Raw genomic sequence first — 114,891 nt, forward strand, 5'->3', positions numbered from 1 at the left:
ATTCTTCTGTTAAGCATAATTGTAATGGTTGACGAATAAAGGTCACTCCTGGCGAGTAATAAACCTGTTTGCCGGAAACGAAAGTTTTTGAGTATGCCGCTCCAGTCTTGTGAGCACTGACACCACACCCTGCCCTTTCGCACATCAACAACAATTACCCGCCCTGTTTTACCCTTGCCACCACGCCATCCCTTGTACTGTTACCAGCATGATAAATACATAACGCAGTGCCTTACCCAGGCACAACCAGAGGACTACTGGCCCCCAGGCCATACGCAGCCATCCGGCCATCAAACACAACAAATCCCCAATCAACGGTAACCAACTCAATAGTAGCGTAACGGGGCCAAACCGATTTAACCATTGTAAGGCTCTGTCATGCCGGTGGCTGGTTTCCCGTAACGGGAACAGGCGCCCTAGAATAACGTTTGTCAGACCGCCAAGGCTATTACCGATTGATGCGGTTATGACTAATAACCAGGGGGAACTGTTTCCTGCAACTAATAACCCCGCCAGCACAGCCTCCGAGCTTCCCGGTAACAACGTGGCACTCAGAAAGCTACTGGTGAATAAAGAGAGTACGGGTAGCCAGTCACTCACAGCGTGCGAACGTCCACAACCGCCATGCCTGCACGTTGTGCAGCCTCAATACCAAAGTCCGCATCTTCAAATACAACACACTTGTGTGCGGCCACTCCCATTAACTCCGCACAGCGCAAAAAAGTGTCGGGCGCGGGTTTATGGTGTTCGACATCATCAGCGGTTACTACAGCATCAAAGTACTGGCTCAGCCCCAGATGATTTAACAGCAACCCGGCCACGCGGCGTTCACTCCCGGTGCCTACCGCCATCGGTTTCTTGCCATACCAGGCTTTCACCACGTCAATTAAAGGCAGTGGTGTCACACTGTCCAGCAACATCGTTTTTACCAGTGCTGTTTTTTCATCTGCCAGAACATGAGGCGAGAGTGAGCCATTATTCCAGTTGATAATCGCCTGGGCGATTTGCCAGGTAGGCGCGCCATTCAGGGCAATAATGGCCTGCTCGTCCAGTTGCATATCATAGCGAGCCAGTACAGTGCGCCAGGCTTTACGATGCGTGGGTTCGGTATCCAGAATTGTGCCGTCCATATCAAATATCAGGCCATCATACTGTGCATACATCGGAACCTCCGGCAAGATGAAAAGAGAGGCTACTTTAGCGCACCTGGTAATATTTGTCGCTGCCAAAGGTGTATTGCCCGCATTTACCTGTCGAATTAACCCTTTTAATAAAAAGGGAATTCTGTTTCTGCGGGCCATCAGAATAGCTCGGGTAAGCGATTAATCCAAACGGCTAAGGCGCAGGAGAAGGAGCGCTGAGATAAAACGGCAAACAGGAAATAATGAAATTAAAATAGTGGTGTAGAAACAAGGAAACTCAGAAGGTGGGGATATAAAAAAAACAAGGAGATGGTGCATCCGGGAGGATTCGAACCTCCGACCGCTCGGTTCGTAGCCGAGTACTCTATCCAGCTGAGCTACGGATGCATCGGGTATGACGTAAAACTGGCGCATAAAAGCAGAGATGGTGCATCCGGGAGGATTCGAACCTCCGACCGCTCGGTTCGTAGCCGAGTACTCTATCCAGCTGAGCTACGGATGCATCGGAATAACTACTTTACAGCCAACCTTTACCACTGCGACAGCAATAAAGGACATAACGCATTCTGAAAGGCTCTGGTTGCATTACCTTTCCTGCCATTGCATTAACAATAGTAACCTCACTGCCACTACATTTGGTGTAGTGCGTTTACTACCTGCTACTGGTGAGTAAACAAGAGATGGTGCATCCGGGAGGATTCGAACCTCCGACCGCTCGGTTCGTAGCCGAGTACTCTATCCAGCTGAGCTACGGATGCAAAATGGCGGTGAGAGAGGGATTCGAACCCTCGATGCAGCTTTTGACCGCATACTCCCTTAGCAGGGGAGCGCCTTCAGCCTCTCGGCCATCTCACCACACGCCTCTTGCGAGGAACTCCGAAGAACTTGTTTCTGCTCATCGGCGTTGCGTGGCGCACATATTACTTTCTGAGACTTATAAGTCAAACAATTTTTCCGGAGTTCTAATCGTTTGCACATTTCACAAACAATTCGCCTGTTTTACCAGCGCGAAGCTGTTTTTTTACTCGCAAACAAAGCCAGTCACCCCACTTAAAGTGGCAGCAACGCTTATGGTATCAGCGAACAAAACAGACAGGGAAAACAACAAAAACGCGGATAAAACCGATTAAAAACCTGGAAGGGAGCGCCTCGCACAAATGCGAGACGCTTTAGATCAGTAGCTGGACTGTTGTGACTTTTCAGCCTGGATACGCTGGTAAATTTCTTCACGGTGTACAGAAACTTCTTTCGGGGCATTTACACCAATGCGCACCTGGTTACCTTTTACCCCAAGAACTGTCACGGTTACCTCATCACCAATCATGAGGGTTTCACCAACTCGACGAGTCAGAATCAGCATTCTTTGCTCCTTGAAAGATTAAAAGAGTCGGGTTGCTTGTACCCCGGCCTATCCATCATATAACGAGTACCGCCATGGATGACAAACACATATGTGTCAGTAGTCATTGCACAGCCTGCTGTTACTTAGTTTAGCCGATATACGACACTTCAACCCGACTTTATCATTTTTGCCAGCGCGTTAAAGTCTTAGCGCCATTTATTCACAAAATGGCGCCTGTTACGCTTATAATTTTACAGTTTGGCTGCTACCCAGCTTTCAACGCTGGCCAGCGCACCAGGCAGCGCCTGTGCATCCGTCCCACCGGCCTGAGCCATATCGGGACGGCCACCACCTTTACCACCAACTTGCTGTGCAACCATGCCGATCAACTCACCCGCTTTAATACGGTCGGTAAGATCTTTAGATACCCCGGCAATCAACGAAACTTTCCCTTCTGCGGCAGTCCCAAGGACAATCACAGTGGAGCCCAGTTGATTTTTTAGGTCATCTACCATCGTGCGCAACATTTTCGGTTCAACATCGCTCAACTCGCTCACCAACAGCTTAATGCCTTTCACATCGACAGCTTTGCTGGACAGGCTGGCGCTTTCTTGTACCGCCTGCTGAGCTTTCAGTTGTTGCAATTCTTTCTCAAGCTGACGTGTCCGGTCAATCACAGCGCGTACTTTATCAGCTAAATTGTGACTGTCGCCTTTAAGTAATTGTGCAATATCAGTCAACTCGTCGCTTTGGTTATGCATCACGGCCACCGCACCTTCACCCGTTACGGCTTCAATACGGCGAACACCAGCTGCAGTACCTGATTCAGCAACAATATGGAACAGGCCAATATCGCCGGTTCTGCTGGCGTGAGTACCACCACACAGTTCAGTAGAGAAATCCCCCATGCTCAGCACACGCACGCGCTCATCGTATTTTTCACCGAACAGCGCCATGGCCCCTTTCTCTTTTGCTGCATCAAGGTCCATCACATGGGTTTCAATCGGCAAGTTACGGCGAATCTGTGCATTAACGATATCTTCTACGGCACGGATTTCTTCCGCCTTCATCGCCTCAAAATGCGAGAAGTCAAAACGCAGTGCTTTATCATTAACCAGTGAGCCTTTCTGCGCAACATGTGTACCAAGCACCTGACGCAGCGCCGCATGCAATAAGTGAGTTGCAGAGTGGTTAAGGCGAATGCGTGACCGACGTGCTTCATCAACCTGCGCATTCACACTGTCGCCCACTTTAAGCATACCTGCTGCCACAGTACCCTGATGACCTATTGCCTGGCCATATTTTTGCGTGTCAGACACAGTAAAAGTGGCATTAGCAGATTTCAGTTCACCGGTATCACCAACCTGGCCGCCAGACTCACCATAGAACGGGGTTTTATCCAGCACAACAACGGCTTCCTGCCCGGCAGTAACCTGTTCTGTTTGCTTACCATCTACAAACAGCGCCGTCACTTTGCCGGTCACGGCCAGTTCTTCATAGCCTTTAAATTCAGATGCGTCATCAACACGAATCATCGCATTGTAATCCGCACCGAAACCACTGGATTCACGGGCACGGCGGCGTTGTGATTCCATCGCAGCTTCAAAACCAGCTTCATCAACTTTGATATTGCGTTCACGGCACACATCAGCAGTCAAGTCCACAGGGAAGCCATAGGTATCATACAGGCGGAAAGCTGTTTCACCATCAAGGGTATCCCCTTTCAGTTGCGCCAGCTCTTCATCCAGCAGCGCCAGGCCGCGTTCCAGTGTACGGGCAAATTGCTCTTCTTCTGTTTTCAGAACTTGCTCAACCAAAGCCTGCTGGCGTTGCAAATCTTCGCCAGCCGCACCCATAACCTGAATCAACGGTGCAACCAGTTTGTAGAAGAAGGTGTCTTTCGCCCCCAGCATATTACCGTGACGAATTGCGCGACGAATAATACGGCGCAAAACATAACCACGGTTTTCATTGGAAGGTGTTACACCATCTGCAATCAGGAACGCACAGGAACGAATGTGGTCGGCAATTACCCGCAGTGATTTGCTGCCCAAATCCGTCGCGCCAGTTACATCAGCAACTGATTTGATAAGATTGCGGAACAAATCAATATCGTAGTTTGAATTCACATGTTGCAGAACAGCGGCAATACGCTCCAGCCCCATACCGGTATCTACCGAAGGCTTCGGTAACGGAACCATTGACCCGTCCGCCTGACGGTTAAACTGCATGAAAACGATGTTCCAGATTTCAATATAGCGGTCGCCGTCTTCTTCCGGGCTCCCCGGAGGCCCACCCCAAATATGGTCGCCATGATCATAGAAAATTTCAGAACATGGGCCGCAAGGGCCGGTGTCACCCATTTGCCAGAAGTTATCTGACGCGTAAGGCGCGCCTTTATTATCGCCAATGCGAATAATACGTTCACGCGGAACGCCAACTTCTTTTTCCCAGATAGCATACGCCTCGTCATCGCTTTCATAGACGGTTACCCAGAGGCGGTCTTTGGGCAGGTTGAACCACTGCTCACCCGTCAGCAGTTCCCAGGCAAACTGGATGGCATCATGCTTGAAGTAATCACCAAAGCTGAAGTTACCCAGCATTTCAAAGAAAGTGTGATGGCGTGCGGTGTAACCTACGTTTTCGAGGTCATTATGTTTACCACCGGCCCGCACACAACGCTGCGCGGTTGTCGCACGCGAGTAATTACGTTTATCAAGACCAAGGAAAACATCCTTGAACTGGTTCATCCCGGCGTTGGTAAACAGCAATGTCGGGTCGTTATTTGGAATCAGGGAGCTACTTGCAACAACCTGATGTCCCTTGCTATGGAAAAAGTCGAGAAACGCCTGACGGATCTCAGCGGTGCTCTTGCTCATAATTATCCTGAAATCAAGCTAACGGAGTCTTGTAAAACCACCATGATAAACGCTATTACGCTTTCATGTGCGCTTTTACCGGGAAAAAAGTGGGAATAAGATATGTTTTCTTAGCGGGGAAGTAAAATCCCTATGCGTTTGGTCGGTAAAAATTCTGTCACAGCTCATCATATTCTGAGTAAATCTGCTGTATCTCTTCCATGTAGAAACCACGATATTGCAGAAAACGCTGCACTTTGATTTTCTCCGGGAAGCCCGCAGGCAGTGGTGTACCGAATTTACGCCGGGCTACATCCCGGGCCAGTGCCACCCAGTCACCGTCAAAAGCCATAAAGGCGCTGTCAATTTCTTCGCGCCCCACGCCTTTTTGCTGCATTTCCTGGCGGATGCGTTGCGCTCCATACCCTTTACGGTAGCGGCTTTCAATGAAACGCACAGCAAAACGGCTATCATCAAGCCAGTTATGTTCGCGGCAAGCGTGAATAACCTGTTCAATTTCTTCTGGCCGCACAGCCTCTTGCTCCAGGTCTTTACTGAACCGGGAAGGCGTGGCGAGTTTGCGGCGTAACTCCAGTTCACTGTGGTCACGCATAGCCAGCATGCGCACTGCACGTTCCTGCAAACCACGTACCCGCTCTTCAGGTGTTTTTGGCGTGTTTTTTCTCTGGGTGGTACGCGGCACAGGTGTATTCTGTTGCCCGTGAATTACCCGGTCTGGTAATGATTCACCTTCACCCGGCTTCCCTGATGTGTTTTGCCACGCCTTTGGTTCATAAGGCTCGCAAGGTTCAACGGAATGCGAGGACGGTTTGGATGAGGGGGAACGGGGCATAAAGTGCACTCCAGAAAGAGTTCAGGGCCGCCGAAGCAGCCCTGATTATATTCAGTACATTTATTCTGTACGTCATTCATTCTGTACATTCATTCAAGGCATTCATTCCAAACAAGAATCCGAAAAAATCATTCAAAATAAGGGCTAAGAATAATCATTCAAAACTGCCTGTAACCGGAACGACATACCTTCAGCACAGCGAGCCTGGATTAAAACTCTTCCTGCGCGTTGTCTGCATGGTCTTCTGTTTCATCAGCAGAGAAATCAGGCGTGCTATCCTGGTTATTGAGCAGCATTTCACGCAGCTTGCTTTCAATCACTTTGGCAACGGCTTCATTCTCTTTCAGGTAGCTGGTGGCGTTTGCTTTACCCTGGCCAATTTTGTCACCATTGTAGCTGTACCATGCACCGGCTTTTTCAATAAGCTTATGCTTCACGCCCAGGTCAACCAGCTCGCCGTAGAAGTTAATACCTTCACCGTAGAGAATCTGGAACTCAGCCTGTTTAAACGGTGCGGCAACTTTATTTTTCACAACCTTAACGCGGGTTTCACTCCCCACCACGTTATCGCCCTCTTTCACCGCGCCAATACGGCGGATGTCCAGGCGAACAGAGGCATAGAACTTCAGTGCGTTACCACCCGTAGTGGTTTCCGGGTTACCAAACATCACACCAATCTTCATACGGATCTGGTTGATGAAAATAAGCAGCGTATTGGACTGTTTCAGGTTACCGGCAAGCTTACGCATTGCCTGGCTCATCATACGTGCAGCCAGCCCCATGTGCGAATCACCGATTTCGCCTTCAATTTCAGCTTTTGGTGTCAGTGCTGCAACGGAGTCAACAACAAGAACATCGACAGCGCCAGAACGCGCCAGTGCATCACAAATTTCCAGAGCCTGTTCGCCAGTATCCGGCTGTGAACACAGCAGGTTATCAATATCAACACCCAGTTTACGGGCATAAACAGGATCAAGGGCATGCTCCGCATCAATGAACGCACAGGTTTTACCTTCACGCTGTGCGGCAGCAATAACCTGCAGTGTCAGTGTTGTTTTACCTGAGGATTCCGGCCCATAGATCTCTACGATACGGCCCATCGGCAAGCCACCTGCACCCAGAGCGATATCCAGGGAGAGTGAACCGGTGGAGATCGTTTCCACATCCATAGTGCGGTCTTCACCCAGGCGCATGATGGAGCCTTTACCGAATTGTTTTTCAATTTGGCCCAGTGCTGCCGCCAACGCTTTTTGCTTGTTTTCGTCGATAGCCATTTTTACTCCTGTCATGCAGCCCAGAGTGATTGCTCTACCTGCTGCGTTTCACGAATGCTGTTTTGTTGAACTGATTATACTGTACAATCATACAGTATCAAGCAATTTGTAGAAAATCTTCAGCCAGGGTTTTAAGGGCAAAGGCTGTCGCCTGGCGGCGCACTGCTTCCCTGTCGCCACTAAAACACTGGTGGCAAGCGGTTACTTTCCCGTTTTGGCTTGCAAAACCAAACCAGACTGTACCCACCGGTTTTTCCGCACTTCCACCACCCGGGCCTGCAATACCACTGACCGCAACTGCGAAAGAAGCTTCGGCCGCCTGCATGGCTCCCTGAGCCATTTCGCGGACAACCTGCTCACTGACCGCGCCATAACTGAGTAATGTTTCCGGGTGAACCCCAATCATGGCCTGTTTGGCATCATTACTGTAAGTCACGAAACCACGCTCAAACCAGGCGGAACTCCCGGCGATATCAGTAATAACTTTCGCAATCCAGCCCCCAGTGCAGGACTCGGCAGTCGTCAGTGTTGCTCTCTGTTGCAGCAGTGCTTCACCAACCTGCTCACTGAGCTGCATTAAAGCCTGGTCGCTCATTATATTGCCCATTGTACCTCCACTTTTTTTGCTCTGGCTACGCGCCCCAGCCCGTAATGCCCGGAAGTAGTCAACTCTGCGGGCCACGCCGAAAAACTCGCCCGCAGACGGGCACCCACGCAGAAAACGCCGCCCTCAGGGCAAACGCTTATTGCCCCCGAGCCTGGGCAACTGCCAGCCCCAGTTGCCACACAGCCATCGCATAATGGGTACTGTGGTTGTAGCGGGTTATGGCGTAGAAGTTTGGTAACCCATACCAGTATTGATATGAGGTGCCCATATCCAGCCGTAACAGGCTGACTTGCTGATGTGCGCCAAGGGGTTGCTGTGGCGTTAACCCTGCCATCGTCAGCATCGACGGACTGTATTTTGTGTTGTACCCGGTATCCAGACCAGGAGCCTGGCCATTTGCCATAATAGCAACCTGGTCGCCGGGCACCCACCCATTAGCTCTAAAGTAATTAGCCACACTACCAATCGCATCAACCGGATCCCATAAATTAATATGACCATCACCGTTGAAATCAACCGCATATTGTTTAAAAGAGGAAGGCATAAACTGCCCATAGCCCATCGCCCCGGCGAAAGACCCGCGTAAATCCAGTGGGTCATCGCCTTCAGAGCGTGCCATCAGCAAGAAGGTTTCCAGTTCTCCCTGGAAATAAGTGGCGCGGCGTGGGTAATCAAAGGAGAGAGTCGCCAGCGCATCAAGTATGCGGGTTTTCCCCATCACTCTGCCCCAGCGCGTTTCTACGCCAATAATGCCGACAATAATTTCCGGTGGAACGCCATACACCTGCCATGCACGGTTGAGTGCATCCTGGTACTGATTCCAGAAAACCACACCATTCTGTACGTTGTCGGGTGTAATAAATTTCTGGCGGTAACGCAACCATGCACCATTTGGCCCGGTAGGAGCCATTGCCGTTGGTGCCTGCCTGTCCATCAGGTGCAAAACATAATCAAGACGCTTTGCCTGAGATAAGATCTCGTGGAGTTGCTGGCGGTCAAAACCATGTTTACTGACCATCATATCAATAAACTGTTCAGCCACCGGGTTAGTGGCGAAATCACCACTCAGCACCATCTGGTTATGTTGTGGATCCAACAAAAAACCACCTGACGGCGAGCCCACAGTGGGTGCCGCTACTGGTGTTTGTGTTTGGGGTTTGCTGCTGCACGCTGTGAGTAATAACGCAGCAGGAAGCATAAGAGCATAACGACGCTTCAGCATGAAGTAGTCCATAAATAGCAGCCGAAATTAAAGAGCCTTAATGGTAAATCAACTTCCGGCTGCCAGGTAGCGTAACAAGCGTGAAAGCACAGGTTTTTACGATTCGTCCTGTTTTCATCCTCATCCCTTCACACACAAACAAAACATCTGTTATGCCGAATAAAGCCTGTCAAAGTTATCAACGAGACAAACAATGCGCACCGAAAAGTTTCGGCAGGTATGAGGTACAGCCGAAGTTTGCAACGATAGTGGCTTTGTCACCGATGTTACATAAAAGAGAAATCTTTCATCCTCTCAATATGGTGTTTTTAATGTAACCACAAGCGTGACAAAAATCTCACTTAAGCACCTCAGCAGACATGAACAAAGGCATTGATTGACTTAAGTCAAATTATTCTAAATAAAACAAAATTAGTTTATAAATTTCAATGGATTATAAAAGGATTTTCCGTGGCACTACATGGTAAGTTTGTAATCAATGATGCTGATTTCTCCCCCTTAACGATTTATGGCGTTGGCACTTTTATGGCTTTTTCTGGTAAGGGAGCATATCGCAATCGTGGGGCTTGTGCGCATATTCCGACAGAAGGACCCATTCCACCGGGTAAGTACTGGATCGTGGAAAGAGGGCAAGGAGGCGGATTATCTAAAATGTGGGGAGGTATGAAAGATTTATATAACAAGATTTCGAGCGGTTCCGAATTCATGCGCTCTGAATGGTTTGCGCTCTATCGCGATGGTATCAGTATTAGCGATTATACATGGGTTAATAGTGTTCAACGCGGCCTTTCCCGTCTTCACCCGGGAACGATTTCTGAAGGGTGCATTACTCTTCCCCATAATTCCGATTACTCCCGGTTACGAAATGCATTATTAAACACCCCATGATTTCTGTTCCCTGCATGAAGAATTTAAAAGCTTATGGAAGCATTGAGGTTATCATAAATGGTTCTAAAAATTGCTAAAGTACTGGGTGTCGTAATCAGTAAGATAGTTTTATTTCTCGCAATTTTTACCATTGCAGCAAGGCTGACAGATGCGTCAACTTTCATCAGTTATGACAAATCAGCACATTTTGGTGAATGGCTACACGGCTATCGGGCTCCGGAAAATTATGATGATCTGTGGTTTGTTGTGAATGCAGGTTTATCAATGATGAGTGCTGTTGTCTCCTATAACATAGTGATGTGGGTAATCAGAAAAGTGCGCCAATAATGGTGCACCAGCAATTAACGCATATTCCATGCATCTGTATGTTTTACGTTACCATCTACATAGTGCCTGGTGATTTTTTCATATTGCATACCTACTGATTCCATATGGTTTATTTGAGAATTAGCAACATATTTAATATTAGGCATTCCCGGATTAACGCCAGTGATTTTCACACCTTCAATCAGCATAATGAAATAACACTCTTCATGTCCGGCATCGTTTATTTTATACCGACGTAATTCACCACTTTTAAGTGTTTGCCCTTGAGAAACAGCCTTATACAGATATGGGCTGGATGCATCAAACTCTTTCTCAATCATGAACGGTGAATGGTTACGAGTACCAGTAATTTTACCGTTTACCGGGCCCACAGGGAGATTAAGCCCATGGCTAAAACCAACAACTTCAATGCTACCTTCCCGCCCCTGGACATCAACAGAGCCCTTGATGTGTGAACCGCCATCGTCATACAGCCACAAATAACCAGGAATTGGCATATAAATTTCCTTATTTATCAATGAAAATGGAAATTCATACTAATATAAAGCACTTTCTGGCACCTGACATAAATCTACCAAGAATAAAAACGCGCCAGGAAACGGGAAATGGGTTTTACTGAGCAAAAACGCTTACCCACTGCCTGCCTCCACGCACAATTCCCCGCCCTTCCCCCACTTACCGCATCCACCTGCTCAGTCGGTGAAGAAAACTTCTCGATCACGATCCATAATCTTTCACATCGAAATATTTATCTTTCACAATGAGATCAAGTTAACACATTTTAATGTTTCATTTTGATTATGATAAGCCATCACTTCATAACAAGTGACCCTCACTACCCGACAGGAGAATAAGAATGATTGATGTCATAACACACAGTGCCGAATGGTTTATCGGGCTGTTTCAGAAGGGAGGCGCCGTCTTCACCGGCATGGTGACAGGCATATTGCCGCTGTTGATCAGTTTGCTGGTTGTCATGAATGCGCTGATCAATTTCATTGGGCAGGACAGAATTGAACGCCTGGCACAACGCTGTGCAGGTAACCCGGTATCACGTTACTTGCTGCTGCCGGTTATTGGCACATTTGTGTTCTGTAACCCAATGACACTTAGCCTGGGGCGTTTTATGCCGGAAAAATACAAACCCAGCTATTACGCCGCCGCATCCTACAGTTGCCACTCAATGAACGGGTTATTTCCACATATCAACCCGGGTGAGCTTTTCGTCTACCTGGGCATTGCCAATGGCCTGACAACCCTCGGCCTGCCGTTGGCGCCACTTGCCGTCAGCTATTTATTTGTCGGCATGGTCACTAACTTCTTCCGTGGCTGGATAACCGATCTCACCACCTCCATTTTTGAGAAAAAAATGGGGATCCAGTTAGCCCGTCAGGTTCAACTTTAAAGGACATCCATTATGCGTACCGTTCAAATTATTAAAGGCACTGGCGGCTGGGGTGGTCCACTCACGCTGGTAGCAGAGCCAGGCAAGAAGATTGTCTATATCACAGCAGGCACCCGCCCGGCGATTGTGGATAAGCTCAGCGAACTGACCGGGTGGGAAGCGGTGGATGGCTTTAAAGAAGGTGAGCCCCCCGCAGAAGAGATTGGTGTCGCGGTTATTGACTGTGGAGGCACCTTGCGTTGCGGTATCTACCCTAAACGCCGTATCCCCACCATCAACATTCACTCAACCGGGAAATCTGGCCCACTAGCCCAGTTCATTGTGGAAGATATTTATGTTTCCGGCGTGAAAGAGCACAACATTTCACTGCTGGGTGAAGGCGAAACACAGGCCTCACAGCCTGCGCCGGTTACCAATCCCACACTACAGGCAGAAGCAAAACAGCACACAGCACGGGACTATGACACCAGCAAAAAAATCACTGAACAAAGTGATGGTCTGCTGGCAAAAATTGGTATGGGAATGGGTTCTGTGGTGGCGGTTTTCTTCCAGGCCGGGCGCGATACCATTGATACGGTTCTGAAAACCATTTTGCCTTTTATGGCCTTTGTTTCAGCACTGATAGGCATCATCATGGCTTCCGGCCTGGGCGACTGGATTGCTCATGGTCTGTCTCCCCTGGCAAGCAACCCTGTTGGGCTGGTTATACTGGCGTTGATTTGTTCCTTCCCGTTCCTGTCGCCATTTCTCGGCCCAGGCGCAGTCATCGCTCAGGTTATCGGCGTGCTGATTGGCGTGCAAATTGGCCTTGGCAATATTCCTCCTCATCTTGCGCTCCCTGCGTTGTTTGCTATCAACGCACAAGCCGCCTGTGACTTTATCCCGGTAGGGTTGTCACTGGCAGAAGCGCGCCAGGATACCGTTCGGGTTGGGGTGCCTTCCGTGCTGGTTGGCCGCTTTTTGACTGGCGCGCCAACAGTGCTTATTGCATGGCTGGTGTCCGGGTTTATTTATCAGTGAGGTACCGAATGCACACTATTTATCAGACCACCATCACACATATTGGCGAACACGCATGTGACGCGCTGCTCGACAACATGCTGATTACTTTCCGTGAAGGAGCGCCGGCAGACATTGAAGCGTTCTGTTTTATCCACAGCCATGGCGCACTGAATGCCGACCTGGCCCCCGGCTGCACACTGGAACTGGCCGGGCACCGTTACCCCGTTACCGCTGTGGGCTCGGTTGCAGGGCAAAACTTGCGTGAACTGGGGCATATCACCTTGCGCTTCGATGGCAGTGAACAGGCGGAATATCCCGGGTGCGTTCATGTCGCCGGGCAAACGCCATGTGACATTCCCACGGGCAGCACTATCAAATTTATTGCTTAACAGGTTACTTAAGGAGTTACACATGAATCAGGTTGCCGTTGTCATTGGTGGGGGACAAACTCTTGGTGCGTTCCTTTGCCATGGGCTCGCACAAGAAGGGTACCGCGTAGCGGTTGTTGATATTCAAAGCGATAAAGCCTCGCGTGTTGCACAAACCATTAACGATGAATTTGGTGAAGGCACTGCCTGCGGGTTTGGTGCCGATGCCACCAGCGAGCAAAGCGTCATGGCGGTAGCCCGTGGTGTGGATGAGTTTTTTGGCCGGGTTGATTTACTGGTGTATAGCGCCGGTATTGCCAAAGCGGCGTTTATTTCTGACTTCGCACTGGGTGATTTTGACCGTTCATTACAAGTAAACCTGGTTGGCTACTTTCTGTGTGCGCGTGAATTTTCACGCCTGATGATTCGCGACAATATCCAGGGGCGTATAATTCAGATTAACTCGAAGTCCGGGAAAGTGGGGAGCAAACATAACTCGGGGTACAGTGCGGCAAAATTTGGTGGTGTGGGGCTGACACAATCGCTGGCGCTGGATCTGGCTGAATACGGAATTACTGTTCACTCACTGATGCTTGGCAACCTGTTGAAATCCCCGATGTTCCAGTCACTGCTACCGCAATACGCGCAGAAACTGGGGATCGAGCCCGAGCAGGTGGAACAGTATTATATTGATAAAGTCCCGCTAAAACGCGGTTGTGATTACCAGGATGTCCTGAACTTATTGCTGTTTTACGCCAGTGACAAAGCCTCTTATTGTACCGGGCAGTCAATCAATATAACTGGTGGGCAGGTCATGTTTTAACACTGACTGATACCTTACCCTGCTGTGCGGGCCACTTCTCTTTTAGGCAAGTGGCCCCAGCCAGCGTTCAGCACCATGCGGCTACTAAGGCGTAGTAACTAAACGCTTGCGGGTAACAGAGTAAGCACAATGAAAGGAGACATCTATGGTTAGCGCGCTGATTACTCTCGCCGCCATTGCCTGGTTCAGCCAGATGGTTCTGGGGGCATGGCAAATATACCGTTTCAACCGTGCATTTGATGCACTTTGCCTGAAAGGCCGGGTAGGTGTTGGCCGTTCTGGCGGCCGTTTTCGCCCCAGAGTAGTGGTGGCCATTGCCCTCGATGAGCAAGAACGTGTCATTGATTCATTTCTGATGAAAGGGCTGACTATTTTTGCAAAACCCAGAGCACTTCCCAATATTCAGGGGCTCTCAAAGCAACAATTACAATCTGATGTGATCTTTCCCAATGATCAGAACTGTCAGAATGCTCTATTATTAGCGCTTAAACTGAAACAAAGATAATTTCGTTTTGAACGCTTATGGCTTGCGAAGTTATCATTTTGCAAATTTTGTAAGGTTAGCTAATGAAACCACGTCAACGCCAGGCCGCCATTCTTGAGCATCTGCAGAAACAAGGTAAATCTTCGGTTGAAGAACTGGCTCAGTTCTTTGCCACCACAGGAACCACCATTCGCAAAGATTTGGTGTCACTGGAAAACGCCGGTACCGTCATTCGCACCTACGGTGGCGTGATGCTGAACAAAGACGAAGCCGATCCCCCCATTGATCACAAAACCCTGATTAATACCCGACAAAAAAAAGAAATTGCGCACACCGCCGTCGGTTTTATTCAGGATGGCGACTCCATTATTCTGGATGCCGGGAGTACCGTGCTGCAAATGGTGCCGCTGCTGGAGCACTTTAACAACATCACGGTAATGACCAACAGCCTGCATATCGTCAATGCACTTTCTGAACTGGATAACGAACAAACCATCCTGATGCCGGGTGGCACATTTCGCAAAAAATCCGCCTCTTTTCATGGGCAGCTGGCCGAAAATGCCTTTGAGCACTTCAGCTTCGATAAATTATTCATGGGTACCGATGGTATTGACCTGAATGCGGGTGTAACCACGTTTAATGAGGTATTTACTGTCAGTAAAGCAATGTGTAACGCCGCAAGGCAAGTTATTCTGATGGCAGACTCAACCAAATTTGGGCGCAAAAGCCCGAACGTTGTGTGTGGATTAGACCAGGTAGATATATTGATAACGGACAATGGCATCAGCCCGGAATTCCACAAAGCACTGGAAGACTCCGGGATAAAAGTCATTATCACAGGAGAAAATAATGAGTGATTCTCTGCTCGCCGCCGCCAAAAACACCCTGCTTCTGGAGTTACATGAAGCCAGTAAATTACCAGAGCGTCTTGATGAAGGCTTTCTGAAAGCAGCTAAAGCAGTGCTGCACTGCAATGGCAAAGTGATTGTGTCCGGTATGGGAAAATCCGGCCATATTGGCAGAAAACTGGCCGCGACACTTGCCAGTACCGGGACACCGGCTTTCTTTGTTCACCCGGCAGAAGCGCTGCATGGTGATCTGGGCATGATTGAATCGCGCGATATCCTGTTATTTATCTCCTATTCCGGCACGGCAAAAGAGCTGGATTTTATCCTCCCCCGCCTGGCTGAAAAACAAGTATTGTTACTGGCAATAACCGGCAAGAACACCTCTCCTCTGGCACAGGCAGCACACGCAGTTATTGATATTTCGATTGAGCGTGAAGCCTGCCCAATGCATCTGGCGCCTACCTCCAGCACCGTAAATACCCTGATGATGGGCGATGCGTTGGCAATGGCAGTCATGCAGGCGCGCGGGTTTAACGAAGAAGATTTTGCCCGCTCTCACCCTGCAGGGGCGCTCGGCGCACGCTTACTCAACCGGGTACACCATTTGATGCGCCAGGGCGAAAATGTGCCACAGGTTACCGACAGCGCAACAGTGATGGACGCAATGCTTGAATTAAGCCGTACTGGCCTGGGAATGGTACCCGTCGTTAATACACACACTGAAGTCAGTGGTGTCTTTACCGATGGTGATTTAAGGCGTTGGCTGGTAGGTGGCGGTAAACTGGAAGACAGTGTCACTCAGGCAATGACTCGTGGTGGGTTTACACTGAATGCTGACAGCCGTGCTGTAGAAGCAAAAGAACAACTTATGAACCAGCGCATCAGCGCCGCGCCTGTCACTGACAGTAATCACAAACTGGCAGGGGCTATTAACCTGCAAGATTTCTGGCAGGCTGGCATTTTATAACGCCACTGCCGCTCTGGCAGAAAGAACGTTTTCAGAAACAAAACAACCGGAAAAAGCCGCACTCACGCGGCTTCGTCCGGCTGTTCCCTCAGCGACCATTAATTATTTGGTCAGTTCTGCGGTCATATGAACCTGGTTACCATCACGGGCTTCAGTGATGTGGTAAGACGCACCATCCTGTTTAGCCTCTGCAGCAATTTTCGCTTCCGCACCATCCAGAGTACTGGCGGTGGCGCTCACAGTTTGTGCAAAGCTTGCAGTAGAAACCAGGGTTAACGCAGCAACAGCAAAAAGCGTTTTCATCATTTTCATGGTCTTGTTCCTAATTCAATTCATCTATCAATACTGGTAAAAGGCCTGTGCCTTCGATGGGTGAAATAATAACTCTAGAAATTATTAGCATGGTAGCAAAAAGTGCGATCCAGATCACTTTCTTATATTCAGAAAATAAAAACGCAGCACGCATCCGTTACCGATTGGTAATACTTTCATACTGTTATAGGCTGGCTTATCGGCGCGGGCAGATACGGTAAAAAGGTGACTCATGGCTTCCTCCATACAAAGCAAGGTTTTGAACCCATTCTCCATTGGATTTCTTCTTTTCCCAGGGGTGACGCAACTGGACTTAACCGGCCCGTGGGAAGTGTTTTCCCGTGCGCCGGGTGCTCAGGTGCACCTTATCTGGAAGACGCGAGACATTGTTCAGTCTGACAAAGGCATGGGGATTCAACCCACGGCGACCTTTACCGACTGCCCACAACTTGACTTGATTTGTGTACCCGGTGGCCCCGGCCAAATCCCGCTGATGGATGACACTGAAACCCTGCAGTTTCTGCGTGAACGGGCGCAACAGGCGCGTTTTATCACGGCTGTATGTACTGGCGCATTAGTGCTGGGAGCTGCCGGGCTGCTGCATGGCTACCAGGCAACAACGCACTGGGCCTCACTGGACCAACTTGCCCTGCTTGGCGCCATTCCGCTGGCACAACGAGTGGTGCGTGATGGCAACAGAATTACCGGGGCGGGTGTTACATCGGGTATTGATTTTGCGCTGAGCGTAATAAGTGATATTTGGGGAGCAGATATCGCTCAGGGGATTCAGCTACAACTGGAGTATGCCCCACAACCACCGTTTAACAGTGGCACACCAGGCCTGGCACCACGCGATGTGCTGGCACAGGTGCAACTCACTAACCAGGCATTCGCCAGCCAGCGCCTTGCTGTTACCCGGCACACGGCAAGCTACCAGGTAAAACAATCTGATTATGGTGATGGCTGGCATATTGCCGTGCTGGAAAATGGCGAATATATGCCCCTGCGCCAGCAAGTGTTATGGCCAGATAAGCCGCTGGCATTCAGTGCTGTACCTGGTGATGATACCGCTCTGCACTTTGGTGTGTATCACACAGGTGAACTCATCTGTTGCCTTTCCGCATTTTCCCTGGCTGAGGGGCACTGGCAGATACGCAAGTTTGCCACTTTGCCTCAATGGCAGCGTAAAGGGTTTGGCACAATCCTGCTAACCACAGTGCTAAAACAACTGGAACAACAAGGTGCGCAGCGTTTTGAGCTGGACGCCCGGCAAACTGCCTGTGCATTTTATGAGAAACTGGGGTTTGCCCCCTGTTCTGCGCCTTTCGAGAAATCAGGCTTGCCCTATATCCGTATGGCGAGACATCTGCTTACCTGAAGGTACATAAGGTTACATCAGGAAACAAAATCCATGCATATTAATTCATAGCGGGCGTGTCTAATGCTGTCCTGTTTATTTATTTTTATCGATGCGCTACTTGTCCATGTTCAAAGCAGTTTCATCGGGAGAGGTTATGTCCAAGTCCATACCGTTACTGTTATCCGTGCTGTTGCTTAGCACCAGCGTGTTGCCATTTGCCTGCGCGCATGCTGATGATGAAACAGCGGCGCCCGCAGCACAAACCAGCGGGCAGGATCCTTACGCCATTACGTCGTTCACCGCTGATTTTAAGCATTTCAGTATTGGCGACATTGTGCCTGAACTTTATCGTTCAAAAACCTATGAAATTGACAAGTGGCAGCTCCGCCACCTGCCTGCGCCAGAGCCCGACAGCCACTGGACCTACATGGGTGGCGATTATGTACTCATTACCAATGCCGAAGGCAAAGTTCTGCGCGCAGAAGAAGGTAACATTTTTTACGAGCATTAATGGCCCGCGAAATTTAATTTTTTGCCTTCACTACCAGCACGGTGAGCCCTGAGCCACCGTGTTGTTTCCTGGCTTCCACCTCCGTTTGTTACAGGGCAACCTGTTGTCCCCCTTTGATAGTGCTCCCCACAGTTTGTGACCTTATTCGCATTTAAATGTTTCATAGTTGTTATACTCGCCAAAATTACGAATGAAAGTAAATATAATTCATTCGAAGATAAAACAGGAGCCAACGATGAAAGATACATTCACTGCACAAACTCTGCCTGAAGATGTCAAAGCCAGCATTGTGAACATGAAACGAGCCCTGCGGGCCCAAATTGGTGATGTGGCCGGTTTGTTTAAACACGTTGAAGCCAAAATTACTCATGAACTGGCTGCAGCCCGGGAAGATGAACAGCGCTATGGCACCGCCTGGCCAGTTGCCAGCCGCGAAGAAATTTTGTCGGGTAATATCAGTGATACTCTGCGGGCGCGCGTCAAACGGCGGGGTTGCCTGGTGGTTAAACAACATTTCCCGCGCGAGCAGGCTCTCGCCTGGGATCAGTCCATGCTGAACTACCTGGACACCAATAAATTCGATGACATTTACCGCGGCCCGGGTGATAACTTTTTTGGTTCTCTGGAAGCTTCGCGCCCGGAGATTTACCCGATTTACTGGTCTCGTGCCCAAATGGAGGCTCGCCAAAGTGACTCAATGGCAGGTGTTCAGTCATTTCTGAATCGTTTGTGGTCATTTGAATCGCAAGGAAAACAATGGTTTGATCCCGATGTCAGCATTATTTACCCTGACCGGATCCGCCGCCGTTTACCCGGCACCACATCAAAAGGATTAGGTGCCCACACTGACTCAGGCGCACTGGAGCGCTGGTTATTACCGGCTTACCAGCAAGTATTCCGCCATATCTTCAATAACCAGTTTGACCAGTATGACCCGTGGGATGCCGCCTGGCGGACAGACGTTGACGAATATGATGTCGATAACACGACTAAGTGCTCGGTTTTTCGCACTTTTCAGGGCTGGACTGCGCTGTCAGACATGCAACCTGGCCAGGGTTTACTGCATGTAGTGCCGGTCCCCGAAGCGATGGCGCTGGTACTCCTGCGCCCATTACTGGATGATGTTCCGGAAGATGAACTCTGTGGCGTTGCACCTGGCCGTGTGTTACCCATCAGTGAGCAATGGCATCCGCTTCTGGCAAACGGGTTATGCAGCATTCCGCAACTGGAAGCAGGTGACTCTGTCTGGTGGCACTGCGATGTTATTCACGCCGTAGCGCCGGTAGAAAACCAGCAAGGCTTCGGTAATGTCATGTATATTCCGGCAGCTCCTTTGTGTGATAAAAACCGCCGCTATGCCCGGCGCGTAGTCGAAGCGCTGGAACAAGGCGCTTCACCGGGCGATTTTCCCCGTGAAAACTACGAACAGCACTGGCAGGACAGGTTCCTGATTGCGGATTTAAACGATAATGGCCGCCGCAGCTTAGGGATAAGCCTGTACCACGTCTGACACCGCGCTGGCGCTCTGCCATTTACAGGGTGCCAGAACTGCTGCGCCTTTCTGCCAGGCCTGCCTTTTTGTTACACTGGCAAAATCAAGGGTAATCAGTGAACTGAAACATGAATGCACGCCATCAAAAAATAATCCAGTTAGTGAACGACAAAGGCAGCGTCAGCGTTAACGAATTATCGCACCTTACGGGTGTTTCTGAAGTCACCATCCGCCAGGATCTGACGGCACTGGAGCGCGAAAACTACTTAAAGCGTGTTCACGGTTCTGCCATTGCTATGGATCTGGAAGATGTCGGCGTACGCATGAATACCCGGTTTCCACTGAAGAAGACTCTCGCAGAATACGCGGCCTCGCAGGTGAAAGACGGTGAATCGGTGTTTATTGAAGGCGGCAGTACTAACGCACTGTTGGCACGCAGCCTTGCTGATAACCCGTCAATAACACTGGTGACAGTCAGCCACTATATTGCTCAACTCCTGAAAAATGCCCGTTGTGAAGTGATTGTTCTGGGCGGGTTATACCAAAAAGGGAGTGAGTCTGTTGTTGGCCCGTTAACCCGCCTGTGTATCCAGCATGTGCATTTTCAAAAAGCGTTTATTGGCGTTGATGGCTGGCACAAAGATACCGGGTTTACCGGGCGCAACATGATGCGTAGTGACGTGGTTTGTGCGCTTCTGGATAAAGGCATTGAGGCCATCGCGTTAACCGACTCATCAAAATTCGGAATCATTCACCCTTACCCATTATCGACAGAAAACCATGGGTTTCGCCATGTAATAACCGACTCCCAACTGCCTGCGGACGCCCTGAAATGCATGCAAGAGCAGGGTATTCAGGTAGACCAGGTCACCGATGCAGCCGCTATTGCATAACAGCGCAAAGCCTTATGGCAACGGCTTTCCCTGCTAAAAATAAGGCAGATAAATATCGCTTCGTTGCCTCGCTATGGCACTGATTTAACTCCGGCTGGTTCATAAATAGTACTTCATAAGTAATACTTCATACATGTTACTTGTGAAGTACCACCTGTGAAGTGACACTTCACACCTCATAATGATTCATTCATACTGTGCGCGTTTACTGCCTACCCTTGCTGAAAGGGCAGGCCAGCAAAGAATACGTAATACATATGAAGTGATAAGTATTACTTCATACTTAACATTGGAGGTTGCAATGATAACAATTGTGGGTTGTAACAAGGGTGGTGCCGCCAAGACAACAACAGCGATTAACCTTGCTGTCGGCCTTGCGCAACAGGGCAACGATGTGTGCCTGGTGGATGCAGATGTGCAACGTTCCGCCGCCAGGTGGATTGGTGAACGGGAAGAAGCGCGGTTAAGCCCTGCCATCACTCTGGTGGAAAAACGGGATAATATCGCCGCCACATTGCGAAGCCTGAACGAGAAATACACCCACGTTATTGTTGATGTAACCGGTCGTAACAGCCGCGAACTGGTAACGGGTGGTACTGTGGCTGATATTATTATCGCCCCGCACCAAAGTTCACAACTGGATCTCGATACGCTTATTGAGCTGCAACAGCAGGTTATCTCATGGCGCGACCTTAACCCGGAACTAAAAGTGTTCGGTTACCAGACGATGGCGACCACCAACCCGCTGATTCGCGGCAATGAGCGCTATGAATTTCTGGAATACATTAAAGAATTCCCGGAAATCACTCCACTTAATGCCATAGCCTGCTTTCGCAAGGTTTACCGTGATGTCATGCCTCAGGGGAAATCCGTTATGGAAACCAGTAATGAGCAGGCGAAAAATGAAGTGCTTGCACTGATTAAGGAGGTGTTCTGATGGCACTGAAAAAACCCAGCCAGCAGGCATCCGCCACCCGGAAATATGCCAGTGACCAGGACATCGAACAACTGGCAGAGCGCCTGGCAGGCAAACCTTACGGTTCACCGGGTAACAGCGCACCAGTTACAGAAGCGGAAGACCCACTGAAACGCACCACTATTTCGCTGCCAGCATCGTTACTGGATAAAACCGAAGATACGGCACTGCGCAATAAACGCAGTGGCCGCGACCCAAAAAGTGTCAGTGCATTGATTCGTGATGCGCTGGCGGAATACTTTAAAAACCATCCATAATAAAACAAACCCCACCGCACCTGCCTGTTGTGCAGCCGCTGTGGGGTTGGGCACCAAAGTATGGTTATCAGAATGGACATGTATTAATTCATATCCACATCATTCATAAGTACATCATTCATAAGTATGAAGTATTACGCCTGGCCTGAGTAGCTGTTATTTGTTGCCACGCGCACTCCTTGCCCCTGCACACTTTAATACTCTCCACCTCACATTTATTACTTCGCATGTATTACTTCATATTTATTACATAACACTTATGCTTTACGGAGTTCACGCCACACTACAGGCGAGTGTGGCGCCAGTTGCGGTGTCACAACACATGTTCAGTACGGGCGATAATGTCATCCTGGGTATCCGGCGACAGCGCAGTAAAGAATGCCGAATATCCGGCCACCCGCACCACCAGGTCACGGTACTGGTCCGGATGCTTTTTCGCTTCAACCAGTGTTTCCCGGGAAACAATGTTGTACTGAATATGCCAGCCTTTATAGGTTTCAAAGAAAGTGCGCAGTAAAAACATCAGTTTTTCGCGGTCTGCCGGGTTATCCAGGGTAGAAGGGTTGAGCTTCTGGTTAAGTAACACGCCCCCCAGAATTGAGCCTGTGGGCAATTTGCCGACTGAACTGATAACCGCGGTGGGGCCAAGGTGATCGGTGCCAGATGCAGGGCTTGCCCCCTCCGCCAGTGGCGCATGGGCTTTGCGCCCGTCCGGGGTTGCCATCGTCGCCGCGCCAAATGGCACATTGGCAGAAATAGAAGAAGTGCCGGCATAGTAATCCCCGCCAACAGGGCCACGCCCGTGACGTGGGTTGTGGTACTGCTTCAGCTCATCAATATAAGTTTGATAAGCGCGTACTAACAGTGCATCCACAGACTCATCGTCATTACCATATTTCGGGGCACGGTTAACCAGTATCTGGCGCAGCTGTTCAAACTCCGCACCTGCAAAATCTGCTGCCAGTGCGCTGGCCAGTTGTTGCTGACTGATTGCCTGGTCATCAAACACCAGTTGTTTCACTGCGGCCAGGCTGTTACCCAGGTTAGCTATACCAACTTGCAAACCAGAAACCCAGTCATATTTTGCCCCACCCTGTTTGATGGTTTTCGCCCGTTCAATACAGTTGTCCACTAACGCTGAACACAGAATATCGTGGGCATTTTCTTCCAGAACCGTATCCACTACGTATTCAATTTCAATAGATTTACGCGTGTAATAGCGAATCTGGTTATCCCAGGCGGCCAGCACAGATTCAAAATCAGCAAAGTTACCAGCGGCAAGGGCTTCAGGCTGAGCCAGGAATACCTTGCCACTGGTGGCATCACGGCCGCCATCCAGCGCCGCCAGCATGACACGGGCAAAGTTGATAAAGCTCATGCCGGTACACCGGTAACCCCATTTGCCCCCTACTGCCGTTTCAATACACCCAATGGCAGCATATTGATACGCATCTTCCGGCAACACACCCAGGCGAATAAACTCAGGAATAACAATTTCATCGTTATTAAATGCCGGCATACCGAAACCACAGCGAATCACCTGCACACAGGCATCGAGAAAGTCATCGCCCATGCCTGCATGGTAGCGCACACTCAGGTTTGGTTGGGTTGAACGCAGCCGCCCGCAGGATTCAAGAATGGACCAGGATAACGGGTTAACCGCATCTACCGGTTTACCATTTACCAGGTTCTGACCACCAATAGTCACATTCTGGTACAGCGGGCTGCCTGCGGAGGCTTTAGAATGAGAACCTGAACGGATCTTGTTAACTTCCAGCAGCTTCAGCCAGCAACTTTGCAGTAATTCAATGGCCTGCTCGCGGCTCAGCGATTGTTCCAGTTCAACATCGCGCCGGTACCAGGGGTAGAGATACTGATCCATGCGCCCGAAGGAAACAGAGTGGCCATTGGATTCAATTTGCAGAATCAACTGGATGAAATAGCACAACTGCAGTGCCTGCCAGAAAGTTTTCGGCGGTTCATGGGCAATAACATCGCAGTTGTGGGCGACAGCCAGCAACTCTTCACGCCTTTCAGCGCGTGTTTCGCGTTCTGCCATATGCCGGGCCAGGTCCGCATAGCGGGTAATATGCTGGCTAACCGCTTCCAGAGTGATATCCACCGCTTTTAAGAACTGCTCGCCGTGTAAGTCTTCCAGCACCGTCAGGTTAATCAGTGCACGCCGGGTATTAACTGTTTCACGCAGCCCGTCCAGCCCCTTTTCAAGTAACACAGGAAAATCCACCGCCAGGTGGGCATCCCCGGAAGTCATATTGCCTTCTGCTTTGATAATACCAGTATCAAGTATGGCTTTTTGCTCGGCGGTAAACATGCCGTAACACCTGTCCTGCACCGTTTGCCCACGCCACCACGGGCATAGCTCGTGCAAAATTCGCTTATTCTCTTCACTTACGGAGAACCCGGCTCCCGGGCGTTCTGCCAGTTGATCAATTTCTTTCTCAATCCATGAAACGGTGTATTCCGGGAATATGGGGGCGGCACGCAGTTCGCTTGCCTGGTTTCCCACTATCAATTCGTCGTGCTGGATCCAGATAGTGCGCTGTGCCAGGTGATGGGCCAGAGCCAGTGCCCGGCGCACAGCTACCGGTTTGTCCATATTCTGCTGGTACACCTCGGTGTAATGCTGCGCGCGCTCGGTGCAAACAGGGGGTTTGACGATATGCACCAGAGCCGCTTTATGTGCCTTAATTCGGTCGGTCAGGACATCAAGTTTCAACTGTGTCATACAATTATCCTCGTAAAGTGGCTGCCAGGCCTTTTTGGTATGCATATGACTGAGCAAAAGTAAGCAAGGCCGGGTTATCAAGGGGCTTTCCCGGCGCTTCATAAGGCAGGCCAAGCAGGGCGTATTTGTTCATGCCCAGGGTGTGGTAAGGCAAAAAATGTATTTGTTCAACGCCGGGTAACCCGGCTGCAAAATCCACAATGCTGCGTACAGCACCTTCACTGGCATTAAACCCAGGAATTAAAGGCACACGGATAACGACCTGTGCGCCCTGTTCCGCAAGGCGTTGCAAGTTAGCCATAACTCGCCGTGCTGAGCCCCGGGTCCAGGTTTTGAATAACTCAGTGTTGGTATGTTTCAGGTCGGCCAGAAAAAGGCGGGTAAAAGGCAGGCAGGGTTCAATATTGTGCCAGGGAACATGCAGGCAGGTTTCCACGGCAGTGTGAATACCCTCCTCATGGCTGGCCTGCAACAGTGCCAGGGCTAATTCCGGGTTCATAAAAGGTTCGCCGCCAGAAAGCGTTACCCCGCCACCACTGCGCTGGTAAAACGGCTTATCACGCAACACCACCTGCATGATGTCTTCCACCGTGCGGTTTTCCCCGCATACAGTCAGCGCCTGGCTCGGGCAACACTTCACCAACGCCTTAACCGCACTACCCGAAAGTTTGCTACGGGCGATATCCAGCCCGCCGCCCGGTTTACGGCTAATGGCCTGAGGCGCTGCATGGCAGCAACGCTCGCAACCGGTGAGGCATAAACGGGCATCGAACAACACTTCCGGTTCTGCACTGCGGCTTTCCGGGTTCTGGCACCACCGGCAAGCCAAAGAGCAACCTTTCAGGAAGACAACTGTGCGGATCCCGGGTCCGTCATGGGTGGAATACCGCTGGATATTGAAAATCATCTCGCCTCCTGACCGTGTTTCGTATAAAAATAAAAACACTTTCGAAAGAAAGAAAACTTGATTTTCGACAACAAAAACACGGCTCGCTGGCCTATGATGATGAAAAGCCGCGAACCATCACAATTTCAGGAGTTGAATATGGAGCTCTACCTCGATACCGCTGATATCCACGCTGTAAAAAAACTGGCCCGCATCCTTCCTCTTGCGGGTGTGACGACTAACCCCAGTATTGTTGCCAGCAGTAAACAACGGCCAGAAAACCTGTTGCCCGCGTTATATGATGCGCTGGGGGGAACCGGGCAATTGTTCGCCCAGGTGATGGCTGATACCGCGCAGGGAATGGTGGATGACGCAAGAAAACTACGGGCAATTATCGCGGACCTGGTAGTGAAAGTTCCGGTAACACCAGAAGGGCTGGCAGCGATTAAGTGCCTGAGCAAGGAAGGTATTCCCACACTGGGTACTGCCGTTTATGGTGCAGCTCAGGGGTTACTGTCTGCGCTGGCAGGCGCACGCTATGTTGCACCATACATTAACCGGGTGGATGCCCAGGGCGGGAGTGGTATTGAATTAGTGAATGACCTGCAGTCACTGTTAGTTCAACACGCGCCCCAGGCACAAGTACTGGCCGCCAGCTTTAAAACCCCCCGCCAGGCGCTGGACTGCCTGCTGGCAGGTTGCGGTGCCATCACACTGCCCGTGGATGTGGCGACGCAATTTATTTCTGCTCCGGCGGTAACAGCGGCGGTTGAGAAATTTGAGCAAGACTGGCTGGGCGCGTTCGGGAGTAAACAGTTATAAAGCGCGAAAGATTACACCGTGCCTCTGGCCGATGCGGCATCCGCCAGCACCAGGGGCACCTTATTCCCCCATACTCTCTCAACCAGGCCATGTTTCATCGCCACCTAAACTTCCCCCTATTGGCCGCTATATCGCCCCAAAAGAAGTGGCTGCACTGGTCAATTTTTTGGTCTCGCCAGAAGCGGGGGCAATAACCGGCCAGGAACACATTATTTGTGGTGGCGCATCATTATCCTGATCACTGTGCGCGTATATCACTAAAGTCATATGCGCCATTTCAGCACGCGACGAAGCCAATAATCAGGCCGGAATGATTCTTTCAACTCTCCAATATCCACCCCACAAAACAACCAATCTAACACATTGATATAATTTGTATTTTTCAAGATAAATAAAATATTACACTATATTCAATTGCAGGTAATAATCGCCAGCATTAGTTAACCATCCGGGAGAATTAAGCAGAACATTAGCACTTGATTTGAAGAGAGATTATGGTAGGGTTGATATTAACAACATATTTACACAGGGCAAAACAAGATAACTAAAACATCTATTATCATTGTAGCACAACGCAAAAAACCGTTAAAAATTGATGGCGTTAATTTTGTTTTCACCATCATCCGCATGAGCAAAAATCAATAATACGCCTGCTGCATCTCAGCGCCGCCGCATTATTGATGTGTGCTCCAAAAAATTATAAATCCGCCCTGCTATGGCGGAGAATAATATGCACAACATCATAAGGAACCGTTCCATGAAAAAGACCTTTCCTGTTGCACTCACCTTAATTTCCGCCGTACTGATGGCAACCGGGTCCGCAACGGCTGCTGGATTACCCGGCAAAGGTGTAACTGTTTACCCCGTACAAAGCCCACTCCCGGAAGAATCCTTTCAGACTGAACTGGTAAACCGCGCACTTGAAAAATTAGGCTACGATGTTAAGCCAACCAAAGAAGTGGATTACAACGTTGCGTATACAGCCATATCTGAGGGTGATGCCACTTATATGGCAGTTAACTGGGAACCGTTACAGAACGACATGTATAACTCAGCAGGCGGCGACAAAAAGTTTTACCGCAAAGGGACGTATATCAGTGGTGCCGCACAAGGGTATTTAATTGATAAGAAAACAGCCGACAAATACCATATTACTGATCTCTCCCAGCTTAAAGATCCGAAAATAGCAAAACTGTTCGACTCCACTGGTAATGGCAAGGCCGATTTAACGGGTTGTAATCCTGGCTGGAATTGTGGAGCTGTCATTGCTACACAAATCAAAGCATATGGGTTAAGCAATACTGTCGAGCAGAATCAGGGGAACTACTCCGCAATTATTGCAGAAACGCTGGCTCGTTATAAAGCAGGCAAGCCGGTATTATATTATGCCTGGACGCCTTACTGGGTAAGTTTTGTATTAAAACCAGGTAAAGATGTGGTATGGCTCACCGTGCCATTCTCCGCCAACCCTGGCGGGTTAAAAGGGCTGGATACCACCCTGCCAAATGGCAAGAATTATGGTTTCTCCGTTAATAACGAACACATTGTGGCGAATAAAGCATGGGCGGATAAAAACCCGGCAGCGGCAAAACTGTTTGCCATCATGAAACTTCCCCTGGAAGATGTGAATGCCCAGAACCTGCGGATGCATGAAGGCCAGGACTCCGCACAGGATGTTCAGCAACAAGTTGATGGCTGGATTAAAGCGCACCAAAGTACCTTCGATGGCTGGGTAAAACAGGCCATGGCTGCCGCTAATCAGTCTTAGTATCATTAACCAGGTTGTTATACTCCTCTGGCTTTCCGGGGGAGTATTTTGGTGAATAACGTTTGTATTTCACGGTGTTCCCACACAATTGTGTTGATTACTTCCCGATACATCAGACCATTAATCTTTCTATTGTTATTGGTGTATATGTTATTGGTACCTGCCGGGAACAACGGGGATAACCCCCCGTTAATCCCGAAGATATAATCAGAATCCTGTAGCACTCAATTCCGGCTGACCACCTGCGCTTTTTCCAGCATGGCATGCAACAGCACATTGCCACCTTTTTCGACCTGTTCCGGCGAGGAATACTCAATTTCGTTATGGCTGATACCGTCTTTGCAGGGGATAAAAATCATCCCGGTGGGGGCGAGCATGCTCATATATACCGCATCGTGCCCGGCACCAGAGACAATATCCATATGGGAATAGCCCAACTGCTGAGCGGCACGGCGCACGGCATCTTTGCAGGCCGGATCGAAAGGCGCCGCCGGGTAGTGAGACACCTGCTCCAGCTTAACGCTCAGGCCACTTTCCTGTTCCACTTTAGCAATAAAGGCTTTCAGGGCGGCATCCATGTTATCGACATCGGCATCGGTCATGTTGCGGAAATCAATGGAAAACTTCACGCTGCCTGGCACCACGTTGCGGCTGTTGGGGTACACCTGCACCATACCCACTGTTCCCCGCCCATGGGGCGCAAACTGCCCGGCAATGGCGATCACTTCCTGCATAATCTGGGTGGAGACCTGGAGTGCATCCTGGCGCATAGCCATCGGAGTTGGCCCGGCATGGGATTCCATCCCGGTTACAGTACAGTCATACCAGCGGATCCCCAGCACGGCCTGCACCACACCAATAGAAATATCCTGGTCTTCCAGAATCGGCCCCTGCTCAATGTGAGCTTCAAAATAAGCACCAATCGGGTGTTGCCCGGGAACTGCCGGCCCGGCATAACCAATTTTATGCAGCTCATCTTTTACGGTTTTTCCTGCGGTATCAGTAGCGGCATAGGCCTGCTCCAGAGTGAAAATACCGGCAAACACCCCGGAGCCCATCATCACCGGAACAAAGCGTGAACCTTCTTCGTTGGTCCAGAACACCATTTCTACGGGTGCTTCAGTTTCAATACCGTAGTCATTCAGAGTGCGAATCACTTCCAGGGCGGAAAGCACACCGAAGTTACCGTCGAATTTGCCGCCGGTGGGCTGGGTATCGATATGGCTGCCCGCGACAACAGGTGGCAGGCTGTTATCGCGCCCGGCACGGCGCATAAACACATTACCAATCTGGTCCACTTCTACAGATAACCCGGCTTCTTTGGCCCAGGACACCACCAGGTCGCGGCCCTGGCGGTCGAGATCCGTCAGTGTCAGGCGGCATACACCGCCTTTCGGCGTGGCACCAATTTCAGCCAGGCGCATCAGTGAATCCCACAAGCGTTGGCCATTAATGCGCAGGCTCTGGATATCTGCCGTTTTTTTCGTTGCGGATAATACTTCACTTGTCATGACTTTCTCCTTCCTTCATTGAATTCGAATAACAGGGTATTAACGCGCTACTGCCTGTGGTGCCCGCTGGCGCTCCCAGGCTGCTGCCGCACTGAAATCCGGCCCAAATGCCGGGCGTTTGATATAGCGCCCGGCACCTTCGCGGGCACGTAACTCACCATCAGCCCAAACCACAACCCCCTGGCTGAGGGTAAACACCGGAACGCCGGTGACGGTCCGGCCTTCAAACACATTGAAATCATTACGGGAGTGATGGGTGGCGGCAGATAACGTTTTGCTGCCTGCCGGGTCCCACAACACCAGGTCTGCATCCGCACCCGGCGCAACACAGCCTTTACGCGGGTACAGGTTAAACAAGCGGGCGGTGTTGGCAGAGGTGATTGCCACAAACTCACTGGGCGTCAGCCGGCCACTGTTGACACCGGCATCCCAAATGACTGCCATACGCTCTTCCACCCCGCCGCACCCGTTGGGAATTTTGGTGAAACTGTCGCTGCCCATGGCTTTCTGGCTGGCGCAGAACGTGCAGTGATCTGTCGCAGTGGTATGTAACTGGCCGGATTGCAGCCCGTGCCATAACGCACTTTGGTGGGATTTATCACGAAATGGCGGGCTCATCACATGGGCGGCGGCAACGGTGAAATCGGGGTGGCGATACACGCTGTCATCAATAACCAGGTGCCCGGCAAGCACCTCGCCATACACCCGCTGGCCACGGTTGCGGGCACGGGCAATGGCTTCGGCAGATTCACGGCAGGAAACGTGCACCACATAAATAGGTACGCCCATAATGCTGGCAACAGTAATTGCCCGGTTGGCGGCTTCGCCTTCCACTTCTGGCGGGCGCGATAACGGGTGGGCTTCAGGGCCAGTAATCCCCTGCTTCAGCATTTCTTGTTGCAGGAGATACACCATTTCACCGTTTTCAGCATGGACGGTGGGCATTGCGCCCAGCTCCAGGCAACGGCGGAAGCTGTTCATCAGGGTTTCGTCATCACACATAATGGCGTTCTTATAGGCCATAAAGTGTTTAAAGCTGTTCACCCCTTCTTCACGCACCAGCGTGCCCATATCCCGGCGAACACTCTCATCCCACCAGGTTATCGCCACATGGAAGCTGTAGTCAGATGCGGCTTTTTCTGCCCAGCCGCGCCACTGATGGTAAGCTTCCATCAAGGGCTGCTGCGGGTTTGGTATCACAAAATCAATAATGGTTGTGGTGCCTCCCGCCAGAGCCGCCGAAGTCCCACTGTAGAAATCATCTACCGTGGTGGTGCCCATAAACGGGAAATTCATATGTGTATGTGGGTCTATGCCACCGGGCATCACGTACAACCCACCGGCATCCAGCGTTTCAGTGCCCGCCGGAATATCCCACTGAGCGGCATCACCCACGGCAACAATCTTCCCGCCCGCACACAGCACATCGGCGCGTTGCTGGTAATCGGCATTCACCACCGTACCGCCTTTAATCAACACATTACCCATTGTTTTCTCCTTTCTGTTCAGGGTTCAGGCGGTGGTTGCCATCGGGTTATTGGGGTGCGTTGTCCAGTTGGCATACTGGTCGGTCACCACTTTACCGGTGCGTTTATCCACTTCGCCGGGTTGCAAACTACGCAGAGAAATACAGTTTTCTACCGGGCAGACAGAAGCGCACAGGTTGCAGCCAACGCAGTCTTCTTCGCGCACTTCAAAGTGGCGTTCACCGTCTTGTAAGGTAGAGATGGCCTGGTGAGAGGTGTCTTCACACACCAGGTGGCAACGCCCGCATTTAATACACAGGCTTTGATCAATGACGGCTTTATCAACATGATTAAGGTTGAGGTAACGCCAGTCGGTAACACTGCCCAGCGCCATGCCGCGGAAATCTTCAATGGTGCGGAACCCTTTTTGATCCATGTAGTTTTCCAGGCCGCTAATCATGTCGCGCACAATCTGGAAACCATTGACCATCACGGCTGTACACACCTGAACGTTGCCACAACCGAGCGCGATAAATTCCGCCGCATCGCGCCAGGTGGAAATCCCGCCGATACCGGAAATCGGCAGCCCCTGGGTTTGCGCATCGCGGCCAATTTCCGACACCATATTCAGGGCAATGGGTTTCACCGCCGGGCCACAATAGCCGCCGTGAGAACCTTTATTGCCGGTATGGGGTGTCATCAGCATGGAATCCAGGTCAACGCCCATCACGGAGTTGATGGTGTTGATCAGTGAAACGGCATCTGCGCCACCCACCCGCGCAGCTCTGGCGGGGTAGCGGATGTCGGTGATATTTGGGGTCAGTTTGACGATAACCGGCAGGCTGCAATACTGTTTGCACCAGCGGGTGACCATCTCAATATATTCCGGCACCTGGCCTACTGCCGCGCCCATGCCCCGTTCACTCATTCCGTGCGGGCAACCAAAGTTCAGTTCAATGCCATCAGCGCCAGTCGCTTCCACCTGCGGCAAAATAGTTTTCCAGGCATCTTCTTCGCAGGGCACCATGACAGAGACCACTATCGCCCGGTCCGGCCAGCGTTTTTTCACCTGGGCAATTTCTTCCAGGTTAACCGCGAGGCTGCGGTCGGTGATAAGTTCTATATTATTCAGGCCAAGTACTTTGCGGTCTGCGCCACGCAACGTGCTGTACCGTGGGCCGCTTACGTTAACGACATGTGGGTCAAGCCCGAGGGTTTTCCACACCACGCCACCCCAGCCTGCGGCAAATGCGCGTTCCACATTCAGGGCTTTGTCGGTTGGCGGCGCAGAGGCAAGCCAGAAAGGGTTAGGACTGTGGATACCTAAAAAATTACTATGTAAATCAGCCATGAGCGTGCTCCCCGGCGAAATCAGCGTGAGATGTAGCAACAGAAAGTGCCTGTGCAATGGAACCTGCGGCGATTTTTCCCTGCCGCACCGCATCAACCGTGAGATCAAGGCCACCGAAGCAACAGTCGCCCCCGGCCCAGACGCCCGGTAACGAGGTCTGGCCCTGCTCATTAATTAAGATGCGGCCCTGTTTAAGGGTTATCGCCGTTCCTGCCGGAGCCGGGTCGTAAGCCTGGCCAATCGCTTTCAACACCCAGTCAGCAGCCAGGGTGTAGCGTTCACCAGTGTCCACCAGGCCGGTGTCACTTTGGGCCATTACACTGAATGTCACGCCAGTCACCTGGTTATTTTGCTGTTGATACGCCAGCGGTGCAGACCAGTAACGCTGCGTGACACCGTTGTCTTTGGCAAACGCCTGCTCTTTGGGTGAGGCTTTCATGGCGTCAGCCCCGCGGCGGTATACCAAAGTGACGTCACGCGCACCGAGCTTCTTCGCCTGAACGGCGGCATCAATCGCCGTCATACCGCCGCCAATCACCACCACGTTACGGCCAACAGGCAACTGGCGGAGGTCCGTGCTCTGGCGCAGGCGGGCAATAAAATCAACGGCATCCATGACGCCTGCGGGTTCTGCTGAACCCAGGCTGGCGTCGTTAACAGCCGCAAGGCCCAGGCCGAGAAAAACCGCGTCATACTCTTCACGCAGGGTATTAAGCTGCACATCCTGCCCCAGGCGGGTTTGTGGGTGAAAATGAATGCCGCCTACAGACAACAGCCATGCCACCTCTTTGCTGGCAAAATTTTCGCCCACTTTGTAACGGGCAAGGCCATATTCATTCAGCCCCCCGGCTTTGGGGCTGGCGTCAAACATATCCACGTCGTGGCCTGCAACTGCAAGTTGATGCGCAACTGTCAGGCCTGCCGGGCCTGCACCAACCACGGCCACACGCTTCCCGGTGGCGGGAGCACGAACAAACAACGGCTTGCCACCATCGGCAAAGAACTGGTCAGTGGCAAAACGCTGGAGCAATGCAATGTTCAGCGGTTTGCCATCCTGCGCGTTACGCACACATGCCTGCTGGCACAGGTTTTCTGTTGGGCAAACCCGGCTGCAAATACCGCCCAGCACATTGGCTGTAAGAATCAGTTCGGCAGCGCCACGCGTATTGTTTTGCGCCACGCGGTGAATAAAACCTGGGACATCGATATCAGCCGGGCACGCCTGGCTACAGGGTGCGTCATAGCAGTAGTGGCAACGGTCAGCTTCTGTTACAGCCTGGTGTGCTGTGAGTGGGGTTTCGCAATCGGCAAACTCACGCGCGTAATCTGCCGGGGCTAATCTGCCAGCCTGTACGCCAGCCAGATCAATACCCAAAGGCGCATGCTTATTCACAAGCCACCTCCTGCACTTGCCAAAAAATGAAACAGGGGCAGCTCGGTGGGGCAACGAACAACAACATACTGCGGGACGTCTCTGCTCATTATGCTTCTCCTGAAAGATGCAGCTCCCGAAAAGGCTGGCTGCAAATTTTTGACCAAATGGTTAAGTTTTCAGGAATACCCATGCGATTTGCATGCCATTTATTTCATCTTCCTTTAACCTTGCAGAAAATAAGGCTTAAGGTCATCAATACACTTTCAGCAACACGGAAAATTTCTTCATTTTGGTGCATTTCGCACCATTTTTGACTCTTTTAGCCACATTAATAAGCAACAGATACACTGTTACTCAAGGCCGCAAATCCGTAAAACGCAACTCAGCACATGCTGGGTTGCGCGTTCTTCGGCACCTTCACTGTGGGCATCACTCCCCAGAATTGCGGCTATCTGAATATCAAAATCGGCGTAGGTCTGGGTCATCGACCAGACAGTAAAAAAGAAGTGGGTGGTGTCAGTTGCGCGTAATTTTCCCTGCGCTATCCAGCCATCCAGCATGCGTGCTTTTTCAGCTACCATCTGGCGCAACTGATTTTGCAGTAACGGCTGCACTACCTGCGCACCCTGCAATATTTCATTGGCAAACAGTTTTGAAGCATCCGGGCGCGTAAAGCTGAAGCGGATTTTTTTGCGTACATAAGCTTCCAGCGCCGCTTTGGGGTCTGCGTCCGCCACCATGACTTCGAGTGGAGCCAGCCAGTCATGGAGAATGCGCTCCAGTACCCGCAGATAAAGGTTTTGTTTATTGCCGAAGTAATAGTGCAGGTTGGGTTTGGGGAGTTGGGCTTCATCGGCTATTTGCTGCATAGTAGCACCACGAAAGCCATAACGGGCAAACACCCGCTCAGCCGCTGGCAGGATAACCGCTTCATTGTCCTGGCGAATGCGCCCTTTCTCCGGGTTTTCCAGCATGCCACTGAGTAATACATCATTCATCAGTTAACGTACGCCTCCGAAACGCATGAAGCGCGCCCTCCCTGGCGCAAACGCATTACTGCAGTTTGGCTGCAGCATCCCATACTATGTGGGTCATAGCAGCATCGCCCGGGTCTTTCTTAATCACCGGGGTATCGCCGCCACTGTGCAACAGAACATCAATGGTGCGATGGTAGGCAGCCGGGTCAAGCCAGCCAATTTTAGGGGTGTTCGCGTTGGTTATCAGTTTGGCGACATTCTCCATCTGGCGTGTTTGCCCTTCCACAGTAGAAGCACCGGAGGCATCTTCAGCAACCACGATTTTTGCTGCTTCTTCCGGGTGCTTAACGGCATAGTTCCACCCTTCAAATGACGCTTTCAGGAATTTCGCCATTTTGCTGACAAACGCCGGATCTTTGAGGTCCGGGCCACGCACGTACAGGCCATCTTCCAGGGTTGAAACCCCTTCGTCTTCATATGGGAAATTAATCAGTTCATCTTTTTTCAGCCCGGCGTCTATTAACTGCCAGTATTCGTTGTAATTCATGGTGGAAATACAGGCAGCCTGGTCCTGTAGCAGCGGGTCAACGTTGAAGCCCTGTTTTAAGATGGTGATATCTTTACCCGGTTTCAGTCCCAGTTTGTTCATCCAGTTAAAGAAGGGGTATTCGTTGCCGCCAAACCAGACACCGAGGGTTTTGCCTTTAAAATCTGCCGGGGTTTTAATGCCACTGGCTTTTTTACAGGTCAGCATCATGCCTGAGCGGTCATACACCTGAGCAATATTCACTAATGGAACGCCAGCTTCGCGGGAAGCAAGCGCATCAGGCAACCAGTCCACAATGACATCCGCAGATTTACCGGCAATCACCTGGACTGGCGAAATATCCGTTCCGCCAGGCTTGATAGTGACATCCAGCCCTTCTTTTTGATAAAAGCCTTTCGCCTGAGCCACGTAATAACCAGCAAACTGCGCCTGCGGCACCCATTTTAACTGGAGTGTCACTTTCTCTGCGGCAAAGGTTTGAAAGGCGAGCGTCGCAGACATTGCCGCCAGCAACAATCCCCGGCGAAAAGCAGAACGTTTTATCATTGAGTAACTCCTCGGGTTAGGTATGTATATCCCCAGAATCATTCCGGCATACCGCTACCAGCCACCGGCATTAAAAAGGGAATACAAACGTGCTAAGCATCATTAATTAACGTTATTTTTCATTCACTTCGTTTACGACATACCACGCACGGTGGGATGCCAGAAATTCACCCGCCGGTCGAGGCGGACCACCAGGGCGTACATCAGCGAACCAGCAACTGAAGCCACCACAATGGCGGACCACACCACCGGCATATGCATGCGCGCAGATTCGGTAGAAATACGAAAGCCCAGCCCGGCAGTGGGTGAGCCAAAAAACTCCGCTACAATCGCGGTAATTAATGACAGCGTCGCATTCACTTTCAGGGCACTAAAAATGAATGGCATGGCTTCAGGCAGGCGCAGGGAAAGCAGGCTCTGGCGCGGCGTGGCGGCATAGCAATACATCAGTTCCTGCTCCATTTTTCCGCAGGATTTCAGGCCAGCCAGGGTACTCACCAAAGCCGGGAAAAAGGTGACCAGGGTGACAACAGCCGCTTTGGAAGGCCAGTCAAAACCAAACCACATCACCGCTATCGGCGCCACACCCACTAGTGGCACGGTACTGGTCAGGTTTGCCACTGGCAGCAATCCGCGTTGCAGGAAAGGCAGGCGGTCTGTCAACAAAGCAACCACAATCCCCAGCCCACTTCCCAGGACATAACCCGCCAGGACAGACTTGATCACCGTTTGCAGAACATCGCCCATCAGCATGCCTGAGCTGCTCACCAGCGCAGATATAATCGCCAGCGGCGCAGGCAAAATGACCTGAGGCACTGCAAACGCCGTAACCAGGATTTGCCAGAACACCAGGATCCACAGCCCTGACAGGCTGGCAACCAGGCTTGCCGGTAATGTCGTGCGGGCAAGGCGCTGTACACTGACAACCGCCAGTAATGCCACCGACGCCAGTGTTAACCCGCTGAGCGGCAACCACGCCAGCCAAACGGTACCTGCCGCCAGGGTGATGGCAAAAGCCGCCATGCGCCAGACCGGCAAGGTGGGTGAACAGGCCAGCAGCGCACTGATAATCAACACCAGGTTTATCACCACCAGCGCACCGTTCACCGGCGAGGCAACAGAGAGTTGAACCAGGGATAAAGCCAGTAACAGCAGCGCCAGCAGCAGTGAGATAACGCCCGGAATGGTTTTACTTTTCATCACGCCCCCTTACGCTTACGCATCACCAGGCGTTCAGCCAGTGTGACCATGCCGGTTAATAGCAGGCCCAGCAGCGATGCCATCACCAGTGCCGACCAGATTTGCACGGTATTGCCGTAATAAGAACTGGTCAGCAGGCGTGCTCCCAGCCCGGCCTGCGCTCCGGTGGGCAGTTCTGCCACCATGGTGCCCACCAGCCCACTGGCAATAGCGACACGAAAAGCAGGGAACAAATAAGGCAAAGCGGAAGGCAGGCGCACCATCCAGAAGATATGGATCCGGCTGGCCGCCCAGGTGTGTACCAGCTCCATCTCCATTTTCTGCGGGGAACGCAGCCCCTGCACCGTGGCTATCGTCACCGGGAAAAAGCACAAATACATGGCGATGGTGGCTTTCGGCAACATACCGGTTATCCCCATACTACCGAGAATTATCAGTACGATGGGGGCAATAGCCAGTACCGGAATGGTTTGTGAAGCCACAATCCACGGCAACAATGCTTTATCCAGGGTGTGCGAATGAACGATACACACCGCCAGCAAAATCCCCAGTACCACTCCCATAACGAAACCGGTTAATGCGGCGCTGGCCGTCACCCAGGTGTGTAATAACAGGTTACGTGGCGATGTCACCGGCCATTGAGTGAGGCTGTTCCAGATATCAGCAACAATTTGATGGGGAGCGGGCAGTAACGGGCGAGTGGCATTCAGTGAGGCGACAATCAGGTCTGCCGTGTTCCAGGAAGCCCGGTGGGACAACACCCGGTCCATGGTGCCATGGGCATTCAGCGCCACAGCCAGGGCGTACCACAGCACGACCACTGCCAGCAGTACCACACTGACAGGCAGAGTATGGAACGTTAAACGCCGCCCCCAGGTGAGTGTTCTAGTGGTCATGATGCCCCTCCACCAGCGCTTCCCTCACCGCCTGAGATAACTGCATAAATGCAGCTGTGTCGCGAATTGTAAGGTCGCGCTCAGCAGGCAGGGGGGAATCAATCACTTTAATAATGCGCCCGGGCCGTGGAGACATAATGACGATTTTGGTGGACAGGTACACTGCCTCAGAAATGGAGTGGGTCACGAACACCATCGTGCGTTGCTCGTGATACCACAGTTGCTGAAGTTGCTGGTTCAGGTTGTCGCGGGTCAGTTCATCCAGCGCGCCGAAAGGTTCATCCATCATCAATATTTTGGGTTCAAAACCTAAAGCACGGGCAATAGAAACACGCTGCTGCATACCGCCAGATAACTGCCAGGGGTACTTTTTCTCGAACCCTTTCAGCCCGACACGCGCCAGTTGCTCACGGGCAATTTCATCACACCGGCCTGGCGGCACACCCTGAATTTGTAACGGCAACATGACATTCGCCAGCACCGTGCGCCACGGGAGCAATACTGGTGCCTGGAAGACATAACCATAAGCCCCGGCCTGGCGGGCTTCAGAAGGAGACATATCGTTGACCAGCAACTCACCCGAGCTCACCTGTTCGAGATCGGCAATGGCACGCAGTAAGGTTGTTTTTCCGCAGCCAGATGGCCCAATGAAAGAGACAAACTCACCCTGGCGAATTGTCAGATTCACATCTTTAAGTGCATGTACTGGCTGGTCTGCCGCCGGGTAAATGACATTTACATCACGCACCGTAACGGCTGGCCGTGCCGTGGCAGGCTTTAAAGGCACCACGGCAGACTCTTCCTCATACATTAGCTGGCTCATTCCCCTGCTCCCCCTGTCAATTTTTGACTGGTTGGTTAAGTTTCTCTTGGTTATGCCATTTTTGTGCCAGAGTGAAAAACCGTAAGAACACAGCACGTTTGAAGCAATTGGCGGCATGATATGAACTTTTATTGACCATATGTGGTGCAAAAAACAGCAGAGTTGCTTTGTGATGGGGCAAGGAAAGTACGTGGGCGATAAAACTGCGGTCAGAGCTGATCCAAAAGTGATGAAAAACGCAGCAACTGCCATCCTATAAAAGGCTCGCAGTTGCAGTTAGTGACAGATGACCACCACCATTGTGGCAGTTGGTGGAAAAACCAGCAAAAATACCGTCATAACTATCAGAATGACTAATATCTGCAGCCCGATGCTGAACATTCTTTCTGCCAGAACAGCAACACTGGCATAACCGGCAAAAAACGGTATGGTTTGCTGATGAAAATAGTTAATGACTTTCAGGAACTCACCATGGAAAACCCGCTTACCTTCCACCGCTACCACGGCCTTGGCAACGACTACCTGGTCTGCCACCACAGTGCGGCTACGCAACTGACTAACCAGCAGATCCAGCGCGTTTGTGACCGCCATTACGGCATTGGTTCCGATGGCCTGTTGGTGGATGGCGATGACGGCGATATCCCCACATTGCGTATTATTAACCCCGATGGTTCAGAAGCCGAGAAAAGCGGGAATGGTCTCAGGATCTATGCCCGCTACCTGTTCGACTGCGGCCGCGTGGCACACACGCCTTTTAAGGTAAATACCCTGGGCGGACAGGTTTCCTGCCTGGTGGAAGAAGGGGCGCATCAGGTAGTTGTGGATATGGGCGAAGCCCGTTTTAACCCTGCCGCCCTGCCAGCATTAGTAGAAGGCACAGAAGCACTGGCATTGCCATTAATGCTGGGTGGCAAGTCCTGGCAGGCAACGCTGGTCTCTATGGGTAACCCACATTGTGTTATCCGTGTGCAAAAGCTCGACCTGGAGCAGGTCCGGCAGTTGGGTGGGCAAGTAGAAACCCTGCCATTATTCCCCCGGCGCACCAATGTGCAGTTTGTGGAAGTTGTGGACCGCAATAATATCAATATTGGTATCTGGGAACGGGGAGCCGGTTATACCCTGGCTTCCGGCAGCAGCAGCTGCGCCGCCGCCAGTGCCATGTACAAACTCGGTTTAGTGGATGAACAAGTCACCGTGCATATGCCAGGCGGGCAGCTCACCATTACCCTGAATAAAGATTTTCAGGTCAGGATGCGTGGCCCGGTACAGAAAGTGGCTACTATTCAGTTAGATAAAGACTGTTTTTTTGATATGCACGGTTAAGCTCATATTCAGCCCGGTATAAAACCGGGCTGCACTTTTTACCTCAAAAACATAAGTTACCGCACATGTTCCGACATTTCCTTCAAGTTATTCCCCGGTAAGTCGATAGCTGAAAGGCAAAAAAAGAATAATTTTCCGCCTACAACTTTTACTCACCGGGAGTTCAGAATGAAAATGACCGTTCGGGCGCGTTTAATCGGTATTATTGGTTTTCTCTGTATTTTATTAGTGATCACCTCCGTTTGGGGGATCTTTGGCCTGCACAATGCAGAACAGCGTGCAGAAAGTACTTATCGTACTGAACTGCTGCCCTTGCAATACTCTTCCCGTTTGTACCGCATGGTACAAAACCAGTCTTCTACATTATTTGAAGCGTTACGTTACTGGACCAGCGCAAGTGAAGTAGAAACCCGGCTGGCCGTTATTCAGGACGACAGCGCAAAAATTGCTGCCGCACGTAAAGCCTGGGCTGGTCTGGATACCCATAAGGATATGTCCGGACTGCGTGACAGTTTTTTTCAGGATCTCGATAGTTACCAGCAGGCACTGAGTGAGGCCGGCAGTTTGCTTAAGCAAGGTAACCCTTCCGCCGCCCTGGTGGTGATTGAAACCCGGTTGCGGGTGCACTCACTGGCGATGGCAAAGAATATTGATAGCCTCGATGCACAAATGCGCGCGCTGGCCGAGAAAACGTATCAGCAAAGTAACAGCGCCTATCTTCTGGCACGTAACAGCCTGATAGTGATGCTGGTTGTCGGTCTGCTGGCAGGCATTATCGCGGGCTGGCTACTGATTCGTTCATTGCACCAGACACTTTCCCGTGCCCGTAACCTGGCGGAATCCATCGCCAATGGTGAACTGAACCACCGTGTCACCGCCAGCACGCACGACGAACTGGGGGAACTGATGCAGTCACTCGCCACGATGGATGTGCGCTTGTCAGATATTGTGCAGGATGTCAGCAGCAGCGCGGATATTCTGCGCGATGCGGCTCGCCAGATGGCTCAGGGGAACGACGACCTTTCTGAACGCACCCATTCCCAGGCCAGTTCACTGGAAGAAACCGCCGCCAGCATGGAGCAAATGACCGCCACTGTGAAGCATAATGCGGAAAACGCTTCGCAGGCAGATGCGCTGGCAACCACCGTGCGCGAACAGGCACAACGTGGTAGCGATGTGTTAAACAGCGCCGTGAAAGCCATGCACGAAATTGAAGAAGCCAGTAACCAAATTGCCGATATCAACCGGGTGATTGATGAACTGGCCTTCCAGACTAACTTACTGGCACTGAACGCTGCGGTGGAAGCCGCAAGAGCGGGCGAACAAGGGCGCGGTTTTGCCGTGGTTGCCACCGAAGTGCGTCAGTTAGCTCAACGTTCCGCCAAAGCGGCTGCAGAAATCAAAACCCTGATAGATGCCAGCGTGAGCAAAATTAATACCGGGAGTAACCTGGTCAGCCGTTCTGGCGACATGCTGAATGAGATTAACCAGGGCGTTGAGCGGGTAGTTCATATTGTGGGTGAAATCGCGGTTGCCAGTCGGGAGCAATCGAGCGGCATTGAGCAAGTCAATGCGGCGGTAAACCTGATGGATACAGCTATTCAGCAAAATGCATCGCTGGTACAGGAAGCCAGCCATGCCAGCCAGACTGTACGCCAGCATGCTGACTTGTTGGTGGAAAAAATGGCCTTTTTCCACACACAGAATCGTGAAAAATCAGTGTCCGGCGCTGCAATGCACACCGCACTTGAATACAAGGAGGCATAATGCGTAAGTTACTGGCCTCACTTTGTTTGCTCGTCCCGGTGCTCAGTTGGGCCGACACAACGCTGAAAATCGCCACCATCAGCAATGGTGACATGACGATTATGCAGCAACTCTCCGACCAGTATGAACAGTCACACCCTGGTGTCCATTTGCAGTGGCATGTTATGGATGATGGCGCACTCAGAAAAACGATTTATTCATCAATGGAAGGCAACGGTGAACGCTTTGATGTGATTACCGTCGGCACATACGAAGCGCCATTATGGGGCGAAAAAGGCTGGCTTGCACCACTGAATAATTTACCCGACAGTTATGATGTGAATGATTTGCTGCCCCCGCTGCGCAAAGCGCTTTCGTGGCATAACACGCTGTATGCGCTACCTTTTTATGGTGAAAGCAGTATGACGTATTACCGCAAAGACTTATTTGCGGCAAAAGGGCTGAGCATGCCGGCAGAACCCACCTGGCAGGATATTCAGCATTTTGCAGCCGCGCTGACGGATAAGAGCAAAGGCATTTATGGTTTGTGCCTGCGCGGGAAACCCGGCTGGGGAGATAACGTTGCGCTGATCAACACCATCGCCAACGCCTATGGTGCCCAGTGGTTCGATGAAAGCTGGACCCCTACCATGAACACACCAGAGTGGCGGCGGGTGCTGACAGATTATGTCACGATGGTGCATGAATACGGCCCACCGGATACGGTGGATAATAGCTTTGGGCAGATCCTGCGCCTGACAGCTCAGGGGGAATGTGCCATGTGGGTGGACAGTACCGTTGCTGCCGGGCTGCTGACCAACCCGCAGATTTCAATGGTCGCCGACAAACTGGGGTTTGCTTCAGCACCACATGACATTACTCGTAATGGATCTCACTGGTTATGGGCATGGGCGCTGGCGGTACCGGCCAACAGTTCCCAGCGTGCACAGGCCATTGATTTCATCTCCTGGGCCACTTCACGTGGGTATATTCAGGAGGTTGCCAAAGTTGTCGGTTGGGGTTCTGTTCCACCGGGCAGCAGAAAATCGACCTATGCTGAAGCGGGTTACCAGGCACTGGCACCCTATGCCAAACAAGTGCTTGCCGCCATGGAAACAGCCTCGCCGGAAACGCCGACACTGAACCCGGTCCCCTACCAGGGGATTCAGTATGTCAGTATTCCCGGTTTCGACCAGATGGGCAGCCAGGTGGCGCAAAACATCGCTAACCTGTTAACAGGCAAACTGACGGTGGATGAAACGCTGAGCGCCAACCAGCAGGCTGTGCTGGATGTCCGTCAGAAAGTCCACTAACCACCAGGGAACAACTGCCCCATGCTCAGGCTGATGGGGCAGTTGTTTCAGTCCACGAACGGGTATTGTTACCCCATTACCGTGCGGTACAGCAGGCTGTCGAGCGCTCCTGTTTTTCCCGTCGCGCTCAGGGGCAATTTCGGTGAGATTTCCCCTCTTGCCAGTTCGTGTTCAATAAACGCGTGCAAGTGCTCCCTGCGCGGACCATACACGGCTTCCCCGGTGCGCTGTTTAATTTCCAGTAACGGGTCTATTTCTGCCAGAAGGCTGGCATCAGTAACTGTTTTTGCCAGTAATTCCCGAAACAGTACTGGTGGTTGCCCCAGCCCGGCCTCAACCCAGCGCACTGCCAGTTATCCGGCACACTGGTGTTTTCACCAAGGGTTACCTGCCAGCAATGTGCGCCCTCATGCCAGACAGCCCCGGAGATACATGGTCTGCCAGTACGTGGCTATCCGGGTAGTCACCACTATTTTGGCGGCGAAAGGCTATTGGCTCCTCAACAAACATTGCGTTCAAACGTTGCCGCCACCTGGCCTCTGCCTGTGCCATAGCATCCGTATCAATACGCCCACTGCCATATACTGCAAACGTGGGTAATACTTCCATGCCGGTGTAGAACAACGTACCGTGTGTGACCGGGAACAGAAGTTGCTCTAAAGGACCATTAATCCCGCGCGGGGAATAATCCTGCTCTGGCCCACCCACACTGACCGCCAGCAGTGCCCGTTTGCCTGCAAAAGCGCCTTCTCCGTAGCGGTGCGCATTGCCTTTGCCCTGGTAGCCATACGCCAGGCCGTAAGCCCAGACGCGCTCTATCCAGCCTTTCATGATTGCCGGCATACCAAACCACCAAAGAGGAAACAGCATAATCACGGCATCCGCTGCGAGGACTTTTCGTTGTTCTTCGCTGACATCCGGTGTCTGGCAACCATGGTGAAAAGCATGCCGGGACTCGTCAATAAATGACAAACGCGCCGGGTTTACACGCTCAGGAAAATCATCACCATCAAATACCGCTTTCCACTCCATACCGTAGAGATCGGATTGCTCAACCTGGTGTCCCTGCCCCGTGAATACCTCAACGGCAATATCCACCAGATGGCGTGTCACAGACGTATGTTCTGGTTGCGCATAAACAAGAAGAATATTCATCATCAATACCTTATTAGTCAGTGGAGAATGCGTCAGTGGCAACACGTTAGTCTTCCATCAGGTATAGTTGAAATGAATCTCCTATATTCCAGGTATAGCCATGAGTAATTCCTTAAGACGTCTCGACCTGAATCTGTTAATCACGCTTGATGCGCTGTTGACTGAACATAATGTCACCCGGGCTGCGGAACGCCTGCACCTTTCGCAACCAACTGTCAGTGTGCAACTTTCCCGTTTGCGGGACTATTTTGGCGACCCATTATTACTACCGGGTGCACGGGGGATGCGGCCTACGGCCAGAGCAGATGAACTGCGCGAACCACTCAGGCAGGCATTGTCATTTCTTGAACAGGCTGTGGCACCACAAGGGGATTTCTTTCCTCAACAATCGAGCCAGACCTGGCGGATTTCCGCTTTCGATTATGGTGAGTACACTATTTTGCTTCCCATGCTTGAATCGTTACGAACACAAGCACCAGCAACCCGCTTATCTGTAGTGCAAAGTTCACCTTCACAAGTTCTGAGGAAAGCAGAACAAGGTGACATTGACCTGGCATTGATGAGTGCAGCAGAAGCACCACTGGATTTACACCGGCGCACACTCTTCACCGAGCACTATGTTTTGGCAGGCAGAGTTGGCCATCCCCACTTAAAGCCAGGCCTGACACTGGAACAGTTTTGCCAACTTGACCATGCGATGGTTTCCCCGGATGGCGGCGGGTTTCGCGGTATAACAGATACGTTTTTGATGGAGCAAGGGATTACACGTAAGGTATCGCTGTCGGTCCCTCATTTTCTTTTCCTTTGTGCGGTTTTGGCCAATACAGATATGGTGGCGATGGTGCCCTGGAGGCTGGTGCGGGAAAATATTGCGCTTCAGGTTATTCCACTGCCTTTTGAGGTGCCGGGCTTCGAGATGCTTATGCTTTGGCCCGAACGGGTTCACCGTGACCCTGCACATAAGTGGTTACGTGAACATATTGCAAACCAGATATAAAAAGCCCCTGCTATATATAGCAGGGGAAAATCCACGTCAGAGTTTATAGTAAGTAATTAGTTAAACACCATTCCACCATCAATCAGCAATGATTGCCCGGTCATATAGTCCGAGTCAGGCCCGGCAAGGTAAGCAACACAAGCAGCCACGTCTTCCGGTTCAGATAGCCTGCCAAGCGTGATGCGTTTGGCAAAAGTTTCAGTACCGTATCCCAGTGGTTTACCTGCCGCTTCGGATACTTGTCGGTCAATTTCATCCCACATGGGTGTTTTCACGATCCCCGGGCAATAGGCATTAACAGTAATCCCCAGCGGAGCCAGGTCCCGTGCGGCAGTCTGAGTGAGGCCGCGTACCGCAAACTTACTTGAACTGTATACCGCCAGTTCGGGGTTGCCGGTGTGCCCTGCCTGTGAGCAGGCATTAATTATCTTACCGCCGTGGCCTTCTTTGCGGAAAGCCTCGATAGCAGCCTGTATCCCCCAGATAACACCTTTCACATTGATGTTGTATACCTTATCTACTATTTCAGGGGTGATAGATTCTATCGGCGTGGAAGGGGCAATCCCGGCATTGTTGACGATAACGTCAAATCCCCCCAATGTTTTACGCGCTGACTCTACCGCTGCGAAAACCTGTTCACGGCAAGATACATCCACTTTCACGGCAATAGCGCGACCACCTGAATGCGTTATCTCGTCTGCTACGGTTTTCGCCGTTGCTTCGTTATAGTCGGCAATAGCCACAGCGAAACCCTCTTTTACCAGGCGTAGCGCAATGGCTTTACCGATCCCCTGGCCTGAACCTGTTACAAGAGCAACTTTTTGCATCATTTTGTCCTTTTATTAACTCACAGAATCTGGCTGAGATGGAGCTGCCCCATCAACAGCGGGTTGTCGCTATAGTCAACCGGAATGGCCACTACAGCCGGGCCGTCTACATCCATTGCTTCATGCAATGTCGCTTCCAGCGAATCAGCGCTTTCCACAGCAAACCCTTTTGCACCAAATGCATCGGCATAGGCTTTGAAATCGACGGGGCCGAATTCAACACCGGAAGTACGCTGGTATTTTTTTTCTTCCTGAATCGCCACCATGTTGTAGCCGTTATCCACCCACACGATATGCAGAATGTTAGCGTGCAGACGCACCGCGGTTTCCAGCTCCATGCTCGACTGCAGGAATCCCCCGTCACCCGAAACAGAAACCACTTTGCGCCCCGGGTTCACAATCCAGGCACCAATTGCCCACGGCAGAGCTACCCCCATCGTCTGTTGACCATTGGAAATCATTATCTGACGGGCACGGAAGCTGTAGAGATAGCGGGCAATCCAGATATGAAAACTGCCCATGTCGACCGTCAGCGTCACGTCATTGTTCACGATATCCTGTATCGCCCGGACAATACGCAATGGGTGCAAAGCAAACTGGGTGAGTGACGCGCCTCGGCGGTCGAGAAGATCCCGCTGACGCTGACGGTCGACAAGAATTTCTGTAGCGCGTGGGCTCAGTTCATACAAACGGGAAATACGACCAGCCAGGCGCTCCAGCGTTGCTGCGATATCCCCTATCAGTTCAAAATCCGGGGTGTAATAGCGCTCTTCATAGGCGGGAAGCACATCAATATGTACCAGTGTGGCATCGCCGCTATTCCACATTGCGGGTTCGTATTCAACCGGGTTATAGCCAATACAAATAACCAGATCAGCCAGATGTAACAAACGGTCACCCGCCTGATTATTAAACAGGCCAACACGCCCGGCAAAACGCGTGAAATGCGCCTGATTCACGGCACCGGCCGCCTGATAGGTACTGGTGACCGGAATACGACTTTTCTCCAGCAAATGATGTAGCGCTGCACTGTTGGCTGTCTGGCTGGCCATCAGCCCCAATAAAATAACCGGGTTCTTCGCCTGATTGATGCGGGCCGCAACCTCGTTAATTGCCACATCAGGTGCCGGTCCCATCAATGCCGAGGAGCCGGCAGGTAAAATCGCGCCCCTTGCTGGTTGGTCGACAATATCTTGTGGCAGGCTGACAAAAGCACTGCCTGGCCTGCCCTGTTCGGCGGAGCGAAAGGCATTTGATACCACTTCAGCTATTGCGTCAGAGGAAGTGACCTCCACAGCGTATTTCGTGACCGGGCTAAACATGGCAACCGTATCCATACTCTGATGAACCTGTTTCGCTTTGTCCGCACGTTTAACCGCACCACCCAGAGCGACAACCGGGTCACCTTCACTGTTTGCCGTGGCAATGCCAGTAATCAGATTTGAGCAGCCCGGCCCGGAGGTGACCAGCGCCACACCGGCTTTACCTGTCAGCCGCCCTACCGCCGCAGCCATAAATGCCGCATTCGCTTCATGCCGGACCGGAATGATTTCTATTGAGGAATCGAGTAAGGAGTCAAAAACTTTGTCAATTTTTGCACCCGGAATACCGAAAACCTGTTTAACTCCCTGTTCTTCCAACTGGCCGACAATCATGTCGGCACCGTGTGCCCACTGACGTGCCTGCTTCTCACTGTTCACTGTGATTCTCCTGTTAGTTTTCGACCGAACGGATCGCTGCGTCAAGATTGCCCGGGTGAAGGTTAGCCTGTAAAAACGCACTGTCTGCAGGCAGGTCAATCATGAGTTTATGAATTTCGCCAAAAGTCAGCGTGCCATGCTCCAACTGGTAATCGAGCAGGTGCCCACCGCCCTGGCGATCATCCGTGATAAAGTGTTCGTGATACCCGGCTACGTTAATGCCCTGCATATGTTGCGGTGTGCGGAACCCCACCAGCACGCCCTGGCGCTGGTTAAAACGGAAAACGGGCTGATCATCCAGTACATCGGTCATCGCACGATAAGGCGGAGTCTGGCGTGGAACTGTACGGGTGTGCGCATGGCGGAAATGGCCATCTATTCTCAATGCGCAGAACAGGTTATCTGAAGGAATTTGCTGGTCGATAACATCATGAATATGCTGGCGGCTGACTGGGGTATCAAAAGTATGACGATACTGCGGCCGGAACCAGGTCATTACTGCGAACGGTGTTTTTTGATCCGGCATTGCAGCCCGGGCACTACCATCAGCACGTAACTGGTAAACCTGGCTACTGAAGGCAATCATCTCACCATCAAGTTCATTAAAGGTGCCAAGACCGAAGTCGCCATGGGTTAACAAGCTCGCTATAGTTGTTTCCCCTTCGTATACGCCACTCAACAAAGCGCTCATTAGCGATGTCTGATAAATGATGCTGTCAGGATGTTGCGCGGAGAATGCCCGTACAGTTTCATGAAAACTCTCCTGACAATCACATGCAGATGAATGCGAAATCATGCCCTGCCTCTTCAACTTTTTTCAGAAAGGTTAAATAAATGTTGACTCGATTCAGTTGATAATTCCAATATAGAAACCATGCTGGTTTGAGACGTTTTTGATATGGAACTTCGTTATCTGCGGTATTTTGTTGCGGTGGCGCGCGAGCAACACTTCACCAAAGCGGCTAAAGCACTGGGTATTTCACAGCCGCCACTGAGTCAGCAGATTAAGCGGCTTGAACAGGAGGTCGGCACTCCATTGTTCAGGCGACTGACCCGTGGCGTGGAACTGACTGAGGCGGGTGAGGCATTCTATGAGGATGCCTGTAAAATCCTGGCGATGAGTGATGCCGCACTGGAAAAAGCCCGAGGAATAGCCCGGGGTCTTAATGGCAGCCTTTCGATTGGTATCACCAGTTCAGATGCCTTCCATCCTCAGATTTTTAGGCTCATTCACCTGTATTTACAACAAAACCCGGGAGTTACTGTCCACCAGGTGGAGGCCAATATGTCCAGCCTGATGACGATGCTGGCAGAAGGTGAACTGGATATCGCTTTTGTGCGGCTACCCTGTGATAGCAGCAAGGATTTTGAGCTGAAAATACTCGAACGGGAACCAATGGTTGCTGCATTACATCCGACTCACCCGCTGGCAAAATGTGAATCGCTTGCCCTGGGGCAGTTGAAAGATACCCCGTTGATTTTATTCCCGCAGGAGGTCGCACCGGGTTGCTATGACCGTGTATACGGTTGCTGCGAACGGGCAGGCATTGATATGCAAAACACGCTGCAGTCCTCCCAGTTTTCATCTTCCCTTGGGATGGTCGCCACCGGTTGTGGGTTTGCGCTGGTGCCAAAATCAATGACCGCTATCACACCGCCCGGCATCACCTATCATGCTTTAACAACGCCAGAACTTTATACCGACATCGCACTCTGCTGGCGTCGTTTTGAACGATCTCACACAGTAAAGCGGTTTGTGTCGATGCTGAAGGATATATAGCGTTCAGTTCAACTGAGCCGCATATTTTCGATACAACAATGTGGTCTTTTGTGAATTTCACCGCAATAAAATCAGTATGATTAGGTCTGTTCCCCTCCCGATAATCTGAATGGCTGGATGGTTAAAATGAAACAGGTCAGGATTTACACCCTCAAAGACGCGCTGTCCGCAGAAACTTATTTTCACACGCACTGGCCAAGGCACATGGTCAGCCTTCCCACATTTGATATATATGTTAACCATGTGTACCTGGGAGCAAATAATCAGGTCATTGCGGTAGTAACTTATAAAGATGGAGCCGATATACAAGCCATAAATCAGAAGTATATGGTTAGCGCAGAGTTCAGGGCTGATATGCAGGGTTTCGACATGTCATCAATACTGAATGTGGAAGAAATCAGTATAAAAGAAGCGCTTTTCTGAAAGAATGGCACGCCTTCAGTGCGTATCCAGGTGTGGGGTGAGTCACATCATGGAGAGACCGCTCTGGTCTGGTGTTTCAGGGGCTACATCACATTCATTTACCTTGTGACTTTTAGCCCCTACTAATCTGTTTCCCTTCCCGGACGGGTTAAATGCCAGCGTCTGACATTACTGCGCAACAGAAGATGAGCCAGTTGCCGATTTCCGGCTGACGGTTGGCAGTAATTTACCATGCCAGCTTTCAGCTATGCGGGTAAGGTTGTCTGTGCCTTAGTAACATACCTGTTTATTTCATAAACTATTCATTTATTAACAGGCCTTATTGCTCTTTGGGTTATGTCACCCGTCACAACTATCAGGACTGTGTCTCTTTTACCTATTTTCCTATTGGTGCAGCGCCCTGCCACTGGCGGCAAGAATTGATTCATGCATAGCTTCGGAAAGCGTTGGATGCGCAAAGACCACCGACAGGAGACTTTCATTTGTGGCCTCTAAATGACGGGCGATGCCCAACCCCTGGATCTGTTCAGTCACCTGTGCGCCAACCATATGCGCGCCCAGAAGCTCGCCGGTTTCAGCATCAAAGATAGTCTTTACAAACCCCTCCGTCTCTCCACTGGCCAGTGCCTTTCCATTACCCTGCAAGGCGAACTTACCTATTTTGATAGCCCGCCCTCTGGCGCGTGCTGTAGCCTCTGTCAAACCCAGACTGGCAACCTGTGGCCGGGCGTAAGTACAACCGGGCACATAGTCGTGGTCAAGAGGAGCTGTGCCTTCGAGGCCAGCCAGTGTCTCAACACATATCACGCCTTCGTGGCTGGCCTTGTGCGCCAGGCATGGCGGGCCGGCTACATCACCAATAGCATAAAGACCAAATACGTTGGTGCGGCAAGCAGCATCCGTTTTGATGAAACCCCGATCCAGCCCAACTTCAAGCGCTTCCAGCCCAAGATCTTCAATATTGGGTTGTACGCCAACCGCCAAAAGCACTCGCTCAACCTCCAGGAACTGTTCGGCACTGGCGTTTTTCAAGGTGCAGCACACCCCTGTGTCGGTGACCTGCGCCTGCGTCACCAGAGTCTGGGTATGGACCTGAATGCCGCGCCTTTCGAATGATTTGCGCACCGCTGCAGACACTTCGGTGTCTTCAACTGGCAGGATCTGTGGAGCCTGCTCGACCAGCGTTACTTTGCAGCCAAGATCGTTATAAAGGCTGGCGAATTCGACGCCAATGGCCCCTGAACCAATGACTAACAGAGATTTCGGCAATCGCTCAGGCTGCAACGCTTCGAAATAGGTCCAGATATACTCACCATCGGGCGTTATGCCTGGTAACGCCCGTGGCCGGGCACCAGTTGCCAGGATAACATGATCAGCCCGGTACTCATGCTTTTCCCCTCTGGCATCAGATACGGTTACCTGTCCCTTGCCACACAGCCGGGCAGTGCCATCAATGACCCTGACACCATTTTTCTTCAACAGATACTCGACTCCACCAGTCAGCTGTTGCGACACTGTACGGCTAAACTGCACCAGTTTCTGCAGATTGAAACTCACCTCCCCGACACTAAAACCCAGTTGGTTGGCATGTGCAATACTGTGCGCCACCTCAGCACCGTGCAACAGTGCCTTGGTTGGGATGCATCCCCAGTTCAGGCAGATGCCTCCCAGATGTTGCTTTTCCACTAATGCGGTACGAAGCCCCAGTTGACCGGCACGAATGGCCGCCACGTATCCCCCAGGCCCACCCCCGATGATCAGTACATCATATTTATCGTGCATAACTCGCCTCCTGGATAAACAGCAGTGTCGGTGTTTCAACCAGACGCTTGAGTTCCCGCAAGAAAGCCGCGCCAGGCGCCCCATCGATAACCCTGTGATCGCAGGACAGCGAAACAGTCAGTTGATGGCGCGCGACTATTTGTCCATCACGTACGACTGCCCGGGCCTCACAGGTACCAATTGCGAGGATCGCGCTTTGCGGTGGATTTATGATGGCGTCAAACTGCCGTACTCCGAGCATGCCCAGGTTGGACAAGCTAAAGGTTCCCCCCTGGAATTCTTCAGGCTTGAGCGTGCCCGCCCTGGCTTTGGTCACCAGAGAGTGAATTTCGTTCGATATGTCGCTTACCGTTCTCCGGTTCGCCGAGCGAACAATAGGCGTAATTAATCCATCAGGCAGCGCAACAGCCACCGAAATATCGGCATCGACAAAACGGTGGATACTCTGGGTAACTTCGTCAAACTGTACGTTGACATCCGGTACGGCAACCAGTGCCAGGCCACAGGCCTTAACCAGCAGATCATTAACCGAAATCTTGACGCCGGGAACTTCACTGTTAATTTCCTTACGCAACGCTAACAGTCGTTCCAGGTCAAGATCGGCAGTCAAACGAAAATGGGGAGAATGTTGCTTGGACATTTGCAAGCGGGATGCGATAGCCCGCCGCATACCTGACAGGGGGATGTTCTCAAAGGTTGCAGGCACACTTTCCTGAGCAGGCCCGGTCTGCGGCTGCCCGTCAAGTAGCGCCGCCGCGGCCAGCACATCATCACGACTGACCCGGCCATGTGAACCGCTGCTTCGGCAGTCGTGTAAATTGATACCCAGTTTGTTGGCAAGACGGCGCGCCAGCGGAGTTGCTGATACCTGGCTGTCATCGGCATGCGAGCGTGGTGTTTTGCTGCGTCGAACAGGTATCTGCGGAGGGGCTATGCGGCCGCCAGCTGCAACTATCGCCCTTTCCAGGTCTGCCACAGAGACACGGTCATCACGCCCGCTCCCACGGACCTTTTTCAGGTCGACCCCCAGGCGAGCAGACAGACGTAGCGCATGGGGAGTTGCATTAACCAGAGTCACATCCGTTATACCTTGCAGACTTGCTGGGACTTCAGTCTGCCCAATGGGCGGCACAGGTTTGTTGGATGGGGTCGATGCAACATCAGGTAGGTTACCCACTGCTTGCGCAACCACATCCGGCCCGGTGGCCTCCGTGGCAGGAGTTACTGATTTCACCGTAGCCAGACCGGCAACATATTCATCCAGTTCGGCATCGCTGACCGAAGTGTCAGCGACCAGCGCCAGAACGGCTCCTACCTGGAGGGTATCACCCTGTTGGGCTATTATCCGACGCAGCGTACCGGCGAAAGGCGCCTCCAGCACATTAACGATTTTGCTGGTTTCAATCTCGCAGATTTCCTGCCCTTTGGTAAAGCTGTCACCTTCCTGGATGGCCCACCGGGCGAGCAAACCTTCCTCCATTGACAGCCCCCACTTTGGCATTTCAAGTGTCTTGATTTCGCTCATAGATTAATCCTCCAGTACTTGACGGACGGCTGCTTCGATACGTTCAACGCCAGGGATCCAGAGTTTTTCGAGAGCAGGGGAGAAAGGGACTGGAGTATGTGGTGGTGTCACCAGGATGACTGGTGCTTTGAGGAAATGGAATGCCTGGGACGCAATCAGTGCCGCGACATCATGAGCAAAGCCGAAGCGTGCTGCGGATTCGTCGACAATCACTACACGCCCTGTGGAAGCAACTGATTCGAGAATACCTTCCTCGTCGAGTGGCGAAACAGTACGTGGATCAACCACCTCAACCGAGATCCCCTCGCTGGCCAGTTTGTCCGCAACCTGGTTTGCTTTATGCACCATTGCTGACAACGCAATGATGGTGACGTCCTCTCCTTCACGGGTATAATTAGCTACACCTAGCGGGATAGTATAAATCTCGTCCGGAACTTCACCCTTGAGGTCGTAAAGCATTTTATGCTCACAGAATACCACCGGATCGTCATCACGAATTGACTGGATCAACAACCCCTTGACGTCATAAGGTGTCGATGGCACCACCACCTTCAACCCCGGCGTGGTAGCAAAGATATTATAAGGTGACTGAGAATGCTGGGCTGCGGCAGAAAAACCAGCACCGATCATGCCTCGCATTACCAGTGGTGCCCTGGCCTTACCACCAAACATATAACGGAACTTGGCGGCCTGATTGTACAGTGCATCGTGGCTCACGCCGAAAAAATCCATGAACATCAACTCCGCCACTGGCCGCAGACCAGTGGCTGCGGCACCGGCTGCCATACCGATGATCGCCGACTCTGTAATTGGTGTGTCTATTACCCTCTCTGATCCGAACTGCGTCCACAACCCTTTAGTTACACCGAGCACACCGCCAAAGGCTTCGATTCTCGCTTCTTCAGGCGCGTTTCCGCCATGACCACCACGTAAATCTTCACCAATTAGCACTACGCGTTCGTCGCGTTCCATTTCCTGAGCCAGGGCTTCCTTGACCGCTTCACGATAGGTTTTTATTGTCATTGTTATCCCCCTCAGTATGAGACGTAAACGTCTGTCAGCAGGTCTTCTGGAGCTGGGTAGGCAGCGACGCGGGCTTTCGCCACAGCATCGTCAACAAGCGCTTCAACTTCCGCGTCGATTACCGCAAGTTCTTCCTGGGTGATATGTTGACTAACCTTTGCTGTGAAAATCTTCAGCGGATCATGTTCTTCACGCAGGCGTTGAACTTCACCTTCAGCACGGTATAACGCGGGATCGCCCTCAAAGTGACCATGCCAGCGGAAGGCTTTGGCCTCAATGACGCCAGGGCCACCTCCTTCGCGTGCCCGCCTGACCGCCTCTGAGGTTGCCTCGTAAACGGCAAAGAAATCAGTGCCATCAACGGTTACTGCCGGTAAACCGAAGCCAGCGGCGCGCCTGGCGATGTCACGCCCCCCGACGGCGTAGTCATGACCGGTCCCTTCCCCATAACCATTGTTCTCGAAAATAAAAATAGCTGGAAGCTGGAGCACTACTGCCATATTAATGGCTTCAAAAACCAGCCCCTGATTAGAACCACCGTCACCAGTAAAAGAGACCCCGACGTTGCCGGTTTTAAGAGTCCTGGCCGTCAGCGCTGCACCAATGGCTAACGGAGGGGCTCCACCAACAATAGCGTTCGCGCCCAGCATACCTTTCGACAAATCGGCAATGTGCATAGACCCACCCTTCCCCCGACACAAGCCGCTGTCTTTACCGAATATCTCGGCCATCATGCCGTGAATATCACAACCTTTGGCAATACAGTGGCCATGTCCACGGTGTGTTGACCCAATGAAATCAGCGCTGGTTAAATTTTCGCAGACCCCTACCGCTATAGCCTCCTCGCCAGTATAAAGGTGAATGAAGCCAGGGATATCACCGCTGGTATTTTCCTGATGCAAACGCTCTTCAAATGTCCTGATCTCCCGCATCTTGCGGTAAGCCTGCAATAAAGCCTGTTTGCTTAGCATCATTTAATTCTCCTCAATAAAGGTCGTCCGGGCAGGGAGATACACCCTGGCTACACCAATGCAATGAATCTACGAGCGGTACGGGAGAGTGAGAAGCCACCTGCATGGGGGGGTTGGAGGGGGTTTTCATGCTTGAGGTCAAACTTTATAAATTTTGTGCATCAATCACATTGGGCTGTTCCATGTAATCCCTTGCTCTGACATACAATTAAAAAAAACAAAGCGAGTAGACAGCCACGGATGAAGCCATCGGATTTAGAAGGTCGCCAATTACCCTCACTGGTCTCGGGACCATTGCGGCTGACGAGAGGCTTGCCGCTAATCCTGACCAAATTCGTTCCGCCACGCTCCTCTATACAATTGCTGGAGCGCCCACGACTTCTTCAACTTCTCAATCAAGTTCAGTTATGCCGACTGGGCGTTGTTTGTGCAGGTGCCGGGTTTGGTAAAACCACACTATTGGCGCAATGGCATCAGCAAATGATCGCTCAGGGTGAACGTGTTGCCTGGCTTAGCCTTGATGAGGACGATGATGACGTATGGCAGTTTATTCCTTATCTGCTGGAAGCATTGCGCCCACTCGATGCAAACTGGGACGTCGATTTCTGGCGCGACATAGAAGAACAGATGCTCTCCAGCTCCCAGCGGCTGTTGGCCGGGCTGATTAACCAGTTACACACTTGTCCGCACGACCTGTATCTGATTATCGATGACTTTCATGTGATTAATGACCCTGGTGTATATGAAGCCCTGGGTTATTTACTCAGGCATGCCCCTGCTGCCTTACATCTGATAATTGGTAGCCGTTTCCACCCAAGCCTTTCTCTAAGCCAGTTACAGGCACAGGACCAGTTGGTGGAAATCTATGACAGAGACCTGCAATTCTCGCTCGAAGAAACGAAGAACTATTTTCACCGGACGGTTGCAGTGCCACTCAGCAACCAACATGCGCAGCGGCTACAGGCCGCGACAGAGGGTTGGATCGCAGGCATGAAAATCGCTTCATTGTCTGCTGAATTGCAAAATGATCCAGAGCATCTGCTGCGCAATATCCGTGGAGGAACACGATCCATTGCCCGTTATCTGAAAGAGGTGGTGCTTGATCCGCTTCCGGAGGAGGTGCTCGATTTCCTGCTGAAAACGTCATTCCTCAGTCGGTTAAATGCCGGATTATGTAATGCAGTTACGGGACGTAATGATAGTAAAGCGATGCTGGCATGGATTGAGCGACACAACCTTTTTTTGTCAGCCCTTGATGAACAAGGCTGTTGGTTTCGCTACCACCCTCTGTTGCAGGAAAACCTTCGGGCAATGCTGCAGCAGAACAACGAAATTAACCTCACACAGTTGCATGAACTGGCCAGCCGTTGGTTTGCCGAACAGAGGCTGTGGTCTGAGGCGATACGCCATGCACTCAAAGCGGGAAAGCCAGTTCATAGCTCCAGGCAGGATGGCGCAAGCGCTCAGTCACTGGCAGAAGAAGGTGATATAGAAACGCTTGTTTCCTGGATGCATCACTTACCTGCCAGTTCGGATCCTTCACGCATTGACCTTCAAATTAACCTTGCCTGGGGTCTGGCACATTATTTCCATTTTGATGAATCAAGGCAGTTGCTTGATAATCTGGAACAGATAGTCGTTAATCACCGTGATGATTTACCCCGCAGCACCTGGCACAAATTGCGTGTTGTGCGTGCAATTTGCGAGGCCTTTGCCGAGAACATCCCAGAGAGTCTGGCTATTGTTCAGCCATTGCTGGCCGAAGTGCCTTGTGGAGATACCTGGGTTGATGGTCTGATATGTAATATTCTTAGCTATTGCCATGTTGTTAACCAGCGCTATACCGAAGCTCTGGAGGTTCAACAGCATATGCCCTGTCCAGAAAGCCCTTTAGACAATCTGTTTGTCTCGGTTTACCGCGCTTTTATCATTGCCCAGTGCCACCTTTGTCAGGGTGATCTGGAAAAAGCCGGGTGGTATGCAGAGAAAGCATTGCGACAGGCGGAACGTTATACCGGTACCCAATCGACCAGTGGTGCGACACTGGCGCCACTGCTGGCGGAGATTGCTTACGAATGCAAGAGTCTTGACTCACTCGATAATCTGTTAACTGACAGGCTCGAATTTATCGATCGGTTCAGTCCACCCGACGCGCTATGCCGTTGCTATACCTGTCTTGCGCGTCAGGCCTTAAATGGCAATATGCCGTATGAAGCAGAGCGGTTGCTGGAGCATGCGCAACGACTTGCCGTGTCTCGTGGATGGCAACGGTTACAGGCTATATTGTTAGCAGAACAAGTCAGGGTGCGGCTGCAGCGTGAAGATTTTGCGGGTGCTGAGCAACTGCAACGGCAACTTGAACAACTGGTCACCAACTTCAGTATTGATGCGGAACACCCGTGCCAACGAACTATCGTTCAGTATGCAACCCTCAGCCGCAGCCGCCTTCTTCTGGCTACAGACCAGGCGCCTCAAGCCTGCATTCTACTGGCTGAACTGGTTAGTGATCAGGAAAATCGGGGCGACTGGTTAACTGCGGCGCGCCTGCGTACGCTCTGGTCGTTAGCTTTGTGGAACAGTGGCAAAAGCGCAGATGCCTGCACTATATTTCAGCCTGTTCTGCAATTAGCTGAACAACAGAATCTGAAGCGCATCTTTCTTGATGTTGGGGATGCATTGCAACCTTTGCTTACCTGTATGAACGAATCCTCTTTTACATGCAAAGCGGGAGAAGCAGCATACGGTCGCGGGGTTGGCACGGGTGTGCAGGAAGAACAAAGTGAAAGCCATAATGTTCGTTGGGAGCTCAGTGAACGCGAACTTCAGGTATTGCAATTGATAGCCGACGGCCAGATGAACAAAGAAATTGCCCGCTCCCTGACTATTTCTGTGGAGACAGTGAAATGGCACCTCAAGAACATCTACGCCAAGCTCAAAGTCAACAGCCGCACTCAGGCTATGAGCCGGGCGCTGGAAATGAAACTGCTGGGTTAGCTGGGTTAATAGTGTAAACAGATGGAGATAGTTCAATGCCCAGATTTATCCTTCCTGTTGTCGGTGCGTCCGGGTAGCTCGTAACAACAAAAATAAAACCACAAACGCATTAAGATTCAAGAAAATGGACATCACAACCCCAGTTTATCCATCTTCCGACAGATGAACGCACAGCACAAAGTAGCCTGGCAAGATCGCTGACGGCCATTCCCCAGTGCAGTATCAATATGGCGACAGAGCGTCGGGCATAATTTTCATCATGGTTTTATTGGGCTTCTTTACGCATGAGTTATCGTTCTTCATCAGGAATTGCGGCTATGGTGAGTATCGCCCTGACCGGTTGGCGATTTTTGGCGATTGAACAGATAGCTCAATTCGGACTGAGTTCCCCCCAGAGGCCTATTATTTTGCGAAGCTATTTAGTTCCAGTACCTCCAGGGAAATGCTTCTCGAACCTTTCACTTAAGTCTTGCAGGCTAATTTCAGAAAAACGTAACAGGAGTGCCTGTTCAGCCTCTTCCAGCACATTACCCAGAGCCTGATTTACCGCCGCTTCTACGGCACATTCCGGATGTTCATCCCCTCCGCCGATGGCGAAAAGCTGCTTAACCCCGACAGCGTTGTAGATATCAAGCAGACTGATATCCCGCATAGCAACAGCAATACGCCAGCCACCGTGATGGCCTTTTACCGATGTGACAAACCCCGCCTCGCGTAATCCGGCCAGAGTCCGCCTTACAACAGCACTGTTCGTCCCAAGCATCATGGCGATTTGTTCTGAGGTATAGACTTTATCGTGCCGCGCCATATGCAGTAACACATGCAGTGTGCGGGAAAGTTTGTTGTCCTGACGCATATCGACTCTTCTCTTTAATGACACTTATGTATCTTACAATGATACATAAGATTGACAACAACGAATATCATGTGATTTTATAAGTTACATGAAGGATCGCATCGCCTGCAAACAGGAAAATTGCCATCACAGACCTGTAAGGAACCAACAATGCTCTCTGTATTATCTTCAGATTTTTCAGTATGCCTGATGATTGCCCTGTCATCTGCCAGCTTGTCTATGACAATTACGCAAACCGAACTTTTCGCGTCGCTACGCGCATTGGCGGCCAGAAAAAATGGCTTATTAGGGCATCTGTTCAGCTGTTTTTACTGCATGAGCCACTGGATGGTTGCGGCCGGTATGTTGATCTACCACCCGATTCTTTTACACAGCAGCGTCGGCCTGTTCGACTGGATAATGACAGCTTTTATCGTACTGACCATCACCACCTTTATTAATGGCTTATTGTTTAAAGTTTTTCAGGCCGCTATTCGTACTCATGTGATGAAGCATGAAGCACAACAAATACTGAATCCACATAAGTAAATGACAGGTACATATGAATACCAATGACATTTTTAACAGTGAATTCTCCCGCCAGTATGATGCCAATAATTCACGTTTCAGCGCGATTAACGACAACTTACATTTCCTGGTCGCGTTGCTGCTGCGTGATCTCCCCGCTGATGCACGTATACTTTGTGTCGGTGTGGGAACTGGTAACGAAATTATTTACCACGCAGTCAAAAACCATGGCTGGCACTTCACTGGGGTGGATCCCTCTCCCGATATGCTGGAAGTATGCGCCAGTAAACTGGAACAAGCTGAGATAAAAGACCGTTGCACTTTAATAGAAGGATATCTTGATAATATACCGGACAATGTGGCTTATGACGCAGTATTGTGCCTGCTGGTAACGCATTTTATCCAGAAGAGTGACCGGGGAGGCATCTACTGTGAAATAAAAAAGAGATTAAAGACTCGCGGCAGATTGATTGTGGCCGAAATCGCGGGAGATACCACAACGGGTAATTTCGACGAACAATTGTCTGGTTGGGCAGCGCTCCAGGCAATCTCCAGCCCAAACATACCAATGCTTGAGGATCTCAAAACTTTGCTACGAAAAAGGTTGCTTCTATTGCCCCCTGAAAAAACTGAAGAATTAATTCTCAATGCCGGATTTTCGCCACCTCATCATTTCTTTCAATCACTATTAATTCATGCCTGGATAGCTAATACATAACAAGAATGCATGCTTCTGACTCTTGCTATTTTCGTAATCAACCATTCCATATATTATTTTTTATCAAAACGTTGGAAGCAGGGAGTTTACTCGCTTAGTTGCATGTCCACTAATGGTGGGTAGGATCATTCCGGGATATTCAGTCTGACGGACATACATTACTGATGGTGGCGGCAAGAAACTCCATGACGACAGTTGCTGAAGGATCACGTCTTAACTCCGGATAAGCGACCAGCCAGATATCTCTGACAGGAGGGCGCGAATTGACGGCCAGTTTTACCAGGGAACTGTCAGCATCTCCCATAAAGCAGGGTAACGTGACGAGACCCAGGCCGCTTCTTGCGGCCTGTTGCTGTGCCATCAGATCGCTTGCCCTGAATATGACACGCCTTCCTTCCAGCAGTGATTCCAGCCAGTTTTGCTGCGTAACATGTTCAAGAGAGCGCTCATAAGCGATGAATACCCAGTCTTCAGGTGGAGTTTCCAGCCAGGAACGGGAAGCATAAAGGCCAAAATGCATTGTACCAATCCGGCGGACCAGCAAACCGGGGTCATCAGGTCTCGTCAGACGTACGGCTATATCCGCTTCTCCTTTATTCAGTTGAGCATGATGTGATTCGCCTGCCAACGAGAGCGCGATGTCAGGATGGCGTTGAGTGAAACCTGCTATAGCAGGCGCAATCAGCTGTGCAGCCACAGCAGGAGATGCACTGATCCTTAAACTAAACGCAGGTAAAGTTGATAACGATTTTGCCTGTATATGAATCCGGTCTGCGATCCTGTTCATTTCATTCGCTACCGAGGCAATCACTTTTCCCTGTTCAGTAAGGCTGGTTTGCCGGGGTAAACGTTCGGTAAGGCGAAGCCCGAGCGCAGTTTCCAGCGCCGCTATACGGCGGCTTACAGTTGCGTGATCCACATTAAGTTCTTTAGCCGCGGCTGACATGGACCCTTTACGCGCCAGCGCGAGAAAACAATTTAAATCCTGCCAGTCCATCCATTTCCACCTTGTGCATATCCGCACATACATAGAGCTTTTATACCCGTATTTTTCTCCATGTGAACAACTTTATAATTTTCTCACTTAATAGTGAGGACAGTATATGCCAACCGCAATCATTATCAGCCAGCCAGGCGGACCTGAAGTACTCCACGCCACTGAAATAGAAATCAAAGACCCCAGCCCTGATGAAGTTCAGATCCGGCATGAAGTGATAGGCGTTAATTTTGTTGATATTTACTATCGTTCAGGCCTTTATCCTCTGCCCTCTTCGCCTGCTATACCCGGCTTTGAAGGGAGCGGCATAGTGACAGCGGCCGGACATAACGTCCGGGGCTTTGCTCCGGGTGACAGGGTGGCCTATACCGGCAGCCCGATGGGAGCCTATGCCGAAATAAGAAATATCCCGGCCAGTCGCCTTGTCAGAATTCCCCAGAATATCGATATAAGAACAGCCGGAAGCGCTATGTTACGCGGACTTACCGCACATATGCTTCTTCATAAAGTCAGAGATGTCAAAGAGGGCGACTGGATTCTGGTACATTCTGCTGCCGGGGGGCTTGGCCAGATTGTTACACGCTGGGCAACAATGAAAGGCGCACGCGTCATCGGCACAACGGGCTCTGCGGATAAAGTTAAAATTGCGCAGGCAGCAGGAGCAAAAGAGGTTCTCCTTCATACAGACACTGCATGGGCAGATAAGGTACGTGAAATTTCTGATGGTCGTGGCGTACATCTTGCCATTGATGGGATAGGCGGAAGCACGCTCTCTACCACGCTCAGCGTGGTACGCCCGTTTGGCACGGCGGCAAGTCTGGGCCAACCGGCTGGCCCCATTCCTCCGGTCCGCGTTGAAGAACTGGGATTCGCCCGCTCAATCGCACTCATGAGGCCAAGCTCAATGGCTTATGCTGATGACGCAGAACTTTACGCGCAGGGAGCGAGAGACCTTATATCGGCCCTTCAGAACGGACTTATAAACCCTGTCGGGGCACAATATCCACTGACTCATGCCGCTGAGGCACATGCAGACCTTGAAGCTGGGCGCACAACGGGGAGCGTGATACTGACTGTTTAGCGCAGGATGTAATCAGAAATAGAAACACTACCTCTGTAATTTTTATCACCTCATTTCACGAGTTTCATTTTTAATGCTCCGAAGAGATATCAAATACTGATACCTCTTCGGACAAGTACACTAAACTGCCAGCACTGGTCTACATGTTATAATACTCTTCCCCCGTCTATGTATGTTGTATTGATTACTTTCAACCGCGCTACGGGTAAAAGCTAACAACAAAAATGAACATAGCGACCACCGCCACATAAGATCCATTATGTTGAGTACAGCATGATGGGTCGAGGACAATGCCCCTGGCACGGAGGATTCATCAGGTGTTTCAGACTGGGCACCGTCTTTTCCGTCGGGTGATGCCGGTTTCCTGATTTGGTGTAAAGCTGGCGGGATTGTCCAGGGATTGAGATGTGAAAGAAGAATCAAAATGACTGCTGTGTGCCAGGCGTGGACGTCAGATCCGATTAATATATTCAGCGCAATGCCTTTGAGAAACAGACAGCTTCTGTCCTACCTATATATGGACCGTAATTCGCAATACGGATATAGCCGTTTTTCTTGTAGAAATTTACAGCCCGATAGTTGATGTGTCGGGTTTCCAGCCTAAGTTCGGTATATCCCATCTCTTTTGCAGATTTTTCAAGAAATTTGAGTAAAGCGCAGCCAACCCCAGGCACACTTCGGTCTGAAAACATTCTTTTAAGCTCGGCTATATTTTGCGTTAATGGCCGTATAGCACCGCACCCAATAGCGTTGCCTTGAGAATTCTTTGCTAATGCCCATAAGGCCTTGTCATCACTCATTGCGTCAACGGTGAAATTGCTTTTTCCGTTATCACCAGTAATAGCGGCAAGCTCTGCTGATAGCAATTCGATTAGGCGACAGGATTCTGAAGAAAATGGATCTGATTTCTCTACTGTTATCATGGTGATGCCCTGAAGGATAAGTTTGACCAACATAAAGCATCTTGTTATAGAAAGCATCAGCCTAAAACGGGTGATGGGGCAACAAGGTTTCCATACTATCGCGAGGGTATGAAAGTCTATACCTCGCCCGGCCAGCATCACCTGTTGTTCTCAGTAGCTGATGCCAGTATTACAGTACCAGCGTCGCCTCGCGCTGCCAGAAGACCAGCCCCTCTGAGTTCATGTACTGCGGTAAAATGACTAAAGTTTATTAAGCCAGTCAATAATCGCAGCGTTTACGTCATCAGGTCGGTCTTTCATTATCCAGTGACTGGCATGTTCCCAAACGTCTACTTTTGATTTGGGATGTGAGAACCATGGCCGCATCGCTATAGCCTGCTCAACATAACGGCACATGTGGTAAAAAGGAATATTCAGGGACCGCAGCAATGCTTCGCTACCCTGACCTACCCCCACCTGCTCTGGACCAACAAACAGCGGGCCAAAGGATTCGCGGAATGGTGCTTCAGGCATACCAAACATGCGCCGTGAATGCCAGGTCTTAAATGCAGCCGGGGTCGCGGCATCATAGAAATTCTGGATCATTTCGGATGTAACGGATGCGGGATCTTCACGTTGTAAACGTTCTGCCGTTTGCTGGAATAGCGGCGCAAAAGATTGATCAAACCCAAGGCTGCCGTCCACCGAAATGACTGCGTCGACAAGATCAGGTCTTTCCGAAGCAATCCGTGCAGCGATCTGCCCCCCCATAGAATGTCCAATCAGAACCGCTTTTTGTCCCGGCAATGCTTTCTGGATAAGCGAGATGATATCCGCGGCGTAGTGATCTGGCGTATAAGCACCAGAGGGCATAACTTCTGAGCGCCCATGTCCACGAAGATCGACCGCAATCACGCGGTAATGCTGCTCAAGCTCGGGGATCTGCCAGCTCCAGTCATGGGAATCCGCCACCCAACCGTGTAGAAGAATCAGCGCACGCCCATTCCCCGAATCAGTACTGAAAAGCCGTGCTGTCTGCATGTCCTGAGCCAAAGCAGGCTGGGCCCCGGAGCCCTGAGTTGCCTCTGCTGCATTAGCAAAATCACCTGAAAGTCTGCGGTGAGAGAGTTGCACCATCTGGATATCCACCCTATATGTATCATGTTGATACATGAAGATATCCATTATATATTTACTGTCAATTACGCACCTTTAATCGCGTAGATATACATAAGGATACCTGGATGCCGCGTGGATCAGAATTCGGAGTTAGCGATATGTTTTTCGCAGACTGTGCCGCCAGATCGTTCTTCGATCAGGTCGCCAATAAATGGTCGGTAATGATCCTCACCATCCTCGAAGAACGCCCCACCCGTTTCAATGAGATGATGAGACGCTTAGAAGGCATCACTCATAAAGCGCTAACGCAAGCACTTAGACGGCTTCAGCGTAATGGACTGATTACCCGCAGAGTTTTAGCCACTTCCCCCGTTGCAGTTGAATACTCTATAACTGACCTAGGCCGAACCCTGCAGAAACCTTTTTCCGCAGTGTTCGAATGGGCAATCGAGCATTTACAGGATATTGAAAATGCTCGTGTTAAATACGATGAAAGCCAAGTGTAGCGGCATGGACGAAGAACAACTCATCGCCGCTGTCGCCATCACCCATGTCGAGCTGATACTTATCCATCCATTCAGAGAGGGAAACGGGCGCCTGTCGCGACTATTAGCCGACGTGATGGCCGTTCAGGGAGGATACAAACCGCTGGATTATAAAAGTTGGGAGCAAAACAAAACCCAGTATATCTCGGCTATTCATTCAGGCTTATCAATGGACTACGAGCCAATGAGACACTGGGTCAGGGAAGTATTAAGAAGGAATTAAACCGCAAGACGTAAATGAGCAAATTTTTTGCGCGTCGCTTCAAGGGAAGCTTCAATCTTCGCAGAGGACTGCCCAGTTTCAACAGCCGTAGACGTTACTACTGAGCGAACAATGTCGGCACGAGACGGCTTAGCGTAGCTTGCCTGAGTTTTTTTGTTGTTGCTCATCGTTACTCCTGAAAGCAGAATTTGGGCAGACAGTCATCGAACGAACATTATACCAACATTTCCAGGCGAATTAACTCAAGTAACTCAAGGGCGCACTCAATGCCTTGTTCAAGAGCATAAGCGAACCATCCAGGATATCTTACGAAAAAGGAAGCAAAGCAGTTTTATTGCGGTGAGCGAGACGCTATTACGCCAGTCACCTTGCCACTTGTTTTCCTGCCATAAAGACTCCGTTATCATGCTCACCACGCATGCATGAACAGAACAACCCGATTCATGAGATCCAATGAGACAAAGTGAAACTCAATGAGAACAACAAACATCACTAACTCATTAAAATTTAAGAAAATGGACATCACAAACTGATGAGCACACTAGAGAATTTCGACGCCCACACCCCAATGATGCAGCAGTACCTGCGCCTGAAGGCACAGCATCCGGAGATCTTGCTGTTTTACCGGATGGGCGATTTTTACGAGTTGTTTTACGACGACGCCAAACGGGCTTCCCAGTTACTGGATATTTCCCTGACCAAACGCGGAGCTTCCGCAGGGGAACCTATCCCCATGGCGGGAGTGCCGCATCATGCGGTCGAAAACTACCTGGCAAAGCTGGTTAACCTTGGTGAATCTGTCGCTATTTGTGAACAAATTGGCGACCCGGCAACCACTAAAGGCCCGGTGGAGCGCAAAGTGGTGCGTATCGTCACGCCAGGAACCATCAGTGATGAAGCTTTACTACAAGAGCGGCAGGATAACTTGCTGGCGGCTATCTGGCAGGACAGCAAAGGTTTTGGCTATGCCACGCTGGATATCAGCTCTGGCCGGTTTCGCCTTTCTGAGCCGGAAGATGCGGAAGATATGGCTGCCGAACTGCAGCGCACTAATCCGGCAGAATTACTCTATGCGGAAGATTTTGCCGATATGCGCCTGGTTGAACACCGCCGGGGGTTGCGCCGCCGCCCGTTATGGGAATTTGAAATTGATACCGCTCGCCAGCAACTGAATCTGCAATTCGGCACCCGCGATTTAACTGGCTTTGGCGTGGAACAGGCACACCGTGGCCTGTGCGCCGCAGGTTGCCTGTTGCAGTATGTGAAAGACACTCAGCGCACTGCACTGCCCCATATCCGTGGTATCACCATGGAGCGCCAGCAGGATGGCATTATTATGGATGCCGCCACGCGCCGTAACCTGGAAATCACCCTCAACCTGGCAGGCGGGACCGACAACACGGTTGCCGCCGTGCTGGATGGCACCGTTACACCAATGGGCAGCCGCATGCTAAAACGCTGGCTGCATATGCCGGTGCGCGACACCAGTGTGCTGAGCCGCCGCCAACAGGCTATCAGTGCATTACAAGATTTAACCAGCGAGCTACAGCCCATTTTGCGCCAGGTCGGTGATCTGGAGCGTATTCTGGCCCGCCTTGCGCTGCGCACGGCCCGCCCGCGCGACCTGGCAAGAATGCGCCATGCTTTCCAGCAACTGCCACTACTGCGCGATGTGCTGGCGGAAGTGGATGCGCCTGCCGTTCAGCGCCTGCGTGAAACCTGTGGCGAATTTAGCGAACTGCGCGAGTTACTGGAGCGCGCCATTATTGAAAGCCCGCCAGTGCTGGTACGTGACGGTGGTGTTATTGCTCCAGGTTACCATGAAGAGCTGGATGAATGGCGCGCACTGGCAGATGGTGCAACGGATTACCTCGACAAACTGGAAATCCGCGAGCGAGAAAAACTGGGTATTGACACCCTGAAAGTCGGGTTTAATGCTGTGCATGGCTACTATATTCAGGTAAGCCGTGGGCAGAGCCACATGGTGCCAATTAACTATGTGCGCCGCCAGACCCTGAAAAACGCTGAGCGCTATATTATTCCTGAACTGAAAGAGTACGAAGACAAAGTACTCACCTCCAAAGGGAAAGCGCTGGCGCTGGAAAAACAGCTCTACGATGAACTGTTCGACAAATTGCTACCACACCTTGAAGCACTGCAAAACAGCGCGGCGGCGCTGGCGGAGCTGGATGTGCTGGCAAACCTGGCTGAACGGGCCCTGCGCTATAACTATGTCTGCCCGACACTTACCGATAAACCCGGTATAGCAATACAGGGCGGTCGCCACCCGGTAGTGGAGCAAGTATTAAGTGACCCGTTTATTGCCAACCCACTGAATCTGTCGCCACAACGGCGGATGCTTATTATTACCGGCCCGAACATGGGCGGTAAAAGTACCTATATGCGCCAGGCCGCTCTGATTGTGCTGATGGCTTATATTGGCAGCTTTGTGCCGGCAGAAAGCGCAGAAATTGGCCCGGTCGACCGCATTTTCACGCGTGTTGGTGCGGCGGATGACCTGGCTTCAGGGCGCTCTACTTTCATGGTTGAAATGACAGAAACCGCCAACATTCTGCATAACGCCACTGCGCAAAGCCTGGTGCTGATGGATGAAATTGGCCGGGGTACTTCAACTTATGATGGACTGTCTCTGGCCTGGGCCTGTGCTGAAAACCTCGCGAACCGCATTAAAGCGCTGACGCTATTCGCCACCCACTATTTTGAGCTGACAACGCTGCCAGAAAAAATGGAAGGGGTTGCCAACGTGCATCTCGATGCCCTTGAGCACGGTGACACCATCGCGTTTATGCACAGCGTGCAGGATGGTGCGGCGAGCAAGAGTTATGGGCTGGCGGTTGCGGCACTGGCTGGCGTACCGAAAGATGTGATTAAACGCGCACGCCAGAAGCTCCGAGAACTGGAAAGTCTGTCGGGTAATGCAGCAGCAAGCCAGGTCGACGGCACGCAGATGTCGTTGCTGGCTGCCTCAGAAGAATCCAGTCCGGCGGTTGAAGCGCTGGAAAATCTCGACCCGGACAGCCTGACGCCTCGCCAGGCGCTGGAGTGGATCTACCGGCTGAAGTCATTGGTTTAACGCTGTAAAAAACGCCCCGGACGGGGCGTTTCAGATTGATGAAAAAGAAGGAAAAAGCGTGGTTTTTCCTTCTTTTTAGTTAGCAGCCAAAAATCAATAAATTGATTTTCCTGGTTTTTTATTGGGTGACATCCTCTCGTTCTGTGCGGACATGAGGTTTGTCATCAGACTCAAACGCCCCATTTGGGGCGTTTTATATTACCACTCAGGCCAGGTAATTAACGCTGGCCTTCCGGCAACAAAGGCGGAATAGTGGGTACCTGCGGCGCATTATCAATATCGGCCTGGGTCATCATAAACGCCTCGGGGTAATGCTCCCGGCTGGTGCGGCGCAGCGGTTCTGTATCCCGCCAGGTGTACAGGCAATGCTGGCACTGGTGCACTGTCCAGACACCTTTTACCGGTGATGTTGCCAGCACTTCAATATGTTCATCAGCACAACGTGGACAAATCATAGCGCTTCTCCTTTTTTCCGGTTAGCCAGCATGGCAGTCAGTTTTTCAACCCACAGTGCCGTTTCTGGTAAATCTTTTACTGGCTGGCTGTAATGGCCGCGGTTATCCGGTGCAACCGGAGTGGTGGCATCAATGATAAGCTTGTCGGTGATCCCCGCAGGGCTTGAGCCCGGATCCAATTCCAGTACTGACATATTCGGTAGCTGCACCAGATCGCCTGCCGCATTCACTTTGGATGAGAGCGCCCACATCACCTGTGGCAGATCGAACGGATCAACGTCTTCGTCCACCATAATCACCATTTTTACGTAACCCAGACCATGTGGCGTTGTCATCGCCCGCAGGCCAACCGCTCTGGCAAATCCACCATAACGTTTTTTGGTGGAGATGATGGCGAGCAAACCATGGGTGTACATGGCGTTAACCGCCTGCACTTCAGGGAATTCCGCTTTCAGTTGCTGGTACAGTGGCACGCAGGTTGCCGGGCCGATCAGGTAGTCAATTTCGGTCCACGGCATCCCCAGATAGAGAGATTCAAAAATCGGTTTGGTACGGTAAGATACTTTATCAATGCGCACTACGGTCATGTTGCGCCCACCGGAATAGTGGCCGGTAAACTCACCAAACGGGCCTTCGATTTCCCGTTTGCGCCCTTCAATTACACCTTCCAGAATCACTTCTGATCCCCAGGGCACATCAAAACCTGTCAGTGGTGCAGTGGCGATTGGGTATGGCGACTCACGCAATGCGCCAGCCATTTCATATTCAGACTGGTCATATTTAAGTGGCGTTGCCCCCATCAGGGTAATCACCGGGTCGTTACCCAGTGTAATGGCAACAGGCAGGTCTTCACCACGTTCTTCGGCTTTATGTAAATGCAGGGCTATATCATGCATCGGTACCGGTTGCAGGCCCAGCTTACGCTTGCCTTTTACTTCCATCCGGTAAATACCAACGTTTTGTTTACCAAAGTGTTCCGGGTCCTGTGGATCGCGCGAAACAACGCAGGCTTTATCCAGGTAGAACCCGCCGTCACCATCATTCAGGCGAAATAACGGCAGAATATCAAACAGATTGATGTCTTCTCCGTCTACGCTGTTTTCAGCCCAGGGCGGGTTATCGCGGCGTTCCGGGGCTACCGGGAATGTGTCCCAGCGGCGAATGAATTCATCTACCTGTTGTTTAAGCGGGGTGTTTGGCGGCATACCAATAGAAATAGCATGGTTCTGCCAGGAGCCAATAGTATTCATAACTACACGGGCATCTGTAAAACCCGCAATATTATCAAACCACAGCGCTGGGGCACCTTCACCAATACGCCCGGTTGCGTTAGCGGCAGCAGCAATATCCGGTTCCGGCATCACTTGCTCTTCAATTTTCAGTAACTGCCCTTGTTCATCCAGCGCACGTAAAAAGCTGCGCAAATCATCAAACGCCATATGCGTCTCCTGTTAACAATACATTGTTCGCACACGAACATTATGGATAAAGTAATATATCGCGCCAAAGAAGAACAACGTAAAGCACAGCGATCGCGTCAAAAGCGCACAAAACGTTCACCTGTGTAAAAATATGAGCCAGGTGAAAAATTGCAGGTATGATATCGACGGATGTTTTTATCTTCATGCCAAATGGGTTCAGGATGCATTTACACCAGGAAACATTTCACCTTTTACGCCTGCTATTTCAGCAACATACAGCCAGGTGGCAACATACTTTTCCCGAACTGACCAAGCCGCAGTATTCAGTGTTGCGGGCAGTGGCGGAACATCCGGGTATTGAGCAGGCGCGCCTGACTGAAGCGGCTGTGTGTACCAAGGCGACACTGGCAGAAATGTTGAGCAGGATGGAGAAAAAAGGCTGGGTCAGCCGGGCTTGCGACCTGGCGGATAAACGGCGGCGGTTTGTTTCACTGACACCGGACGGGCAGGCACTGCTCACCCTCAGCCAGTCCAGAGCAACGACTGTGGACCAGGCGTTTTTAACCCGGCTAAACCCGCAAGAACAGCAGGCATTTAACGCAATGATTGAAAAAATGCTGGAGCCGGACGGCAACGCTCAGACATAAAAAAAGCCAGTCATACGACTGGCTTTTTCGGCGGAAAAAGTATTATTCCTGGAACAGAGCCTCAATATTCAGACCCTGTGTTTGCAGGATCTCCCTGAGGCGACGCAGGCCTTCAACCTGAATCTGGCGTACACGCTCGCGTGTCAAACCAATTTCATGGCCAACATCTTCCAGTGTGGCAGCTTCATAGCCCAGCAAACCAAAACGGCGCGCCAGCACTTCACGTTGCTTCGCATTGAGTTCAAACAACCACTTCACGATGCTGTGTTTCATATCATCATCTTGTGTGGTGTCTTCCGGGCCGTTGTCTTTTTCATCGGCCAGGATATCAAGCAACGCTTTTTCCGAATCACCACCCAATGGGGTATCCACTGAGGTGATGCGTTCGTTGAGCCGCAACATACGGCTGACGTCATCTACCGGTTTATCCAGTTGTTCCGCTATTTCTTCTGCGCTGGGCTCATGATCCAGCTTATGAGAAAGTTCACGGGCTGTGCGCAGATAGACGTTCAGCTCTTTAACAATATGGATTGGCAAACGAATCGTACGCGTTTGATTCATGATCGCACGTTCGATAGTTTGACGGATCCACCAGGTTGCATAAGTTGAGAAACGGAACCCTCTTTCCGGATCGAATTTCTCAACTGCGCGGATCAGGCCGAGGTTTCCTTCCTCAATGAGATCCAGCAATGCCAGACCTCGGTTGCCATAACGCCGCGCTATTTTCACCACCAGACGAAGGTTACTTTCTATCATCCGACGGCGCGAAGCTACATCACCACGCAATGCCCGGCGTGCGAAATGCACCTCTTCTTCAGCAGTCAGCAGGGGTGAGTAACCAATCTCACCAAGATAGAGCTGTGTTGCATCGAGCACACGTTGAGTGGCACCTTGCGACAACAACTCTTCCTCTGCCAGCTCTGTATCACCGGGTTCCTCTTCCACAAAGGCCTTTTCATCAAAGGTCTCTGCTCCATTCTCATCAAATTCCGCATCTTCACTTACTTCATGAACCTTCAGCGTATTCTGACTCATCTTAAGGTGCCTCCTACCCGTGATCCCTGGGCAAAGCACCTGTTACAACGTACTTTGCCGGTTTATCGCTGCGGTAAATAACGCAGCGGGTTGACGGATTTCCCCTTGTAACGAATTTCAAAATGCAAACGTGTAGAACTGGTTCCGGTGCTACCCATAGTAGCTATTTTCTGCCCCGCGTTGACTTCTTGTTGCTCCCGAACCAGCATAGTATCGTTATGAGCGTAGGCACTCAGGTAATCATCGTTATGTTTTATAATGATAAGATTCCCGTAACCGCGCAGTGCGTTACCGGCATAGACAACGCGCCCGGGGGCGGTTGCATAGATAGCCTGGCCACGCGAACCTGCAATATCAATACCTTTATTACCGCCATCGGCAGCAGAAAAGTTTTCGATAATCTTGCCATCAGTAGGCCAGCGCCATGATGAAATCGGCGAACTGCTTGACGTACTGCTGACAGTCGGTTCGGGAGTACTAACAACCGGCGCGGTAGTCGTCGTCGTGGCTGTTACTGCACCCGTTGACGGACGGTTACCAGGCAACATCTTGTTAGCACTTTGTTCACCTGAATTTTCAGAATACGTAATTGTCGGTTGCGTTGCAACCACCGCGCCTGAATTTTGTGCAGGTTTAGTTATCAGCCCCTGAGCACTGGCATCTGCGGTCGTAATCGCATTACCGCCAGTAATTGGCGCGCCTGAACCATTGCCCACTTGCAGCGTTTGCCCGACATGCAATCCATAGGGAGCCGGAATATTATTACGCTGCGCCAGGTCCCGGAAATCGTTCCCTGTCAGCCAGGCAATATAGAACAATGTATCGCCACGTCTGACGGTATAGGTTTGGCCGGAATAGCTGCCTTTGGGAATAGAATCATAATGGCGTTCATAAACAATTTTGCCATTCACGGTGCGCACTGGCTGTGACGGTGGCTGCTGTACTGCAACGGTGTGAGTCTGTCTTGTTTGTACCGGATGTACAGGTTGTATTTGCGGTCGTTGAACCGGCGCAGAGGTGTTTGGTGTAATTAACATCCCGCTACTGGTACTGGGCGCAGACGATGAGCCGCCACCATTGACGGAACTGATCGGAGCCTGGTTATGGTTATTACTGGAACAACCGGCAAGCCACAGGCTAACCAGTGAAAGCGCCGCAACACGGCGTAAGGTGAAATGTGGGCTTCCCGCGCTCATTTATCCCCCAAAAAATAAGAAAACAGTCAAATCAGAGCCGTAGAGGTCATCCACACTTCGGCCTGCCTTACAATACGCCCGCCCCGCGGAAAAAATACGGGGATAAATCTGGATTCAGGACAGTTCACCTTTTACCAGCGGTACAAAGCGTACTGCTTCTATTGTTTCGATAACAAAATCTGCACCCCGGCGACGAACCCGCTTAAGCAGTTGTTGTTCATCACCTACCGGCAAAACCAGTACGCCACCTTCATCTAACTGGGAAAGCAACGCAACGGGTATTTCTGGTGGTGCGGCGGTCACGATAATGGCATCAAAAGGTGCCCGTGCACGCCAACCCTGCCAGCCATCGCCATGTCGTGTTGAAACATTATGTAAATCAAGTTGTTTCAGACGACGCCTGGCATGCCACTGTAAGCTTTTAATGCGCTCAACGGAACAAACATGCTGCACCAGATGCGCCAGAATAGCTGTTTGATACCCGGAGCCTGTCCCCACTTCCAGTACGCGGGACTCTGGCGACAGCTCCAGCAACTCTGTCATGCGGGCAACCATATAAGGTTGCGAAATAGTCTGACCGGAACCAATAGGTAAAGCAACGTTATCCCAGGCTTTGTGTTCAAACGCTTCATCGACAAATTTCTCCCTGGGTACGCTGGCTAAAGCCTCGAGCACATGCTCATCGCTGATACCCTGCATACGTAACTGCTTAAGAAGAGTTTGTACGCGATTGCTTACCATTGGTTCTCCACTCCTGCCCGGGATAACCACCCGGAAACAACATCATGCGCGTTGTAAGCCGTTAAATCCACCTGTAACGGCGTGACAGAAACGTAGCCTGCATCCACTGCCGCGAAATCAGTATCCGGCCCGGCATCGCATTTTTCCCCCGGTGGACCTATCCAGTAAACCGGGTTACCGCGCGGGTCCTGCTGAACAATGACCTGGTCTGCCGGATGGCGACTGCCGCAGCGGGTAATACGTATGCCTTTTATCTGTTCAATGGGCAGGTCTGGTACATTAATATTCAGGATGCGACTGGTGCGCAACGGTTCTTGTGTCAACGCACGCAAAATCGCGCAGGTCACTTTTGCCGCCGTTTCATAGTGCGTGAGGCCATTGAGTGATACCGCCAGAGCCGGGAACCCCAAATGGCGCCCTTCCATAGCAGCAGCAACCGTTCCCGAATAAATGACATCATCGCCCAGGTTCGGCCCGGCGTTAACGCCAGAAACAACGATATCCGGGCGTGGACGCATCAGCGCATTCACCCCCAGATAAACACAGTCAGTTGGTGTGCCCATTTGTACAGCAATGTCACCACCAGGCAAATTCAGCGCCCGAAGTGGGGTTTCCAGCGTGAGAGAGTTGGATGCCCCACTCCGGTTGCGGTCAGGAGCAACAACCTGAACAGTGGCAAATTCCCGCAGTGCTTTAGCCAGTGCCTGGATCCCCGGCGCGTGAACGCCATCGTCATTACTCAGCAATATGCGCATAGTCATCGGGTTGGTTAATCAGTTCCCTTACAACACTGGTGGCAAAACTTCCGGCCGGGAGCCAGAAAGTCAGGGCGACAGTGGCCTCATCCCACCAGTCCCAGCGTAATTCTTTAGGAAACAGCAAAATAGCACGGCGCGCGGCATCAACACGCTCCTGAACCAACAGCGCCTGTAAATCCGGCTCACTGGCAATCGCAGCCTGTTCCGCCGCCAGCGCACTCCCCTGAGTCCCCCAGTCCCCACGGCCGGGTAATGTGGCGGTGATCCACAAATCGCCCTCATTTACCCGCTGCTGTAAGGCCGCTAACTCATCAGCCGTAGCAACAAACCAGCTTCCGCTTCCCGCTAATTGTAGCGCGTCTCCTTCAACAACCTGATTAAATTCTGGTTTTTTCAGACGTTCGCTGGCAACCTGATTAAATAACGCACTACGGGCTGCTGACAAGGCAAAACTGCGTTTATTTCGGTCACGGGGTGGGGTTTGCTGGCTGAACCAGCGGCGCGCCATTTCCAGGTTACTGCCATTAATGCCGAAACGCTGAGCACCAAAGTAATTAGGTACACCTGTTTGCCGGATGGCCTGCAGGCGTGTTTCGACATCCTCACGATTAGTAACATTTCGCAATACTACCCGGAAGTGATTACCTTTGAGATAACCTGTGCGTAATTTACGGCGATGACGGCTGGCTTCAAGCACCGTACACCCTTCCAGCTCAAAGGCGCGCAAATCCGGCATTGTTTTGCCTGGCAGACGGACGCAGAACCACTGCTCTGCAACAGCATGCTTATCCTTTTGCCCGGCAAAACTCACTTCACGCCCATGTACTTTTAGGTATTTAGCCAGTGCATCCGCGACAAAGCGCGTATTGCAGCCTTCTTTGCGGATGCGCACTAACAGGTGTTCACCTTCGCCATCTGGCTCAAACCCCAGGTCTTCGATGACCACAAAGTCTTCCGGGCTGGCTTTTAATGTGCCGTTACCCGCGGGTTTACCATAACGCCAGCACAGTGGTGCCATTATCTCACTCATTTTTCTACCCTGATTAACAATGCCACTGCTTCACAGGCAATGCCTTCACCACGGCCAGTAAAACCCAGTTTTTCTGTGGTGGTCGCTTTCACATTAACGTCATCCATGTGGCATCCCAAGTCTTCCGCGATAAACACGCGCATTTGTGGAATGTGGGGAGCCATTTTGGGTGCCTGTGCTATCAAAGTGATATCCACATTACCCAAAGAAAAACCTTTTGCCTGGATGCGACGCCAGGCTTCACGCAGCAGCGCCCGGCTGTCCGCGCCTTTAAAGGCCGGATCGGTGTCCGGAAATAATTTTCCGATATCACCCAGTGCTGCTGCACCGAGCAGGGCATCCGTTAGCGCATGCAGTGCCACATCGCCGTCGGAGTGAGCCAGTAAACCTTTTTCATAAGGAATGCGAACGCCGCCGATAATAATCGGGCCTTCGCCGCCAAACGCGTGTACGTCAAAACCGTGTCCAATCCGCATCAGGTATTCTCCTCAGGGGTTAAGCGAGAAAGATAAAAAGCCGCCAGACTGAGGTCTTCCGGGCGGGTAACTTTAATGTTATCAGCCCGGCCATCCACCAGTTCAGGATGGTAACCGCAATACTCCAGCGCAGAGGCTTCATCAGTGATAGCCACCCCTTCACGCAGGGCGCGTTGCAAACTGTTGCGTAACAGTTCAAGGGGAAAAAGTTGGGGTGTCAGCGCATGCCAGAGAGCCTGGCGCTCAACGGTGTGGGCAATGACCTGCATGCCGGGCTCTGCGCGTTTCATGGTATCGCGCACCGGCGCTGCCAGAATACCGCCCACCTTGCTGGTCTGTGTCAGGGCCAGCAAGCGGTTAAGATCATCGGCGTGAAGGCAAGGGCGCGCGGCATCGTGCACCAGTGCCCAGCCAGCATTCCCGGCGGCATTCAACCCTGCCAGCACTGAGTCTGCTCGCTGGTCGCCGCCACAAACCACTTCTATTTGCGGGTGGCTGGCAAGGGGTAAATGTTTAAACCACTGGTCTGCCGGGCTGATAGCGATAATGGCTTTTGAAACCCGTGGGTGCTGTAACACGCGGTCAACAGCGTGCTCCAGAATCGTCTTGTTGCCGATACGAAGGTATTGTTTGGGACATTCTGCCTGCATCCGGCTGCCGATACCCGCAGCCGGAACCACGGCAATGACATCCGGGAAGGAAACTGCCATGTGTAGTAGAACCTGAGTGGTTATTGATTATTTGGTCGTGACATGTTCCCGTTACGTTTAGACGCATCCGGTACCAGGCGGTAAAATGTTTCGCCAGGTTTAATCATGCTCAGCTCATTGCGGGCACGCTCTTCAATCGCTTCCTGCCCGCCGTTTAAATCGTCTATTTCAGCAAACAACTGGTCGTTTCTTGATTTCAGTTTGGCATTAGTGGCCTGTTGCGCCTCGACATCGCTTTTTACACGCGAATAGTCGTGCACACCATTTTTTCCGAACCACAGTGAATACTGTAGCCAGACCAGCAAAGCCAATAACAGCAGCGTTAGTTTACCCATTGCGCCCCCTGAAAAACGGCAAACATCATCCCACAATTTGCCGACAGACACCACCGTGTGTCCAGCCTGTAAAGCAGGGTATACGAGTTATTGCCGACGCAGGCGGCAGAATTTACCACAAAACCATCCGGGATGCGCCATTACTCATTACACACTCTCTCAGATTAGCCCAGCAACCACATAAATAGGCAGCCGAACATAACCATAACTACAAGGCAGGTAAGTGGACAACTCAGCCATAATCTGCGATGCAGCAATGAGTGAACCGCAATACCGACAACAATGGCGACAGGCATCAGAGCCAAAAAGAAGGGCCAGGTATAAAGGAAGAAAAACAGCGTGTTAGAGCCATAAAGCCAAAAAGGAACGGCGAGCGCCAGTAGCCAGGCCACAAAACCGATGATACCACCGGGAAGTGACCAGCTATTTTCTGTATTGCTGGCAGGCGGAGGAACCGTATCTGCCCGGGAAACAATTAATTGAGTCGTGTTGCGCATAACCTATCCTGTCTTGTGCCTTGCCGGATACTCCAGCGTGTATAATCCGGCATGGTCTCAGGATTTGATAATATCTTCCCTGCGCAACAGATCTAATAATTGGGCTGTCAAATTTGTTACCAATTGTTGACCATCAAGGTGGATTTCCGGCATTTCAGGCGGCTCATAAACCGCATCAATTCCGGTGAAATTACGCAGTTCCCCCGCACGGGCTTTTTTATACAACCCTTTGGGGTCACGGGTTTCACACACCTCAAGCGGGGTATCAACAAATACTTCAATAAACCGCCCTTCCCCCAGGCGCTCGCGCACCATCGCCCGTTCGCTGCGGTGCGGAGAGATAAATGCCGTCAGCACAACCAGGCCAGCGTCTACCATCAGCCGGGCAACTTCCCCCACTCTGCGGATGTTTTCTTTGCGATCTGCATCGCTGAATCCCAGGTCGCTGCACAAGCCATGGCGCACATTGTCGCCATCCAGCAAATAGGTACTGACGCCGAGCTTGCTCAGTGCCACTTCCAGTGCACCAGCAACCGTGGATTTGCCCGAGCCTGACAGGCCAGTGAACCACAGCACAACACCACGGTGCCCGTGGTGTTGTTCCCGTTGCTCACGCGTGACAACGTGGCTGTGCCAGACAACATTCTCGTCATGGTTGGCCATTACTGGCCTCCCAACAAATCACGCGCGCCCCAGTGAGGGAAATGGCGACGAACCAAAGCATTCAGTTCCAGTTCAAAGGCACTGAATTCAGATGTCACAGCCTGCTGGCCCAGGGTTTCAACCACCAGCCCGGCACCCACCGTGACATTGCTCAGGCGATCAATAAATATCATCCCGCCAGTCACCGGGTTTTGCTGGTAGCTGTCCAGTACCAGTGGTTCATCAAAGGTGACTTCCACCAGACCGATACCATTCAGAGGCAGGCTGGCAACTTCGCGATGGCTCAGGTTATTGATATCCACCTGGTAATCAATTTTGTCGATACGCGCACGGGTTTTCTTGCCTGCGATTTTCACATCATAGCTGTTACCCACTTCCAGTGGCTGTTCTGCCATCCACACCACATTAAGGCTGGCGCGTTGTGCTGAAGGCAGCACGGTATCGGCTTCAACCAGTAAATCGCCACGGCTGATGTCAATTTCATCTTTCAGCACCAGGGTAATCGCTTCACCGGCAATGGCTTCATCCAGGTCACCATCAAAAGTCACAATACGGCTGACAGTGGACTCAACACCCGAAGGTAACACTTTCACACGGGTGCCCGGGCGTAATGTGCCTGATGCGAGGGTGCCTGCGTAACCACGAAAATCCAGGTTCGGACGGTTAACATACTGTACTGGGAAGCGCATTGGCTGGCTGTCGACGACACGTTTAATTTCAACCGTTTCCAGCACTTCCAACAAAGTAGGGCCACTGTACCATGGCATGTTGCTGCTTTGTGACGCCACGTTGTCGCCTTCCAGCGCAGACAGCGGTACAAAGCGAATATCCAGTTCACCCGGTAACTGTGCTGCAAAATCCAGGTAAGCCTGGCGGATGGATTCGAAAGTTTCTTCGCTGTATTCCATCAAATCCATTTTATTAACGGCAACAATCAGGTGGCGAATCCCCAGCAACGTGGAGATAAAGCTGTGCCGACGCGTCTGATCCAGTACACCTTTACGGGCGTCTATCAGCAAAATCGCCAGGTCACATGTAGAAGCGCCGGTTGCCATATTACGGGTGTACTGCTCGTGCCCCGGGGTATCCGCAATAATAAACTTCCGTTTTTCCGTAGAGAAATAGCGGTAAGCCACATCAATGGTGATACCCTGCTCACGCTCAGCCTGTAAACCATCCACCAGCAGTGCGAGGTCCAGTTTTTCGCCCTGAGTACCGTGGCGTTTGCTGTCGTTGTGCAAAGAAGACAGCTGGTCTTCATAAATCTGGCGGGTATCGTGCAACAAGCGACCAATCAGGGTGCTTTTGCCATCATCAACACTGCCGCAGGTTAAGAAGCGCAGCAGGCTTTTGTGTTGCTGGGCCTGCAGGTAAGCTTCAACACCACCCTGGTCTGCAATCTGGCGGGCAATCGTAGTATTCATCATGACTCCTTAGAAATAACCCTGACGTTTTTTGAGCTCCATAGAGCCCGCCTGGTCGCGGTCAATTACACGCCCCTGCCGTTCACTGGTGGTAGACACCAGCATTTCTTCGATAATTTCAGGCAGTGTGGCAGCTTCAGATTCAACCGCGCCTGTCAGTGGCCAGCATCCGAGAGTACGGAAACGCACCCTACGCTGTTTGATAACTTCGCCCGGTTGTATATCAATCCGGTCATCGTCAATCATCATCAACATACCGTCGCGCTCCAGTACAGGGCGTTCAGCCGCCAGGTAGAGCGGAACAATTTCAATATTTTCCAGGTAGATATACTGCCAAATATCCAACTCAGTCCAGTTAGACAAGGGGAACACACGGATGCTTTCACCTTTGTTAACCTGGCCATTGTAGTTATGCCACAGTTCCGGGCGCTGGTTTTTCGGGTCCCAGCGGTGGAAACGGTCACGGAAAGAGTAGATACGCTCTTTAGCACGGGACTTTTCTTCGTCGCGGCGTGCACCACCAAACGCGGCATCAAAACCGTATTTATTCAGTGCCTGCTTCAGACCTTCGGTTTTCATGATATCGGTATGTTTGGCACTACCGTGGACAAAGGGGTTGATGCCCATTGCCAGGCCTTCCGGGTTACGGTGCACCAGCAATTCAAAACCATATTCTTTTGCTGTGCGATCGCGGAATTCATACATTTCGCGGAATTTCCAGCCGGTATCAACATGCAGCAGAGGAAACGGCAGGGTTCCCGGGAAGAACGCCTTACGAGCCAGGTGCAGCATCACCGATGAATCCTTACCGATAGAATACAGCATGACCGGATTGGCGAATTCAGCAGCCACTTCACGGATAATATGGATGCTTTCCGCTTCCAGTAACCGCAAATGGGTAAGTCGTTTTTGGTCCATAACCCTTCCTTAAGACAGATTCAAGGCGAAAGTTCAGGGGCTTTCGTCTGTATTATGTTGCCAGGTGAATACGAAAATGCGCCCGACAGGCTGTGTTTCCGGGAGCGCGAGTTTTATACCGCTAAGCTGTATACAGGGTCAGAACGTGATGGCGGGCCAGGATGCACCAACCATCAGGGGCAGGAAGATTCCGCAAACGTCAAACCCCAATACAACCGGGTGATAGAAGGACTATAGGGGTCAGCTAAAAATGAATGAAATGACGAATTGGAATGAGTAGTTCCACAATGGAATAACGCCACTATGGAATAACAACAAAAAGTGCTCAAAAAAAGGTTTCAGTGCTTTTCAGCATAAATGAAATTGTCAGTTGCCACCAACAGTTCCATACTATTCTCGCCAATTGCATGTAAGTTAAATTGAACAGGATAAAGGAACCATTATGCTTTCCGCATTGCGCCATTCAGCGATAGTTATCGCCCTGGGCGTATGCTGCTCGTTTGCCGTCTTCGCCAAAGAGCCTGCTCTGGGTGAAACTGCCAGTTTGCAAGCCCGCCACCTCGCTACCGTTTTCCCTGGCCGTATGACCGGCTCCCCGGCTGAAATGCTGTCGGCGGAATACCTGCAACAACAATTTCAGCAATGGGGCTACCAGAGCGATGTTCGCCAGTTCCACAGCCGTTATACCTACACCAGCAAAGAAGGGAATAAGACCTGGCAAAATGTCACGGGCAGTACGGTGATCGCCGCGCGGGAAGGTGAGCTGCCCGAGCAGATAATTATTATGGCGCACCTCGACACCTATGCTCCACACAGCGACAGTGACAGCGACAATAACCTGGGTGGGCTCACTTTGCAGGGAATGGATGATAATGCTTCCGGTCTGGGGGTAATGCTGGAGCTGGCTCAACGTTTACAGCATGTTAAAACTCGCTATACCTTGCGCTTTATCGCCACCAGTGGTGAATACACCAGCCATTCAGGAGCAGAAGATTACCTGGCCCGCATGAGTGCAAAAGAAAAACGCAACACATTGTTAGTGATTAACCTCAGTAGCCTGATTGTGGGTGATCATATCTACTTTAATAGTGGGAAGAACACGCCAGTTGCCGTGCGTAAGCTCACCCGAGACCGGGCGCTTACCCTGGCGCGCCAGCTTGGTATTCGTGCATTAACCAGCCCAGGGCTTTCTTCGGCCTGGCCTGAAGGCACCGGCCCGACGCATGATGCCAGCGTCTTTGATAAAGCAGGTATTCCCGTGCTGGCAGTTGAAGCAACGGACTGGTCACTCGGCCAGCACGACGGGAAACAACAACGCGCCAAAAGCAAAGCATTCCCTTCAGGCACCAGCCGCCACGATGTTACCCGTGATAACCAACAGTATTTGGATCACTGGCTGCCCGGGCAGGTTGAAAAGCGCACACGGGCAGTGATGAAAGTGATGTTACCCCTGGTTGAAGATCTGGCAAACCCGCAAATTAGTCATACTAATAAAAAGATAAAAGTGTGAAACAAGTTACGAACAACTGAAAAAATGGTGCAAAAACAGGAAGTAAATTAGACAAACAAGTCAAAAACCTTGTTTAATAGTCATACTATTAAACAAAAGGAATCGTTTTATGACTTGTGAAAGTGCGCTATTTATTGATTCGCATGACATAGCCAAATGCAGGGATGCGCTCGCACAGAACTCGCTGCTGGGGAAAACATTGCGCCACTACCAGGCACAGGCCGCGGCCTGGCTGGCTGCGCCCGTGGTTATCCCCGGCCATGGTGAAGGCGGTGGCCCGGAGCATCTTCAGCACAAAACGCATTACCAGATGCTGCACCTGGCAGGCTGGTTATGGCAATTCACCCAGGACCCGGTGTGGCGCGATAAAATCATTGCGGTGTTGTCGGGCTACGCCGATATTTATCCCCACCTTGGTAACGCCACCAGTAAAGATACCAATCCCCCCGGGCGGCTGTTTCACCAGACACTGAACGAAGATATGTTTTTGCTCTATGCCGCACATGCCTGGTCCTGCGTGAAAGAAAGCACTGCGGCGCAAACCCGGGAACACATTGAAAACAATTTGTTACGGCTGATGGCAACCGAGGCCGTGGAAACCCATGCCGCCACATTTGATATTGTGCATAACCATGGCATCTGGTCGGTTGCCGCCGTAGGGCTATGTGGTTATGCCCTGAATGATCAGTCACTGGTGGATGCCGCGCTCTATGGCCTTAAGGGCGACAGCCAGAGTGGTGGTTTTATGGCACAAATCAGCCAGCTTTTTTCCTGCGACGGGTTTTACGTTGAAGGGCTGTACTACCAGCGTTTTGCATTGCGGCCGCTGCTGATGTTTGCTCAGGCAATTTCCCGTTTTCAGCCAGAACTGAATATTTGGCAATTTGCCGGGAAGCGCATTAAAGCAGCCTGCTATGCCTTGTTTGCCCTGGCCTTCCCGGATGGCACGCTCCCCGCGCTTAATGACGCATCCAAAACGATGAACCTGAAAGATGAAGGTGCAGTGTTAGCTGTAAGCTTGTGCCGCCAGCATTATGGGCCAGATGCACGGTTAGCGGCACTCGCTGCCTGGCAGGGTAAACTCTGGCCTTGTGCTGGCGCCCTGCTGCCAGACCGTGAACAACCAGCCGGGCCGTACCCCACCTGGCCTGGCGGCATATGGCGGGATGGCCCACAAGGAGATAAAGGCGGCGTGGGTGTGTTACGCCAGGTGTGCTCTCAAGGCGACCAGACCATGGCACTGCTTTGGTGGGGTGGTCATGGTGACATATCCGGCATGCACAGTGCCCTGAACCACGGGCATTTTGACGGTCTGCACCTGAGCCTGTTTAACCGGGGTAAGGAAGTGTTGCAGGATTATGGTTTCGGGCGCTGGGTGAATGTCGAACCTAAGTTTGGTGGGCGTTATATTGCGGAGAACAACAGCTATTGCAAACAAACCGTAGCCCACAATACCGTAACAGTCGATAGTGGTTGCCAGCACCAGGGCAATAAAACACTGGCAACAGGCGACCACGGTGAAACCCATTTTTTTCAGGGTAACCACGCGCTCGGTTCGGGGATGAGTGCCATTGCGCGGCATTACTGGCCAGATGTAACCCAACAGCGCACAGTGTTGCTACTCACGCTGCCCGCCTGCCCACGCCCGCTGTTAGTAGATCTGTTTCGCCTGCAAAGCCCAACACCGCACCAGTATGATTACTGCCTGCATATACGAGGGCAGCGTATTGCCAGCAACATCTCACTCCAAAGCAAACCCCAACTGGCGCCACTGGGTAACGCACACGGCTACCAGCATTTGTGGGACTGCGCCAGAGGAGCAATACCCACCGGGGAACATAGCCAGATTAGCTGGCTGGATGGCGATACTTACTACACCATCACCACAGCCATGCCAGCAGGTGGCGAGCTGATTATCGCCCGCACAGGTGCCAGTGACCCGGATAATAACCTGCGCACTGAGCCGTGCTGGATTTGGCGCACCCATGCCAGCGATACATTGTTTGCCACAGTACTGGAAAGCCACGGCGAGTTTGATGAAGCGAGCGAATATTCGGTGGATGCCCGGGGGAAAGTCAGCCAGGTTAATATTTGTGAAGACAGCGCCCGTCGCACCCAGTTGCAGATAACGTTTACTGACGGTAGTGCCGCCCTGGTGACGGTAGACAACCGGCCGGGTTCCGGCGGGTTTGATGCCCAACTGATAGCAGGCTGAAAACCCGGTGAACCGGTGCCGGTAACGCCGGGCACCGGTTCACTTCCCGTTACAGGCGGTGCTTTTTCGCATTCATCAGCGCGAGTGAAGCCTGGTACGCTGCTTCGCCATCTGCCATCATAATCGCTTTATAAATCTGGTGATGTTCAGCAAGGCACATGCCACCATCCCGGGAAGAATGGCTGATAAACCATTTAAATACCGTAGTCAGCAAATTACCGAACGGCAGATAAAAACAGTTACCGGATGCCTGGAAAATCAGGCTGTGAAAACGTGTGTCCACTTCCACCCACTCTTCCGGGGAAAAATCACGGGCACGCTGGCAGAGCTCATCATAAACGCGGGATAACTCAATACGCTGCTCAGTTGTGGCATTTTCCGCAGCAAGCCTGGTGGCATGGGGTTCAATCACCCGGCGGAAATCCAGGAACTGGTGGTACATTTCCAGCGTACCTTCCATACCCGACATCCAGTCCAGTAATTGTGCATCGAGGATATTCCAGCTGGTTCTGGGCCGGACCCGCGTCCCGGTTTTGGGGCGCGATTCAATCAGCCCCTTTGAGGTGAGTTGTTTTAACGCTTCCCGCAGCGCAGTACGGCTGACACCCAGTTGTTCGCCCAGCTCAACTTCACTGGGTAAAATCGTACCGGGAGGTAATTCGCCAGACAGGATCCGGCGGGCGATATCTCGTGCGATCAGCCCGTCAAGGCCGCGTTGTGTCGTGCTTATGGCGGTAAATTGCATCTGACTCTAATACCTGATTCAGGAAGGGGCGCAGTGTAGCACAGGGGCTGGCAAAATGGGCAGTTGCCGGGTCAGTGTTCAGCACCTTTCCCGGCAAGCCATTCTGTAGTTTACGGCGCTATCTGCCCGCCATTCACATCAAGGATCTGCCCGGTGATATACCCGCTGCAGGCATGTGATGCCAGGAACAGGAAACTGGGCGCGACTTCCTCGCTGCGGCCAAAACGCCCCATGGGAATAGAACCGGCAATTTTATCCCGCAGCTCCTGAGGCTTGTCTTCATGGAAAGCCGTATCAATAGTACCGGGAGATACAATGTTGAAGCGAATACCGTCTTTGGTAAATTCTTTGACCCAGTTGCGGTGGATATCGTGCAGCCAGGCTTTGGATGCCGCATAAATGCCCGCACCAATACCGCCGCCTTCGCGCCCGGCAATCGACCCGGTACTGATAACCGCCGCTGTTTTACCACTGGCTTTGGCGCTGGCACGCAAAAATGGCAGAGCGTATTTGGTCATCATCAATGCAGAACGGGCATTGAGATCCATCACATGATCATAGAATGCATCATCAATGGCTTCCAGACCGGCGCGGCCCCCTAAACCACCTGCATTATTGACCAAAACATCCAGCCCGCCGAAATGTGTTGTGAAACTCGCGACCAGTTTTTCGCAGGCGGAAGAATCACATAAATCCGCCTGAAAATAAGCCGCATCGCCACCCAGTTCCCGCAACGCGGCAACCACCTCAGCCATTTCCTCTGGCGGGCGGCGGCCGTTGATCCCGACCAGTGCACCGCGCCGGGCAAACGCCTGGGCAGCCGCCAGGCCAACCCCGGCAGTGCTGCCAGTAATCAGAACCCGCTTTCCATGTAAATCGTCAAACATCATTCTCTCCTTTTAATTAGTCATACTATTTATAACGACACAGGTTATAAATTGCGATAATAAAACCAGATTAACTGCAAATTTGTGATATTCACCCATTTATTAGTACTACTAATTCACAAAAGGAAGTTGAAACACAAAGTAGTAAACAATTTGCAGCCCGGAAGAATAAGCAAGCGCAGGAAGAAAGCAGTGACAGGCTGTCAGCGGCGTATTGAAATTGAAACTGAAGCTGGAATTAGAGCAGAGACAAAACCGCACCGGGGCCATTCCCCCAGTGCGTTTTACAGCGATTAACCTTCGTGCAGGCCACATTCCCGTTTCAGGCCGAAGAAACGCGTTTCTTCTTCTGCCATGCCCGGTTCCCATTTGCGGGTAGTATGGGTATCACCTACAGAGAGGTAACCCTGATCCCACAATGGGTGATATTTCAGACCATGCGCAGTCAGGTACTGGTAAACCTGGCGGTTATCCCAGTCGATTATTGGCAGGATCTTAAACACTTCACGCTGAATCGCCAGCACCGGCAAAGCGGCCCGGCTGCCAGACTGTTCACGGCGCAACCCGGCAAACCAGGTGCCTGCGTTAAGATCTTTGAGTGCACGGTTCATGGGTTCAACTTTGTTGAGCGTATTGTATTTCTCAATGCCTTCAACACCTTGTTCCCACAATTTGCCGTAACGCGCCTCCTGCCAGGCCGGGCTTTGTTCTGCCCGGTACACTTTCAGGTTAAGTTTGAGCTTGTCGGTCAACTCATCAATAAACTGATAGGTTTCCGGGAACAAGTAACCAGTATCGGTGAGGATAACCGGGATATCCGGATATTGCTGCGTGACCAGATGCAGGCACATCGCCGCCTGAATCCCAAAGCTGGAAGAGAGCACAAACTCACCACTCAGGTTTTCCAGCGCCCAGGCAACGCGCTGCTCAGCGGTCAGCTTTTCCAGTTGATTATTAGTTTCAGCCAGCTCCATTATGCGCTCTGCTTTGGGCAGCGCATTCAGCGCTTCTCTGTCAAACGTAGCCATATTTGCCTCCAGGTTATTCCCAGAAATCCCGGGCCGGGTCCAGTACCGGTCGCACAATACCTGTGCGCACCGCAAAGTCACCAAACCCTTCATCAGATTCACGCTGTTCCGCCCACTGGCCCACCAGGGTATCCATGATGCTGACAATTTCCGCATCCGTGATATTTTCGCGGTACATACGTGGAATGCGTGTGCCAGTACGGTTACCACCAATGTACAGGTTATAACGACCAGGAGCTTTACCAATTAACCCCACTTCGGCCAGCAGTGCACGGCCACAGCCATTCGGGCAACCAGTTACACGCAATACGATATGCTCATCGCTCATGCCATGTTTCGCCATGATGCCATCCACCTGGTCCACAAAACCCGGCAGGAAGCGTTCCGCTTCGGCCATTGCCAGTGGGCAGGTTGGGAATGACACGCACGCCATCGCGTTTTCACGCTGAGGGGTTACGCTGTTCATCAGGCCATGGTCACGCGCCAGTTTCTCAATCGCTGCTTTGTCACTTTCCGGCACACCTGCAACAATCAGGTTCTGGTTGGCAGTCAGGCGGAAGTCACCTTTATGAATACGGGCTATTTCGCGCAGCCCGGTTTTCAGTGGGCGGCCAGGATAATCCAGGATGCGGCCATTCTCGATAAACAGAGTCAGGTGCCATTTGTCGTCAATACCTTTCACCCAGCCAATGCGGTCACCACGGCCAGTAAATTCATACGGGCGAATCGGGGCGAATGTGATACCGGCACGGCGCTCAACTTCGGCTTTAAATACGTCGACACCCACGCGCTCCAGGGTGTACTTGGTTTTCGCGTTTTTACGGTCTGTACGGTTACCCCAGTCTCGCTGCGTGGTAACCACAGCTTCTGCCACAGCCAGCGTGTGTTCCAGCGGAATAAAACCAAATTCACTTGCGGTGCGCGCATAGGTTTTCTTGTTACCGTGGTCGATAGACAAGCCACCACCCACCAGCAGGTTAAAACCAACCAGCTCGCCATTTTCTGCTATCGCGACAAAGTTCATGTCGTTGGCGTGAAGATCAACATCATTTTGCGGCGGAACAACCACCGTGGTTTTAAATTTACGGGGCAGATAAGTCGCCCCCAGAATCGGCTCTTCATCGGTAGTGGCGACTTTTTCCTGATCCAGCCAGATCTCGGCATAAGCACGAGTGCGCGGCAGCAGGTGCTCAGAAATTTTCTTCGCCCATGCGTAAGCCTGCTCATGCAGGCGGGATTCCACCGGGTTAGAAGTACACAACACATTACGGTTAACATCGTTAGCCGTCGCCAGAGCATCCAGGCCAACTTTATGTAATAACTGGTGCGCAGATTTCAGATCTTTTTTCAGGATGCCATGGAACTGAAAAGTCTGGCGGTTGGTGAGGCGAACACTGCCATACAGAGTTTCTTCACCCGCAAACTCTTCAATTGCCAGCCACTGCTGTGGCGACATCACACCGCCCGGCAGGCGGCAGCGCAGCATCATGGCATGGCGTGGTTCCAGTTTCTGTTCAGCGCGCTCAGCACGAATATCGCGGTCATCCTGCTGATACATGCCGTGAAAACGGATCAGCAGGAAGTTGTCACCGTTAAAACCGCCCGTCAGGCCATCATTTAAATCTTCCGCAATCGTTCCACGCAGGAAGTTGCTGTCAAGTTTCAGGCGTTCGGCATCGGCCAGTTTGCCTTCAACCACCAGGGGTCCAGGATGTTTTTCACTCATTAGTAGACATCTCGCTGATAACGGCGCGCCAGGCGCAGCTCACTTAAATATTCGTCTGCCGCTTCGGTGTCCATATCACCATAAGTGGCAATCACGTCCAGTAAAGCCTGTTCAACATCCTTCGCCATACGGGATGCATCGCCACAGACATAAATGTGTGCGCCTTCGTTAATCCAGCGCCACAGCTCTGCGCCCTGTTCACGCAGTTTATCTTGTACGTAAATTTTATGATCCTGGTCGCGTGACCAGGCCAGGTCTATCTGATTCAGGACGCCTTCTTTGACCAGTGCCTGCCATTCAACCTGGTACAGGAAATCTTCAGTAAAATGCGGGTTGCCAAAGAACAACCAGTTTTTCCCTTCTGCTCCGTCAGCAGCACGTTGCTGCATAAACGCGCGGAAAGGCGCAACCCCCGTGCCCGGGCCAATCATAATGACCGGCGTCTGGCTGTCTTCTGGCAAACGGAAATTATCGTTATGTTCGATAAACACCCGCACTTCGCCGTCTTCTTCAAGGCGGTCTGCCAGGAAACCGGATGCACCGCCAGTGCGTGCACGGCCTTCGATGTCATAACGCACAACACCGACAGTGATATGCACTTCGTTTTCCACTTCTGCCTGAGAAGAAGCGATGGAGTACAGACGAGGCGTTAGCGGGCGCAGTAAGCTTACCAGCGCTTGTGCATCAAGCTGTGCCGGAGCAAAGCGCACCATATCCACAATGGGCGTACTGGCGGCATATGCCTGCAGGCTGGTTTTATCGCCCACTTTATCCAGCAAAGCGTCGTTACGGGTTAAGGTGGCGTATTTCTCAACAATTGCCGCAGTATTGACGGTCAGTTCAAAATGCCACTGCAGAGCTTCGGCCAGAGGCAGGGTTTTATCCCCCACGGTGACCGGCTCATCGCCTTTAAGCCACAGCAATTCCACCAATTCTTTGACCAGTGCCGGGTCATTCTGATACCACACACCCAGCGCATCACCGGGTTGATAACGCAGGCCAGATTCTCCCAAATCAATTTCCAGGTGGCGCACATCTTTATCTGAATTACGGCCGGTAATTTTTTGGTTTACCGACAGCGTAGCGCTGAGTGGGTTTTCTTTAGTGTAAGGACTGGTGTAAACCTCATTGACAGCACCACTGGCAAGCACAGCAGAAGGAGTTGCGCTCGACGCAGGTACACGGTCTTTCAGCAGGGCGACCACTTCTTTACGCCAGGCTTCTGCAGCGGGCTGGTATTCAACATCGGCATCAACCCGCGCAAGCAGGCGCTCTGCACCCAACTCGGCCAGTTTGCTGTCGAAATCTTTCCCGGACTGGCAGAAGAATTCATAAGAGGTATCGCCAAGGCCCAATACCGCAAAGGCCGTATCCGGCAATTTAGGCGCTTTTTTGGAGAACAAGTATTTATGCAGCGCAACCGCTTCTTCCGGCGGTTCGCCCTCACCCTGAGTGGAGGTGACAACCAGTAAGAGTTTTTCCTGAGCGATTTGTTTGAATTTGTAGTCGCCCGCACTGACCAGTTTCACATTAATATTTTCTGCCAGCAGGTCATCACGCATTTGCTCTGCAATACGGCGGGCATTCCCGGTTTGGGAAGCACTGAGCACCGTCACAGAAGGCGCTTCTGCCGCCGCCGGTGCGGCTGCCACAATGCTCGCTGCGCCAGTCTGGTTAACCTGGCCCCAGAAGTAGCCAGATAACCAGGCCAGCTGAGTTGGGGTGAAATCAGTCGTTGCCGCCTGCAGGCGGGCCAGTTGCTCCGGACTAAGCGGAAGCAGCGCTGTCGGTGGGACCTGTTTTGTCATGCGTCGTTATGTTCCAGTAGCAAATGAGGCTGTTTTAAATAAACAGTCAATAACCCCAAATCACTCAGGCTGACTGGCTCAAAGCCGTCGCCTTATTATCCGCGTGGTGCCACAGCGTGTAGCTGCCGAAGGTGTGCACCCGCGCAGAGACGGGGCGGATTAATGACATTATTGATAGAGACAATGCCGATAAGGGTAACGGCGGGCATAATAACAATTAAATAAGTGATAGAAATAATAAATAACCAAATTGACTAATCACTTTTTAAGGTAATGAATAACGGTAAAACAGGTAGATTAATGCATTGATTTTATTTATTAAAATAAGATAAAGCGCCATAACGCACCCGGCAAAACCAGGATGCAGGTGTTCGGGGAAAAATAATTTACTGGCAAGACGCGCCAGCACCTGGAAATCGCAGGCATATAAAGCAGGTGTAAAGACAAGTATTGTTAGTGCGTAAAACAGCCATTTAATGTACTATGCGGCGGTTTTTTTGCTTTACCAGGACTCCCTATGGCTACCAGCTTATTTAAAGATTTTACATTTGAAGCGGCGCACCGCCTTCCCCATGTTCCGGAAGGCCACAAATGCGGCCGCCTGCACGGGCATTCCTTTATGGTGCGCCTGGAAGTGACCGGCGAAGTTGACCCTTACACCGGCTGGATTATTGATTTTGCCGAACTCAAAGCCGTATTTAAGCCGACCTGGGAGCGCCTTGATCACCATTATCTCAACGATATTCCCGGGCTTGAAAACCCCACCAGTGAAGTGCTGGCGAAATGGGTATGGGATCAACTCAAGCCTCAGTTACCCTTGTTGAGCGCAGTAATGGTTAAAGAGACTTGCACCGCAGGTTGTGTTTACCGCGGCGAAGTCTGATTCCCCTCGCGTGCCCCAAAAGCGGGGCACAGGCCCCACCTCAGGCAATATTCAGGTATTTGTGCGTCTGCATGGATAAACGCCAGTTACGTGCAATACAGGTTTCAATACATAAACGTGTGGCGTCTTCTTTCTGGCTGATGGGCTGGAGCGCGATAATACGTGGTTTCTCATCAGTGAGCGTTGCCAGCAGGGCATCCAGCGCTTCGATATCCCGTACCCGGCCTACCGGGTGTTTGATTTCATCGGCCCGCACCAGTGCCTGCCCCAGCACATCGTAACCCCCGCGCATATTCACTTTGGGTGAAACGGTAACCCAGGTGTTTGCCGTTGCCTGCACCTCATGCGTACCACTGGTTTCAATCTGGCACTGGTAACCGTGTTGCTCCAGCAACTGAGTAAGCGGCGTTAAATCGTGAATACAGGGCTCACCACCGGTAATCACCACATGGCGCGCGGTATAGCCCTGACGGTTGATAACAGCAAGCAACTCTTCTGGTGTTGACGCTGCCCACTTGTCACTCTCTTTCGTTTTCGCCATAACCGAAAACAGCGAGACTTCCCGTTCCGCGAGCTTATCCCAGGTGTGTTTAGTATCACACCAGGCACAGCCAACCGGGCAACCCTGTAAGCGAATAAAAATGGCGGGGACGCCAGTAAAGTAGCCCTCGCCCTGCAAGGTCTGGAAAATCTCATTAATCGGGTACTGCATAGTCAACTCGGTAAAGGAATAAACCATTATTATCGCAGATCCTGGCGGGCAGATCATGTTGGTAATGTAACCGTGCACAGAACCGAAAATATCAGGATAGGGCCAGGGGCCTATCTCACGATCAGCCTCCACCCACACCACCGTACATACGTGTCCGTATACGGCGGGTCGGTTATGTTGACCGCCGCCTTCCTATAGCTCTGGCAGGCCCGGTCTGATGAACAGGCGATTCGGGAGTGCTATGCTCAGTGCCGGATACAGCTTATCCGCCATTGCTTATGGCAGCTCCCTACCGTTTGCGCTGCAAGGTCTTTACTTACTCCCCCGGCTGACCACTGTTCGCTGTTTTTACTGTGACCCGGCACCGGTTTCCCCTCTGCTTTAGCCTGATTACGCCAGTTATACGGAGTAGTAGCTTCGGATATTTCTTCTATCTGTGCAACTGCGGCCGCAGTCATGTTGCAGGGGGAAAGTAGCCGAAAATCAATGAATTGACTTTCCTGTTTTTTTATTGGGTGTCATCCTCTCGTTCTGTGCGAACATGAGGTTTGTCATCAGACTCAAAGCCCCCAAAGGAGATTTTAAATACAACTTAACACTTTGAAATAAAAGAATTTGCTTCATGTCATATCCACATGTTGACCACATCGATACTAGAAGAGGCCCCGCGAATGCGGGGCTTTCTTTTAATTATCCGTTTCGACAAATACTCCCTCGAAGACAACGAATAAACCGTAACCAGCCGCCCTGACAGGCGACTTTTTAATACCCGCCATCACACGCCCTTAGAGCGACGACACACCGCCGCAATCGACAACCTCCCAACGACTCACCCGACACCATCACAACGCGATAGCGAGCCGCTGAGACGCGAGGAAAATAAATAACCCGGCTCAGCGCGCAATGCTTTCCCCGCCACGCCTGCCCGGTTAACGGGTTGCTTTTAATGCAGGTACATCAGGAGCCCCGAGCCCTGCCAGCGCTGATGCTGGCTGACAAACGCTGGAATGTAAAACGGATGCAAACTCATGCACCTGATGCATGCAGAGTTTAAAAACGACATAATCGCCAGTAAATGGCATAAAAAGACCGGCATTCTAAGTGCCGGTCTTGTGGCTTAATTCAAGCATCAGTTTTGCCATGAAATGATGTCGTCCAGACCAGAGAGCAGGTCGGGAAAGTAACTTTCATCAATATCGAAGGAATCATCAAGAGTAATACTGTCAGCATGGTTTTCAGGCTTAAGTACCATACTAACGCCAACAGTTCCGGCAAAATGTGCCTGATGAAACTTAAGCACAACCTGCTCGAATGCCGAGGTTAAATTAATATCCTTAAATTTCGCCCCTGCCTTTAAGGCCTGATGGAAATCATGTGTATCATTCCTGAACTGCTCCAACTGACCGACAAAAAACTCTGCAGCAAACTCTGTTTTTAAGGCAGGGATTGAGAATTCAACCCAAACCATAATACGGCTATAGGCAGGCTCTTCGGGCTCAGCCAGCCTTTCATAAGGCGTTAATTTAAGGTGCCTGTCACCGCTTGTGATATCTATCATGATCCCCTCTTACGGCATGTACTGAAAATGCATGATAGTCCAGTCAGCTTCCCTGACCAAAACCTCAAGACGGTAAGACTTATAAATATAAGTGCCTTTATTTTGCCTGTCTTCCACAAGCTTATACATACGAGCCTCGTAACGGAAAAGCCCTGGCTTTTTGAGAGGATCCGGCTTTCTTATGCCATAACGAATGGCCTTTTCCTGAATCTGTAAAGGCACATAACGACCAGGGGTCAGCATGTGCTTTGCCGATGACTCACTCATCCTGAGCGCGCGAACTGATAAGCCCATTTTAAGACGGCCGCGCAAGAGACTGATGGTAGCCTCACTGAGCCTCACAGTTACGGCGGCTTTGACACCACTTTCCAGTAACGCCTTACCTGCCCGTAAAAGACGAAATGCACCAAAAGCAATTAAAGCGAGGTCTGTTGGGTCAATCAGGGGGGCCTCTAATGGCGCTTCTTCCAGCCTGACAAACATGCCGTCTGCATCATAAATCTGCCATAAACCGGGAGCCTGAGCGACGGAATAACCAATACACATCCCGCTTTCGTCATCAACGATGGGTTTTGAGTTCAGTGGAGGATTGCGGGGGCGAAATTCGAAATATTCACCGGCTGGCAATGTAGACTGGAAGGTGTAGAAACGTCCTGGCTCGTCTGTAATTAATCCAACGCTCATTGTCATGATTTCCTTTTGGGCTAACCTTTGAGTCATCATAAAGGACGTTTTTACTTCAATCTACTTTTCCTGATTCTGATTTTATCGACTTAGAAGCTAAGGTAATCCTCCCATTTTTAACCGTAGTTAAAAGTAGAGATTAAGCAGCCGGACAGCAGTTGCGCTTTCAGCTCCCTCCGGTCAGTGGTGTTTCAGGTGGCCCGCCAGTTCGCTTACGCTCCCGCCGCACCTTTATTCGCTTTCACTCTTTTCAAGGCTTGCCTGAGATTGACTGGTTCACAGATGGCTTCCATCAGCCACGCTGCTGACGACGGACTTTCTCTGCTCGCCGGTGCCTGCACGGTTTCAGCCTCCTGTTCGCCAGTTAGCCTACCCTACGGTACGCTCAGTTCTGAATGCAGAACGACGGACAGGCCTTCTGGGGTAAGTTCGGCATCTTTCACCACGCCCTGCCCAATCTACCACCCCGGCTCTTGATGGTTATCGCCTTTTTAATCAATGAATTGCTCAGCCAGCCGGGTAGGCCTTTTATCGGGTTTCTGTTCGTCAGGTCATGGTTTTGCTTCACGCTTCCTTCAGACCCCACCTCGCGACGGCGCCCTTGCGCTTCACTAGTCCTTTGCCACCAACAGGCTGGACAGGGGATTTTCACCCCCCGATGTGCTGAGCATGCCCGGCACACCACAAAAAAACCCGCCGAAGCGGGTTTTTTTCAGTAACAGAGCAGACGATTAAGCCTGGCCTTTCACTTCTTTCAGACCGTTGAACGGTGCGCGGTCACCCAGAGCTTCTTCGATACGAATCAGCTGGTTGTATTTAGCAACACGGTCAGAACGGCTCATAGAACCGGTTTTGATCTGGCCTGCTGCAGTACCTACCGCCAGATCAGCGATGGTTGCATCTTCAGTTTCGCCTGAACGGTGAGAGATAACGGCAGTGTAGCCAGCATCTTTCGCCATCTTGATAGCAGCCAGAGTTTCGGTCAGAGAGCCGATCTGGTTGAATTTGATCAGGATGGAGTTAGCGATACCTTTTTCGATACCTTCTTTCAGGATTTTGGTGTTGGTTACGAACAGATCGTCACCAACCAGCTGGATTTTGTTGCCCAGCGCTTTAGTCTGGTATGCAAAACCTTCCCAGTCAGATTCGTCCAGACCGTCTTCGATAGATACGATCGGGTACTGTTTGGTCAGGTCTTCCAGGAAGTGAGTGAACTCTTCAGAAGTGAAGGCTTTGTTACCTTCGCCAGCCAGAACATATTTGCCGTCTTTGTAGAATTCAGAAGCAGCACAGTCCATAGCCAGAGTAACGTCTTTGCCCAGCTCATAGCCAGCAGCTTTAACAGCTTCAGCGATAACAGCCAGTGCTTCTGCGTTAGAACCCAGGTTAGGCGCATAGCCACCTTCGTCACCAACAGCAGTGCTCATGCCTTTAGATTTCAGAACTTTAGCCAGGTTGTGGAAAACTTCAGAACCGATACGGATCGCTTCTTTAACAGTTTTAGCGCCAACAGGCTGAATCATGAATTCCTGGATGTCCACGTTGTTATCAGCGTGTTCACCACCGTTGATAATGTTCATCATTGGCAGCGGCATGGAGTATTTACCCGGAGTGCCGTTCAGTTCAGAGATGTGTTCGTACAGCGGCATACCTTTAGCAGCAGCGGCAGCTTTGGCGTTAGCCAGAGACACAGCCAGAATTGCGTTAGCACCGAAGTTAGATTTGTTTTCAGTACCATCCAGATCGATCATGATCTGGTCGATAGCAGCCTGATCTTTAGCGTCTTTACCCAGAACAGCCTGAGCAATCGGGCCGTTTACCGCAGCAACAGCTTTGGTTACGCCTTTACCCATGAAACGGGATTTGTCGCCATCGCGCAGTTCCAGCGCTTCGCGGGAACCAGTGGAAGCACCTGACGGGGCTGCAGCCATACCTACGAAACCGCCTTCCAGGTGAACTTCGGCTTCAACAGTCGGGTTACCACGAGAGTCGATGATTTCACGACCGATGACTTTAACGATTTTGGACATTAGGTTTTCCTCAGTACAAGTTAAACTAAAACTCCAGACAACAACGCGCCAGTGTAGCCCATTACAACTGTTTTAGCCCGCTAACGTTTCCAGGTAACCAGGTATAACCACCAGGTCCCGTGATACGTTCGCGGGCTACGTTACCAGCGTGGCAGGCGCTTACCGACCCCGCCGCGTTGCTGTACTAATATTACTTTTCTTGCCGTTTCTGGTATTCACCAGCGGCTTTCACAAAGCCCGCAAACAGCGGATGCCCATCGCGCGGCGTTGAAGTGAACTCCGGGTGGAACTGGCAGGCCACAAACCACGGATGATCAGGCACTTCAATAATTTCAACCAGTTGGTCATCACCGGAACGCCCCGCAATACGCAGCCCTGCGGCTTCAATTTGTTTCAACAACATGTTGTTGACTTCATAGCGATGACGATGACGTTCAACAATCACCGGCGCGCCATACATTTTACGCACCAGGCTGTCGTCGCTCAGTTGGCATTGCTGGCCGCCTAAACGCATTGTCCCACCCAGATCACTTTTCTCAGTACGGACTTCAACATTACCGTCTTCGTCACGCCATTCAGTAATCAGTGCAACCACCGGGTACTTACAGTCTGGCACAAATTCAGTTGAGTTAGCATCCTGCATCCCTACCACATCGCGTGCAAACTCAATCAGCGCGACCTGCATCCCCAGGCAGATACCCAGGTAAGGGATTTTGTTCTCACGGGCATAACGCGCGGTGGCAATTTTGCCTTCCACACCACGGTAGCCAAAGCCGCCGGGGATAAGGATTGCATCGAGGCCTTTAAGCAGCTCGGTGCCACGCGTTTCTACATCCTGTGAATCGATAAGCTTGATATTCACTGTTAAACGGTTTTTCAGACCACCGTGTTTCAGTGCTTCAATTACCGATTTGTATGCATCTGGCAGTTCGATGTATTTGCCCACCATACCGATGGTCACTTCGCCTGCCGGGTTTGCTTCTTCGTATAAAACTTGTTCCCACTCGGAAAGGTTGGCTTCCGGGCAGGTTAAGCTGAATCGTTTACAAATATAATCGTCCAGCCCCTGTGATTTCAACAGGCCCGGAATTTTATAGATAGAATCGACGTCTTTCAGAGAAATAACAGCTTTTTCCGGGACGTTACAGAACAAAGCAATTTTCGCACGTTCGTTGGCCGGAACTGCACGGTCGGAACGGCAAATCAGGATATCTGGCTGGATACCAATAGACAGCAGCTCTTTTACAGAATGCTGCGTCGGTTTGGTTTTCACTTCACCAGAAGCACCCAGATATGGAACCAGCGTCAGGTGCATGTACAGGGTACGTTCACGCCCGACTTCGGCTGCCATCTGGCGAATGGCTTCCAGGAATGGTAAAGATTCGATATCGCCAACGGTACCGCCGATTTCAACCAGAACGACATCGTGGCCTTCGCCACCTTCAATGATGCGCTCTTTGATAGCGTTAGTGATATGCGGGATAACCTGAACTGTCGCCCCAAGGTAGTCACCACGACGTTCTTTACGCAAAACATCGGAGTAAATACGCCCGGTGGTGAAGTTGTTACGACGGGTCATCTTGGTACGGATGAAGCGCTCGTAGTGGCCAAGGTCCAGATCGGTCTCAGCGCCGTCTTCAGTAACGAACACTTCCCCATGCTGGATTGGACTCATCGTACCCGGATCGACGTTGATGTACGGATCCAGTTTCATCATGGATACATTGAGCCCGCGGGCTTCGAGAATAGCGGCAAGGGAGGCTGCGGCAATGCCTTTACCCAGAGAGGAAACAACCCCGCCGGTCACAAAAATATAGTTCGTTGTCATGCTGAACCTGAGAAGTTAGGTTTAAAAGACGATGGAATAACCAGGACGGGAAAGTAGTATACCTGAACAGCGCATTGCTCACAAACTTTCATTCTTCACTCTCTGGCCGGACACCGAACGTGGTACGACCGAAGAAAATAGCTTGTCAGCAATAAATGTTTTTGACGTAAATCAAGCGCTTGTTATTTAATTTTTCTGCTAACTCGCGCTTGCTCGTAAAAACCATTTAAATATCAATTTCCTGGCACTTAACTTGCTGCCATGCGCGTTCCATCTGTTCCAGAGTGGCCTGTTCGAGTGTCAGCCCCTGCTGGCGGATAATCGCCTCAACCTGGCGAAAACGGCGTTCAAATTTCAGGTTCGCTTTTTGAAGTGCTGTTTCGGCCTTTTTCCCTAAATGGCGCGATAAATTGACTGTGGCAAACAACAAATCGCCCACTTCTTCTTCCAGTTTATCTTCATCCACCACCGCCTGGCTGGCTTCATGCATAACTTCATCAATTTCTTCATGCACTTTTTCCAGAACCGGGCCAAGAGTAGTCCAGTCGAACCCTACGGCTGAGCAGCGTTTTTGTATTTTGTGTGCCCGCATCAACGCTGGCAGTGAGTGCGGGATATCATCCAGTACTGAAAATTGTTCTTTTTCTGCACGCTCTTCACGCTTAGTTTTTTCCCAATTGGCAAGCACAGCTTCACTGTCATTCAGTGTGGCATCACCAAAAATGTGTGGGTGACGGCGCTCAAGTTTATCGCTGATGGCGGCGCATACACTGGTGAAATCGAAATGCCCGGCTTCCTGTGCCATTTGTGCATAGAACACCACCTGAAATAATAAATCCCCCAGTTCGCCACGCAAATCGTCAAAATCTTCCCGTGCAATCGCATCCAGCACTTCGTAAGTTTCTTCCAGAGTATAGGGAGCGATACTGGAGAATGTTTGTTCTTTATCCCACGGACAACCACTTTGCGGGTCACGTAAGCGCCGCATAATGCCCAACAGGCGTTCTATTTCGGTCATTTCGGTTCCTTAAAGATTACAGCGAGAAAACAAACCATGAGGGATGACTACCGACTGGCATGGCCTGTGGAAATAACACTCCCGGGCTGAGAACCCAGCCGGGAGTGTATCAACGGGTGAGAGATAGACATTAAAACAGTGTGAGTTAACCGTGCAAACGGCGTGCGTCAATCACATCCGGCAGTTGGTTAAGCTTGCTCAGGACACGCCCCAACACCTGCTGGTTGTAAATTTCGATATCCATATCAATAGTGGCCAGTTGCTGCTTCACATCGCTGCGGCTGGCAACACCCAGCACGTTAACTTTTTCGTTTGCCAGTATGGTGGTGATATCACGCAACAGGCCACTGCGGTCATTTGCCGTTACCCGCACCACCAGCGAATAACCACTGGAATAGCTTTCACCCCACACCGCATCAACCACGCGTTCCGGCGCATTGGCCTGTAACTCCGCCAGTTGCTCGCAGTCTGCACGGTGAATAGAAATACCGCGCCCCTGGGTGATATAGCCCGTGATATCGTCCCCTGGTATCGGTTGGCAGCAACGGGCGATATGGTGCATCAGGTTCCCCACGCCTTCCACCACAACCCGGCCATTGTCCTTGCGGCTTTGGCTTTGCGGTGTATAGGTTTTTTGCTGAAGCTGTTTTAACGCCTGGGCATCCTGCTCTTCCGCACTGGGCTTGTTGAACTGCGATTGCAGGAAATTCACCATTTGGTTAAGGCGAATATCGCCTCCGCCAATCGCTGCCAGTAATTCATCCACTTCATTGAAGTTGTAACGCGGCAACAGATGTTTTTCAGCATCTTTCAGGCTGATACCTAAATGCGCCAGCTCATCATCAAGGATCTGCCGCCCGGCAAGGATATTTTTATCGCGGTCCTGCTTACGGAACCAGGCGTGAATTTTGGCCCGCGCACGGCTGGTTGCCACATAACCCAGGTTGGGGTTTAACCAGTCCCGGCTTGGGTTAGGTTGTTTCTGTGTGATGATGTCAATCTGGTCACCCATCTGCAATTGGTAGGTGAACGGGACAATACGCCCACCTATTTTCGCGCCAATGCAGCGGTGGCCCACATCACTGTGGATGTGGTAGGCAAAATCGAGCGGCGTAGACCCGGCAGGCAGGTCAACGACATCGCCTTTCGGGGTAAAGACATAGACCCGGTCGTCGAATACCTGGCTGCGCACTTCATCCAGCATTTCACCGGTATCCGCCATCTCCTCTTGCCAGGCTATCAGTTTACGCAGCCAGGCAATGCGGTCTTCATGGCCTGAACGGCCACTGGCCGATGCTGTGCCTTCTTTGTACTTCCAGTGCGCGGCAACACCCAGTTCAGCGTCTTCGTGCATCTGTTTGGTACGAATCTGGATCTCTACCGTTTTCCCTCCCGGCCCCAGCACCACTGTATGAATTGACTGGTAGCCATTGGGTTTAGGGTTCGCGACATAGTCATCGAACTCATCGGGTAAGTGACGATAATGGGTATGCACAATACCCAATGCCGCGTAGCAATCCTGTAAACGTTCAGCCACGATGCGCACAGCACGCACATCAAACAACTCATCAAACGCCAGATGCTTTTTCTGCATCTTGCGCCAGATGCTGTAAATGTGTTTTGGCCGGCCGTAAACCTCGGCCTTCACACCTTCTTCTTTGATGGCTTCACGCAATTGACCAACGAACTCTTCGATGTAGTGTTCGCGATCAAGCCGCCGCTCGTGCAGCAACTTCGCAATCCGTTTGTACTCATCAGGGTGCAGGTAGCGGAAGCAATAATCTTCCAGCTCCCATTTCAGTTGCCCGATACCCAGGCGGTTCGCCAGTGGGGCATAAATATTGGTACATTCTTTTGCAGCCAGTACCCGCTCATCTTCCGGCGCATCTTTCACTTCGCGCAAATGCACAATACGTTCAGCCAGTTTGATGACCACGCAGCGGAAATCATCCACCATGGCCAGCAGCATACGGCGAACATTATCAACCTGTTCTGATGAGACTGCGTCGGTATGGGTGGCTTTCAACTGGCGAATGGCGTCCATGTCGCGTACACCATGAATCAGCGTGGCGACCGATTTTCCCATGGCTTCCTGGATATCACTTTCGCTGACCACCTGGTTATCTGCCAGCGGGAACAGCAGTGCGGCGCACAGCGTGTCGGTATCCATGCTCAGCATAGTGAGGATTTCTACCATCTCGACACCACGCCACAGAATCAGGTTGGCATCGTCATGGCCTGCAATTTGCTGCTGGCAATAGCGCACGGTATCCGTTAAACGGGCGCACGACTGCTGGCTCGCTATACCCAGACTTTTTATCCACGTTTCAGGGGCAAACTCGCCAACGTTATTGATATGTGCACTTCTTACCGCAACCATTGTCCTCTCCTTTCGGGACTCATTCTGGCAGATGGGAGCCAGTGTCAATCTTTTGCTTTTTCGAACAACACCATCGATTCCAGGTGACCAGTGTGCGGGAACATGTCCAACATTACCAGCCGTGTTATCTGGTAACCCGCGGCCTGTAATGCTTCACTGTCACGCGCCAGAGTCGCCGGGTTACAGGATACATAAACAACCTTTTCTGGCGCGAGCCGGATAACCTGAGGTATGGCCACAGCAGCGCCCGCCCGGGCCGGGTCAAGTAATACTTTGGTAAAACCCTGCCTGGCCCAGGGTTGCCGGGTAACATCCGATTCCAGGTTCTCATGGTAGAACATGGCGTTCAGGCAACCATTATCAAGGGCATTTTGTTGCGCCTTTTCTACCAAAGCCAGAACCCCTTCCACCCCAACAACCTGCGCCGCGCGTTTCGCCAGTGGCAGGGTAAAATTTCCCATGCCACAAAACAGGTCCAAAACCCGGTCCTGTGGTGTAACAGCCAGCCACTCGCAAGCCCGTGCCACCATCTGCTGATTCACCTGGTCATTCACCTGGATAAAATCTCGCGGGCTAAAGCTTAAGCGTAGACCGTCCGACAGATACCAGGGGATGTCACCGCTGATTCTTGTTAATACGTCACTTTCCGGTGCCAGAAACAGTGTCACCTGGTGTAAATGCGAAAATTGTTCCAGTTTTTCCTGGTCTTGCGAATTTAACGGGCGAATGTGGCGCAGCACCATGACAGGGCCATTTTCAGCATCCACCAGTTCCACATGGCCGAGATAGCGCGCACCCTGTAATTGTTGTAAACAAGTTTGCAGTGGTTTTAATAATGCTTCAAGGCGACGCACCAAAACCGGGCATTGCTGTATGGTTACCAGCTCATTACTGGCACTTTTGCGAAAGCCCATCTGTAAAGACTGCGTTTTGGCAATAAAATTCAGGCTGAGCCTTGCCCGGCGGCGGTACGCCCAGGGTGCACCTGTAATGACATCATCTACCGGGCGTTTCAACATGCGGGCCAGAGAGCGTGATTTACTTTGCTGCTGCAACGCAACTGAAGCATGTTGTTGTTGGCAGCCGCCACATACGCCAAAATGGGGGCAGACGGGTGAAACCCGTTCCGGGCTGTCATTTAGCCTGCGTAACAGTTTTCCTTTGGAATACTGGCGTTTATCTTCTGTGATGGTGACATCAACACGTTCACCCGGCAATGCGCCAGGAATAAACAGTGCTTTACCGTTGTGGCGTGCCACGCCTTGCCCAAAGGTGTCCAGGTCGTCAATAGTAACGGTGAGTGATTGACGCGTCGCCACGCGTCTTTTTGCAGAGTAGAATTGCGCCATGTGCTCGTTTTTACTTAATAATTACTGCGACATATTGTCCCATACTGGAACGTCATGACCAACTACAGCCTCAGAGCCCGAATGATGGTACTGATCCTGGCACCCACGGTGTTGATCGGTTTGTTGTTGAGTATCTTTTTCGTTGTGCATCGCTATAACGATTTACAACGCCAACTTGAAGATGCCGGAGCCAGTATCATTGAACCGCTGGCTGTCTCCAGTGAATACGGCATGGACCTGGATAACCGTGAATCGATACGCCAGTTAGTCAGTGTGTTGCATCGCCGCCATTCGGATATTGTACGCGCCATCGCGGTGTATGATGACAAGAACAACCTGTTTGTTACATCTAATTACCATCTTTCGCCGGATAATTTACGCCTCGCGCCCGGCCAGCCTGTCCCCCAAAAGCTCACTGTCACACAGCAGGACAGCAATAGCCTGATACTCCGTACCCCCATCATTTCTGAAGGTTACCAACCGGATGAATCCCCGGCAGCTGGGGCAAAACAGCCACATAATACACTGGGCTATGTCGCTCTTGAGTTAGATTTGCGCTCAGTACGCTTGCAGCAGTACCAAGAAATTTTCATGGCATCACTCATGCTTATTCTCTGTGTGGCTATCGCGCTTGGGTTTGCCTGGCGCTTAATGAAAGATGTCACCCGCCCGATTCGCAATATGGTCAATACGGTAGACCAGATACGCCGTGGGCAACTCGATACGCGTGTCGAAGGTTTTATGCTTGGCGAACTTGATATGCTGAAAAATGGTATCAATGCTATGGCGATGTCGATAACGGCTTACCATGAAGAAATGCAGCATAACGTTGACCAGGCGACATCCGATTTAAGGGAAACCCTTGAGCAGATGGAAATCCAGAACGTTGAACTGGATCTCGCGAAAAAACGCGCTCAGGAAGCCGCCCGTATCAAATCCGAATTTCTGGCGAACATGTCCCATGAATTGCGTACTCCCCTTAATGGTGTCATTGGATTTACCCGCCTGACACTCAAAACAGAGCTTAACGACACACAACGCGACCACCTGCAAACCATAGAGCGCTCAGCCAATAACTTGCTGGCGATAATCAATGACGTTCTGGATTTTTCCAAACTGGAAGCGGGCAAACTGATTCTGGAAAGTATCCCCTTTTTGCTCCATAACTCGATGGATGATGTGGTCACTTTGTTGGCGCATTCCGCCCATGACAAAGGCCTTGAGCTGACACTCAGTATCAAAAATGATGTGCCGGATAGTGTAATCGGCGATCCGCTGCGCTTGCAGCAAATCATCACTAATCTGGTAGGGAACGCCATTAAATTCACGGAACAGGGCAACATTGATATTGTGGTGGAGTGCCGTTCACGCGCCAATCAGAAAGCGCAAATTGAGATACGTATTCACGATACAGGTATCGGTATTCCTGAACGCGATCAATCACGGTTATTCCAGGCATTCCGCCAGGCCGATGCCAGCATTTCACGCCGTCACGGTGGTACCGGACTGGGGCTGGTTATCACACAAAAATTAGTTAATTCGATGGGCGGAGATATCTCGTTCCACAGCCAGCCCGGCCAGGGTTCAACGTTTTGGTTCACGATTAATATCGACCTGAACCCTAATGCCATCATAGATGTGCATATCACTGAGTTTCTGGCAGGCAAACATATTGCTTATATTGAACCAAACCATACCGCAGCACAAAGTACACTTGAATGGCTGGAATCCACACCAGCGCAAATCTCATGGCGTGCCAAACTGGATGATTTAACAGCAGAAAATATCGATGTACTGATCATGGGAGTGTCAGTGACCTCCCATCAACCACTATCGATGGAACAGGACTTATTTGCCCGGGCTTTGCAGCGCTGTAACAGCCTGATTATTGCTCTGCCCTGTTATGCGCAAATTGATGCAGAAGGCCTGAAAAAAGGCGGAGCAGCCGCCTGTATTCTGAAACCGATTACGCCAACCCGCTTGCTGCCACTACTGGCTGAATGTTGCGGTAATCACCCGGAACATCAAACGGATACCCACCCATACAGCCCTCTGCCAATAACGGTTATGGCTGTCGATGACAATCCGGCAAACCTGAAACTGATTGGTGTATTACTGGAAGACTTAGTGCAGCATGTGGTGCTGTGCAACAGTGGTCGTCAGGCTGTGGAAAAAGCCCGCACTGGTCATTACGACATTATTCTGATGGATATCCAGATGCCAGATATGGATGGCATTCATGCCTGCGAGTTAATTCGCCAGATGCCTCATTTACACAAAACGCCGGTCGTTGCGGTTACCGCCCATGCAATTGCCGGGCAGAAAGAAAAAATGCTGCGTGCCGGTATGAATGACTACCTGGCAAAACCGATTGAAGAAGATAAATTACGCAGCCTGTTATTGCGTTACCACTCCTCCGTGCATGGCGTACTACCCGCTGCCGCAGCCTTCCAGCAACAGGATAATCCATTACCTGCCAATGATGTCTCCCTCGACTGGCAACTGGCAATACGCCAGGCAGCTAATAAGGTGGATCTGGCCCGTGACATGCTGCAGATGTTGATAGACTTCTTACCAGAAGTACGCAATACCGTAGAAGAGCAACTGGTAGGGGAAGCACCTGGAGACTTGCTGGACAATATTCACAAACTGCATGGTAGCTGTGGTTATAGTGGTGTGCCCAGGCTGAAGAACCTCTGCTTCCTGATAGAGCAGGCACTGCGTAACGATACGCCAGCCAGTGACCTTGAGCCGGAATTCCTCGAATTACTGGACGAAATGGACAATGTCGCCAAAGCTGCGAAAAAAATCCTTGGATAACACACAACAACTGCCCATTACAGCCAATGGGCAGGCAGAGGCATCAGCAAAAGCGGTTAATGCGCCAGGTTTTGGCCCACCTGGAGAATGGCTGCAATGTTACGTGCGGTATGTTCCAGGTTTTCGCCAGCATCATTCAGAGCCTCTTCCAGGGGACACACCCGGCTCAGCACACTGAATACGGCATTCAGGCCATGCTGGTAAACCACAGAGACATCTCTGGACAGGCTGCCGCCAATCCCGATAACGGGCTTCCCAAAACGTACCGCAATACTGGCAACACCCACCGGCACTTTGCCGTGAATACTCTGGCTGTCGATACGCCCTTCTCCGGTAATCACCAGGTCAGCATCCTTGATGACATCCGCCAGTGACAGTGCTTCTGTCACTATTTCAATACCCGGACGTAAGCTTGCATTGCAAAAGGCATACAACGCCGCGCCCATCCCTCCGGCAGCCCCGGCACCCGGCAGATTCAGGACATTTTTATCCAGCGTTTGCGCAATAATGCCAGCATAGTGCTCCAGAGCCTTGTCCAGTTGTTCGACCATGTCAGCACAAGCGCCTTTTTGCGGGCCAAACACAGCTGAAGCTCCCTGAGGACCGGTCAATGGGTTGGTGACATCGCATGCCGCGTCAATCTGGCATTGCGCCAGGCGCGGGTCCAGGCCACTGATATCAATCCGGGCCAGTTTCTGTAATGCCGCTCCCCCTGCAGGCAGCGGCTGGCCCTGGCTGTCCAGTAAGCGGGCACCCAACGCCTGAATCATTCCCGCACCACCATCGTTGGTTGCGCTACCGCCCAGGCCAATAATGATATGCTTTACGTCCTTATCAAGAGCATGGCGAATCAACTCGCCGGTACCCCAGGATGTTGTCAGCAATGGATTACGCTGCTCAGGCGCAAGCAACTCAAGACCACTGGCGGCCGCCATTTCAATAAACGCCACATTGCCATCGCCGGATATACCGTAAAAACCGTCACAGCGTTCACCAAGAGGGCCTGACACACTGACTTCAATGATACGCCCCTGTGTTGCCGCTACCATTGCATCAACGGTTCCTTCTCCGCCGTCAGCAACAGGCACACACACATATTCAGCGTCAGGATAAATTTCCTGAAAACCTGACCGGATATGCCCGGCAACCTCTTGTGCACTCAGACTTTCTTTAAATGAATCTGGCGCAATCACTATTTTCATATGCCATCCCTCTGCTTAATGGTGATCTCTTGGTTACATATTGGCAGTCTGTGCCAGGCCTGAAACTTGTACAAACCTGGCCTGTGTCGGTAAAAATCGCGGTTAACGCACCATGCATGGGCGTTTGTTATCAAACGTCCAGTCAGGGATAAGATACTGCATAGCCATGGCATCATCTCGTGCGCCAAGTCCGTGTTTTTGATACAACTCATGAGCTTTCATGACCTGGTCCATATCCAGTTCAATACCCAAACCGGGTTTGGCCGGTACCTGAACCATACCGCCTTTAATCTGCAGTGGTTCGCGAGTCAGACGCTGGTTACCTTCCTGCCAAATCCAGTGGGTATCAATAGCGGTGACCTTACCCGGTGCCGCAGCAGCCACATGGGTAAACATTGCCAGAGAAACATCAAAGTGATTATTGGAATGCGAACCCCATGTCAGCCCAAAATCATGGCACATTTGAGCAACACGCACCGAACCCTGCATCGTCCAAAAATGTGGGTCAGCCAGCGGAATATCCACAGACTGTAGCGATAAAGTATGGCCCATCTGACGCCAGTCTGTGGCAATCATGTTGGTTGCGGTTGGCAACCCGGTAGCACGGCGGAACTCAGCCATTACTTCACGGCCAGAGAAGCCCTGCTCCGCACCGCAAGGATCTTCTGCATATGCCAGAACACCTTTAAGTTGCTTGCCCAAAGCAATCGCTTCATTCAGCGACCAGGCCCCATTAGGATCCAGAGTAACCCGCGCTTTCGGGAAACGTTTTGCCAGTGCAGTAACCGCTTCCGCTTCTTCTTCGCCAGCAATAACACCGCCTTTGAGTTTGAAATCATTAAAGCCGTACTTTTCATAAGCAGCTTCAGCCAGGCGCACTACGCTGTCTGGAGTCATGGCTTTATCATGGCGCAACCGGTACCAGTCGCATTTTTCATCTGCCTGGTTTTGGTAAGGCAGAGGTGTCTGTGTGCGATCACCGACGAAAAACAGGTAACCCAGCATTTCAACTTCATTACGTTGTTGCCCATCGCCGAGCAATGATGCAACGTTAACTCCCAGGTGTTGGCCCAGCAGATCCAGCAGTGCCGCTTCGATACCGGTCACAACATGAATCGTGGTACGTAAATCAAATGTTTGCAACCCGCGACCGCCTGCATCACGGTCTGCAAATGTTTGGCGAACCAGGGTCAGCACATTTTTATATTCGCCCAGTGCTTTTCCCTTAACCAGTTCTACTGCATCTTCCAGCGTTTTACGGATTTTTTCGCCACCGGGAATTTCACCCACACCGGTATGGCCGGCGTTATCTTTAATAATGACAATATTGCGGGTGAAGAAAGGGGCGTGAGCGCCACTCAGATTCATCAGCATGCTGTCGTGGCCTGCAACGGGAATAACCTGCATACCGGTTACGACAGGAGTAGAAGTTACGTTACTCATTAGCTTGTCCTTGTGTTCATATAATCACGACCAAAAGCGGGGCGTTTACGATCAAATGTCCAGCCTGGTACCAAATACTGCATTGCACTGGCATCATTCCGTGCGCCTGCAGGCAATGTTTTATACAACTCATGGGCTGCCTGGACCTGCTCCCAGTCCAGTTCCACACCCAACCCGGGTGTATCCGGCACAGCTATTTGCCCATTAACAATTTCCAGTGGTTTTTTCGTCAGGCGCTGGTTACCTTCCTGCCAAATCCAGTGAGTATCCAGCGCGGTGGGTTGGCCCGGAGCGGCCGCGCCAACATGGCTGAACATCGCCAGTGAAATGTCAAAATGGTTGTTTGAATGGCAACCCCAGGTAAGCCCCCAGTCATCACACAGTTGTGCCACACGAATGGCACCACTGAGCGTCCAGAAATGAGGGTCCGCCAGCGGGATATCCACCGCGTTCAGCATGACTGAATGCCCCATTTCACGCCAGTTGGTGGCAATCATATTGGTTGCCACAGGCAACCCGGTGGCGCGCCGGAATTCAGCCATCACCTCGCGGCCAGAAAAGCCCTGTTCAGCCCCACAAGGGTCTTCGGCATATGTCAGCACATCCTTCATTCCCTTGCACAACGCCACGGCTTCATCCAGCAACCATGCCCCATTCGGATCTACGGTTATGCGGGCATCAGGAAATTGCTTTTTGAGCTGCACAGCGGCATCGAGTTCCTGTTCGCCAGGCAAGACACCCCCTTTGAGTTTGAAATCTTTAAAACCATAGCGGTCTTGTGCTGCCTGAGCCTGGCGTACAATCGCCTCTGAATTGAGCGCTTCCTGGTGGCGCAGGCGATACCAGTCGTGGGTTCCTGGGCTGCTTGCCAGATAGGGCAAATCCGTTTTCCGCCGGTCACCGACATAAAACAGATACCCCAGAACTGTCACGGTGTCGCGCTGGCGACCTGGCCCCAACAACTCACATACCGGTACATTCAGAACTTGCCCCAGTAAATCAAGGCATGCAGCTTCCAGTGCGGCAACAGCATTCACTCGTAATTCAAACGTCCACGCGCCTTTACCGAAAGTATCAAAATCCGCAGATTGATTACCTTTGTGCACTTGTTGTACCAGGCGGTTCAGACAGGCAACTTCCTGCCCGACAACCTGGGGAATTGCCTCATTCAGCGTGCGATAAATCACTTCACCGCCTGGGGCTTCCCCAACACCAGTATGCCCGGCGTTATCAGTAAGCACGACGATGTTGCGTGTGAAACAGGCGTTATGTGCACCACCAATATTGAGCAGCATACTGTCGTAACCTGCCACGGGGATAACCTTCATCTCCGTGATAACCGGGCTAGATTGTGTGTGCATGTTTCGCCTCCTGCCCTTTAACGGGTTTGAGCTCAATACGTTTGATATCACCGACAATAACCAGGAAGCTCAGCACCGCAACCAGGGCGTGAACACCGACATAAATCAGCGCGCCGTGGAAAGACCCTGTCATCCCGATGATGTAACCAATGGCAATCGGTGTCACAATGCCGGAGAGGTTGCCAAACATGTTGAACAACCCACCGCTCAGGCCACTGATCTCTTTCGGTGCAGTATCGGCCATCACCGCCCAACCTAATGCCCCCAGTCCTTTTCCGAAGAAAGCCATAGCCATAAAGCCAACCACCATCCACTGCGCATCAACGTAATTGCACAGCACCATCGTCATGGACAACAACATGCCACATACAATGGGTACTTTACGGGCAACATTGAGGGAACCGGTGCGACGCATCAGCCAGTCGGAAATAATGCCACCCAGCACGCCACCCGCAAATCCACAGACAGCCGGCACAGATGCGATAATCCCCGCCTTAAGAATTGACATTCCACGCGCCTGAACCAGGTACACCGGGAACCAGGTAATAAAGAAATAAGTCAGAGCATTAATGCAATACTGGCCGAGATAAACCCCCATCAACATCCGTGACGACAGTAATTGCTTAATTTGCCCCCATTTTTCAGACATTGGCACCTGATGTTTAGCCCCTTTCTGATCCATATTGATCAGAGCGCCGCCTTGCTCGATATACTCCAGTTCTGCTTTATTCACACCCGGGTGGTTGTTAGGTTCGTGGATCATTTTGAGCCACAGGAAGCTGATGAGGATCCCAAGTCCGCCCATAAAGAAGAAGACATGAGACCAGCCCACTGCATGAGTCAGCCAGCCCATAATCGGCGCGAAAATAACGGTAGCGAAGTACTGCGCAGAATTGAAGATAGCCACAGCAGTTCCCCTTTCCTGGGCAGGAAACCAGGCTGCGACAATACGGCTATTGCCAGGAAACGAAGGCGCTTCAGCGAGGCCGACAAGAAACCGCAACATAAACAGCGCAGCGATAATGCCAAACCCACTGAATATATCGACAAATCCTTGCAATAAGGTAAACAGTGACCAGATGAAAATAGACCAAAAATAAACCCGTTTAGAACCAAAACGGTCGAGCAACCAGCCTCCCGGGATTTGCCCAATCACATAAGCCCATGAGAAGGCCGAAAAGATATACCCCATACCAACAGGATCAAGACCAATGTCTTTCGCCATGGCGGACCCGGCTATAGACAGCGTTGCGCGGTCACCATAGTTGAATGATGTGACGATAAACAGCATCACCACAATCCAGTATCGGGCGTTAGTGCGCTTCTGCACATTATCCGCAACCTGGCTGACTGTGTTCATGTTGTGCTCCTGAATCTCTACGTTGAGCGACTCCCATTCTGAACAACAGAACCTGTAGGGCACTTCAGAATGATGAATAAAGGCCGCAGCGTTAGTTGTTATCTGGCGCCCTGAGGGCTTTACGCATACGGAATATGTACTGGCTTATGCAGTATAAAAACACGTAGTGCACTGCTCACCGTGCAAGAGCACAAGATTCAGGGGAAGAGGAATAAGAAATTTAAGCATCGGACCAACGTGCTGCGTACTTCTTCACGATTTGCCTGATTAGCTACCAAATGGGGCTCATCAGGCAGTGAATTGTATTGGGACGTGAGCGGCATCACTTGACAGCCATACCGCAAAACAAAGGCACACTAAATAAAGGGAAATTACAGAAACATCAGATGATTAAATCAAGTGGCCCCAGTGCTCAACCCAGGCATTGGTCACTTGCTCAGGTTCCGGGTCTTCTGCTGCGTCCACCAACAACATATCGCCAACTCGCTGCGCCGCTACATCCTTAAGCAAGGCATCAAACTGCTTCCCACCACCACAAAAGTGTTCATAGCCGCTGTCGCCAAGGGCTACCAGGCCATAACGGTGGTGCGGGAAATACCCGGCATCTTTAATAGCGTGGTAGAGGGAGCGAATGTTATCGGGCAAATCCCCATTACCGGTAGTGGAAGTAATAACCAGGGAATAATGGCCCTGGTAACGCGCCCAGTCAGCGATTTCAGGGTCTTCAAAAATGGTGACATGATGCCCTTGCTGCGTTAATAATGCTTCTGCCTCTTCGGCAACTAACAGTGCGTTTCCATACACAGTGCCAACAAAAATACCGACTTCTGCCATCCTGTTAACCTCTTGTTGTTTCGCAATCACACCCATCCTGGCTACCACCAGAGACAAACTCAACCCTTTCATTCTCTTTCAGGATCCCTTGCCAGCCAAAATGTGACAATGCCTGCATCCAGCTTTTATCCAGCCCGGCATTTATCACCAGAGGTTCGCCAGTAAAAGGGTGTGTCAGCGCCAGTTGGCTTGCATGAAGCATAAGCCGGTTACAACCAAAATGCTCGGCTGCTCCCCGGTTCTGGCGCAAATCACCATGTTTTGTATCGCCAATAATAGGATGGCGCAGATGCACCATATGGCGGCGTAGCTGATGTTTACGCCCGGTCTTAGGTAACAGTTCAACCAGGCTGTAACGTGCGGTGTCATAGCGGCCAACCGGCACCGGCATTTCCACTGTCGCCAGACCGCGATATTCAGTTACAGCAGGCTGTGCAACTTTATCTTGCCGGGAAAATTTATCCGCGATTTTATCCATTTCTTCTATCAGCGGGTAATCCAGTACATCAGTTCCCTCAAGCCAGCCACGGGTAATTGCATGATAGCGCTTTTGAATTTCATGCTGCTCAAATTGACGGGATAGCCTGCGCCCTGCTTCACTACTCAGCCCAAGCAACAACACGCCCGATGTCGGCCTGTCAAGGCGATGCACAGTAAACACATGCTGGCCGATTTGATCACGCACTGTCTGCATGACCACCACTTTTTCGTCCCTGTCCAGCCAACTGCGGTGCACTAACCAGCCTGAGGGTTTATTGACTGCGACCAGCCAGTCATCCTGGTAGAGAATTTCCAGTGTCACGATTTATCACCTGAAAATAAGGCGTCCAGCTCCACCAATACTGCCAGTACGGATTCCCGGCCAGTGTGGTCTGGGGCAAGCGCCTGTTCATAATAAGGCGCGACTGCGAAGTTCTCGGGTAATGCATGTGAGCCATCCAGTAACGCATGCATCCGGGGAATAAGCACCCATTGCAACCATTCATAAGGTTGTAAGGTATCAAGAAAGAATGGCTGTGAACTTTCGAAAGCACTGGCATGAGGTGGTTCGGCCTGCCACTGCCCACAATCACGCAACTGTTGTTCAAGCATGTGCAGATGGCGGCGTACGGCCTGGTGGTGGTTCATGGGTTTCTCCGGGCAACATCAACAGGCACAAGCATACCATTGCCGGCGGTAATGAGAAAAACAGTGGGTGGGAAACAATAATAAAAAAGGGAGCACTGTTAAACAGTGCTCCCGGTTCGTTTAGCAGCTATCCGGCTACTTATTATGCTCCCTGCTCATCCTTGACAACTTTTCCTGATTAACAATCCTTGTTAGTGCTTCCTGCACGCGTCTTCCCGATGCTACAAGCGCCCCCCGACGCATCTTTCCTTAAGTCATCCTGACCCGCCTGACTCCTGTCGGGCTCTCATTCTCCATCCTGGAGGTGTCCTTTTGCGCAACCTTGCGCTATCCTCTTTGCTTCATCCTGAAGCCTTCCCTGTTACACCTTCTGGTGTGTCCTGTTTGAAGAGACGTCATCCTGATATCTGCTTCATTATCAACTCCCTGTCGATGACATTAGAATCGCTGATTCAGCAGGCAGTTACAAGATGGTATCAGATAAACCCTACGTAAAGTTTCATCCGCTAATGTATAGCTCACCTTTAACAGTATGATAATAAAAATTTTTTAAAAACAACCATCTAAAAGGTAATGCATTTTCTCTGGCAATTATCCTACAACTTTGTAAGAGATATCTCACAAGGAAGTAAGCCAAAAGGACTACAAAGTCCGCGGACTGGCCTCTTCAAGGAACCGGGTAAGTGAAGGAGCGAGAACCTGACGCACCTTACGCCCGAGTGTTTCGAGCACCACTTCACCACTCAGGTTACACACAGCAACCACCTGTGACTCACTTTCAACAGTGCCAATGAAAACCGTTGGTGAAAGTTTTAAACGCCGTTGAGTAACCAGATGCCCAATCACATTCTCCTGCACACGGGTAAAATCTTCTTCACTCCATACCTGCAGTAACGTTAACGGTAATCCCCCAAACGTTGCCAGCATATCACCGGCAAATTGCGTGGTGTAAAACTGGTGAATCGCTGGCTGAAGGGTTATCCCCATGGCTCGCTCAACAGCGCCCAAATCTTCAGACAGGCTAAAAGGCTGAGGTTGCCAGTACACCACATCTTTTTTAGTTTGCGTAATACAGGGTGATGGTACACCGAACAGTTCATCACTCGCCGGGTGGGTTCCACACAGTTGATCCCACGTCTGGCTGTATCGTGTGGTAAAATCCTGCAAAGCACTCTGAACAGCGTTATCCACTCTTTTCTCCGAAGAAGTCACTGCACACCGGCAACCAGGCGAGAAGATGCCGGGTAGCGTTAACGACCAAAGCGGACACCATACAGGATGGTAGCGCTGCTTGCTAACTTCCGGCTTCAAAATTTACGCTAAAAATAAGTACCACCTTTTCGGCATCCT

103 protein-coding genes, 4 tRNA genes and 6 pseudogenes are annotated in these 114,891 nt (G+C 51.3%); 38 read left to right on the forward strand and 75 right to left on the reverse strand.

Annotation, left to right across the window (positions count from 1 at the left end):
* Window positions 1-168: 168 nt before the first annotated feature.
* The 12 genes from MPHASIOC01_RS15565 to mltB all read right to left on the reverse strand — a co-directional run bounded on the left by MPHASIOC01_RS15565 (window position 169) and on the right by mltB (window position 9,298).
* The gene (locus MPHASIOC01_RS15565; protein ID WP_064600880.1) at window positions 169-600 is read right to left on the reverse strand and encodes a YqaA family protein; all 432 of its coding nucleotides are present in this window, start codon (window positions 598-600) and stop codon (window positions 169-171) included.
* Window positions 597-1,163: a fructose-1-phosphate/6-phosphogluconate phosphatase gene (yqaB, locus tag MPHASIOC01_RS15570; RefSeq protein WP_353612888.1), complete on the reverse strand. Its 567-nt coding sequence runs from the start codon at window positions 1,161-1,163 to the stop codon at window positions 597-599. Before yqaB ends, MPHASIOC01_RS15565 begins: the two co-directional genes overlap by 4 nt.
* Before the next feature lie 289 nt (window positions 1,164-1,452).
* Window positions 1,453-1,529: transfer RNA gene (locus MPHASIOC01_RS15575), tRNA-Arg, on the reverse strand.
* A gap of 38 nt (window positions 1,530-1,567) precedes the next feature.
* Window positions 1,568-1,644 (reverse strand) — tRNA-Arg (locus MPHASIOC01_RS15580).
* A gap of 179 nt (window positions 1,645-1,823) precedes the next feature.
* Window positions 1,824-1,900 (reverse strand) — tRNA-Arg (locus tag MPHASIOC01_RS15585).
* 4 nt (window positions 1,901-1,904) lie between these two features.
* Window positions 1,905-1,997, reverse strand: a tRNA-Ser gene (locus MPHASIOC01_RS15590).
* A 319-nt stretch (window positions 1,998-2,316) separates the two neighbouring features.
* Complete coding sequence (gene csrA, locus MPHASIOC01_RS15595) at window positions 2,317-2,502, reverse strand: carbon storage regulator CsrA (protein ID WP_000906486.1); 186 nt, start codon at window positions 2,500-2,502, stop codon at window positions 2,317-2,319.
* Window positions 2,503-2,735: 233 nt separating this feature from the next.
* Window positions 2,736-5,363 carry an alanine--tRNA ligase gene (alaS, locus tag MPHASIOC01_RS15600; RefSeq protein ID WP_064600884.1) on the reverse strand — a complete coding sequence of 876 codons (2,628 nt, stop codon included), beginning with the start codon at window positions 5,361-5,363 and terminating at the stop codon, window positions 2,736-2,738.
* A gap of 157 nt (window positions 5,364-5,520) precedes the next feature.
* Window positions 5,521-5,964 (reverse strand): regulatory protein RecX, encoded by a 444-nt coding sequence (locus MPHASIOC01_RS15605; RefSeq protein ID WP_082917932.1) that lies wholly within the window; start codon window positions 5,962-5,964, stop codon window positions 5,521-5,523.
* Between the two features lie 440 nt (window positions 5,965-6,404).
* Window positions 6,405-7,469: a recombinase RecA gene (gene recA, locus MPHASIOC01_RS15610; protein WP_064600886.1), complete on the reverse strand. Its 1,065-nt coding sequence runs from the start codon at window positions 7,467-7,469 to the stop codon at window positions 6,405-6,407.
* Window positions 7,470-7,566: 97 nt separating this feature from the next.
* Window positions 7,567-8,064 carry a nicotinamide-nucleotide amidase gene (gene pncC / locus MPHASIOC01_RS15615; protein ID WP_064601025.1) on the reverse strand — a complete coding sequence of 166 codons (498 nt, stop codon included), beginning with the start codon at window positions 8,062-8,064 and terminating at the stop codon, window positions 7,567-7,569.
* A 148-nt stretch (window positions 8,065-8,212) separates the two neighbouring features.
* Window positions 8,213-9,298, reverse strand: a complete 1,086-nt coding sequence (mltB, locus tag MPHASIOC01_RS15620) for a lytic murein transglycosylase B (RefSeq protein WP_353612889.1) — start codon at window positions 9,296-9,298, stop codon at window positions 8,213-8,215.
* A 450-nt stretch (window positions 9,299-9,748) separates the two neighbouring features.
* On the opposite strand from mltB, the pseudogene MPHASIOC01_RS15625 reads away from it, so the two are divergent.
* Together MPHASIOC01_RS15625 and MPHASIOC01_RS15630 are read left to right on the forward strand one after the other, a co-directional pair.
* A pseudogene (locus tag MPHASIOC01_RS15625) lies at window positions 9,749-10,263 on the forward strand (DUF2778 domain-containing protein).
* The gene (locus MPHASIOC01_RS15630) at window positions 10,244-10,513 is read left to right on the forward strand and encodes a hypothetical protein (protein ID WP_353612890.1); all 270 of its coding nucleotides are present in this window, start codon (window positions 10,244-10,246) and stop codon (window positions 10,511-10,513) included. The pseudogene MPHASIOC01_RS15625 and the gene MPHASIOC01_RS15630 overlap by 20 nt, the downstream one beginning before the upstream one ends.
* 14 nt (window positions 10,514-10,527) lie before the next feature.
* Here the strand turns inward: MPHASIOC01_RS15630 and MPHASIOC01_RS15635 are convergent, their stop codons facing one another.
* Complete coding sequence (locus MPHASIOC01_RS15635) at window positions 10,528-11,010, reverse strand: type VI secretion system tube protein TssD (protein ID WP_064600890.1); 483 nt, start codon at window positions 11,008-11,010, stop codon at window positions 10,528-10,530.
* A gap of 359 nt (window positions 11,011-11,369) precedes the next feature.
* On the opposite strand from MPHASIOC01_RS15635, the gene MPHASIOC01_RS15640 reads away from it, so the two are divergent.
* From MPHASIOC01_RS15640 to gutQ, 7 genes are all read left to right on the forward strand, one after another.
* On the forward strand, window positions 11,370-11,918 hold the full coding sequence (locus tag MPHASIOC01_RS15640; RefSeq protein ID WP_353612891.1) for a PTS glucitol/sorbitol transporter subunit IIC: 549 nt from the start codon (window positions 11,370-11,372) through the stop codon (window positions 11,916-11,918).
* 12 nt (window positions 11,919-11,930) lie between these two features.
* Window positions 11,931-12,938: a PTS glucitol/sorbitol transporter subunit IIB gene (locus MPHASIOC01_RS15645; protein WP_353612892.1), complete on the forward strand. Its 1,008-nt coding sequence runs from the start codon at window positions 11,931-11,933 to the stop codon at window positions 12,936-12,938.
* Between the two features lie 8 nt (window positions 12,939-12,946).
* Complete coding sequence (gene srlB, locus MPHASIOC01_RS15650) at window positions 12,947-13,309, forward strand: PTS glucitol/sorbitol transporter subunit IIA (RefSeq protein WP_064600896.1); 363 nt, start codon at window positions 12,947-12,949, stop codon at window positions 13,307-13,309.
* Between the two features lie 22 nt (window positions 13,310-13,331).
* Window positions 13,332-14,111, forward strand: a complete 780-nt coding sequence (srlD, locus tag MPHASIOC01_RS15655; protein ID WP_353612893.1) for a sorbitol-6-phosphate dehydrogenase — start codon at window positions 13,332-13,334, stop codon at window positions 14,109-14,111.
* 145 nt (window positions 14,112-14,256) lie between these two features.
* Window positions 14,257-14,616, forward strand: a complete 360-nt coding sequence (gene gutM, locus MPHASIOC01_RS15660) for a transcriptional regulator GutM (protein WP_064600901.1) — start codon at window positions 14,257-14,259, stop codon at window positions 14,614-14,616.
* Between the two features lie 62 nt (window positions 14,617-14,678).
* A complete protein-coding gene (locus tag MPHASIOC01_RS15665; protein WP_064600903.1) occupies window positions 14,679-15,452 on the forward strand; it encodes a DNA-binding transcriptional repressor in 774 nt (257 codons plus the stop codon).
* Window positions 15,445-16,410 (forward strand): arabinose-5-phosphate isomerase GutQ, encoded by a 966-nt coding sequence (gutQ, locus tag MPHASIOC01_RS15670; protein ID WP_353612894.1) that lies wholly within the window; start codon window positions 15,445-15,447, stop codon window positions 16,408-16,410. Before MPHASIOC01_RS15665 ends, gutQ begins: the two co-directional genes overlap by 8 nt.
* A gap of 102 nt (window positions 16,411-16,512) precedes the next feature.
* Here the strand turns inward: gutQ and MPHASIOC01_RS15675 are convergent, their stop codons facing one another.
* Window positions 16,513-16,722, reverse strand: a complete 210-nt coding sequence (locus tag MPHASIOC01_RS15675) for a YdgH/BhsA/McbA-like domain containing protein (RefSeq protein ID WP_064600908.1) — start codon at window positions 16,720-16,722, stop codon at window positions 16,513-16,515.
* A gap of 232 nt (window positions 16,723-16,954) precedes the next feature.
* Here MPHASIOC01_RS15675 and MPHASIOC01_RS15680 point away from each other — a divergent pair.
* The 7 genes and pseudogenes from MPHASIOC01_RS15680 to MPHASIOC01_RS15710 all read left to right on the forward strand — a co-directional run.
* Window positions 16,955-17,653: pseudogene (locus tag MPHASIOC01_RS15680) on the forward strand (DJ-1/PfpI family protein); the annotation flags it as partial.
* Window positions 17,654-17,719: 66 nt separating this feature from the next.
* Window positions 17,720-18,100, forward strand: a complete 381-nt coding sequence (locus MPHASIOC01_RS15685) for a GNAT family N-acetyltransferase (RefSeq protein ID WP_231889228.1) — start codon at window positions 17,720-17,722, stop codon at window positions 18,098-18,100.
* A gap of 136 nt (window positions 18,101-18,236) precedes the next feature.
* A complete protein-coding gene (locus MPHASIOC01_RS15690) occupies window positions 18,237-18,593 on the forward strand; it encodes an RcnB family protein (RefSeq protein ID WP_353612895.1) in 357 nt (118 codons plus the stop codon).
* A 235-nt stretch (window positions 18,594-18,828) separates the two neighbouring features.
* Entirely contained in the window at window positions 18,829-20,103 is a 1,275-nt protein-coding gene (locus MPHASIOC01_RS15695) for a DUF1479 domain-containing protein (protein ID WP_064600912.1), read from the forward strand.
* Between the two features lie 110 nt (window positions 20,104-20,213).
* The gene (locus tag MPHASIOC01_RS15700; protein WP_064600914.1) at window positions 20,214-20,978 is read left to right on the forward strand and encodes a DNA-binding transcriptional regulator YciT; all 765 of its coding nucleotides are present in this window, start codon (window positions 20,214-20,216) and stop codon (window positions 20,976-20,978) included.
* A gap of 301 nt (window positions 20,979-21,279) precedes the next feature.
* The gene (locus MPHASIOC01_RS15705; RefSeq protein WP_064601027.1) at window positions 21,280-21,915 is read left to right on the forward strand and encodes a division plane positioning ATPase MipZ; all 636 of its coding nucleotides are present in this window, start codon (window positions 21,280-21,282) and stop codon (window positions 21,913-21,915) included.
* The gene (locus MPHASIOC01_RS15710; RefSeq protein ID WP_064600916.1) at window positions 21,915-22,211 is read left to right on the forward strand and encodes a hypothetical protein; all 297 of its coding nucleotides are present in this window, start codon (window positions 21,915-21,917) and stop codon (window positions 22,209-22,211) included. The genes MPHASIOC01_RS15705 and MPHASIOC01_RS15710 overlap by 1 nt, the downstream gene beginning before the upstream one ends.
* A 313-nt stretch (window positions 22,212-22,524) precedes the next feature.
* On the opposite strand, the gene MPHASIOC01_RS15715 is transcribed toward MPHASIOC01_RS15710, so the two are convergent.
* Both MPHASIOC01_RS15715 and MPHASIOC01_RS15720 read right to left on the reverse strand, forming a co-directional pair.
* Window positions 22,525-24,957, reverse strand: coding sequence for a formate C-acetyltransferase/glycerol dehydratase family glycyl radical enzyme (locus MPHASIOC01_RS15715; protein ID WP_353612896.1), 2,433 nt, complete (start codon window positions 24,955-24,957; stop codon window positions 22,525-22,527).
* Between the two features lie 4 nt (window positions 24,958-24,961).
* Entirely contained in the window at window positions 24,962-25,864 is a 903-nt protein-coding gene (locus MPHASIOC01_RS15720) for a glycyl-radical enzyme activating protein (protein WP_353612897.1), read from the reverse strand.
* 138 nt (window positions 25,865-26,002) lie between these two features.
* Between MPHASIOC01_RS15720 and fsa the strand changes: the two genes are divergently transcribed.
* From fsa to proX, 3 genes and pseudogenes are all read left to right on the forward strand, one after another.
* The gene (gene fsa / locus MPHASIOC01_RS15725; RefSeq protein WP_064601029.1) at window positions 26,003-26,665 is read left to right on the forward strand and encodes a fructose-6-phosphate aldolase; all 663 of its coding nucleotides are present in this window, start codon (window positions 26,003-26,005) and stop codon (window positions 26,663-26,665) included.
* Between the two features lie 46 nt (window positions 26,666-26,711).
* Window positions 26,712-26,903: pseudogene (locus MPHASIOC01_RS15730) on the forward strand (SDR family oxidoreductase); the annotation flags it as partial.
* Window positions 26,904-27,422: 519 nt separating this feature from the next.
* Window positions 27,423-28,433 carry a glycine betaine/L-proline ABC transporter substrate-binding protein ProX gene (gene proX, locus MPHASIOC01_RS15735; RefSeq protein ID WP_064600923.1) on the forward strand — a complete coding sequence of 337 codons (1,011 nt, stop codon included), beginning with the start codon at window positions 27,423-27,425 and terminating at the stop codon, window positions 28,431-28,433.
* A gap of 224 nt (window positions 28,434-28,657) precedes the next feature.
* On the opposite strand, the gene MPHASIOC01_RS15740 is transcribed toward proX, so the two are convergent.
* The 9 genes from MPHASIOC01_RS15740 to MPHASIOC01_RS15780 form a co-directional block, all read right to left on the reverse strand.
* Complete coding sequence (locus tag MPHASIOC01_RS15740; protein WP_353612898.1) at window positions 28,658-29,944, reverse strand: Zn-dependent hydrolase; 1,287 nt, start codon at window positions 29,942-29,944, stop codon at window positions 28,658-28,660.
* A gap of 39 nt (window positions 29,945-29,983) precedes the next feature.
* Window positions 29,984-31,432 carry a dihydropyrimidinase gene (gene hydA, locus MPHASIOC01_RS15745; protein ID WP_064600927.1) on the reverse strand — a complete coding sequence of 483 codons (1,449 nt, stop codon included), beginning with the start codon at window positions 31,430-31,432 and terminating at the stop codon, window positions 29,984-29,986.
* Between the two features lie 24 nt (window positions 31,433-31,456).
* Entirely contained in the window at window positions 31,457-32,761 is a 1,305-nt protein-coding gene (gene preA / locus MPHASIOC01_RS15750) for an NAD-dependent dihydropyrimidine dehydrogenase subunit PreA (RefSeq protein WP_353612899.1), read from the reverse strand.
* Complete coding sequence (locus tag MPHASIOC01_RS15755; RefSeq protein WP_353612900.1) at window positions 32,754-34,154, reverse strand: NAD(P)-dependent oxidoreductase; 1,401 nt, start codon at window positions 34,152-34,154, stop codon at window positions 32,754-32,756. Before MPHASIOC01_RS15755 ends, preA begins: the two co-directional genes overlap by 8 nt.
* 332 nt (window positions 34,155-34,486) lie before the next feature.
* On the reverse strand, window positions 34,487-35,134 hold the full coding sequence (locus tag MPHASIOC01_RS15760; protein ID WP_353612901.1) for a TetR/AcrR family transcriptional regulator: 648 nt from the start codon (window positions 35,132-35,134) through the stop codon (window positions 34,487-34,489).
* A 55-nt stretch (window positions 35,135-35,189) separates the two neighbouring features.
* The gene (locus MPHASIOC01_RS15765; protein ID WP_064600933.1) at window positions 35,190-36,206 is read right to left on the reverse strand and encodes an ABC transporter substrate-binding protein; all 1,017 of its coding nucleotides are present in this window, start codon (window positions 36,204-36,206) and stop codon (window positions 35,190-35,192) included.
* A 132-nt stretch (window positions 36,207-36,338) separates the two neighbouring features.
* On the reverse strand, window positions 36,339-37,406 hold the full coding sequence (locus MPHASIOC01_RS15770; RefSeq protein ID WP_353612902.1) for an ABC transporter permease: 1,068 nt from the start codon (window positions 37,404-37,406) through the stop codon (window positions 36,339-36,341).
* The gene (locus tag MPHASIOC01_RS15775) at window positions 37,406-38,302 is read right to left on the reverse strand and encodes an ABC transporter permease (protein ID WP_353612903.1); all 897 of its coding nucleotides are present in this window, start codon (window positions 38,300-38,302) and stop codon (window positions 37,406-37,408) included. The genes MPHASIOC01_RS15770 and MPHASIOC01_RS15775 overlap by 1 nt, the downstream gene beginning before the upstream one ends.
* Window positions 38,292-39,125, reverse strand: coding sequence for an ABC transporter ATP-binding protein (locus MPHASIOC01_RS15780; protein WP_064600936.1), 834 nt, complete (start codon window positions 39,123-39,125; stop codon window positions 38,292-38,294). Before MPHASIOC01_RS15780 ends, MPHASIOC01_RS15775 begins: the two co-directional genes overlap by 11 nt.
* A gap of 438 nt (window positions 39,126-39,563) precedes the next feature.
* On the opposite strand from MPHASIOC01_RS15780, the gene dapF reads away from it, so the two are divergent.
* The 3 genes from dapF to MPHASIOC01_RS15795 all read left to right on the forward strand — a co-directional run bounded on the left by dapF (window position 39,564) and on the right by MPHASIOC01_RS15795 (window position 43,507).
* A complete protein-coding gene (gene dapF, locus MPHASIOC01_RS15785; protein WP_353612904.1) occupies window positions 39,564-40,448 on the forward strand; it encodes a diaminopimelate epimerase in 885 nt (294 codons plus the stop codon).
* A gap of 168 nt (window positions 40,449-40,616) precedes the next feature.
* Window positions 40,617-42,215, forward strand: coding sequence for a methyl-accepting chemotaxis protein (locus MPHASIOC01_RS15790; RefSeq protein ID WP_064600940.1), 1,599 nt, complete (start codon window positions 40,617-40,619; stop codon window positions 42,213-42,215).
* The gene (locus MPHASIOC01_RS15795) at window positions 42,215-43,507 is read left to right on the forward strand and encodes a sugar ABC transporter substrate-binding protein (RefSeq protein ID WP_353612905.1); all 1,293 of its coding nucleotides are present in this window, start codon (window positions 42,215-42,217) and stop codon (window positions 43,505-43,507) included. The genes MPHASIOC01_RS15790 and MPHASIOC01_RS15795 overlap by 1 nt, the downstream gene beginning before the upstream one ends.
* Window positions 43,508-43,575: 68 nt before the next feature.
* On the opposite strand, the pseudogene MPHASIOC01_RS15800 reads toward MPHASIOC01_RS15795, so the two are convergent.
* Together MPHASIOC01_RS15800 and MPHASIOC01_RS15805 are read right to left on the reverse strand one after the other, a co-directional pair.
* Window positions 43,576-43,860: pseudogene (locus MPHASIOC01_RS15800) on the reverse strand (DNA polymerase beta superfamily protein); the annotation flags it as partial.
* A gap of 31 nt (window positions 43,861-43,891) precedes the next feature.
* On the reverse strand, window positions 43,892-44,707 hold the full coding sequence (locus MPHASIOC01_RS15805; RefSeq protein ID WP_353612906.1) for an NAD(P)H-dependent oxidoreductase: 816 nt from the start codon (window positions 44,705-44,707) through the stop codon (window positions 43,892-43,894).
* A gap of 55 nt (window positions 44,708-44,762) precedes the next feature.
* Between MPHASIOC01_RS15805 and MPHASIOC01_RS15810 the strand changes: the two genes are divergently transcribed.
* Window positions 44,763-45,659: a LysR family transcriptional regulator gene (locus MPHASIOC01_RS15810; protein WP_064600946.1), complete on the forward strand. Its 897-nt coding sequence runs from the start codon at window positions 44,763-44,765 to the stop codon at window positions 45,657-45,659.
* A gap of 56 nt (window positions 45,660-45,715) precedes the next feature.
* Here MPHASIOC01_RS15810 and MPHASIOC01_RS15815 read toward each other — a convergent pair whose 3' ends face one another.
* The 3 genes from MPHASIOC01_RS15815 to budA are packed head-to-tail and all read right to left on the reverse strand — an operon-like array spanning window position 45,716 to window position 48,979.
* Complete coding sequence (locus MPHASIOC01_RS15815; RefSeq protein WP_064600948.1) at window positions 45,716-46,486, reverse strand: (S)-acetoin forming diacetyl reductase; 771 nt, start codon at window positions 46,484-46,486, stop codon at window positions 45,716-45,718.
* A gap of 20 nt (window positions 46,487-46,506) precedes the next feature.
* On the reverse strand, window positions 46,507-48,141 hold the full coding sequence (gene alsS, locus MPHASIOC01_RS15820; protein ID WP_231889229.1) for an acetolactate synthase AlsS: 1,635 nt from the start codon (window positions 48,139-48,141) through the stop codon (window positions 46,507-46,509).
* A gap of 58 nt (window positions 48,142-48,199) precedes the next feature.
* Complete coding sequence (gene budA / locus MPHASIOC01_RS15825) at window positions 48,200-48,979, reverse strand: acetolactate decarboxylase (RefSeq protein WP_064601034.1); 780 nt, start codon at window positions 48,977-48,979, stop codon at window positions 48,200-48,202.
* A gap of 105 nt (window positions 48,980-49,084) precedes the next feature.
* Between budA and MPHASIOC01_RS15830 the strand changes: the two genes are divergently transcribed.
* Together MPHASIOC01_RS15830 and MPHASIOC01_RS15835 are read left to right on the forward strand one after the other, a co-directional pair.
* Window positions 49,085-49,966 (forward strand): LysR family transcriptional regulator, encoded by an 882-nt coding sequence (locus MPHASIOC01_RS15830; protein WP_064600952.1) that lies wholly within the window; start codon window positions 49,085-49,087, stop codon window positions 49,964-49,966.
* 126 nt (window positions 49,967-50,092) lie between these two features.
* Complete coding sequence (locus MPHASIOC01_RS15835) at window positions 50,093-50,389, forward strand: hypothetical protein (protein ID WP_064600954.1); 297 nt, start codon at window positions 50,093-50,095, stop codon at window positions 50,387-50,389.
* Window positions 50,390-50,773: 384 nt separating this feature from the next.
* On the opposite strand, the gene lpdA is transcribed toward MPHASIOC01_RS15835, so the two are convergent.
* The 4 genes from lpdA to MPHASIOC01_RS15855 are packed head-to-tail and all read right to left on the reverse strand — an operon-like array spanning window position 50,774 to window position 55,690.
* On the reverse strand, window positions 50,774-52,171 hold the full coding sequence (lpdA, locus tag MPHASIOC01_RS15840) for a dihydrolipoyl dehydrogenase (RefSeq protein WP_353612907.1): 1,398 nt from the start codon (window positions 52,169-52,171) through the stop codon (window positions 50,774-50,776).
* Window positions 52,161-53,696, reverse strand: a complete 1,536-nt coding sequence (locus MPHASIOC01_RS15845; RefSeq protein ID WP_353612908.1) for a 2-oxo acid dehydrogenase subunit E2 — start codon at window positions 53,694-53,696, stop codon at window positions 52,161-52,163. The genes lpdA and MPHASIOC01_RS15845 overlap by 11 nt, the downstream gene beginning before the upstream one ends.
* A gap of 3 nt (window positions 53,697-53,699) precedes the next feature.
* Window positions 53,700-54,719, reverse strand: a complete 1,020-nt coding sequence (locus tag MPHASIOC01_RS15850; protein ID WP_064600959.1) for an alpha-ketoacid dehydrogenase subunit beta — start codon at window positions 54,717-54,719, stop codon at window positions 53,700-53,702.
* 11 nt (window positions 54,720-54,730) lie between these two features.
* On the reverse strand, window positions 54,731-55,690 hold the full coding sequence (locus MPHASIOC01_RS15855; RefSeq protein WP_353614946.1) for a thiamine pyrophosphate-dependent dehydrogenase E1 component subunit alpha: 960 nt from the start codon (window positions 55,688-55,690) through the stop codon (window positions 54,731-54,733).
* A 240-nt stretch (window positions 55,691-55,930) separates the two neighbouring features.
* Here MPHASIOC01_RS15855 and MPHASIOC01_RS15860 point away from each other — a divergent pair, with 240 nt between their 5' ends.
* A complete protein-coding gene (locus MPHASIOC01_RS15860) occupies window positions 55,931-58,684 on the forward strand; it encodes a LuxR C-terminal-related transcriptional regulator (RefSeq protein ID WP_353612909.1) in 2,754 nt (917 codons plus the stop codon).
* Window positions 58,685-58,823: 139 nt separating this feature from the next.
* Here MPHASIOC01_RS15860 and MPHASIOC01_RS15865 read toward each other — a convergent pair.
* Together MPHASIOC01_RS15865 and MPHASIOC01_RS15870 are read right to left on the reverse strand one after the other, a co-directional pair.
* Window positions 58,824-58,970, reverse strand: a pseudogene (locus MPHASIOC01_RS15865) (IS630 family transposase); the annotation flags it as partial.
* A gap of 129 nt (window positions 58,971-59,099) precedes the next feature.
* Window positions 59,100-59,540 (reverse strand): Rrf2 family transcriptional regulator, encoded by a 441-nt coding sequence (locus MPHASIOC01_RS15870; protein WP_064600965.1) that lies wholly within the window; start codon window positions 59,538-59,540, stop codon window positions 59,100-59,102.
* A 150-nt stretch (window positions 59,541-59,690) separates the two neighbouring features.
* On the opposite strand from MPHASIOC01_RS15870, the gene MPHASIOC01_RS15875 reads away from it, so the two are divergent.
* Both MPHASIOC01_RS15875 and MPHASIOC01_RS15880 read left to right on the forward strand, forming a co-directional pair.
* A complete protein-coding gene (locus MPHASIOC01_RS15875) occupies window positions 59,691-60,068 on the forward strand; it encodes a hypothetical protein (RefSeq protein ID WP_064600967.1) in 378 nt (125 codons plus the stop codon).
* Between the two features lie 13 nt (window positions 60,069-60,081).
* The gene (locus MPHASIOC01_RS15880; RefSeq protein ID WP_064600968.1) at window positions 60,082-60,765 is read left to right on the forward strand and encodes a class I SAM-dependent methyltransferase; all 684 of its coding nucleotides are present in this window, start codon (window positions 60,082-60,084) and stop codon (window positions 60,763-60,765) included.
* Window positions 60,766-60,904: 139 nt separating this feature from the next.
* Here MPHASIOC01_RS15880 and MPHASIOC01_RS15885 read toward each other — a convergent pair whose 3' ends face one another.
* Window positions 60,905-61,762 (reverse strand): LysR family transcriptional regulator, encoded by an 858-nt coding sequence (locus tag MPHASIOC01_RS15885; RefSeq protein ID WP_064600970.1) that lies wholly within the window; start codon window positions 61,760-61,762, stop codon window positions 60,905-60,907.
* A 106-nt stretch (window positions 61,763-61,868) separates the two neighbouring features.
* Here MPHASIOC01_RS15885 and MPHASIOC01_RS15890 point away from each other — a divergent pair, with 106 nt between their 5' ends.
* On the forward strand, window positions 61,869-62,843 hold the full coding sequence (locus MPHASIOC01_RS15890; RefSeq protein WP_064600973.1) for a quinone oxidoreductase: 975 nt from the start codon (window positions 61,869-61,871) through the stop codon (window positions 62,841-62,843).
* Between the two features lie 470 nt (window positions 62,844-63,313).
* On the opposite strand, the gene MPHASIOC01_RS15895 is transcribed toward MPHASIOC01_RS15890, so the two are convergent.
* Together MPHASIOC01_RS15895 and MPHASIOC01_RS15900 are read right to left on the reverse strand one after the other, a co-directional pair.
* Window positions 63,314-63,799, reverse strand: coding sequence for a GNAT family N-acetyltransferase (locus MPHASIOC01_RS15895; RefSeq protein WP_064601036.1), 486 nt, complete (start codon window positions 63,797-63,799; stop codon window positions 63,314-63,316).
* A 207-nt stretch (window positions 63,800-64,006) separates the two neighbouring features.
* On the reverse strand, window positions 64,007-64,918 hold the full coding sequence (locus MPHASIOC01_RS15900) for an alpha/beta fold hydrolase (RefSeq protein WP_197499303.1): 912 nt from the start codon (window positions 64,916-64,918) through the stop codon (window positions 64,007-64,009).
* Between the two features lie 71 nt (window positions 64,919-64,989).
* On the opposite strand from MPHASIOC01_RS15900, the gene MPHASIOC01_RS15905 reads away from it, so the two are divergent.
* Together MPHASIOC01_RS15905 and MPHASIOC01_RS15910 are read left to right on the forward strand one after the other, a co-directional pair.
* Window positions 64,990-65,370 carry a helix-turn-helix domain-containing protein gene (locus MPHASIOC01_RS15905; RefSeq protein ID WP_156519115.1) on the forward strand — a complete coding sequence of 127 codons (381 nt, stop codon included), beginning with the start codon at window positions 64,990-64,992 and terminating at the stop codon, window positions 65,368-65,370.
* Window positions 65,366-65,632, forward strand: a pseudogene (locus tag MPHASIOC01_RS15910) (Fic family protein); the annotation flags it as partial. The gene MPHASIOC01_RS15905 and the pseudogene MPHASIOC01_RS15910, both read left to right, overlap by 5 nt.
* On the opposite strand, the gene MPHASIOC01_RS15915 reads toward MPHASIOC01_RS15910, so the two are convergent.
* Complete coding sequence (locus MPHASIOC01_RS15915; protein ID WP_197499304.1) at window positions 65,629-65,799, reverse strand: hypothetical protein; 171 nt, start codon at window positions 65,797-65,799, stop codon at window positions 65,629-65,631. The pseudogene MPHASIOC01_RS15910 and the gene MPHASIOC01_RS15915 sit on opposite strands and share 4 nt — an antisense overlap.
* A 365-nt stretch (window positions 65,800-66,164) precedes the next feature.
* Here MPHASIOC01_RS15915 and mutS point away from each other — a divergent pair, with 365 nt between their 5' ends.
* Window positions 66,165-68,726 carry a DNA mismatch repair protein MutS gene (gene mutS, locus MPHASIOC01_RS15920; RefSeq protein ID WP_353612910.1) on the forward strand — a complete coding sequence of 854 codons (2,562 nt, stop codon included), beginning with the start codon at window positions 66,165-66,167 and terminating at the stop codon, window positions 68,724-68,726.
* Between the two features lie 218 nt (window positions 68,727-68,944).
* On the opposite strand, the gene MPHASIOC01_RS15925 is transcribed toward mutS, so the two are convergent.
* Together MPHASIOC01_RS15925 and MPHASIOC01_RS15930 are read right to left on the reverse strand one after the other, a co-directional pair.
* Window positions 68,945-69,181 (reverse strand): non-oxidative hydroxyarylic acid decarboxylases subunit D, encoded by a 237-nt coding sequence (locus MPHASIOC01_RS15925; RefSeq protein ID WP_064600984.1) that lies wholly within the window; start codon window positions 69,179-69,181, stop codon window positions 68,945-68,947.
* Window positions 69,178-70,620, reverse strand: coding sequence for a non-oxidative hydroxyarylic acid decarboxylases subunit C (locus MPHASIOC01_RS15930; protein WP_353612911.1), 1,443 nt, complete (start codon window positions 70,618-70,620; stop codon window positions 69,178-69,180). The genes MPHASIOC01_RS15925 and MPHASIOC01_RS15930 overlap by 4 nt, the downstream gene beginning before the upstream one ends.
* Window positions 70,621-70,823: 203 nt before the next feature.
* Here MPHASIOC01_RS15930 and MPHASIOC01_RS15935 point away from each other — a divergent pair, with 203 nt between their 5' ends.
* Window positions 70,824-71,249, forward strand: a complete 426-nt coding sequence (locus MPHASIOC01_RS15935) for a MarR family transcriptional regulator (RefSeq protein WP_353612912.1) — start codon at window positions 70,824-70,826, stop codon at window positions 71,247-71,249.
* Between the two features lie 42 nt (window positions 71,250-71,291).
* On the opposite strand, the gene rpoS is transcribed toward MPHASIOC01_RS15935, so the two are convergent.
* Window positions 71,292-72,284 (reverse strand): RNA polymerase sigma factor RpoS, encoded by a 993-nt coding sequence (gene rpoS, locus MPHASIOC01_RS15940; protein WP_064600988.1) that lies wholly within the window; start codon window positions 72,282-72,284, stop codon window positions 71,292-71,294.
* 62 nt (window positions 72,285-72,346) lie between these two features.
* Entirely contained in the window at window positions 72,347-73,420 is a 1,074-nt protein-coding gene (gene nlpD / locus MPHASIOC01_RS15945; RefSeq protein ID WP_231889230.1) for a murein hydrolase activator NlpD, read from the reverse strand.
* Between nlpD and MPHASIOC01_RS15950 the strand changes: the two genes are divergently transcribed.
* Window positions 73,329-73,523, forward strand: a complete 195-nt coding sequence (locus tag MPHASIOC01_RS15950) for a hypothetical protein (protein ID WP_231889231.1) — start codon at window positions 73,329-73,331, stop codon at window positions 73,521-73,523. The genes nlpD and MPHASIOC01_RS15950 overlap by 92 nt on opposite strands.
* A gap of 71 nt (window positions 73,524-73,594) precedes the next feature.
* On the opposite strand, the gene MPHASIOC01_RS15955 is transcribed toward MPHASIOC01_RS15950, so the two are convergent.
* The 10 genes from MPHASIOC01_RS15955 to cysD form a co-directional block, all read right to left on the reverse strand.
* Entirely contained in the window at window positions 73,595-74,221 is a 627-nt protein-coding gene (locus MPHASIOC01_RS15955) for a protein-L-isoaspartate(D-aspartate) O-methyltransferase (RefSeq protein WP_064600991.1), read from the reverse strand.
* Complete coding sequence (gene surE, locus MPHASIOC01_RS15960; protein ID WP_353614947.1) at window positions 74,215-74,976, reverse strand: 5'/3'-nucleotidase SurE; 762 nt, start codon at window positions 74,974-74,976, stop codon at window positions 74,215-74,217. The genes MPHASIOC01_RS15955 and surE overlap by 7 nt, the downstream gene beginning before the upstream one ends.
* A complete protein-coding gene (gene truD, locus MPHASIOC01_RS15965; RefSeq protein WP_353614948.1) occupies window positions 74,957-75,997 on the reverse strand; it encodes a tRNA pseudouridine(13) synthase TruD in 1,041 nt (346 codons plus the stop codon). Before truD ends, surE begins: the two co-directional genes overlap by 20 nt.
* Before the next feature lie 8 nt (window positions 75,998-76,005).
* Entirely contained in the window at window positions 76,006-76,485 is a 480-nt protein-coding gene (gene ispF / locus MPHASIOC01_RS15970) for a 2-C-methyl-D-erythritol 2,4-cyclodiphosphate synthase (protein ID WP_064600994.1), read from the reverse strand.
* Window positions 76,485-77,195: a 2-C-methyl-D-erythritol 4-phosphate cytidylyltransferase gene (gene ispD, locus MPHASIOC01_RS15975; RefSeq protein ID WP_064600995.1), complete on the reverse strand. Its 711-nt coding sequence runs from the start codon at window positions 77,193-77,195 to the stop codon at window positions 76,485-76,487. Before ispD ends, ispF begins: the two co-directional genes overlap by 1 nt.
* Window positions 77,196-77,215: 20 nt before the next feature.
* Window positions 77,216-77,530: a cell division protein FtsB gene (gene ftsB, locus MPHASIOC01_RS15980; RefSeq protein WP_064600996.1), complete on the reverse strand. Its 315-nt coding sequence runs from the start codon at window positions 77,528-77,530 to the stop codon at window positions 77,216-77,218.
* Between the two features lie 164 nt (window positions 77,531-77,694).
* On the reverse strand, window positions 77,695-78,027 hold the full coding sequence (locus MPHASIOC01_RS15985; RefSeq protein WP_064600997.1) for a DUF3561 family protein: 333 nt from the start codon (window positions 78,025-78,027) through the stop codon (window positions 77,695-77,697).
* A gap of 57 nt (window positions 78,028-78,084) precedes the next feature.
* Entirely contained in the window at window positions 78,085-78,690 is a 606-nt protein-coding gene (gene cysC, locus MPHASIOC01_RS15990) for an adenylyl-sulfate kinase (protein WP_064600998.1), read from the reverse strand.
* Entirely contained in the window at window positions 78,690-80,114 is a 1,425-nt protein-coding gene (gene cysN / locus MPHASIOC01_RS15995) for a sulfate adenylyltransferase subunit CysN (RefSeq protein ID WP_064600999.1), read from the reverse strand. Before cysN ends, cysC begins: the two co-directional genes overlap by 1 nt.
* 9 nt (window positions 80,115-80,123) lie before the next feature.
* Window positions 80,124-81,032: a sulfate adenylyltransferase subunit CysD gene (gene cysD, locus MPHASIOC01_RS16000; RefSeq protein ID WP_064601000.1), complete on the reverse strand. Its 909-nt coding sequence runs from the start codon at window positions 81,030-81,032 to the stop codon at window positions 80,124-80,126.
* 442 nt (window positions 81,033-81,474) lie between these two features.
* Between cysD and MPHASIOC01_RS16005 the strand changes: the two genes are divergently transcribed.
* Together MPHASIOC01_RS16005 and MPHASIOC01_RS16010 are read left to right on the forward strand one after the other, a co-directional pair.
* Window positions 81,475-82,542 (forward strand): aminopeptidase, encoded by a 1,068-nt coding sequence (locus MPHASIOC01_RS16005; RefSeq protein WP_064601001.1) that lies wholly within the window; start codon window positions 81,475-81,477, stop codon window positions 82,540-82,542.
* A gap of 109 nt (window positions 82,543-82,651) precedes the next feature.
* Window positions 82,652-84,757: a heparinase II/III family protein gene (locus MPHASIOC01_RS16010; RefSeq protein ID WP_353612913.1), complete on the forward strand. Its 2,106-nt coding sequence runs from the start codon at window positions 82,652-82,654 to the stop codon at window positions 84,755-84,757.
* A gap of 49 nt (window positions 84,758-84,806) precedes the next feature.
* Here MPHASIOC01_RS16010 and MPHASIOC01_RS16015 read toward each other — a convergent pair whose 3' ends face one another.
* The 5 genes from MPHASIOC01_RS16015 to cysJ form a co-directional block, all read right to left on the reverse strand.
* Window positions 84,807-85,502, reverse strand: coding sequence for a FadR/GntR family transcriptional regulator (locus tag MPHASIOC01_RS16015; protein WP_064601003.1), 696 nt, complete (start codon window positions 85,500-85,502; stop codon window positions 84,807-84,809).
* Between the two features lie 110 nt (window positions 85,503-85,612).
* A complete protein-coding gene (locus MPHASIOC01_RS16020) occupies window positions 85,613-86,392 on the reverse strand; it encodes an SDR family NAD(P)-dependent oxidoreductase (RefSeq protein WP_231889225.1) in 780 nt (259 codons plus the stop codon).
* A gap of 290 nt (window positions 86,393-86,682) precedes the next feature.
* Window positions 86,683-87,417 (reverse strand): phosphoadenosine phosphosulfate reductase, encoded by a 735-nt coding sequence (gene cysH, locus MPHASIOC01_RS16025; protein ID WP_064601005.1) that lies wholly within the window; start codon window positions 87,415-87,417, stop codon window positions 86,683-86,685.
* A gap of 13 nt (window positions 87,418-87,430) precedes the next feature.
* Window positions 87,431-89,143: an assimilatory sulfite reductase (NADPH) hemoprotein subunit gene (cysI, locus tag MPHASIOC01_RS16030; protein WP_064601006.1), complete on the reverse strand. Its 1,713-nt coding sequence runs from the start codon at window positions 89,141-89,143 to the stop codon at window positions 87,431-87,433.
* The gene (gene cysJ / locus MPHASIOC01_RS16035) at window positions 89,143-90,951 is read right to left on the reverse strand and encodes an NADPH-dependent assimilatory sulfite reductase flavoprotein subunit (RefSeq protein WP_353612914.1); all 1,809 of its coding nucleotides are present in this window, start codon (window positions 90,949-90,951) and stop codon (window positions 89,143-89,145) included. The genes cysI and cysJ overlap by 1 nt, the downstream gene beginning before the upstream one ends.
* Window positions 90,952-91,468: 517 nt before the next feature.
* On the opposite strand from cysJ, the gene queD reads away from it, so the two are divergent.
* The gene (gene queD / locus MPHASIOC01_RS16040) at window positions 91,469-91,834 is read left to right on the forward strand and encodes a 6-carboxytetrahydropterin synthase QueD (protein WP_353612915.1); all 366 of its coding nucleotides are present in this window, start codon (window positions 91,469-91,471) and stop codon (window positions 91,832-91,834) included.
* A 40-nt stretch (window positions 91,835-91,874) separates the two neighbouring features.
* Here the strand turns inward: queD and queE are convergent, their stop codons facing one another.
* The 8 genes from queE to rlmD form a co-directional block, all read right to left on the reverse strand.
* Window positions 91,875-92,546 (reverse strand): 7-carboxy-7-deazaguanine synthase QueE, encoded by a 672-nt coding sequence (queE, locus tag MPHASIOC01_RS16045; RefSeq protein WP_064601045.1) that lies wholly within the window; start codon window positions 92,544-92,546, stop codon window positions 91,875-91,877.
* Window positions 92,547-93,675: 1,129 nt separating this feature from the next.
* Complete coding sequence (locus MPHASIOC01_RS16050; RefSeq protein ID WP_231889232.1) at window positions 93,676-94,104, reverse strand: hypothetical protein; 429 nt, start codon at window positions 94,102-94,104, stop codon at window positions 93,676-93,678.
* Window positions 94,105-94,113: 9 nt separating this feature from the next.
* Window positions 94,114-94,794 carry a hypothetical protein gene (locus tag MPHASIOC01_RS16055; RefSeq protein ID WP_231889233.1) on the reverse strand — a complete coding sequence of 227 codons (681 nt, stop codon included), beginning with the start codon at window positions 94,792-94,794 and terminating at the stop codon, window positions 94,114-94,116.
* Window positions 94,795-95,519: 725 nt separating this feature from the next.
* A complete protein-coding gene (gene eno, locus MPHASIOC01_RS16060) occupies window positions 95,520-96,818 on the reverse strand; it encodes a phosphopyruvate hydratase (protein WP_353612916.1) in 1,299 nt (432 codons plus the stop codon).
* Between the two features lie 190 nt (window positions 96,819-97,008).
* On the reverse strand, window positions 97,009-98,646 hold the full coding sequence (gene pyrG / locus MPHASIOC01_RS16065) for a glutamine hydrolyzing CTP synthase (RefSeq protein ID WP_064601047.1): 1,638 nt from the start codon (window positions 98,644-98,646) through the stop codon (window positions 97,009-97,011).
* 226 nt (window positions 98,647-98,872) lie between these two features.
* Complete coding sequence (mazG, locus tag MPHASIOC01_RS16070; RefSeq protein ID WP_353612917.1) at window positions 98,873-99,664, reverse strand: nucleoside triphosphate pyrophosphohydrolase; 792 nt, start codon at window positions 99,662-99,664, stop codon at window positions 98,873-98,875.
* Window positions 99,665-99,809: 145 nt separating this feature from the next.
* The gene (gene relA / locus MPHASIOC01_RS16075) at window positions 99,810-102,044 is read right to left on the reverse strand and encodes a GTP diphosphokinase (RefSeq protein ID WP_064601051.1); all 2,235 of its coding nucleotides are present in this window, start codon (window positions 102,042-102,044) and stop codon (window positions 99,810-99,812) included.
* A 44-nt stretch (window positions 102,045-102,088) separates the two neighbouring features.
* Window positions 102,089-103,393 carry a 23S rRNA (uracil(1939)-C(5))-methyltransferase RlmD gene (gene rlmD / locus MPHASIOC01_RS16080; RefSeq protein ID WP_064601053.1) on the reverse strand — a complete coding sequence of 435 codons (1,305 nt, stop codon included), beginning with the start codon at window positions 103,391-103,393 and terminating at the stop codon, window positions 102,089-102,091.
* A 54-nt stretch (window positions 103,394-103,447) separates the two neighbouring features.
* Here rlmD and barA point away from each other — a divergent pair, with 54 nt between their 5' ends.
* On the forward strand, window positions 103,448-106,213 hold the full coding sequence (barA, locus tag MPHASIOC01_RS16085; RefSeq protein WP_064601055.1) for a two-component sensor histidine kinase BarA: 2,766 nt from the start codon (window positions 103,448-103,450) through the stop codon (window positions 106,211-106,213).
* A gap of 56 nt (window positions 106,214-106,269) precedes the next feature.
* On the opposite strand, the gene MPHASIOC01_RS16090 is transcribed toward barA, so the two are convergent.
* The 8 genes from MPHASIOC01_RS16090 to syd all read right to left on the reverse strand — a co-directional run bounded on the left by MPHASIOC01_RS16090 (window position 106,270) and on the right by syd (window position 114,732).
* Entirely contained in the window at window positions 106,270-107,415 is a 1,146-nt protein-coding gene (locus MPHASIOC01_RS16090; RefSeq protein ID WP_064601057.1) for a glycerate kinase, read from the reverse strand.
* A 102-nt stretch (window positions 107,416-107,517) separates the two neighbouring features.
* On the reverse strand, window positions 107,518-108,858 hold the full coding sequence (gene gudD / locus MPHASIOC01_RS16095; RefSeq protein ID WP_353612918.1) for a glucarate dehydratase: 1,341 nt from the start codon (window positions 108,856-108,858) through the stop codon (window positions 107,518-107,520).
* Window positions 108,858-110,219 (reverse strand): enolase C-terminal domain-like protein, encoded by a 1,362-nt coding sequence (locus MPHASIOC01_RS16100; RefSeq protein WP_064601061.1) that lies wholly within the window; start codon window positions 110,217-110,219, stop codon window positions 108,858-108,860. The genes gudD and MPHASIOC01_RS16100 overlap by 1 nt, the downstream gene beginning before the upstream one ends.
* Window positions 110,203-111,579: an MFS transporter gene (locus MPHASIOC01_RS16105; protein WP_064601063.1), complete on the reverse strand. Its 1,377-nt coding sequence runs from the start codon at window positions 111,577-111,579 to the stop codon at window positions 110,203-110,205. Before MPHASIOC01_RS16105 ends, MPHASIOC01_RS16100 begins: the two co-directional genes overlap by 17 nt.
* A 390-nt stretch (window positions 111,580-111,969) precedes the next feature.
* Window positions 111,970-112,413, reverse strand: coding sequence for a flavodoxin (locus MPHASIOC01_RS16110; protein WP_064601244.1), 444 nt, complete (start codon window positions 112,411-112,413; stop codon window positions 111,970-111,972).
* A 4-nt stretch (window positions 112,414-112,417) separates the two neighbouring features.
* Window positions 112,418-113,209 (reverse strand): tRNA pseudouridine(65) synthase TruC, encoded by a 792-nt coding sequence (gene truC / locus MPHASIOC01_RS16115; protein WP_353614949.1) that lies wholly within the window; start codon window positions 113,207-113,209, stop codon window positions 112,418-112,420.
* A 2-nt stretch (window positions 113,210-113,211) separates the two neighbouring features.
* Window positions 113,212-113,541, reverse strand: a complete 330-nt coding sequence (locus MPHASIOC01_RS16120) for a YqcC family protein (protein WP_353612919.1) — start codon at window positions 113,539-113,541, stop codon at window positions 113,212-113,214.
* Between the two features lie 642 nt (window positions 113,542-114,183).
* Window positions 114,184-114,732 (reverse strand): SecY-interacting protein, encoded by a 549-nt coding sequence (gene syd / locus MPHASIOC01_RS16125; RefSeq protein WP_064601069.1) that lies wholly within the window; start codon window positions 114,730-114,732, stop codon window positions 114,184-114,186.
* Between the last annotated feature and the right edge of the window lie 159 nt (window positions 114,733-114,891).

It is taken from the genome of Mangrovibacter phragmitis, assembly GCF_040429585.1.
Taxonomy (GTDB): Bacteria; Pseudomonadota; Gammaproteobacteria; order Enterobacterales; family Enterobacteriaceae; genus Mangrovibacter; species Mangrovibacter phragmitis.

Bases quoted from the DNA above. Each gene is read 5' to 3' on its own strand.
- yqaB (WP_353612888.1), bottom strand. From the start codon at position 1,163: ATGTATGCACAGTATGATGGCCTGATATTTGATATGGACGGCACAATT.
- csrA (WP_000906486.1), bottom strand. From the start codon at position 2,502: ATGCTGATTCTGACTCGTCGAGTTGGTGAAACCCTCATGATTGGTGAT.
- alaS (WP_064600884.1), bottom strand. From the start codon at position 5,363: ATGAGCAAGAGCACCGCTGAGATCCGTCAGGCGTTTCTCGACTTTTTC.
- MPHASIOC01_RS15605 (WP_082917932.1), bottom strand. From the start codon at position 5,964: ATGCTGGCTATGCGTGACCACAGTGAACTGGAGTTACGCCGCAAACTC.
- recA (WP_064600886.1), bottom strand. From the start codon at position 7,469: ATGGCTATCGACGAAAACAAGCAAAAAGCGTTGGCGGCAGCACTGGGC.
- pncC (WP_064601025.1), bottom strand. From the start codon at position 8,064: ATGAGCGACCAGGCTTTAATGCAGCTCAGTGAGCAGGTTGGTGAAGCA.
- mltB (WP_353612889.1), bottom strand. From the start codon at position 9,298: ATGCTGAAGCGTCGTTATGCTCTTATGCTTCCTGCTGCGTTATTACTC.
- MPHASIOC01_RS15630 (WP_353612890.1), top strand. From the start codon at position 10,244: ATGGTTCTAAAAATTGCTAAAGTACTGGGTGTCGTAATCAGTAAGATA.
- MPHASIOC01_RS15635 (WP_064600890.1), bottom strand. From the start codon at position 11,010: ATGCCAATTCCTGGTTATTTGTGGCTGTATGACGATGGCGGTTCACAC.
- MPHASIOC01_RS15640 (WP_353612891.1), top strand. From the start codon at position 11,370: ATGATTGATGTCATAACACACAGTGCCGAATGGTTTATCGGGCTGTTT.
- MPHASIOC01_RS15645 (WP_353612892.1), top strand. From the start codon at position 11,931: ATGCGTACCGTTCAAATTATTAAAGGCACTGGCGGCTGGGGTGGTCCA.
- srlB (WP_064600896.1), top strand. From the start codon at position 12,947: ATGCACACTATTTATCAGACCACCATCACACATATTGGCGAACACGCA.
- srlD (WP_353612893.1), top strand. From the start codon at position 13,332: ATGAATCAGGTTGCCGTTGTCATTGGTGGGGGACAAACTCTTGGTGCG.
- gutM (WP_064600901.1), top strand. From the start codon at position 14,257: ATGGTTAGCGCGCTGATTACTCTCGCCGCCATTGCCTGGTTCAGCCAG.
- MPHASIOC01_RS15665 (WP_064600903.1), top strand. From the start codon at position 14,679: ATGAAACCACGTCAACGCCAGGCCGCCATTCTTGAGCATCTGCAGAAA.
- gutQ (WP_353612894.1), top strand. From the start codon at position 15,445: ATGAGTGATTCTCTGCTCGCCGCCGCCAAAAACACCCTGCTTCTGGAG.
- MPHASIOC01_RS15675 (WP_064600908.1), bottom strand. From the start codon at position 16,722: ATGAAAATGATGAAAACGCTTTTTGCTGTTGCTGCGTTAACCCTGGTT.
- MPHASIOC01_RS15685 (WP_231889228.1), top strand. From the start codon at position 17,720: ATGCCCCTGCGCCAGCAAGTGTTATGGCCAGATAAGCCGCTGGCATTC.
- MPHASIOC01_RS15690 (WP_353612895.1), top strand. From the start codon at position 18,237: ATGTCCAAGTCCATACCGTTACTGTTATCCGTGCTGTTGCTTAGCACC.
- MPHASIOC01_RS15695 (WP_064600912.1), top strand. From the start codon at position 18,829: ATGAAAGATACATTCACTGCACAAACTCTGCCTGAAGATGTCAAAGCC.
- MPHASIOC01_RS15700 (WP_064600914.1), top strand. From the start codon at position 20,214: ATGAATGCACGCCATCAAAAAATAATCCAGTTAGTGAACGACAAAGGC.
- MPHASIOC01_RS15705 (WP_064601027.1), top strand. From the start codon at position 21,280: ATGATAACAATTGTGGGTTGTAACAAGGGTGGTGCCGCCAAGACAACA.
- MPHASIOC01_RS15710 (WP_064600916.1), top strand. From the start codon at position 21,915: ATGGCACTGAAAAAACCCAGCCAGCAGGCATCCGCCACCCGGAAATAT.
- MPHASIOC01_RS15715 (WP_353612896.1), bottom strand. From the start codon at position 24,957: ATGACACAGTTGAAACTTGATGTCCTGACCGACCGAATTAAGGCACAT.
- MPHASIOC01_RS15720 (WP_353612897.1), bottom strand. From the start codon at position 25,864: ATGATTTTCAATATCCAGCGGTATTCCACCCATGACGGACCCGGGATC.
- fsa (WP_064601029.1), top strand. From the start codon at position 26,003: ATGGAGCTCTACCTCGATACCGCTGATATCCACGCTGTAAAAAAACTG.
- proX (WP_064600923.1), top strand. From the start codon at position 27,423: ATGAAAAAGACCTTTCCTGTTGCACTCACCTTAATTTCCGCCGTACTG.
- MPHASIOC01_RS15740 (WP_353612898.1), bottom strand. From the start codon at position 29,944: ATGACAAGTGAAGTATTATCCGCAACGAAAAAAACGGCAGATATCCAG.
- hydA (WP_064600927.1), bottom strand. From the start codon at position 31,432: ATGGGTAATGTGTTGATTAAAGGCGGTACGGTGGTGAATGCCGATTAC.
- preA (WP_353612899.1), bottom strand. From the start codon at position 32,761: ATGGCTGATTTACATAGTAATTTTTTAGGTATCCACAGTCCTAACCCT.
- MPHASIOC01_RS15760 (WP_353612901.1), bottom strand. From the start codon at position 35,134: ATGAATGATGTATTACTCAGTGGCATGCTGGAAAACCCGGAGAAAGGG.
- MPHASIOC01_RS15765 (WP_064600933.1), bottom strand. From the start codon at position 36,206: ATGATAAAACGTTCTGCTTTTCGCCGGGGATTGTTGCTGGCGGCAATG.
- MPHASIOC01_RS15770 (WP_353612902.1), bottom strand. From the start codon at position 37,406: ATGAAAAGTAAAACCATTCCGGGCGTTATCTCACTGCTGCTGGCGCTG.
- MPHASIOC01_RS15775 (WP_353612903.1), bottom strand. From the start codon at position 38,302: ATGACCACTAGAACACTCACCTGGGGGCGGCGTTTAACGTTCCATACT.
- MPHASIOC01_RS15780 (WP_064600936.1), bottom strand. From the start codon at position 39,125: ATGAGCCAGCTAATGTATGAGGAAGAGTCTGCCGTGGTGCCTTTAAAG.
- dapF (WP_353612904.1), top strand. From the start codon at position 39,564: ATGAAAATAGTTAATGACTTTCAGGAACTCACCATGGAAAACCCGCTT.
- MPHASIOC01_RS15790 (WP_064600940.1), top strand. From the start codon at position 40,617: ATGAAAATGACCGTTCGGGCGCGTTTAATCGGTATTATTGGTTTTCTC.
- MPHASIOC01_RS15795 (WP_353612905.1), top strand. From the start codon at position 42,215: ATGCGTAAGTTACTGGCCTCACTTTGTTTGCTCGTCCCGGTGCTCAGT.
- MPHASIOC01_RS15810 (WP_064600946.1), top strand. From the start codon at position 44,763: ATGAGTAATTCCTTAAGACGTCTCGACCTGAATCTGTTAATCACGCTT.
- MPHASIOC01_RS15815 (WP_064600948.1), bottom strand. From the start codon at position 46,486: ATGCAAAAAGTTGCTCTTGTAACAGGTTCAGGCCAGGGGATCGGTAAA.
- alsS (WP_231889229.1), bottom strand. From the start codon at position 48,141: ATGATTGTCGGCCAGTTGGAAGAACAGGGAGTTAAACAGGTTTTCGGT.
- MPHASIOC01_RS15830 (WP_064600952.1), top strand. From the start codon at position 49,085: ATGGAACTTCGTTATCTGCGGTATTTTGTTGCGGTGGCGCGCGAGCAA.
- MPHASIOC01_RS15835 (WP_064600954.1), top strand. From the start codon at position 50,093: ATGAAACAGGTCAGGATTTACACCCTCAAAGACGCGCTGTCCGCAGAA.
- lpdA (WP_353612907.1), bottom strand. From the start codon at position 52,171: ATGCACGATAAATATGATGTACTGATCATCGGGGGTGGGCCTGGGGGA.
- MPHASIOC01_RS15845 (WP_353612908.1), bottom strand. From the start codon at position 53,696: ATGAGCGAAATCAAGACACTTGAAATGCCAAAGTGGGGGCTGTCAATG.
- MPHASIOC01_RS15850 (WP_064600959.1), bottom strand. From the start codon at position 54,719: ATGACAATAAAAACCTATCGTGAAGCGGTCAAGGAAGCCCTGGCTCAG.
- MPHASIOC01_RS15855 (WP_353614946.1), bottom strand. From the start codon at position 55,690: ATGCTAAGCAAACAGGCTTTATTGCAGGCTTACCGCAAGATGCGGGAG.
- MPHASIOC01_RS15860 (WP_353612909.1), top strand. From the start codon at position 55,931: ATGAAGCCATCGGATTTAGAAGGTCGCCAATTACCCTCACTGGTCTCG.
- MPHASIOC01_RS15870 (WP_064600965.1), bottom strand. From the start codon at position 59,540: ATGCGTCAGGACAACAAACTTTCCCGCACACTGCATGTGTTACTGCAT.
- MPHASIOC01_RS15875 (WP_064600967.1), top strand. From the start codon at position 59,691: ATGCTCTCTGTATTATCTTCAGATTTTTCAGTATGCCTGATGATTGCC.
- MPHASIOC01_RS15880 (WP_064600968.1), top strand. From the start codon at position 60,082: ATGAATACCAATGACATTTTTAACAGTGAATTCTCCCGCCAGTATGAT.
- MPHASIOC01_RS15885 (WP_064600970.1), bottom strand. From the start codon at position 61,762: ATGGACTGGCAGGATTTAAATTGTTTTCTCGCGCTGGCGCGTAAAGGG.
- MPHASIOC01_RS15890 (WP_064600973.1), top strand. From the start codon at position 61,869: ATGCCAACCGCAATCATTATCAGCCAGCCAGGCGGACCTGAAGTACTC.
- MPHASIOC01_RS15895 (WP_064601036.1), bottom strand. From the start codon at position 63,799: ATGTTGGTCAAACTTATCCTTCAGGGCATCACCATGATAACAGTAGAG.
- MPHASIOC01_RS15900 (WP_197499303.1), bottom strand. From the start codon at position 64,918: ATGTATCAACATGATACATATAGGGTGGATATCCAGATGGTGCAACTC.
- MPHASIOC01_RS15905 (WP_156519115.1), top strand. From the start codon at position 64,990: ATGCCGCGTGGATCAGAATTCGGAGTTAGCGATATGTTTTTCGCAGAC.
- MPHASIOC01_RS15915 (WP_197499304.1), bottom strand. From the start codon at position 65,799: ATGAGCAACAACAAAAAAACTCAGGCAAGCTACGCTAAGCCGTCTCGT.
- mutS (WP_353612910.1), top strand. From the start codon at position 66,165: ATGAGCACACTAGAGAATTTCGACGCCCACACCCCAATGATGCAGCAG.
- MPHASIOC01_RS15925 (WP_064600984.1), bottom strand. From the start codon at position 69,181: ATGATTTGTCCACGTTGTGCTGATGAACATATTGAAGTGCTGGCAACA.
- MPHASIOC01_RS15930 (WP_353612911.1), bottom strand. From the start codon at position 70,620: ATGGCGTTTGATGATTTGCGCAGCTTTTTACGTGCGCTGGATGAACAA.
- MPHASIOC01_RS15935 (WP_353612912.1), top strand. From the start codon at position 70,824: ATGCATTTACACCAGGAAACATTTCACCTTTTACGCCTGCTATTTCAG.
- rpoS (WP_064600988.1), bottom strand. From the start codon at position 72,284: ATGAGTCAGAATACGCTGAAGGTTCATGAAGTAAGTGAAGATGCGGAA.
- MPHASIOC01_RS15955 (WP_064600991.1), bottom strand. From the start codon at position 74,221: ATGGTAAGCAATCGCGTACAAACTCTTCTTAAGCAGTTACGTATGCAG.
- surE (WP_353614947.1), bottom strand. From the start codon at position 74,976: ATGCGCATATTGCTGAGTAATGACGATGGCGTTCACGCGCCGGGGATC.
- truD (WP_353614948.1), bottom strand. From the start codon at position 75,997: ATGGCACCACTGTGCTGGCGTTATGGTAAACCCGCGGGTAACGGCACA.
- ispF (WP_064600994.1), bottom strand. From the start codon at position 76,485: ATGCGGATTGGACACGGTTTTGACGTACACGCGTTTGGCGGCGAAGGC.
- ispD (WP_064600995.1), bottom strand. From the start codon at position 77,195: ATGGCAGTTTCCTTCCCGGATGTCATTGCCGTGGTTCCGGCTGCGGGT.
- ftsB (WP_064600996.1), bottom strand. From the start codon at position 77,530: ATGGGTAAACTAACGCTGCTGTTATTGGCTTTGCTGGTCTGGCTACAG.
- MPHASIOC01_RS15985 (WP_064600997.1), bottom strand. From the start codon at position 78,027: ATGCGCAACACGACTCAATTAATTGTTTCCCGGGCAGATACGGTTCCT.
- cysC (WP_064600998.1), bottom strand. From the start codon at position 78,690: ATGGCCAACCATGACGAGAATGTTGTCTGGCACAGCCACGTTGTCACG.
- cysN (WP_064600999.1), bottom strand. From the start codon at position 80,114: ATGAATACTACGATTGCCCGCCAGATTGCAGACCAGGGTGGTGTTGAA.
- cysD (WP_064601000.1), bottom strand. From the start codon at position 81,032: ATGGACCAAAAACGACTTACCCATTTGCGGTTACTGGAAGCGGAAAGC.
- MPHASIOC01_RS16005 (WP_064601001.1), top strand. From the start codon at position 81,475: ATGCTTTCCGCATTGCGCCATTCAGCGATAGTTATCGCCCTGGGCGTA.
- MPHASIOC01_RS16010 (WP_353612913.1), top strand. From the start codon at position 82,652: ATGACTTGTGAAAGTGCGCTATTTATTGATTCGCATGACATAGCCAAA.
- MPHASIOC01_RS16015 (WP_064601003.1), bottom strand. From the start codon at position 85,502: ATGCAATTTACCGCCATAAGCACGACACAACGCGGCCTTGACGGGCTG.
- MPHASIOC01_RS16020 (WP_231889225.1), bottom strand. From the start codon at position 86,392: ATGATGTTTGACGATTTACATGGAAAGCGGGTTCTGATTACTGGCAGC.
- cysH (WP_064601005.1), bottom strand. From the start codon at position 87,417: ATGGCTACGTTTGACAGAGAAGCGCTGAATGCGCTGCCCAAAGCAGAG.
- cysI (WP_064601006.1), bottom strand. From the start codon at position 89,143: ATGAGTGAAAAACATCCTGGACCCCTGGTGGTTGAAGGCAAACTGGCC.
- cysJ (WP_353612914.1), bottom strand. From the start codon at position 90,951: ATGACAAAACAGGTCCCACCGACAGCGCTGCTTCCGCTTAGTCCGGAG.
- queD (WP_353612915.1), top strand. From the start codon at position 91,469: ATGGCTACCAGCTTATTTAAAGATTTTACATTTGAAGCGGCGCACCGC.
- queE (WP_064601045.1), bottom strand. From the start codon at position 92,546: ATGCAGTACCCGATTAATGAGATTTTCCAGACCTTGCAGGGCGAGGGC.
- MPHASIOC01_RS16050 (WP_231889232.1), bottom strand. From the start codon at position 94,104: ATGATAGATATCACAAGCGGTGACAGGCACCTTAAATTAACGCCTTAT.
- MPHASIOC01_RS16055 (WP_231889233.1), bottom strand. From the start codon at position 94,794: ATGACAATGAGCGTTGGATTAATTACAGACGAGCCAGGACGTTTCTAC.
- eno (WP_353612916.1), bottom strand. From the start codon at position 96,818: ATGTCCAAAATCGTTAAAGTCATCGGTCGTGAAATCATCGACTCTCGT.
- pyrG (WP_064601047.1), bottom strand. From the start codon at position 98,646: ATGACAACGAACTATATTTTTGTGACCGGCGGGGTTGTTTCCTCTCTG.
- mazG (WP_353612917.1), bottom strand. From the start codon at position 99,664: ATGACCGAAATAGAACGCCTGTTGGGCATTATGCGGCGCTTACGTGAC.
- relA (WP_064601051.1), bottom strand. From the start codon at position 102,044: ATGGTTGCGGTAAGAAGTGCACATATCAATAACGTTGGCGAGTTTGCC.
- rlmD (WP_064601053.1), bottom strand. From the start codon at position 103,393: ATGGCGCAATTCTACTCTGCAAAAAGACGCGTGGCGACGCGTCAATCA.
- barA (WP_064601055.1), top strand. From the start codon at position 103,448: ATGACCAACTACAGCCTCAGAGCCCGAATGATGGTACTGATCCTGGCA.
- MPHASIOC01_RS16090 (WP_064601057.1), bottom strand. From the start codon at position 107,415: ATGAAAATAGTGATTGCGCCAGATTCATTTAAAGAAAGTCTGAGTGCA.
- gudD (WP_353612918.1), bottom strand. From the start codon at position 108,858: ATGAGTAACGTAACTTCTACTCCTGTCGTAACCGGTATGCAGGTTATT.
- MPHASIOC01_RS16100 (WP_064601061.1), bottom strand. From the start codon at position 110,219: ATGCACACACAATCTAGCCCGGTTATCACGGAGATGAAGGTTATCCCC.
- MPHASIOC01_RS16105 (WP_064601063.1), bottom strand. From the start codon at position 111,579: ATGAACACAGTCAGCCAGGTTGCGGATAATGTGCAGAAGCGCACTAAC.
- MPHASIOC01_RS16110 (WP_064601244.1), bottom strand. From the start codon at position 112,413: ATGGCAGAAGTCGGTATTTTTGTTGGCACTGTGTATGGAAACGCACTG.
- MPHASIOC01_RS16120 (WP_353612919.1), bottom strand. From the start codon at position 113,541: ATGAACCACCACCAGGCCGTACGCCGCCATCTGCACATGCTTGAACAA.